This window comes from Roseobacter sp. GAI101 (assembly GCF_000156335.1).
GTDB lineage: Bacteria > Pseudomonadota > Alphaproteobacteria > Rhodobacterales > Rhodobacteraceae > Sulfitobacter.
The window spans coordinates 53,185-148,824 of sequence record NZ_DS999214.1 but is presented as its reverse complement, the minus strand read 5'-3'; the positions used below and the strand labels follow the sequence as shown (position 1 = coordinate 148,824).

Here is a 95,640-nt window from a genome sequence, read left to right as displayed (position 1 = left end):
AAAGGTTGCGTTTGAAACGGCGCGCGCATTTCCACCTTTGGCAGCAGGAACTGGAACATTTCAGCCTAGTGATTGTTGGTCCAGGCCTGCATGATGTTGGCTTAGCCCCAGCAAACCGTGACTTCACGTCAAATGCGTCAGAACAGGTTCTACATGCCAGATACCCTCGACCAAATACTACCGTCCCTCGATGCTTTCGGCTCTGGTCTGTATTGGGTCTTTGCGCTTTTCGCGATGCTTGAGGCCGTGGTGCTGACCGGCGTTCTGGTGCCGGGTGCGGTGGCGGTTTTGACGGCGGGCATATTGGCCCAGCTTGGCGTCGCCGACTTTTCCGATCTGGTCTGGTTTGTGGCTGTCGGAACGTTTGTCGGCAGCGGCATCAGCTTTTATCTGGGCCGGTTGTCGCAGCAGGGGGCGACAGGGGGGCTGCGGTTTGGCGGGTCGCGTCATGCGGTGGCCGCTGACCGCCTTTTACAGCGCTACGGCGGTTTTGCAGTGCTTCTGGGGCGTTTCTTTGGCCCGCTTTCCGGCTTCGTGCCGTTTTCGGCAGCCATGGGCGGTATGGGGCTTGGCAAGTTCATCGCCCTCAACGCTGCCAGCGCCGCGGTCTACGCTGTGATCTTGCTGGCGTTGGGATATGTCTGCGGCATCGCTTTGGGAACGATGGCGGCTGCAGCACCGCATTTATTCGTCTTTGCGTTGGTCGTCCTGGTCGCCTTCGGCGTTTTGCTTTTGATTTGGTACCGCGTCAGCATGCTGGCCCCGACACTGTTCGACATTGCCAAATCTGTAGGTAAAGGGTTCTTGCAGACGCCCTTGGTGCGCAGGTTAGCCGACCGTCACCCACGGTTGGTAGGCTTCTTCGCCGCGCGGTTCGGGACGGATCAGTTTCTGGGACTGACAGCGACTATGCTGGGGGCGTTGCTGGTCTACGTTGGAGTGGCCTATGCAGAGTCCGTATACCATTTCATGGGGGCGCAGGGGAATGTTGCGTCTGATACCCATCTGGCGAACCTGCTTTTTGCCATGCGCGACGAGCGTCTGATCGCCGTTCTGGCCTGGATCACCGATATCGGCGGTCGTCATGGCATTCTGCCGTTGCTGGGCGGTGCCACGGTGATGCTGCTGATCTTGCGGCGGTACGACCTGCTGGGCGGTTTGTGGATTACTGCGGTAGGCAACCAGATCACCGTGACGCTGCTCAAAAGCTTTTTCTCCCGTCCCCGGTCCACCCTTGGATATTTCGTCGAAACCTCCGGCAGCTTTCCCAGCGGGCATGCCGCCGCATCCGTCGCGGTCTGGGGCATGTTGTTCTATTTGGCCTGGCAACTCAGGGTCCTGCGCGCGGACATTGCCGCTTTCGCTGCGGTGGCTGTCGCCTTTCTGATCGGGTTCAGCCGTGTCTATCTGGTTGAACATTACCTGTCCGACGTCCTGAACGGCTATCTTGTCGGGGGCATCTGGCTGATACTTGGGATCGCACTTTGCGAATGGCGGCGCGCGGCACCCAAAAGGAACACGACACCATTGCGCCGCGGCCTGGCAGTGGCCTGCTTTTCGGTGGGTGCATTTACCTCAGGGTACCTCGCCTCGACGACGTCGAACCCGCTGGGCGAAACGACAGCGCGTATGACCCAAATCACGGCCGAACCGCTGAAGGTGTTGGACAGCGCCGGATTGCCCGAGATGACAGAAGTGCTGTCAGGTGCCCCCCGGCAACGGGTCAATCTGATCCTCACGGCGCAGGATGCGTCCGCCCTGACCGACACGGTGCAGAAACTGGGATGGCAACCGGCCCCCAATCCGACGCTGGGCATGCTGGCGCGCGCTTTCTTCGACGACTGGACCGGGCGTCCCCTGCCACAGCCTCTTGTGATCCCCACCTTTTGGGACAGCCGGCTTATGACGATTGGCTATGCCCATGCGGTTGACCCTGCAGAGGACGAGCGCCTGCATCTACGCATCTGGGACAGCCTGTTTCGCACCAGGGACGGTCAGACTGTCTTTGTCGGTACCATGACCGAGGAAGACCCCCTTGCATGGGCGCTGGATGAAACCGAACCAGTTGATATGGGGCCGCGTACCCGCGCCGGCCTGCAAGAGCTTACGGACACGTTGAACAACGCAGGCTTGCCCGCCACCCGTCCTTGATCCGAGGGACGTAGAGACCGAAACAAGGATACGCGCCGGGTGCTGAACATGCACACGGGGCGCGAACAGAAACAGGGGCCGGACCGCATGCGCACAACGGTCAGACCCCTGCAGGATAGTCAAACAGATCCGATCAGGAAATTTGGATCTGATCTACCACTCTTGTGACGCCAGGAGCGGACCAGGCCGCATCTTCGGCCAGTTTACGCTCGTACCAGGCTTTGACATGGCCTTTCAGGGTGACCTGACCATCGGCAACATCAACGTTGATCTTCGAGGATTCCAAAGTAGCGCTGCGGTGCAGGGCCTCAGAAATCTTGCGTTTCACATCCAGTTGCGAGGCATGGGGCCGGATGGTGATCGAATTCGTCACGCCGGTCACGCCGCGCAGACGTGCCACGTAGTCGCGCACATCGGCACGCTGGTATTGCCAGTCCACATTACCCGTAAGTGTCACGCGGCCATTCTTCACCTCGGCCTTGATGTCATATTTGCGAAATGTCGTGTTCCACTCGCAAAGATGGGCGATCCGTTCGGCGATATCCTGATCATCAACCTGCGTATCCGAGGGGTATTTGATCTTGATCTCTTCCACCACGGCATGCACGCCCTTGACGCGTTTTGCGGCCTTGATCACGGCCAGTTCTTCAAAATAGCTGTGAACGGTTCCGTGAAGGGTAACGGCACCGTCCTTGACGGTCACTCCGATATCAGTGGCCTCGACCTTGGGATCAAAGTCAATTTCTGCCATGATATCGTCTCTGATCTGTTCATCAGTACGCATTGTGATTCTCCTGATTGAGGTTGTTGATGGCGCTAAATTCGCATGAAATCATGAGCGGCGATTGACATTCATCAACGGATTCAGGGCGCGTCAGGACCGGTTTTTTTGGTGGTCGCGAAAGGACATGGAAACAGTACGGCAGCACGCCGCGTCGCCCTTGTTTCTTGGTCATAAAGGGTGCATCGCCCGTTGGTTCAGAACTTAACGCCGGTGAAAACGGCGACAGTCCGCAAGGCCCTGATCAGCTGACGATCTGCCATGTGCCATTGCGGTTCCGGCAAGCGACCCCGGTTCCCACGGCACGCCGCCCGTCGATGGTGATGGTCTGTCTGTATTCGCGACAATATCTGCCGGAGGACGCGACACCATCGCGCAAGACGGTGACCGTTCCGTAGTTTCCCGACCGTGTGTTGTTCCAGCGGACGGTCTCGCCAACCGGGGCGGTATAGGCCTGCCGGATCGCATCATTCGCACGCAGCCGGTCGGTATCGTCCATCGACCGCCCGATCTCGCTTCCGATCAGCGCCCCGATCAGGACACCGGCCCCGGTTGTCACAAGTCTGCCGTCGCCGCGTCCGAATTGCGCGCCCAGCAACCCGCCAAGAACAGCGCCGGTGAGGCCGCCAGTTGTTTCTTTCGGGCCGTAATCTGTTGCCGTGCAGGCGGAGGACAGGCACAGGGCGGCCGCGGTGACCAACTGAAGGGTGCGGGACATGGAGAAGCTCCGATTGAAGGACATTGGGCATCATGATCCCACAGGATCAGTGTCTATCCATTGATCCGTATCAATCCGGTTTTTAGCCATCATGACATCCAAGGATACGCGCCGCCGGTCGCTGATCTTGTCCCGACAAGGATATCGAATGAACCTAACTCCCGCTCCACCTTCTGCTCTTTCTGCGTCTGAAAATGTGCCGCACGCTGCCAGCCCGCAGGACGTTGTGGCGGCGTTCGATACGAGCCTTGAGGATGGTTTGTCGACGGAGGAGGCCAAGGCAAGACTGCGCAAGTTCGGCCCCAATCGCCTTGCCAGACGTCGACCGGCCCGCGTGGCACGTCTGCTTTGGCACCAATTTGAAAGCCCTGTCGTATTGCTGTTGATTGCCGCGGCGGCCGTCGCTTTTTTCTTTTGGGAATGGAAAGAGGGCATCGCCATCGGGCTGGTCCTGCTGATCAACGGCGCGATCGGCTTTGTCACGGAATTGCGTGCGGCCCGGTCGATGGAGGCCTTGCGGCAACTTGGCAACCTGACGACACGGGTGCGCCGGAACCGCCGGATGCTCTTGGTGCCCGCAGAAGAACTGGTGCCCGGTGACATCGTCCTTCTGGAAGGTGGCGATATCGTCACTGCGGACGTCCGGTTGGCAGCCAGTTCAAACCTGTCGGCGGATGAATCAACGCTCACGGGGGAATCTGTGGCAGTCGACAAGGTCACCGCTGCCGTCTGCGCGGACAGTGCGATCGGGGACAGGGCATGCATGGCATTCAAGGGCACCGCCATCACACGCGGCAGCGCGACGGGTGTTGTGGTGGCCACAGGCTTGGACACGGAACTGGGGCTGATTTCGAAACTTGTCGAAGATGCGGCACCCGAACATTCCCCCCTCGAAAGCCAGCTTCACAAACTGAGCGGCCAGTTGATCAAGCTGACACTTTTGATTGTCGCGATCCTTGGGACGCTGGGCGTTCTGCAAGGTGGAGACGACTTGCTTATCATCAAGGCCTCGATCGCGCTTGCCGTGGCGGCGATCCCCGAAGGGCTGCCCGTTGTCGCGACCATGGCCCTGGCGCGCGGAATGTGGCGCATGGCAAGGCATAATGCGCTGGTCGAGCGGCTGTCGGCAGTGGAAACCCTTGGCGCGACGACGGTTATCTTTACCGACAAAACCGGAACGCTGACTGAAAACAGCATGCAACTTCAGGAAATCGACTGTGGCGATGTCGTCCTTGAAGCGTCGCCCGAAACGCACCGGTTTGATGCAGCGACACCCGACGGAGCGAACGGCGGCGCGGCCTGTCTGGGCAAGGTGCTGACCGCCAGCCTGCTGTGCAACAATGCGGAATTGAGCGTCGATGACGACAATCACATTGGCGATCCGCTTGAGCAGGCCTTGCTTGCCGCTGGCAAAGCAGAGGGGATGGACAAGCAGGCGATGGAGCAACGCTTTCCGCGCGTTCGTGAAATTGCCTTTGATTCAACGGCGAAACTTATGGGCACGGTTCACCTTTTCGATGACGCCTATGTCATGTGGGTGAAGGGCGCGCCTGAAGAGGTGCTTGGCGCGTGCAGTGCAAGCATCCAGCCGGACGGGTCGCACGCTGGCCTATCACCCGAAACACGTGCCTTCTGGAAATCCCGCACCGACATGATGGCGGCCCGTGGCATGCGCGTCCTGGCCGTCGCGTCGCGCTGTCTGAAATCTCCAAACGATGCCAGATATTCGGGTCTGACCTTTCTGGGCCTTCTTGGCCTTCATGATCCGCCGCGGGACGATGTGCAGCACGCGATTGCGCAATGCCGGTCGGCGGGCATCCGGGTCATCATGTTGACCGGGGATCATGCCGTGACGGCCAGGAACATCGCCAGATCCGTGGGCCTGACGGATAACGGCCCGATCATACTGGAAGGCCGCACCCTGCGGCCGATGGACGATATGACCGCCGATGAGTTGCAAGAGGTGTACCATGCCGATGTCTTTGCCCGCGTCAGTCCCGCACAAAAGCTTGAGCTGGTTGCCGCCTTTCAAAGAAACGGCGAAATCGTTGCCATGACCGGCGACGGGGTGAATGACGCCCCCGCGTTGAAACAGGCTGATATCGGCGTCGCGATGGGGTTGCGCGGTACGCAGGTCGCCCGCGAGGCGGCGGCGATGGTGCTCCGTGACGATGCGTTCAGTTCGATTGTTGCGGCCATCCGCGAGGGCAGGGTGATCTTTCGCAACATCCAGAAGTTCGTCACCTATCTCCTCTCGTGCAACCTCAGCGAGGTTCTCGTCGTCGGGACGGCAATTCTGGTGGGTCTGCCCTTGCCGCTCATGCCGCTCCAGATCCTGTTTCTCAATCTGGTGACGGATGTGTTCCCGGCCTTCGCACTGGGTGTCGGCGAGGGGAGCGAGGAGATATTGGACCGCCCGCCGCGCGATCCGGCCAAACCCATTGTGACCCGGCCCCTTTGGGTGGCGATCGTGCTGCACAGTTTGATCATCTCCAGTGCGACGCTTGGCGCGTTCGGCCTGGCACAGGAATATCTGGATTTGACCTCGCAAGAGGCCGTGACCGTGTCGTTTTTTACCTTGGCCTTCGCCCAGCTTTGGCATGTTTTCAATATGCGTGATCCGCGGTCCGGACTGATCGTCAACGAAATCACCCGCAACAGATTTATCTGGATCGCATTGGCCATCAGCAGCGGCTTGCTGTTTCTGGCGGTGTTCCTGCCCGTGGCCGCAGCACCGCTTGATCTTCAGATACTGTCCCCCGACGCATGGATACTGGTCGCAGGAATGAGCCTGATGCCGCTGTGTCTTGGGCAGATCACCAAGGCGATATCCCGTCTACGCCACGAATGACGGTCCCGTCGATCCCTCCACAGGCCACAACGCTTGATTGACAGAGGTCAAAGCCACAAGCCTGACCGGGCATATCCTGAGGCGAACCGATGATCCGAACGGGAAGGAGCCTGAAATGCGCACCAATTCATTTCCGCCATATGACGTCAGTGAAAACCCCACAGGGTGTTGCCCGCGTTTCAACCCTGTCGGATGGGACAACCAGCACCTGCATTTCGTGGACAAGAAATTCGTGCGCGCCACGACGCGCAGTGCCATGCATATACCGTGGAACATGGGGGTGGTTTTCACCCGCGTGCAGGGCCATATCGAAGACGCCGATGCCGCTGACCCAGCCGCTGAAATCGTGCTGAGCCACGACATCTCGGCCTGGGAAGGGGAACATTTCTTTGCCGTGCAAAAGGATGTTCCGGGCGAAGAAATGACAACGCTCTCGGGTGATTTCTATACCCGCGTGTTCGAAGGCCCGTACCGCCATGCCAGATATTTTGACCACGATATGCGCATTGCCGCAAAGGCGATGGGAAAGACCGCGAGGGACGTCTTCTTTTTCTACACGACCTGCCCGAAATGCGCCAAAGTCTATAACGAGAACTACATGGTCGGGGTCGCGCACCTGCAAGACGCAGGGCGGCGTGTCAATCCACCACCCCGTTGACGTTCAGTGTTGCTGTATCGGGTATAACGATGTTTCATGCCTGCCCCAGACGGTAGATGTCGGGGTGGTCGACGATCTGCCCTGCGGCATTCGGAAACCGTGTGAAGTAGCCCAGCGTGACGGGTATCGGCGGGGCAGGGACGTCAAATGTCTCGCGGCCATTGGCCAGACGGTGCACCTCGGCCAGATCAATCCCGAGGACGAATGCGACCAGCCGGTCCCACTGCTGCACGCGCACGCACCCATGCGATAGCGCGCGATATTCCTGATCGAACTTTTCCCTATGATTGGTGTCGTGCAAGTAGACCAGTAGCCCCGGCTGCAGCCGGATGGCAACAAGACCAAGTGGGTTGTTTCGACCCGGCGGCCAGACCCGATCTGCGTATTCGCCGCTGGCAATCATGGACGGCGTCGGCCGCCACGTCGGGCGGAACCGCACAGCTGAAACATAGGTCGTCAGGCGCGGCGTTCGGTGCCACGGGGTGCCCACGATGATACGGCTGCGCAAAACGGGAACGCCCCGATCAAAGGCGATAAGTTCGAAGGCCGGGATATTCACCAGGATCGCCTTGCCTTCGCGTGGTACCTGATACGAGACACCTATTCTGTCCAGTTGCGTTTTGAAAACATCAGTCGATGTCGTTGCCGGAAAGGCGCAAAAGGCCAGCAAAGCTGCAAGCGCCAAGGCCACGATGATCCACCTTCTTTGTTTGGTCAAATCCCCGTCCTCCGTGTTTTGGGGCACCCATGCCGTGGGTCAATGGGGTTGCAGCTGCTTCGCCTCCAGCGTCTGGTAATAGGCCGCGCACGCCTTTTCCTGCCCGCGGATGACACGTTGACCGTCCTGGGGGCCGCCGTGTTCGGTCACGACCGTTACTTGTCCCTCGGGCTGGTCCGCGCGTTCGAAATAGATCACCACCCAGTCGCGGTTGCGGCCGAAACGATGCGCTGCCGGGCTGTTGGAATAGAGCGCGGTAAATTGCCATCCGTCCCGTTCGGCATGCAGGATCGGCAGACGGGCTTCACCGGACAGATTGAACCTGCGCGGCCTGATCTGCGGCAGGGTGTCGACATTTTCACGGTAGCTTTGGTCAACTGCAAGAATGTCTGCGATCGACGGTTGCTGTCGGTTCCGGGGCACCCGTCGGGGACGTCTGCGGGCCAGCATGTCGCTCAGCGAATGGCGCAGGCTTTCGACACGGCGTGGTCCGATCCCCTTGATGCTGGCCAATCGCCCGTCATAGACTGCGGTTTCAAGCGCCTCCAATGTGTCGATATCCAGATCGTCATGGATCCGGCGGGCCAGTTCCGGGCCGATCATCGGCACGGTCTGAAGCACCTGTTCAGGGTCCGTTGTCCCCCGCAGTCTGTCCAGAAGGCTTGAGGCACCCGTATCAAGAATTTCGGCGATCGTGGCCGCTATGGACTGTCCGATTGTCGGCAGATCATCCAGCCCGCGTCTGCCCGCACGCTGATAATCCAGCCTGACAGGATGCGCCAAGCCGCGCAGGTAACTTGCTGCATTGCGGTAGGCCCGTACGCGGAAAGGCGACGCATCCTGCTGTTCCAGAAGGCGTGCCACATCATCCAGCTTGTCGGCGACAAAGCGGTTTTCGGACAAAATATCCTCCGGTGCTTTCTGGACGGCCATGGACTCCTCCCTTCGAACTGTCGCGTCAGCTTAACGCATGCGCTGATGAGGATCATTGATCGTGATCAATGTCGGGCGGACGTCCCGGTTGGCGGTCATAAGAAACATCAGGGCTGATATGTGTTGACCGTTTTCAGCACGTCTTTGATCTGGGCTACCGTATCTGCAACTGATCCAGCTGCGGAAACCCTCTGCCAGTCACTGGGCAGCACGGCGTTGGCATGTTGTATCCGCACCACCTTCGCATCCGCGTCGGACGCATCGCCGTGCCGGGCTGTGACGCGGTTGACCAGAATGTCCAAAGGCGCATCCAGCCAAAACCGATGCAGGGGAACGCCCGCGTCCAGCGCCACTGCTGATGCGCTTTGCCTGTCGGCGGGGTTCAGAAACGTGGCGTCGATCAGCACTGAGTGGCCGGTTTTCAGGATGTCACCCGCGCGCTTGAAGATCCTGTCATAGATGGCGGTGCGCGCTTCGGGCGTATAGGCCGACGCCGCAAGATGGGTCGCGGGGTCAATCCCGCGCAGGGCCTTGCGTTCGGTATCGCTGCGCAAATGAATGGAACCGGGGACCGCCCCGATGTGGGGGGCCAAGTCTTGCGCCACGGTTGTCTTGCCGGTTCCCGAAAGGCCACCGATCAGAACAAGCGCAGGGTCAGGCGAAGACAATGCCATGAGCGCCTCGTTCAGATACAGTGATGCGCCGTCATCCATCGGGGTGCCTGTTGCGTGGGCGGTCTGGGCCAGTACCATTGCGCGGATCGCGGCGCGGACCCCGAAGAACAGAGGCATTGCTGCCAACCCGTCATCCTCGCCCCCCAAGGCGGCCAGCAGATAAGACCCCAGTACGATATTTGCAGCACGACCTAGGCCGCGATGGTGCAAGTCCATGATCAGAAACGCCAGATCGTAGAGGACATCGCAGGTTCCCAACACCTCATCGAATTCCAGCGCGTCGAAGGGGACCGGCCTGCCGTTCAGCATCACAAGGTTGTGCAGATGCAGATCGCCATGGCATCGGCGGATATGACCTGCCGCACCGCGTTCGCTAAGCTGCGGGGCAAGGCCATTCAAGGCGGCGCGGCTTTTTGCCTGAAACCGGGCGATCTGCGCTGCGTCCAGCTGATCGTGCAGTTGGGAAAACTCGCGGTCCAGTTCGTTCAGGATATCGGTCATCAGCGTCGCGCCATCGGCGGAGCGGGTCGGCGTCCTTTCGTGATAGTCAAAGACGGCTTGGCCAAGGTCGCGGGCAAGCGCGTCATCCAGCCGCCCTTCCTGCGCAATCACCGACAGTTCATCGGCCGCCGGAAACCGCCACATGCGCAGGACCCATTCGACGGGCGTGCCGCTGCCATCCAGCGCAAGACCTCCGTTGGCCTCGCGCGTGACCGGTATCACGGTTTCGTAAATCTCGGGGGCGACAGGTTGGTTCAAGGCCAGTTCCCGCCGGATCATCTTTTCGCGCCGCTCAAGCGTGGACAGGTCCATGTAGTCATAGCGCACGGCGCGCTTGATCTTGAGAGCGATCTCCCCTGACAGGAAAACCAGCGCACCATGGGTCTGCACCACGTCGACAGGGCCGCCACCGGGATGCCCCTCGGCAGAAGACAGGAAATCGATGACTTCTTTTTGCGTTTCTGCGCGTCCATCTCCTTGTGTCATCACGACACGCGCTTCTGGTTTGACCGGGTCAGGCCCCTTCGGGATATCTGGCAACGGGTTTTTGACATCCTGCATCGGTCACTCCTAAGATCTTGGGCCATGATTAGGGTGAATGGTCTGGCGGCCGTGTCGCATCAGGGCACGGCCATAGCTGTCAGACATCCGCCGCTCAGTCCTTCGCCGGCTGTCCCGGACTGGCGCTGACGGTCACATGGGCCGGTCGGATCAACCGCTTGCCCAAGGCAAATCCGGGGCGATGCAACAAGAGAACCTCTCCGGCCTTGGCTTTATCGGATTCCTCTATTTGCACGGCCTCATGCAATGCCGGGTCAAATGGCGTCTTGTTGGGCGCAATCTCGGTCACACCAAGCGCTTTCAGTCCCGTTTCGAAGGCGGATTTGATGGTGTTCAGACCTTCCAGATATGCTTTCATCTGCGGGTTGCCTGCATCGGGGCTGGCCTGTGCCGCCTTGATCGCCAGACACGCATCGTCAAACGCGGGCGCAAGGGCTTCGACGGCGAGCGCCACGCCATGCTCGCGTCCGTCCAGACGGGCCGCGTCTGCGCGCTTGCGGGCGTTTTCGGCTTCGGCAAGCGCACGCTTGAACTTGTCGGTCAGCACTTCGAGTTCGGCATCCAGGTTCGGCGCGGCTTCGTTGGCGTTGTCCGATGCCGGGGCATCTGTGGTTGGGTCGGTTTTGTCTTTGTTCTTTTCCATGGTCATTTCCTTTCGTGGGTTTGGACGATCAGCGGATCAGGAGAAACATGCGGCTGGAGCCGCGTTGGATGGTCAATGCAAGCGCTTGGTCGACAGACGCAAGTTGCTCGCGCACGTCCTCAACGGAGGCGACCGGGACACGGTTGACGGCCAGAATGACATCGCCCGCTTCCAACCCAGAGCGCGCGGCGCGGCTATCAATATCGACCTGCGCCACAACGACCCCTGAAACATCGCCGTAAAGCGGGTCACCTTCTTGCAGATCGCGCAGTTCTGCGCCTGACAGCCAGCCAAGCCCCTGATCGCTGCCGGACGTCTCAAGCTGGGGCCCCTTGCGCAGGGTTGCCTCCACGGTCAGCGCCTCGCCGTCGCGGATGATGCCAAGCTTGATCTTCCGGCCAAGACGTTTCAATCCGATCTGGCTGCGCAGGTCCGCCGACCCGGCAACGGGACGGCTGTCGACAGAAACGATCAGATCACCCGGCAGCAATCCTGCGGCTTCTGCCGGGCTGTCCGGTTCGACCTGGGTGATCACGGCACCGACTCCGGAGTCGACGCCCAAGGCTTCGGCCAGATCGGGTGTGAAATCCTGGATCGTCACCCCAAGCTGTCCACGCTGGACCTCGCCGAATTCGATCAACTGGCTGACGACCGCGTCGACCATGTTGGCAGGCACCGCGAAGCCGATCCCGACATTGCCGCCCGATGGTGCGATGATTGCGGTGTTGAGGCCGACCAGCCGCCCGTCGAGGGTCACCAGCGCCCCGCCCGAATTGCCCGGATTGATCGAAGCGTCGGTCTGGATGAAGTCTTCGTAGCCTTCGATGTTAAGCCCGCTGCGCCCCAAGGCGCTGACAATGCCGGATGTCACAGTCTGCCCAAGGCCAAACGGGTTTCCGATGGCCAGCACATAATCGCCCACTTGCAGCTGGTCGCTGTCGCCCAGATCAAGTGCCGTCAACCCTTCCGCCTCGATCTTGAGCAAGGCGATATCAGTGCCGGGATCACTGCCGATCAGCTCTGCATCGACCTGCCGCCTGTCCTTAAGGGTCACGATGATGCGGTCACCGTTTTCCACGACATGGTGGTTGGTCAGCACATAGCCTTCGTCGGCATCAAAGATCACGCCGGAGCCCGCGCTCATTTGCCGGCGCATCTGCGGCTGCTGCGGCATCGGCTGCAAGTCGAAGAAACGTCTGAAGAAGGGATCGTTGAAGAGGGGGTTCAAGTCTGCCATCTGGTGGCTTTCAACGGAAATGTTGACGACCGCCGGTGTCACTTCGGCCAGCAAAGGGGCCAGCGTCGGCAGCCCTTGTTCGTTCAGATAAAGCGGGCGATCCGCCGTTTGCGATACCGCTGGCGCGGCACTACCGAAGGTGAAAATGCACAATGCCAGCGCGAGGGGGGCCAGCGCGACCGGGGCCAGCATGATAGGTGCCAGCATGATGGGGGTCAGCCGGGAAACCAGAACAGGCATTGCATTTCTCCTTGAGATCAGGGGAAAGGGGCCGGCAGTGCCAGCCCCGGATGGGTCATGCGGCCTTGACGGGAACGCGTTTGACCTTGGCCTGCGCCTGCGGCGTCTTGGGCAGGCTCACGGTCAGCACACCGTTCTTGAACGTCGCGTCGGCCTTGTCCGCGTCGATCCCCGCAGGCAGCGGGATCATGCGGTAGAATGATCCATAGGACCGTTCGCACATGTAAACGCCTTTGCGGTCCTCTTCGTGTTCGATGTTCTTTTCGCCACGGATGGTCATCGTATCGTTGGACAGGGAAATATCGATATCCTGTTCCGTCATACCGGGCAGTTCCATGGAGACGTCTACGCTTTCGTCTGTTTCGGTGACATCCGTGCGGGGGCCGAACATGCCCTCCCCTTCGCCGTCGCCGGTCCAGCCACTTTCCATCTTGTGCCAGAAGTCCTCGAACACATGGTTGATGTCGCGTTGCAGCGCCACAAGCGGGTTTGACGCGGTGCCGGTTTCCGCTGAGGGGGTCTTTTGCTTGTCCCGACCCCATGGGATTAGATCGCTGATATGCATGTCTTGGTCCTCCGTCATCTGGTTGAAAATTTGCAAGGGCGGGTCACGCCGCCTTTACTGAAATCTTCTTGGGCTGGGTTTCTGCCGAGCGCGGCAATTCAAGCCGCAACACCCCGTTCTTGAGTTCGGCGTTGATCTTGTTCTGGTCGATTTCATCCGAAAGCGTGAAGACGCGGACGTAATCGCCAACGCGGTATTCTGATGCCAGGCGGCTATATCCTTCCGGCGCATGGGGTTTGACCTTGCCGCGCAATGTCAGAATCTGACGGTCCAGCGTCACGTCGACATCATCCGGTGCCACACCGGGCATATCCGCCACAATTACCGTGGTTTCGCCGCGCTCGAAGATATCGACCGCTGGCATGAAGGTGACAGCCCGGCGCTTTGTCTCGCCGTTCGGCGCGGCCAGATCCTGCGTGTCCTGGGTGGTAATTTCCTGTGCCATGGTGGTTTCCTTTGCTTTCGGGGTTCAGCTGGCCTTGATGGCGATGCGTTTGGGTTTGTCATCTTCGGGGCGCTGCATTTCGACTGTCAGAACACCGTTTTCAAACCGCGCATCGACCTTGTCGGGATTGACACGGAACGGGAGCTTGACCGACCGCATGAACGATCCTTCCAGACGTTCGTTACGGTGCCAGACGATGTCGTCGCCGCTTTCGGCTTCGGGATAGGTGCCGCGGATGGACAGCATTGCGTCCTTGACCGTCAGTTCGATGTCCTGCTCGGTCAGGCCCGGCAGTTCTGTGGTCATCACGATGCTGTCCTGACTGGCCCAGAAGTTTACGGGCGGGTAGATCGCGGATTGACCGGGGGCGCGGACATCGTCGAAAAACCGGCTCATGATGCTTGGCATCCGGCGCATGTCCAAGAAGGGGTCGATGATGGTCATCGGGGCGAAACGGGTCTGTAGCATGTCGGTACTCCTTTATTTTCAGTGTGTTGCGGCGCGGGAACAGGGCTGTGTCACAGGCCAAAGGGATATGTCTCGTCTTCTGTCGCATTCGTCAGGGTGGGCAGCGGACTGATGGCCTGCGTTTTGTCAAACCAGACGAAGGCGTCATATTGATCGGGCAGTGTCGCGGGGCTGTAGTGGCTCGCCCGTTCGGTATCGGGGCGGTAGATCACGCCGATGTAGCGTTCCAGTCTCGGGGTACTGAGAAGCCGGTAAAACGCGCCGGACCGGTCTTTTTTGAAATCCCACAAGAAGCGCTCAAGATCGACGTCATGGCACAGTGCCTCGTAGCTGTCGGCGCGCGGCGGGCGTATGGTCTTGATCTCCATCGGGGCGTCCCATTCGGACGCTGCGGCAACCGTGCCTGAGGCCGTCCCGAAACCGATCAGGGCGGCAGAGTCGCCGTATTCCTGACGGCACAGCTGACCGATGTTCAACTCGCCACGGCTGCGGCCCATATCCGTGTGACGTGCATCGCCGATGTGGGAATTATGCGCCCAGACCACGACTTTTTTATCCGCTCCGGAATGGCTCAGAATATGGCGCAGCGTTTGGAACATATGCTGGTCGCGCAGGTTCCATGATACTTGCGATCCGTAATACATCGCGCGGTAATACCGTTCGGCATTGGCAACCAGCCGTGCGTTCTGCGTCGCGTCAAAGAACTGGTCACCGTCTTTTGCGCTGTAATCCAGTTGCTTCTTGAACAGATCGACCAGAATTTGCGTGACGGGTTTTTCGCACATGGAAAACCCAGGGGTCAGCGCCGCCCGGCCATATGCCGCTGGGTTATGCGACCAGGCCGACAGACACGAATAGCGTGAACGGGCAATTTCGGCAGCCCCTTCGTCGACGCGGTCAAGGTAGGCGAGGACCTGCGCCATCGATGCGTTCATATTGTAAAGGTCCAGCCCGTAGAACGCGACCTGGTCCTTGGCGTCCTTGGTGCCGTTATGCTGATGCAGATAGCGTGTGAAGGCGTCGAATTCGATGTTGCGCCACATCCACGTGGGAAAGCGTGCGAATGCGCCGTTTTTCATGGACTCGGCGCTTTTGTGGCGGATGTAGCGGTTCACCACCGCAGCGTCAGGCCAGTCGGCTTCTACGGCGACGATTGAAAATCCGTGCTCTTCGATCAGCCGCCGTGTAATGGCGGCGCGCGCGCGGTAAAATTCCGATGTGCCATGCGATGCTTCGCCCAGAAGCACAACGCGCTTGGATCCGAAACGGTCAAATGCCTTGGCAAATTCAGGGTCGTTGATCGGCGGCAGGGCTTCGGCGGCGGACGAAAGGATGGCAGGCGCAGCGTCGGGTTTTGGCGGCGGGGGCGGCATCGGTCGTTTCGCGGGATTTGTCGCCAGATGGGTCTTGAACCATTCAGCGGCATGACCGACGGCAAGGTCCAATGTGCCGGCCTCTTCGAACAAATGACCCGCCCCCGGCACGATCTCGAGCCTTTTCGTGCAGGTCAATGCCGCCAGGGCCTGTTGGTTCAGCTTTATGACGTCACGGTCCAGACTGCCGACAATCAGCAGTGTCGGGCTGATGACCTGCGCCAGGAAGTCCATGGCCAGGTCCGGCCGACCGCCGCGCGACACCACCGCACCCACACGATCCTTTAGCTCGGCCGCTGCGACAAGGGCCGCACCACCGCCCGTACTTGCCCCGAAAAGGCCAAGCGGCAAATCCTCGAGGTCGGGTTCGGAGGTGATCCAGATTGACGCTTCGACGACCCGATCCGCCAGCAGGGGAATATCGAAAACGTTGCGCCGGTCCTGTTCTTCTTGCGGTGTCAGCAAATCGAACAGGATGGTGGCGAACCCTTTTTCATTCAACTTTTCGGCCACGTATCTGTTGCGCGGGCTTAGCCGGCTGGACCCGCTGCCATGGGCAAACAGGACGATGCCGCGCGGGTTGGACGGCACGGTCAGATCGCCGGGCAGCCCGAGGGGCGGAATGGACACCTGCCGCTTGTGCGTCTGCGTCTTTTCAGTCTGCGCGGGGTTATGCGGGTTATTCGAAACCTGCGCCAGCAGGGCCACGGTTTCTTCGTCGGTGAGTTGGTGGAAATCGCGGTAAAAGCCGCCCACGCCCTGAAACACCGTGGCGGGATGCAAGCAGATGATGTCATCTGCCTGCGCTGAAATCTCATCCAATGCCTCTCTTGGGGCGACCGGAAGTGCCACGACGATCCGCGACGGTTTGCTGCGCTTCAGCCCGATCAAAGCAGCTTTCATTGTCGCCCCTGTGGCCAGACCGTCATCGACGACAACGATGGTGCGCCCCTTCGGGTCCAGTCGTGGCCGGTCTCCCAGATACCTTTTCTTGCGCCGGTCCAGCTCGGCCCTCTGCTGGGCGACGGACTCCGTAAGATAGGCTTCGCTGGCACCGGACAGGCGTTTTACGCTTTCATTGATGACGATTTCCTGGCTTGCACCTTCGACGATTGCGCCAAGGGCGACCTCGGGGTTTCGCGGTGCGCCGATCTTGCGTACCAGTATCAGATCAAGCGGCGCATGAAGCCATTTCGCGATCTCGACGCCGACAGGCACGCCGCCGCGGGGCAGGGCGTAAATCAGCGGGTGATCCAGGTCCATCGCATCAAGGATTTCTGCCAATTGCCGACCTGCGTCAGCGCGATCAGTGAATGTGAGATCAAGTTGTTCCATGGGGTCAAATCTATGCCGTCTGCGGCCACCGAAGATTGAGTTTTGTCAATCGCGGTGCGAAATTCACGCAGGTCAAACCGGCTTTCTGGAACAGGGTCTGCGGGACCCTTCAGCGGCGCTCCGGATCGTGAAAAAGGCGGCATTTACCTGACGGTGACGACGCTGCATTCCGCGTGATGCAGCACCTTTTGCGACACGCTTCCCAAGACGGTGCTTTTGAGAAGTCCAAGCCCGCGCGACCCGATCACGACCATGTCGGCTTTGAAGTCCTTGGCGGCATCCAGAATCTCTTCGGCGTAGTCCCCCGCCCGCACGTCCGTTTCGATCTTTTTGACACCTTGATCCGCGCAGCGCGCCTTCGCTCTGGTGACAAGCTGATCTCCGAGAGCCGCGATGACCCTTGCGTATCTCGGGTCTGTGGCGCTGGCCCCCAACACTTCGGGATGGCTTCCTGTCACATAGGCGATGCCCGGCGATACGACGGCATGGGCTTCCTCGACCAGGTGTTCGACCTCAGCCATGTGCACAAGCTCCGCCGATGGCCGACCGTGCATCAGGACATGCACGATGGACAGATCGGCGTTCAGTTTGGCTGCCAGTTCGGCCGCGAGGTCGGTGGCGCGCACCGCATTTAAAGATCCGTCAACGGCCAGGAGGATTTTGTCGATCATTGCCTTGCTCCTTACGAGGGGTGAAATGTCAGTTGCTGGTGCCCGTGTTGATGACGGCCTTTTAACGGAACGCGTAAAATCGTGCGGTGCGGCGTCTGATTGTCCGTCCCAAGAATAATAGACTCTGAAGGGCAACCGCGATGACGCCGCCTGTTTGGCCAATTCTTGCGCATGAAAGCGATGCCGTATTGATACGGATCAATTGATGCGGGGATTTCGACGCGCGCTGTGGTCCTGCATGGGACACGCGGGCACCGCTATACCTGATGCACATAGGTTCCGGGGGCTGCGCAAAGTGGCGGATACCCCAGCGACGGGTTGCCCATCTTTGGCGGCGTTTCCTGATCACTGCTGTTGTCACGCAACCAGTTTGCATAGTCAGGCCACCACGACCCCGGAACCGTCGTTTGACCGGCAAGCCAGTGGTCAGGCCCGACATAGAACGCTTCGGCGGCACGGTGTCCGATCCTGTAGTGGCGGTTGGGATGGCCGGGTTCGCTGAGGATGCCGCCATTGTGGCCGCCCTTCGTCAGGACAAAGGTCAGGTCGCAATCCGTGAAAAGCTTGGTTTTGTAGACCGATCGCCAAGGCGCGATATGATCGGTTTCGGTTGCCACGACGAACATCGGGTCCGAGATGTCTTTCAGCGCGATGACCCGTCCTTCGACGGCGAAGCGCCCGGCCGTCAGGCGGTTTTCCAGAAACAGACCGCGCAGATATTCCGAATGCATGCGCGCGGGCATCCGCGTCGTGTCGCCGTTCCAGACGCCGATATCTGTGGGCAGATCCTCTTTCCCCAGAAAATACCTTTTCACGGCGCGGCTATAGATCAGGTCCTCGGCGCGGATCGCCGAAAATGTCCGGGCCATCTGGGGGCGGTCCAGATAGCCTTGATCCCACATCATGTCCTCGACGAAAGCGACCTGGCTTTCATCGACGAACAAGAGCAATTCGCCGGCTTCGGCAAAATCCACCTGCGCGGCCATTAGGGTGATTGACGCAAGCCTGTCATCGCCGTCCCGCGACATCGTCGCGGCCGTGATGGCCAGCAAGGTTCCTCCAAGGCAATAACCGTTGGCGTGTATCTTCCGGTCGGGGATGATCGCGTTGATGGCGTCGAGCGCGGCCAGCACACCGCTTTGCCTGTAATCTTCAAGCGACAGGTACGATTGGTCCGCCGTCGGGTTGCACCACGATATCATGAAGACTGTAAAACCTTGCTGCACAAGATAGTTGATCATCGAGTTATCGGGGGAAAGATCGAGGATGTAGTATTTCATGATCCATGCCGGAATGAACAATACGGGTTCGGCCTGCACCTGATCGGTCTGGGGCGTGTATTGGATCAGTTCGAACAGATCATTGCGAAACACCACTTCGCCCGGTGTGCAGGCCAGATCGGTGCCGATCTTGTATCCCTCCGGCGCGGGCTTGTGGGTCTGCGTCATCGTCTGGATCATATCCTGGGTAAAATGCGATGCCCCGTCGACAAGGTTCTTGCCGCTCGTTCTTACCGTCTCGGCAATGATTTCGGGGTTCATCCACGGCAGGTTGGAGGGGGCAACCAGATCAAGCAGCTGGCGGATCTGGAACCGGGTCCGTTCGGCATCCTGCTTGTGAAGGCCCCGCATGTTATCCGTTGCCTCGTCCCACCAGTCCTGCACGGCCAGAAAGCTTTGTTGCCAGATGTTGAACGGGGCCTTGCCCCAGGACGGGTCCACGAACCGATGGTCATAATCCTTGGGCGTGAAGGGTGCGGTTGTGTCTTCGCCCGCCAATGCGCGTGCGGAATATGTCATTGTCTTGAAAATGTTGATCTGCGCCCGCTCGGCAAGTTCCAGCTGCCGTCCGGGCGAGCGGCTCAGATGCAATGCCCAATCGCTCCAGGCGGCCTGTACGGAATGGGGGGATATGCCTCCCGTCACCCGGGCCACGGCTGCGCGAATGGCGCGGTCCATGTTCTGATGCTTGTGCCGCGGGGCGATGTCGACAACCGCGGGCATCCATTTGGGCACCAGCGCAGTGCCGGATTGCGCGCGTTTTGATACGGAATTGTCCAAGTGTCGGGCTCCTTCGGTGCGGTGCAGCGGCGGGGAACGGCGGTCCGTGCGCCGACTTTCTAGCCGACTTGGCAGCGTGGCGGATTGACCTGTGTCATGTTGTGATGTCCTGCCGTCAAAGATCGACGATGGCACGGGTCAGCCGCCTTGCACGATAACCTCTGACACATCGCGGCGGGCTGTCGGTGCAAGCGTGGCTTGCGATCTGCCGACGCGCAACAGGATTTGTGGCTGGCTGTCGAGCCCTGCCACGAACTTGACGTCAGGCCGTAACGCATCAACTTCGACGGGCTGGTTCAGATATGATGTCGCCAAGCCCAACGACGTTGCCAAAAGCGTCACCCGGCCAAGAGCACGCCCTGTGTTGACCCAGCCCGGTGTCGTATCGGCGCTGCCGAAAACCAGCAGTGCCGGGGTTCCGGAAAGGATTTTCGCCTCGTCAGCCGCGGCGATGCCGTCGCCCATGTCAAATGTGCGGATCACAAGGCGGTCGACCCCCGCCAGCAGATCCGGCATCCCCAGACATGCGCCGGACATGCCATCGCGGCTGCCCAGGCGTTTTGAGTGGATCCATGCGGCAAGCTCGCGACGAAAGCAGGGGTCGTCGAACTGGCGGCGATCCCCTTCGGCCACCAGAATGGCAAGCTCGACACGGTCCTCGATCTCGGCCAGCACCCTGATCTCGATGCCTGTTTCAAGTGCGATATCGGTGCAGCCTTTGGTGAAAGTTGCTGGCAGGGTGTCCATCGAAAACGCCGTACGATTGGTATGACGGTTCGGGATGGCGTCAAAAAGTGCGATTTCCTCTGTTGAGGGCTGTGACCCGGACGCGAACCTGATGCGGGCCAAAAGGTCGGGATCATCCGCGTTGGGGGTGATTTCAAGATCTGTTTTCAAGCCAAAGCGCCGTGTCGCAACCTCAAGCAGGCCGATGGCGGCACCGCAACTGATTTCAAGCGCCCGATCCTGCGGGTCAACCACGGGCAGGGCGCGTGTCCGGTCGGCGATCACGTCCAGATAGCTGTCTGACACCCGAAAAAGCCATGGCTGCGAATTGTGCCCCGAGGGTGCCAGGATCGCGTAGCCCAGCAGGAACAGGATTTTGTCGTGCAACGACCCTTTTTCAGGAAAGTCACCGGCAGTGATGGACCAAGGGGAGGTGACATTGGGGATCATCGGATTTCACCATAAGATGCTGACGGCAATGGGCCCCAGCCTATGCCTTAGGCTGTGGAAGGTATTGATGCGGATCAATCGGCAAAGGGCTTGGGCGGGCTACACATTCTTAACGGAGCAATCTGATCTCTTTCCGACGGGCACATAACGACAGGATCAGCAGGCCCTCGGGGAGAGACCAGGATGCCACATACGACACTCAGATTTTGCGGCGCGGCGCGGACGGTGACGGGGTCGTGCTATTGGTTCCAGACGGATCAATGCAATTTTCTGGTGGATTGCGGCTTGTTCCAGGGGCCCAAGACCCTGAAAGAACTTAATTACCGGCCCTTTCCGTTCGACCCTGCCAAAATTGATTTTGTGCTTCAGACCCATGCCCATATCGATCATTCCGGGCTGCTGCCGAAACTGGCCATCTCCGGATTCAAGGGGCCGATCTATACGACCGAAGGCACAAGGGATCTTTTGACGTTCATGCTGCCAGACAGCGGGTACATTCAGGAGATGGAGGTCGAGCAACTCAATCTCCGCAACCTGCGGCATGGCAAGCCGGAAGTTCAACCTATCTACACCCGACAAGATGCAGAAGATTGCCTTGGGCTGTTCAAGACCATCGCGTATCAGATTTGGACATCCGTCGGTAAAGGCGTGCGTGCGCGGTACTGGAACGCGGGGCATATCCTTGGCTCTGCCTCGATCGAAGTCGAGATAGATCAGGAAAACAGCGGCCCTGTCCGCCTTCTTTTTTCGGGTGACATCGGGCCCGATAACAAGCTTTTTCATCCCGACCCCGAAGCCCCGTCGGATTTTGACTACGTGATATCAGAGGCAACCTATGGGGGCCGCGAACGTGCCGACATCACGCCTGCCGCACGGCAGGACGCCTTGCGGCAGGAGGTTCTGGGCGCGTTGAAGCATGACGGCATGCTGCTGATCCCGGTTTTCGCGGTCGAACGCACCCAGGAACTGATCACCGATCTGCTGGCGCTACAGGAGGCGGGCGAAATCCCCAAGGTGCCTGTCTTTCTGGATTCTCCGCTGGCCATTCGCGTGACCAAGGTCTTTCAGAGGCACGCGGGTGACCTTGAAGACCTCGGGCCGGTGCCGCGTTTCATCAACAATCCGGCCATTCACCCGACCGAAACGGTCGAGCAAAGCAAACAGATCGCGAAAATCAGCGGCGGTGCGATCATCCTCGCGGCAAGCGGCATGTGCGAGGCCGGGCGCATCCGGCATCACCTTAAAAAGTGGCTCTGGCAAGACAAAGCAACGGTGCTTTTCGTCGGATACCAGGCCATCGGCACCCTTGGACGCATCTTGCTCGAAGGCGCGAAATCCGTGAAGATTCACGGGCAGGAAATTCGCGTCAAAGCGCGCATTCGCACGATCGACACCTATTCGGGACATGCAGACGGGTCCGAGCTGACCGACTGGATCATGGAACGCCGCCCGATCAAGCAGGCGCTTGTGCTGACCCATGGCGAAGAACCACAATTGCGGGCGCTGAAATCCGCGCTGATCGGAAAAGGGTTCAATGATCAGGACATCCTGATCCCCGACCTTGACGATGTCATTACCCTTGGCGTCAAGGCTGCGCCGATCCTCGAGCCTGCGGTACAAAAGCGCCTGCCGCCCGCTGCATTGGTCGGGCCTGACTGGCACAACGATCTGACCGAACTAGTGTTCGAGTTGCGCGACAAATTCGAAGAGGCTGCGGATGACAAGGCGCGAGGCAAGCTCTTGCGGCGCATCAGACGGGCGCTTCAGGACGAGGCTTGATTGGATCGATCAGCGTACGGGCCCCGCACCAAAGCATTGACCGCTGGCAGAGCGACCTAGCGCCTGTGCGACGGGCGAAGTTGGGGGCGGTTTTTCGCCCGATCCAAAAAGGGCTTTCTAGCCTCAAAGGTCCAAGGATTCTTGCCCGTATCGACCGTGATCCGGGTTTCCAGAATTTTCGCGACCGCTTGCGCAATCGAGAAACTGAAAGTCGGCAGGTCTTGCAGGCCCTGCAAACCGGAACTGCGATGAATGTCCCTGAGAGGGGGGGCAGAGCGGGCGACATAGGCGGCGGCCTCGCGGTAGGCGGTGATGTGAAAATTGCTCGCATTCTGACGTTCCAGAAGATCGGCCACCTCGTCCAGAATCTTTGCTATCTTGTCATTTTCATCCTTCGCGATCGATCTTTTCATGCCTTCTTTCTCCACCTGTGGCCAACGCCATTCAGGGCAGGATAGACGACGGCAATTCGCCCCGATTGACATGGCGCAAACGCGTGGCGCTCTGTTCTTGACGTGGATCAATACCGCCGGTGCCCGCCCTTGCTAGGGTACATGCAAAGGAGTGTCCTGCATGTGTTGGAGTTCGCAAGCGTCGGTCGCGATGACAGGTATCGGTGTCGCCGCGGCGGTGATCTCATACAGGCGGCAGGACCCCGCCGCGATCTGGCTGACATTGGGATACTTTTCGGTGATGGAGATGCTACAGGTCGCGGGCTATGCTTTTATCGATCAGTGCGGCACAACCGAAAATCGGGCCGTCACAATGGCGTCCTACCTGCACATCGTCTTTCAACCGTTCCTGATCAACGCATTCGCCATGGAACTGGTGCCGCAAGCCGTGAAACGGCGGGCAAAAGGATGGGTTTATGCGGTCTGTGCCATGTCTGCGGCCGTGATGATTGCCCAACTGGTGCCGTGGGAATTTGCAGGGCCATGTCTGCCGGGTAGCGCGCTGTGCGCAAGCAATCTGTGCACGGTTTCGGGAAACTGGCACATTGCCTGGGACATCCCTTACAACGGTTTGCTGGTCCCGCTGGAGAAGGCGGCAGGCATATACATGGGCTTCCCAACCTATATGATTGCGGTGTTCGTGATGCCGCTTTTATATGGGGCATGGCGCTTTGTCCTGATGCATGCGCTGGCAGGACCGGTCCTTGCTTCTGCGATGACAGATAACCCAAACGAAATGCCCGCAATCTGGTGTCTGTTTTCGATTTTCATCCTGCTTATCGGCCTGAGCCTGCGCGCCAGACGCAGCGTGACGGCGACGCAGTGGTGGGGCAGGAATGTCGAAGGGTGATGTGATACTACAAAAGACTCACGCCCTTGCAGCTGGCCGCCGCGCTTATTGCAAGGCCGACAGGAGGGACAGATCGTGCTTCTGTTTGCCTTGAACGAAACCAGGGATCACGGGGACCGGATTGCCGCGGCCATGGGGCAGGACCTGTCGGATCTGGAGCATCGGGATTTCGAGGATGGAGAATTCAAGATACGCCCGCTTTGCCGTGTTCAGGGCGACCATGTCTGCATCATTCAAAGCCTCTATGACGGCCCCGACCTTTCGGTTCATGACAAGCTGTCCCGTCTGTTGTTCCTGATCGCGACGATGCGCGACCATGGCGCGGCGCGGGTGACCGCCCTGGTGCCGTATCTGTGTTACGCGCGCAAGGATCGCAGGACCAAGGCGCAGGACCCTGTCATGACGCGCTATGTCGCACAATTATTCGAGGCGGTCTCGTGCGACGATTTGATTACCCTCGAAACGCATAATCTGGTGGCACTTCAAAACGCCTTTCGCCTGCGCACATATCATCTGGAACTCGGCGATATTTTTCAGGATGTGATCGCAAGACGCGTCGATGATGTACCCCTTGTAGTGATGTCGCCTGATCCGGGCGGCGTGAAACGCGCGCAATTGTTCAGGGAAGCATTGCAGGCCCGGTTGGGGCAGCCTGTCGGTTTCGGCTTCATGGACAAGCGGCGCAGCAGCGGGGTCATGACCAGCGGTGACATCGTCGGCACATTCGACGGCGCGTCGGTTCTGATCGTGGACGACATGATCGCATCTGGGGGCACGATGACTGCTGCTGCGATGGCCTGCAAGGCAAACGGGGCCGTCAACGCATTTGCACTTGCCGCGCATGGGCTTTTCACACCGGGGGCCAAGGCCCTGTTCACGGGTAGTTCGTTTGAAAAGGTCTTTGTCAGCGACAGCATTCCCCCCTTCCGTCTGCCCGACGGCCGCGACACCCAACGGCTTGAGGTCGTGGGGACGGCAGATCAATTTGCGGATGCCTTGCGCGCGCTGTCGTTCTAGCTGCCAAGGCCGGTAGGGCCGCACAGCAGGCGTTCTGCCACCTCGAAATAGCGCAAGCCCAAGGGCACCCATTTTTCGGGTTTTCGGGGGGTCGGTACCAATAGGTGCGCCAGACAAAGCCGGGTCCGCAACAGCGCATGCAAAGCTTCGTAAAGCTGCAACAGGTCCGGGTCGGGGCCTGTGCCAAGACCTTTTAACAAGCGGTCAATCAGAAACGGCTTGATCCAGGTGGCCCCCAGTATCGCGGCTTCCAGCCCAAGGAACATGACCTCGCTGAAGGGATCGACCAGACGCAGGTTTCTGTTGAATTCCAGACAGTCGAAAACAACCGGCGGATCAACCAGACAGATATGTTCGGGGCGCAGATCGCCGTGGCATTCCCGTATCCAACCTGCTTTCACGCGGGATTCAAACGACGGGAAATGTTTTGTCGCAGCACGGTCCAGAGCATCGAAGGTGGCCTGAAATCTGGCATGATGCTGGGCGAACATGGCATTCAGCAGGCACTCACGGTTTAACTGCTGCTGTTCGCGCATGTTTGTCGCCAGTTCCCCGGCGTTCAGCAAAGAGACCGGAGCTGATCGGTAAAATTCAACGAGTGTCCGGCTGAGGGCCTCGATATGTGTCCGGGATTTTTGTGGGTTTGTTGGGTGGGTTTCCAGGATGACATCAAGCATCCGGTCGGCTGGCAAACGATGCATCTTCACCAGCCAGTCGATTATCTCGCCCGCGCCCCCGATGTTAAGACGCCCGTCGCTGCGTTCGACGACAGGAATGATCCCAAGATAGACCCGCGGTGCAAGGCGGCGGTTCAGGTCGTTTTCCGTCAGGCTATTGTCAAGACGCGCCCGCAGCGATGTCAAATCCTGCAGATCGTCGCGGACCTTTTTCTTGAGTTTGAAAACGTGGTCGCGGGTCAGGAAAAGCCATGATTTGCTTGTTTCCTGAACGGTGGCGGCTTGTGATCGATTATACTTGTGCTCGATCAAATTTGCGATCTGGAGGAGGTCACCGCGTCCATCGCACATCTTTTCCTGCCTTATCCTCGATCCATGCGCGGACGCTGAATGACCGGAAAAACTGCGTTCATCGGAGCGTTGGTTCACGATGGAAACCACAAGCGGGACCGATGCGGCTGAATGCCAGCCCTAGACTGGCAGCACATGATCCAGATGCTCTGGCAAATCCTCAACCGGCAGATGTGTCAGATCCTTGTCCACTTCGGCCCAGACCACCTTTGACACCTTGTCAGAAAGCGCGTCGCGTATCTGGCCCAGCATATGGGGTCCCGCAGCGACCACGAGTCGTTTGAATTCTCCTTTTTCAAACGCGGATTCCAGAAACTCACTGATTTTGTTCGCGAACTCGGCTTCGGCAAACGATTTGGGGTTTGTTTGCTCGACCGCTGACACGCCCGGACCAACCCTGCTGTGGACCATACCGGCCCGATCCGCGTACATCGTCGGCGGCTCTGCATATAGGGTCTTGCCCCCGATAGGGAGCAGGCCCTTGCCCCGTCCCGTATTGATAAGAAACCGCGCCGTGCCGGAATTAGCGATCACGATCATCGTCTTGATGGGCTTCATCGTTCTGCTCCTGATAGCGTCAGTTCAGGGTAGTCCAAACGGGCCAGGCACAATTGAGGCAAATCAACGGGATCGGCGTTTTCGGACGGCAAACGTTTGCCAGTTTGAATCCGGCACGCCGCAGTCATTGATATCGATCAATCATCAAATCACTCCCAATTGCGATCCTGAGGGTACTGGAGAAATTTTCGCGCTCGGGAGGCTGGGGATGGACCATCAGAGGCGTGCCAATCTGCAAAAAATAAAATCGGGGGGGGTGGTTCCACGCCACTCAAAGGGGCCAAGAGGTGAATGCCGCGCCCAATACTTGCGCCAGCACGTCGCCACGCTTGGCCCCAAACCAAAGAAAAGCCTTGAGGCATTTGTTGACCTGGGGCTGACGGATGGGGAGATTGCACGGTATTTCAACATGCCCAAGACGTGCATTTCCAAGCTTTGTCATCTCTGGGGCATTCGTTGAATGGGGGGTGGACGACACAATGACCTTGGGGGCCCAAAGCGCCCCTGGCCTTGATGTGGCTATTTGACGGTGACGACAGTTTGGTTGGCGTGGTGCAGCAGTTTTTGTGAAACGCTACCCAAGATCGCGCCCTTGACCCGGCCCAATCCGCGCGACCCGACGACGATCATATCGACATCCAGATCATCTGCAGCCTCCAGAATCTTGTCCGCATCGTCGCCGGCCCGCACCAATGTCTGGACCACGATCGCACCTGATTTCTTACTGCGGTCCTTGGCATAGGAAACAAGCCTGTCACCCATGGCCGAGATGACGCTGGCGGAATGACCGTCGGGTGTGCTGTGCCCCAACAGATCATAGGACCGTCCGCTTGCGACGGCGACACGCGGCGGTTGCGGTTTTTCGCTCTGCGTGACCAGGTTTTCAACCTCGGCCAGACGCTTGAATTCCCGGGCGAGCCGTCCGTGCATCAAGACATGAACGATATAAAGATCGGCCCTGAGCTTTGAGGACAGTTCGGCCGCGACGTCCATCGCCCGTGTCGCACTGTTCGATCCGTCATAGGCAAGAAGAATTTTACCGATCATGATGCCCCGTCCCGCCGCTGGGAAACCCTTGGGAAAAAGGGCGGTTCTGCTGGCAGATGCAGAACCGCCATCATTCTATTTCGCGTGTGCCACCTTAATCTTTTTGACATTCTCGACGGCCTCGGGGGGCTTGGGGATCGTGACCGTCAGAACCCCGTCCTTGACGACGGCCTCGACTTTGTCGGCGTCGATTTTGAAGGGCATCGTCATGATCCGCTGGAACGATCCCGACGTGCGTTCGATGCGGTGGAATTCGCGGCCTTCCTCCTGGCCCCGTTCGTCCTTTTCGGACTTCTTCTCGCCCTTGATGGTGATCCGGTCACCTGTCACCGAAACGTCGACATCGGCATCGGTCAGGCCCGGCAGTTCCGCCGTGACGCTGAATTCCTTGTCCGTTTCGCTGACGTTCGACCGCACGCTGACTTCGTTGCGGCTGCCGAAAAAGCCGGTGCCGAAATCGTCAAACAGACTGTCCACTTCATTGCGAAGGGTGATCAATGGATTTTCGTCGGCCTTCCTGCTCTTGCTCCAGCTTGTCGGCAGATAATCTAGATAGGACATTTGCATTCTCCTTGCGGCTTGTTGGGTCCAGTTCCGTTTAGCAACGCCCGCGTCCCGCAAATTGAGCAAAGTCAAATCGCTTGCCGTTTTGCCCCTGCGCCGGGCATTTTCTTGTGCCGTCAGTTGGAAAACCGATGCCCCAGCGGCTCCATGTCCAGACGGTAATCCTCGGCGACCTTGAACACGGTCTTGTTCGGCACTTCGTACCACTGGTCTACAAAGGTGACGGGCTCGGATGCGATTTCGATCGCTTGGTAATCAATCTTGGGACTGTGATGCACATGTGATCTGTCGCAAATCGGGCAATGATAGGCATGATCGCGGAAAAGATAGTGCATGGAGCGGTTGTAGCGCGACCCGACCATCTGTTCGCCGTCGGTGAAGATGATGTTCAGCCCGACGCGCGCCTTGGGGTCGATTTCGGCGGACCACCTTAGAACCTGTTCCAATCCTTCGCGGACGGTCGCCATCAGGCCACGCTCGGGATGAACCAAAAACAGGCTCAGCAGGTAACGGAATATATGTTCGCTGTCGGTGGTCCCTGCGATCTCGGACCGGTGCAGCGGATCGATATGATCCAGCATCTTCATGCGCACCGCGTCAAAGTTGGGGACCGTGCCGTTATGGGCGAAAATCCATTTGCCGTGAACAAAGGGGTGTGTGTTTTCGAGGTTGGTGTCGCCCACGGTCGCACGGCGCACATGGGCCACGGCGGTCGTGGTATAGACCCGTGCGGCTTTCCTTGAAAAATGCTCTCCGTGATAGGCGGCCCAAACCTGCTTTTCGACCATGGGCAGACCATCGGAATAATCAGCAACGCCCCACCCGTGTCCATGCGCATAGCCTTGCAGATCGGCCTGACTTTGCGCCATCAGGGCATTCTGGGCTTTGACAAGCCCGCATTCCACTCTCGTAGGCTCGTTCGCATGCATCGCGTAAAGACGGCACATTGGTATTTCCTTTCGATGACGGATGCATCTTAGCAATCCGCCGCAAGACCGGCTGATCTAGATCAAAAGGGGCAGGCGGGTCCGGTCTAATTTGCGATATGGCAGATCATCCGCACACCATCCCCGCTGACTGCACCATGATCGCACGGGACTATCTGCGCGACGAACCCGCCTTTCTGGCATCGCTGGCGTTCGGGCCGTTTGTGACGCAGGGCTGCGGGCCGGGACCATCCGTATTGATCGGCGACCAGTCCGAGATCAGCCTGCTCCGCTCCGCGTCCGCTGCCCGGCTGGATCACCGCATGGCGCTGCTGGCACAGAACGGGGACACCGTGCTTGTGCGCCATCGCGAGCCAGGGTTTGAATCCTACCTTGCCGACTGCCTTGGCCTGACGGATGTAACCTTTGTTCAGGTTGACCAGAATCCGCACCGCCCCGTCGCGGCGCAAGTTCGCCTGTCGCCCCCACAGCTTACCTTGCTGGTGCGAACGGCGCGAAAAAACGGGGGCCTCACGCTCAAGGCCTATTTGACCACGGACACCGTTTGGCGGCTTGCGCAGGCCATTGGCGAGATGTCGGAAACGCGCATTCACGTTTGCGGTCCGTCGCCGCGCGCCACGCTGCGGGCCAATGACAAGCTGTGGTTCACCCAGCTTGCGCACAAGACCATCGGCACCGGGGCAACGCCCCGGACGCGGGCGGCCTATGGCCCGGCAGCCGTCACGGGTCTGGCCCGCACAATCGGCCATACCGCCGAGCAGGTGATCGTGAAGGTGCCCGACAGCGCCGGATCGGTCGGCAACGTCCGGCTGGAAGGGGCGCTTGTTCGCAAGATGTCCCCCGTCGATACACGGCACTACCTGTTGGACCGTCTGCGCGCGAAGGGGTGGCAGGACCGGTATCCGATCCTTGTCGGGGTCTGGGATGACAAGGTCAGCCACAGCCCGTCGGTCCAACTATGGATACCGCAGAAATCCGACGGCCCGCCGCAAGTCAAAGGCATTTTCGAACAGCGGGTACGAGGGGCCGCCGGTGCCTTTGTCGGTGCCGGACGATCGACCTTGCCGGTGCCACTGCTGGACCGTCTCAGTGCCGAGGCGGGGCGCATAACAGGCGTTCTGCAACAGCTTGGCTATTTCGGCCTTTGCAGCCTGGACGCGGTGATCTGTGAAACGTCGACGGGACCGGACACGATCCATTGGATCGAATGCAATGGCCGCTGGGGCGGTGTGTCGATCCCCATGTTGGCCGCCGCGCAGCATCTGCCTGACATGCACGCAATCGCGATTGTTCAAGAAACCCTGAAAGGGGGCGTGCTGACCACCGAACACCTCAGGCGGCATCTGGCCGATCTTCTGGTCCAGCAAGGCCAGAAGGAAGCAGGCGTCGTGATCATCTCCCCGTCCGAGAGCACACGTGGCGTGTCGGTCAATCTGATGGCCATTGGTGACACGCAAGGTGCCGCCGATGATATGCTCGCCATGGCGATGCGGCGATTGGTGGCGCTGCACGAAGACGCTTTGTAGGCAGTGGTCATCCGTTTTGATGTCATGGCGAAGGGTGGTTTGCCCCTTCGCACTATGCCGCCCAGCAATCTGCAAGGCCTTCCCTGAGGGTTGACCTGCGTCAATCCGTTTTCGCTGCTGTCGGTCACATTTACCCCCATGCCGTTCAACTGGTTTTAGGGATTCGTCACCGTGCGAAACGTCATCCAACATTACGAAGTCCGTCAAGCGCCATTTGGTCGCGATGTTGGCCGCAGGGTACGACTCGAGGTTGCCGATCAGGGGGAAATAGGTGGAATAGATATTAGGGTATACGATCCATTTACCGACCGGTTGTGCTTTGAAATCGTTGCCCTAGACCCTGACACTTGTCCACTGGTGGGAAAGGTACCCCAATCCGATGCCGTCTTCGACGCGTTTTGCTCGGCCCTGAACCACGCAAAGGCCATCACCCGGATTTGCATCCTCATTCAGTTTCATCCTTGCGGCCTTGGATCACCTTCACATGACAAGGAAAGCGACGATCGCGACAGCAGGGTTTACCGTATGGTCGAAGACATCGCCGACGAGCTTTTGACCCATCGACCCGGATCAAGGATCGAGATTGGAATGCGACATGTCGGGCAGCGTGTCACGTCCCTTATGTAGCGTTGGCCTGAAGTCGAAATCGGTTTGGTGAAACGCCCTGAGGAAGCAACCGGAGGGGTGTTTCACGCAATTCTGGTTGTACAATCCAATCAATTACTTCTGAAAATACGTGACTCGCCGATCATTTGCTCGAGCGCGGCGATGCGATCCGCACTTTGGACCGAACTGCGGGATTGCACTTCGGCCACCAGCGCTTCGATCAGAAAGTTGATGGCCAGCGTCGAATCCCAGCTGGAGGGAACCTCGACCATGGCGCGAAAGCAAAAGCGCGCGTAGTTTTCGATGGGCGACCCCCAGGCATCCGTGAACAGGACGATGCTGGCACCTTGCGCCACAGCCAGATTGGCCAACTTCTCAAGTTCTTTTTCGTAGCGGCGGATATCAAAGACGATCAACACCGCGTCGGCGTCCATGTCCAAAAGCGATTGCGGCCAGACGCTGGGCGAGGAATCAAGCAGCGTGACCTGCGGGCGGATGATCTGCAAATGGTTGAAAAAATAGTGGGCATTGGACCGCGTGATGCGCCCGCCCAGAAGGTACAGCCGACGCGACGGGTCTGACAAGAGGGCCGCAACCTGGTCGAACTCGGCCAGATCCAAGCGCTCCAGGGTGCGGTTGATGTTGCCGGATACGGCCTCGATGAACCGCGAGACAATGTGCCCGCGACTGTCGGTTGGTGCCTGTGCATCAAGTTTTGCCAATGGTTGCTTCATCCGGGCACCGATTTCGTTCCGGATCGCCCCTTGCATGTCAGAGAAACCTTCGAACCCCAGCTTGCGCGCCAACCGGATGATCGTGGGCGATGACACTTCGGCCAATTCGGCCAGGCGCGTGATCGATTGCAGCCCTGACAACAATGAATCGTCCAGCAGCACGGCGGATAACTTACGCTCAGCCGCGGTCAATTCAGACTGCTTTTCTTTCAGCAAATCACGGACCAATGCGTTTTTGTGCAAGAATTGTTCCTTTCGGTACAGAGTTGCGCGCTTTGAAGTAAAGGTTACAGAAAAAATCTTGACATGCTAGAAAATTCTGTAGTGATGGTGCCATAAATTCAGGAGCACACCAGCCAGTGACAGATAGCGAGTGGACAGCGGCAACGGTAACTAACGCGAATGGGCAGGGGCCTTGGTTGTTGGTGTGCGAACACGCGTCCGATCACATTCCGGCTGACTTGAACGATCTGGGATTGGACGCCGCTGCGCGCAGATCACATGCCGCGTGGGATATCGGTGCGCTTGATGTGGCGGTCGGACTTTCCAGGATTTTGGATGCCCCGCTGATCGCGGGCGGGATTTCGCGGCTGGTTTACGATTGCAACAGGCCTTTGGCGGCCCCTGATTGCATCCCGACGCGCAGTGAGGTTCACGATGTTCCCGGCAATGTGGGCCTGAGTGTCGCTGAAAAGCAGGCGCGTTTTGATCGCGTCCACACGCCGTTTCACGATGCGGTTGCCAGCCTGCTGGATACAAGAAATTCGCCGATACTGGTTACGGTGCACAGCTTTACGCCCGTGTTCAACGGTGTCACGCGCGATGTCGATCTTGGGTTTCTGTGTCACAGCGATGCAGCCACGGCGCAGGCGCTCGTCGCGCAAGAGCAGACGGACGGGTCTTTCAAATCTGCGTTGAACGAACCCTATGCACCGACAGATGGCGTAACCTACACACTTGAAAAACATGGTGAATCGCAGGGGTTACCGGCGGTTATGATCGAGATACGCAATGATCTGATCGATACGCCTGTAAAGGCACAGAAGATGGCGCGGCACTTAGGTCGTTCCTTGATCGCCGTGTGTCCAACAGTCCGCAACGAGGCCGCTCAATGAAAGCCATGCGCAAGTATATCGCCATCGTTGATGGCTTCAACTACGGTTTGGGCCGGATCATGATGTACGGCATTTTCGTACTGATGGGGATCCTGCTCTGGTCTTCCTACAACAAGACATTTGCATCGCCGCAGATCTGGACGTTGGAAATGGCGCAGTTCGTGATGGTGGGCTATTATATCCTTGGCGGTCCCTACGCGCTGCAAATGGGGGCGAATGTACGCATGGATCTGTTCTATGCGGAATTGAGCCCGCGCAAGAAAGCGTGGACCGACTGCATCACGGTCCTCTTCCTGTTCTTCTATCTTGGCGTTCTGCTTTGGGGCGGTATCGAATCCACGATGTATTCCTTTAAATATGGATGGGAGCGCAGCCCGACAGCCTGGCGGCCCTATATGTGGCCGGTCAAGGTGACCATGTGCATCGGCATCTTCCTGATGTTGCTGCAAGCCCTGTCCGAGTTTTTCAAGGACATCCTTTTCCTCAAGTCAAACGAGGACACACGCGATGCCCTATGAATTGATCGCCATACTGATGTTTTCGACCATGATGCTGCTGCTTCTGACGGGGCAGCGGGTGTTCGGTGCCATCGGCTTTATCGCGGTTGTCGCCGCCCTGTTGCTGTGGGGGGATCGGGGTGGCTATGACATCGGTTTTTCTGCAGCCATCGGGTTGATGCGGTGGTACCCCTTGCTGACGCTGCCGATGTTCATCTTCATGGGATACGTACTGTCGGAAAGCAAAATCGCTGACGATCTATACAAGATGTTCCACGTATGGATGGGGGGTATACAAGGGGGGCTTGCGATCGGGACGATCGGCCTGATGGTATTGATTTCTGCGATGAACGGGCTTTCCGTGGCGGGGATGGCGATTGGTGCGACGATTGCCTTGCCGGAATTGCTCAAGCGGAATTATGACAAGCTTATGGTGACCGGCGTCATTCAGGCGGGGTCCAGTCTGGGCATCCTCGTGCCGCCGTCGGTGGTGCTGGTGCTTTATGCGATGATCGCGCGCCAGCCGGTCGGGCAGTTGTGGCTGGCCGGAGCCATTCCGGGCCTGATGATGGCGGCAATGTTCATCATCTATATCGCCATCCGTTGCCGGTTGAACCCCGACTTGGGCCCGGCGCTTTCGGCAGAGGAACGCGACGTCGGGATGCGTGAAAAACTGCGGCTGCTGCGTGCCGGGCTGCTGCCCGTGGTGATCTTTGCCGTGATGATGATCCCGTTTGTGAACGGCTGGACGTCACTTGTCGAAAGCTCTGCGATTGGTGCGATTGCGGCGTTTCTGGCCGCGGTCCTCAAGGGACGCATGACGCGACAGGTGTTTGAAACTTCGGTCCGCCAGACGCTTGCCATCACCTGCATGTTCATGTGGATCATTCTTGCGGCGCTCGCTTTCGGCGCGGTGTTCGACGGGCTGGGGGCCGTAAAGGCAATCGAGAACCTCTTTACCGAACAATGGGGTCTGAACCCGTGGGTCATTCTGATCCTGATGCAACTGTCATTTCTCATCATGGGTACGTTTCTGGACGACACGGCGATGCTGGTCATCGTCGCCCCGCTTTACGTGCCCTTGGTCGGTGCGCTTGGCTTTGATCTGGTGTGGTACGGCGTGCTCTATACGATCACCTGCCAGATTGCCTATATGACTCCGCCCTTTGGCTATAACCTGTTCTTGATGCGCGCCATGGCCCCGCCCGAGATCACGATCAAGGATATCTATCGTTCGATCGTGCCGTTCGTGGGGGTGATGGCGCTGGCGCTGGCCGTTGTCATGATCTTTCCGCAGATCGCGCTTTGGTTGCCAAATTACGTTTACGGAAAATAACAGATCAACAACCAAGTGGTCGGGCAAACCGGCCCATTCATCCCAACCCCGACAAGGAGAATTGACATGACGACCAGACGTAAGTTTCTAAAAGGGGCCGCAATCGCGGGCCCGGCGACCCTTGCCGCACCGTCGATCCTGCACGCGCAGGAACCGATCCGCTGGCGTTTCCAGACCTATGCCGGTTCCGCACTGGGCGAAGAAGTGACCAAGCCAGCGATTGATGCGATCAACGCCGCCGCCCAAGGCGAGCTTGAGATCGAGCTGTTCTACGCCGACCAGATCGTTCCCACCGGAGAGCTGTTCCAGGCCCTGCAGCGCGGCACCATCGACGGTGTGCACTCGGACGACGATTCAATGGCGTCACCGACCCCTGTGCGGTCCTTCGGCGGGTATTTCCCGCTTGCGACAAAGCACGCGTTGGACGTGCCGGTCCTGTTCAACCAATACGGTCTGGCAGATATCTGGCGCGACGAATATGCCAAGGTCGGCGTGCATTGGCTGTCCGCTGCGGGTCAGGATCCGTGCAACTTCAACACCGTAAAGCCGATCACGTCCCTGTCCGATATGGACGGCCTCAAGCTTTATACCTTCCCGACGGCGGGTCGTTTCCTGTCGCAGTTCGGCGTTGTGCCGGTGAACATCCCTTACGAGGACGCCGAGGTTGCCGTGCAAACCGGCGAGCTTGACGGCATGGCATGGTCCGGCATCACCGAAGACTACACCGTTGGGTGGGCTGACGTGACCAACTACTTCTGCACCAACAACATCTCGGGTGCCTGGATCGGGTCGTTCTTCGTGAACGCAGAGCGTTGGGCAGACCTGCCGGACCATCTCAAGCAGATCGTCAATTCAGCAATCGAGGCGAGCCATACCTACCGCAATCAATGGTACTGGGGCGGCGAGGCGCGGTTGCGCGCGTCCGGCGAAAAGCTGGAACTGACGTCGATCCCGCAGGAAGAATGGAAAACCGTCGAAGAGGCGGCCGTGAAATTCTGGGATGAAATGGCGCAGGAAGGCGAGACAGCCGCGAAGATCGTCCAGATCTTCCGTGACTACAACAACGTCATCTCGAAAGCCGGCCCACCCTATACGTTCGGCTGATCGCTTCTATACCTCTACCAATCGGGGCGGCGCGCGATGTCGCCCCTCATCTAATGAAGGGACGTTTTCAGATGGGCAATCTATCATTCGACAGGCTCCGGGAGTTGGCGGAGACGGGTGCCGTTGACACGGTGTTGGTGGCGCTTGTGGACATGCAGGGGCGTCTGATGGGCAAGCGGTTTCACGTGAGCAATTTCATCGACCATTCCCATACGGAAACCCATTGCTGCAATTACCTGCTGGCCACCGATCTCGTTATGTCCACGCCCGAAGGCTTTGCCGCGACCAGTTGGCAGACCGGCTATGGCGACTATGTCCTGCAGCCTGACCTGTCGACCCTGCGCCATGTACCATGGCTGGAAAAGACGGTCCTTGTGCTGGGCGATGTGCTGGACCACGCAACCCACGCGCCGGTTCCCCATGCGCCGCGGGCCATGCTGCAAAAGCAGATCGCGCGGCTGGATGCGCTTGGGTTCGATGCCATGATGGCGACCGAACTTGAGTTTTTTCTGTTCGAGGGCGACTATCGCAGCTTGCAGAAAGAGAAATACGCCAACCTCGTCCCGCTTAACGGGCACAACGAGGATTACTGCCTGTTCCAGACCACCAAGGAGGAATCGTTCCTGCAGCCTTTGCGCAACCATCTGGTGGACGCGGGCATCCCGATCGAGTGCACCAAGGGCGAGGCCGAAGTCGGACAGCAGGAACTGAACATTCGCTATGCCGACTCGCTGGCCTGCGCCGATCATCACACAATTTCCAAGCAGGCGGTCAAGGAAATCGCCTTCCAGCAGGGGTTTTCAGCGTCCTTCCTGCCGAAATGGGCGGCGGATAAGGTCGGGTCCTCCAGCCATGTGCATCTGTCACTGTGGAAAGACGGCGTGCCGTTGTTCTATGATAATGACGCCAAGCTGGGGATGTCCGATCTGATGCGGCATTTCATGGCTGGATTGATCGCGTATGCACCTGATTTTACGTATTTTCTGGCCCCTTACATCAACAGCTACAAACGGTTCGCCAAGGGCACCTTTGCACCGACCAAGACCGTCTGGTCAGTAGACAATCGCACCGCGGGCTTCCGGCTGTGTGGTGAGGGGACGAAGGGCATCCGCGTCGAATGCCGCATTGGCGGTTCCGACCTGAACCCGTATCTGGCGCAGGCGGCCTTGCTGGCGGCGGGTCTGAAAGGGATCGAGGAAAAGCTGGAGCTTCAGGAGCCGACCAAGGGCGACGTTTACGAAGACGCCGATGTGACCGAAATTCCCCGTTCGTTGCGGGCTGCGACCGAGACCCTGCGCAACTCTACCATGCTGCGCGAGGCCTTCGGGGACGGTGTCGTCGACCACTATACCCGCGCCGCGGAGTGGGAGCAGGAAGAATTTGACAAGGTCGTCACCGACTGGGAAATCAACCGCGGATTTGAGCGAGTATAATATATGTCCAATACCCTGAAATGCATCTCGCCGATTGATGGATCGGTTTATCTGGAACGATCGGTGCTATCCCTGGATGATGCCCGCGCGGTGTGCGCGCAGGCCGCATCGGCGCAGGCGGCATGGGCAGCACGCCCCTTGGCCGAGCGGATCGCCTTGGTGCGCGCCGCCGTGGCCGAGGTGGGCAAAACCACGGACCGCATGGCGGTTGAACTGGCCCATCAGATGGGGCGTCCTGTCCGTTATGGCGGCGAATTCAGTGGCTTTAACGAACGCGCCAGTTACATGGCCGACATTGCCGAAGACGCCCTTGCGCCCATGATCATCGAAGACAGCGCCAAGGCGATCCGCAAGATCACCCGCGAAGCGCGGGGCGTCGTGCTGGTCGTGGCCCCGTGGAACTATCCTTACATGACGGCGATCAACACGGTCGCCCCGGCGCTGATCGCAGGCAATACGGTGGTGCTGAAACATGCAACACAGACCTTGCAGGTGGGCGAACGACTGGCCGAGGCGTTTCATGCCGCGGGCATTCCGCAGGACGTGTTCCAGAACGTATTCCTGGATCACAACACCACATCGGCCCTGATCGCCGAGCGCCACTTCGGCTTTGTGAACTTCACCGGCTCGGTCGGCGGGGGCAAGGCGATGGAGATCGCCGCTGCGGGCACTTTCACCCCCGTCGCGACGGAATTGGGCGGCAAGGACCCCGGATATGTGCGCGCCGATGCCGATCTGGATGCGGCGGTTGACGGATTGATGGACGGTGCGATGTTCAATGCCGGACAATGCTGCTGCGGGATCGAACGGATCTATGTGCACGAAAGCCTTTATGATGCCTTCGTCGAAAAGGCCGTGGCCTGGGTGAAGGCGTTGACCCTGGGCAACCCGTTGGAGGCTGACACCACCATCGGGCCGATGGCCAATGTGCGCTTTGCACAAGAAGTGCGCGCGCAGATCGCCGAAGCCGTGGCCGATGGTGCCACCGCTCTGATTGACCCCTTTGCTGCGGATGATGGCGGTGCCTATCTGACGCCGCAAATCCTCACGAATGTCAGCCACGAAATGCGCGTCATGCGCGACGAAAGCTTTGGCCCCGTAGTCGGCATCATGCCGGTCAAGGACGACGCCGAGGCAATCGCGCTGATGAACGACTGTCAGTTCGGCCTGACGGCTGCAATCTTTACCAAAGACGTTGACGCCGCCGATGCTATCGGCGCGCAGCTGGAAACTGGTACGGTGTTCATGAACCGCTGTGATTACCTTGATCCCGCACTGTGCTGGACGGGCTGCAAGGACACCGGCTCAGGTGCCGGCCTGTCCGTGCTTGGCTACCAGGCGCTGACGCGTCCCAAATCCTACCATCTGAAAAAGGCATGACCCCAATGGCGTTGAAAAACAACTGGTCCTACCCCACGGCGATCCGCTTTGGCGCGGGCCGTATCGCTGAAATCGCCGAGGCCTGCGCGGCCGCAGGCATCAAGAAACCGCTGCTGGTCACAGACAAGGGGCTGGCCCCGATGGCGATCACGACCCGCACGCTGGACCTGATGGAGGCCGCAGGCCTTGGCCGCGCCATGTTCTCGGACGTGGATGCAAACCCGACCGAGATCAACCTCGCGGCGGGCCTGGAGGTCTACCGCGCGGGCGGCCATGACGGCGTGATCGCCTTTGGCGGCGGGTCCGGCCTAGATCTGGGCAAGATGGTCGCCTTCATGGCGGGCCAGACGCGCCCCGTGTGGGATTACGAGGATGTCGACGACTGGTGGACCCGCGCCGATGCGGATGCCATCGCGCCGATCATCGCGGTGCCGACGACCGCAGGCACCGGGTCCGAAGTGGGCCGCGCGTCGGTCCTGACGAACTCGCAAACCCACGTCAAAAAGATCATCTTTCACCCAAAGGTTCTGCCAACGGTCGTGATCTGCGACCCTGAACTGACGGTCGGGATGCCGAAACACATCACGGCAGGCACCGGCCTTGATGCCTTTGCGCATTGCGTCGAGGCGTTCAGCAGCCCGCATTACCACCCGATGTCGCAGGGCATCGCGCTGGAAGGCATGCGTCTGGTCGTCGATTATCTGCCCCGCGCCTATGCCGACGGAAGCGATATCGAAGCACGCGCGCAGATGATGTCGGCGGCCGCGATGGGGGCCACGGCGTTTCAGAAAGGTCTTGGCGCGATCCACGCGATGAGCCACCCCGTCGGTGCCGTCTTCAACACGCATCACGGGACCACGAACGCGGTGTGCATGCCCGCCGTGCTGGACCTGAACGAACCCATGATCCGCGCGCGGTTCGACCGCGCGGCGGGCTATCTGGGCATCGAGGGCGGCTATGATGGCTTCCGCAGTTTTGTGCAGGACTTCAATGACAGCTTCGATATTCCACGCAAGTTGTCGCAGATGGGCGTGACCGCCGACCGTCTGGATGGTCTGGTTGCAATGGCGCTGGAGGATCCGTCCTGTGGGGGAAATCCGGTCACGTTGACCACCGAAAACCTCCGCAAACTGTTCGAGGCAACGATCTAGATCGTCCTGAAAATCATACATGCCCTGATAGCGTTTCTGCTACCGGGGCATGCACTTTGCATCGTATCTTGGCCTTTCCGGCGATCTGGTGCGCCAAGGCGGCTGATGCGCCGGCCTCTGTCCAGTTCCTTGTGCCGGTCCCAATCCGGAAGTGGCTAGAAGCCGCGCAATACCGGGGAGGCCCCCTGAGAATGTGCACGACGAGGTCGACGCCACCCAGTCTGTTTGCCACCGTAACGGCGCAGGTACGCATCTTTTCGGGGGTGGCAAGGTGAGCGGCGACAAGCATCTCTGCCGGCGAAGCATTCTTCCTTACTGACGGCCGCATCACCTCAAAGAGGGAGGTCCAATAGATTGGGGCGTGGGATTTAAGCGGCAGTCACAGACATTAGATCCGATCCCCTTGTTAAAGCTTCAGATCAATCTGGCGGGTCTAAGGCCAGGCAACCTAAACGGCGTTTGGCTTTGATGACCGCGCTGTTTGGCCAAGACTTCCCGGGCCTGCCTGACGGTGAGCAGGTGTCCGACAGGTCGCATCGACAAAGCCTGACAACGCTTCATGGTCGGTTGGGTCGCGCGAAGCCTTTCGAAAATCGATTGTGATTTATCCGAACCAAGGCTGCGCATACTCATCGGTGCCAGCAACAATGTCTCTGCAGGAAGCCCGCCAGCGTTGATCAAAGCATGCTCTTTGGTAAAAACGTGGAAGTATTCAATCTCTTTTCTGGCGACGGTGTGTTGAATACGCACGCCATCCACGAAAGCTTTGACGGGTGCGATTTCGGTGGTTCCGTCACCGGTCTCACGTAGAACAATCCGGTGTTGCTGTGACAAGAAAACGTCGTCCACCGGACAGCCTTTCCCAAACGCATCCTTCGCAATGCGGATCGGTGCCTTTTTCATTTGATTTGCACGATCCGCGGATATCTTGGAGGAGCCGATCCAGATGATGGGGTGAACGGTGCCTTTGACATCGGTCACCAAATCTCCGCACCGCAAAAGCTCTACGGTCTGCCATCCATGCGGGGTCAAGATATGTGTGCCCTTCAAGAAACAGATGGGATTAAGGGTTCCAAAGTCATAGCCAACAGCACTGACATCGACGACTAGCGCGACCATTGCCAAAGCGCTCGGCTCTTCCTCCGGGTAGACAAAAATGATCTCGCCTGTGTCTGTGTCTTCAAGGACCAGCAAGTCTACTGCCTCTCCCGTCGGGACGGTGGTGCCTAGGACATCGATGCCCGGCTGCGCGGTGCCAGAACCCAGCATTTTGTAGGTCACCCCGTCAATGACGGCCTCTTCACCGACGTAAAGGACACTCGCGTCATGGGTTAATGTCCGAGAGCTGTTCATTGGGCCGAAGCTACCCAACAGAATAGTTTGGCTTGATGAGAAAAGCTGCGTGATGAGCAAGGCACCACCATAGCTTTGATAATTCACTGAATAGTCCATCTTTTTGTCCTGTATGAGAGTGCTTGACCTGCCTTTTTTCCACTAAAAAACTTAACCACATCTAAACCATTATTTAGCAATGCGGCAATTTTAGGGCTGGATTCATCGCGAACTTCCGCGTTGGCTTTGCTTGACCAGGCTCTGGAAATAACTTTGTCACGTTAACTTTGCTTGGCTTGTGCAGGGATGAAGGCTCTCAGATCAACCGACGTTTGCTGCATCTTTCCATGGCTCGACTGCCATCTAGCCGACGTGAGCGAGATGGTACGGAAGGGGATTTACGGGTTGCGACCTGCATGGGGACGAAGCGCGGTAATACGCCCGGCGATCTGAAACCTTGCATCACCCACTCTCGTCTTTGGAACGGCAGGTGGATGTTCACTGCTCGAGCGTTGAGGCTCTTGTGTGACCAATGATCAATGCCGGGCACCATCGCACGTTTGGCGGCGCGCTTGTCTCGGCTCGATTGAAGAATTCTCTCAAGAACAGTGCCATGCTGGTCGATAGCATGGCAAAGCCAGCATGACCGGCCCGCGACCTTCAAAACCACGTCGCCCAGATGACAGACATCGCCGGGGCGCGGCTGCTGTCGCCATAAAATGTGGGCGATCGGGGGGCTGAACATCCCGCTGGGCAGTTGCGTATATTGGCCAATGAAGCATTGGAGGAGCGGTTTTATCTCGCAACTCGTTTGATAACAGTGGGGTATCAGAAAAAATGTTCATCTGAAGATTAAGATAAATATGTATTTTCAAATACTTAGTGGGCCATACCTTTTGGCTTACATTTGAAACACCACTGAAGTTGCCCAAATTAGAGGGGCAGGCTTTTAGCCCGAGATTTTGGAACCCGGCGCAATAGTTGGCGAGGCGGCGTTCAGTTTCTCTATCGCGAAACCGGCGGCGGCTTTGTAGCGGGCCATGAAGGCGTCGCGTTCTGCAGCGGGTATGACGTCGTCAATGTTGTCAAAGGTCCCGCCGCAGATGTCGTTTACCATGCTCAGCAAGCCGAACGGACCCGCGCCACGGTTGCGCAACACAAGTTCGGACACAGGCGCGCACAGCGCATCGTCATAGGCCTTCAGCGCTTCGACGGTCACGCCATGGTCCAGCATCATGGCACCGATGGTACGCGCATCGATGATCGCTTGGCTGGCCCCATTGGACCCGGTCGGATACATCGCGTGGGCTGCGTCACCCATCAAGGCTACGGGCCCATCCACCCACGTTGGCACCGGATCGCGGTCGATCATCGGGTTCTCGTAGGCAACTTCCGCACCGTTCAAAAGGGCAGGGACGTCCAGCCAATCATAGGTCCAGCCCTCGAAATGATGGATGAAATCCGATACTTTCGCAGGCTTGTACCAACCGCTTTTACGCTCTTCAGTTTCATCAAATGTGACTTCGGCGATCCAGTTGATGTCGGCAAAGCCGTCAGCGTCGGGTTGGGAAATCGGATAGATGACCATGCGCTGGCGATGGGTCCCAAGGCCGATGAAGGATGATCCGGTACGGATCGGCTTTGCGCGGGTCGTACCCCGCCACATCAGCGCCCCACCCCAATGGATTGGCGGCTGATCAGGATGCATCTGGGCACGGATCGCCGAATGAATGCCGTCAGCGCCCACTAGCAGCGTGCCGGTTTCAGTGCTTTCGGACCCATCGGCCCGGCTGACAACCGCGCTGACACTGCCACCACCGTTTTTGGTATACCCGGTAACCTTAGCGCCCAACTGCACGGCCGCTGGCCCGGCACGTTCTATCAGCTTGTCATGCAGCATCATGTGCAATTTGCCGCGATGCGCTGCGTATTGCGGCCAATTGTAGCCAGCATCGGTGCCACGGGGTTCTGCGTAAATCTCCTGGCCCTGTTGCCCGACCAAGGCCCATTCCCGCGCAGGCAACCCGACCGCATCCAGATCATCGGCTGTGATGCCAAGGTCGAACAGTTCGCGGATTGCGTTGGGCTGGATATTGATGCCGACCCCAAGGGGTTTCAGGTCGCGCACGGATTCGAACACGGTGCTGCGTACGCCGATCTGGTCAAGGGTCAGGGCAAGGGCCAGACCACCAATGCCACCACCGGCAATCAAGACATGAGGTTGGGACATGATGCGCACCGTCAGTTGTTCAAAGTTGAGATGTGTTAGCAGATCATCGCTTTGGGTCAAACCTGGCAAATTACTTCATTGTGCGACGGCTTTACTGGCCAGCGCGACGAACGCGGCCCGCTCGGCCGCAGTCAGTTGCGCAAGAATATCGGTTTGAAGTGCGGCTACGACAGGGGCCACGACTGCCAGCATCGCGGCACCTTCCCCGGTCAGGGTGACCTGACGCGCGCGTCGGTCGTCCTGGTTAACTTCCCTTCGGACCCAGCCCTTCCGTTCCAGCCGGTCTACAACGCCGCCGATGGTCGCGCGGTCATAGGCGATTTCCTGGGCCAAGGTCGCCTGATCAATCCCGGGGTTTTCGTCCAAGATCGCCAGGGCTGCAAACTGGACAGAGGTCATATCAATCCCCGCAGCCTTCATCCGTTCTGCAAAGACAGAGTTTGAAATCTGGTGCAACCGTCGGATCAGGTGACCCGGCATCGTATCTAGTGTCATCTCACGCCTCTTTTAATAAGTATACATATCATATTGACAGGTCAGAGGGAAGCGCTCTAAATACGATAAGTGCACTTATTAAAACGAAGGGCGATCAGATGCAGTATCACTTGAACGGTTTCAAATCTGGCAGCCCCGATATTTCAGCCCCGTCAGGGACACCCCATAGCGACGAACCGCCAGGCAAGGTGGATGTCCTGATCGTCGGTTGCGGCCCCGCAGGCCTGACGCTTGCCGCGCAACTGGCAGCATTCGGGGATATTTCGACGTGCATCATCGATCAGAAATCAGGACCGCTTCAGATGGGGCAGGCAGACGGGATTGCCTGTCGGTCGGTCGAGATGTTCGAAGCATTCGGCTTTTCCGAAAGGGTGCTGCGCGAATCCTATTGGGTGAACGAGACGACGTTTTGGAAACCGGACGCCGATCAGCCTGCCCATATCGCGCGCAGTGGCCGGATCGAGGATACCGAAGAAGGTCTGTCCGAGATGCCTCATGTGATCCTGAGCCAAGCGCGCGTACATGATTTCTACCTTGATGTGATGCGCAACGGGCCGCGCCGCCTTGAGCCGCATTACGATCGCCAGTTTGTCAGCCTGGCCCGTGATGACAGCGCCGAGTATCCGCTGACGGTAACGGTGTCCCATTCACCCGATGGTATGCCTGTCCGGACCGAAGCCATTCAGGCGCGCTATGTCGTCGGCTGTGATGGTGCCCGCAGCGGCGTGCGGCGGGCCATCGGGCGCGAACTGGTCGGCGACGCTGCCAATCAGGCGTGGGGCGTCATGGATGTACTGATGGAAACGGACTTTCCGGACGTTCGCCTGAAATCCGTGATCCATTCCGCTAATGAAGGGTCTGTGCTAATCATCCCGCGCGAGGGGGGATATCTTGTGCGGCTCTATATAGAACTGGACAAGCTGAACCCGGATGAACGCGTTTCGCATAAGAATATCACCCAGGATCAACTGATCGCGGCGGCGGGGCGGATCATGCCCCCTTATTCGCTAGATGTGAAAGAGGTCGTCTGGTGGTCGGTTTACGAGATCGGGCAGCGCCTGTGCGACCGGTTCGACGATGCGCAAGACGGCGCTGATCCGCGCGTGTTCATCGCCGGGGACGCGGGTCATACCCACAGCCCCAAGGCGGGGCAGGGCATGAATGTGTCGATGGGCGATGCGTTCAATCTGGGCTGGAAGCTGGCAGCCGTGCTGCGGGGACAAAGCGCGCCCGCGATCTTGCACAGCTATTCAACCGAGCGGCAAGCGATCGCACAAGAGTTGATCGAGTTCGACCGCGCCTTTGCCAAGATGTTCAGCGCGCGACCCCAAACCGGCGACAAGGTGGGGGAAGACACCGTCGACCCCAAAGAATTCCAGCGCTATTTTCAAAAGCAGGGTCGCTTCACCGCAGGCACGTCCGTTCATTATGCGCCATCTCTTGTGGTGGCGGAGGGGGCGCACCAGCATCTGGCAAAAGGGTTTGTCATCGGGATGCGGTTTCATTCTGCCCCCGTCATCCGTGTCGCGGACGCCAAGCCGCTGCATCTGGGGCATACGCTTAAGGCTGATGGTCGCTGGCGGATACTGGCATTTGCGGGCCAAGACGGCGATGTGAGCGCGCTTTGTGACTATCTGGGGGGGGCTGGGTCCCCGATTACTCAAGTCACGCCTGAGGGTGCGGATATCGATTCAGTGATCGATCTGAGGGCTGTATTCCAACAGGGCCACCGCACGGTCGACGTCGGTAAATTGCCATCGCTTTTACTGCCCAAGAAAGGCCGCTATGGTCTGCGCGATTACGAAAAAGTCTTTAGCGCCGACCCCCGCGCCGACATTTTCGAAATGCGCGGCATTGATCGCGATCAGGGATGTCTGGTGATTGTACGGCCTGACCAATATGTCGCGCAGGTGTTACCACTCACGGCACACGACCAGATTACACAGCTGTTTGCGGGGGTTCTCAACCCGCACCGATGATAGCAAGGTGCAGGGTGTCACGCCGTTGAACTTCGAAAGGTTTTATTGTCCGGTCAGGCATGTGGGATAAGGTGCCGTTGGGGCGGGGGTTCAAGGTGTCGCTGTGAAAATGAGGCTCAATTTAAAATTCGTTGGAAATCTGCAATAAATTTTAAGCTAAAGTCGCTGGTCTGTTTCATCATCGCCGCGGTGAGGACGTCCAACTAGTCGTGATACGGGCGAAATTCTAGCAGGTTTGGCGAGGTGCCAATCACTTGGCTGTTGCGAAACTTACAAAAATATTTACGCGGTCGTTGTCGAAAAAGGCCATTTGAAACAGTGGGCTAGTGAATGATTCAGATGCCTCTTCTAGCCTGCAATGCTTTCAATAGCGTGATCGAATATTTCCGGAAGTTTGACCTGCCGCGTCTTTGGAAATCGCTAGAATTTCTGACATCTGACATTGCCTGTGATTTTGGAAACCCTCCGGTCGGTCAGGCATGAGTTTGGTAAATTGAGTTAAATGAAAAGCATCGATTAACGGATTCAAAAGTAGTTTCCCGGACAAAGGTCAAATCGGCCTTCTATCCAAAGAAACGAACAAGGAATCTGGATCCATGACATTGATCATTCAACAGCACACAGCAGAACCAGCAGTTGATGGTCTTTCTGCTGGTCTGGATGATCTTTTCGAGGGTACTCCACTCGTCTCCGACGGTCCCGACGATGGGCAGCATTTCGGCAAAACCACTCCGCTACGGCATGAGAGGGAGCGCTTCGATGATGGCTTGGGCAGCGCTTCAAGTGCTTATGAGCGCTCTGAAACTGGTTTAGCTGCCCAATCATGTAGGTCTCAATATTCAATTCCGGCACCAATGACCGCGGCTTTTCGAAATCGGCTCAGCAGTGCTTTGATCAACCGCATCGCCGCCAGCGCATTCTGCTGATTGACCCAACTAGGAGACCACTTTCGTGTCCACGTCAGATCAAACAAATTCTCTTAACTCGGTCGCGACCAAGTTTGTCTTAGCGGTCCTGCTTGCTATTTCTACGGTCGTTGGTGCCATGCTTGTGCAGGAAAACCAGACCACACATGAGTTGGCCGAAAAGGTTGTTTTTGATCGTTCCAAATCGGATGCCCGTCTCATGGCAGGTCTGTTGCCAGCACCAGTCAACTTTGGCCAGATCGGTGTAGTCGAGAATTTGATCGACAATTACATTGAAGGGTCGGACGGGCAGTTCACCGGAGTTGCCGTACTGAACGCCAAAGGCGAGGTCCTTGTCGAAAAAGGACCTCAAGTTGATGAAACGCTGCCGGATCTGGGGCGCACTGCCCTTTCCGCAAGCGACCCTGTGTTTTTCGACCAAGAGCGTATAACAGCGTACCCGCTTTATGCGGCGGGGGACCGTTTTGTCGGGGTCCTTGTCACACGCTGGTCAATAGAGCCGCTCGAGGCGTTTTTGGAAACGCGTCGAATAAGTGCCCTTTCATTGGCAGCTTTTGTAGGGATCACTGCTCTTCTCGTCACATTGTTTGCATTTCGCAGCCTTGTACTCAAACCCTTGGCATCGTTGAATCGTACAATCGGAAACCTTCGATTGGAGGAGTTTTCGGTTCCTGTGGAGAATACCAAACGCGGCGACGAATTCGGTATACTGGGACGAGAAGTCGAGCATCTTCGTGACAGCCTCGTAGCGGGGTCAGCGGCCGCCCGCGATGCGCGGTTCAAAAGTGAGGCGTTCGGAAGCTCGTCTGCAGCATTGGTCCTGGCAGACGAGACCGGACAGATATTTGCCATTAACCCTGCATTCGAAGCGCTGTGCCAAAAGCATATTGAGCACTTTGAGCGTCGTTTCCCAGGCTTTGAGGCAGGAAAATTGGTGGGTAAGCCGTTAGATTATTTTCACCCGAAAAACCCTGAACTTGCCAAGCGCGTGAGTGCATTGAGTGAAAAGGCGATTTCCACCACCATTTCAATGCAAGACGTGCGCATTTCCCTGAAGATCAAATCGATCCGCGACGAAAATGAGCGGCACATTGGTGCAGTACTTGAGTGGCAAGATGTTACGGAAGAGTGGAAAAATTCAGCGCTAATCCGTGAGATAAATGCATCGCAACTTCGAGCAGATTTCTTACCGAGCGGACAATTATGTGAAGAAAATGATTTATTCCGAAGCCTAATCGCTACCAGTCACACTCAATCGGGCAGCGCGGGTCTAACCACTTTGATCACGAAAGATGCGGAAACGATCTTTGCCCAAGTGAAAGAAAATGGATCATTCGTTGGCAAGATGATATTTTCAGGGGCCAATGGCACAGATGTAATTGTCGAAGGCAGCGTCACTTCTGTGGCGGATGTCGATGGGAAACCTTATCGGCTTTTCCTGCTTGGCCGCGACGTGACAGAGGCGGTCAGATCTTCAGAAGCCGCCCGCGTCGAACGCAAGCAGCTTGACCAGGAACGTTCCTTGGTTGTGGATTCGCTGCGTGTCGGACTGAAGCGGTTAAGTGGCGGTGACCTGCGGGCGACGTTGCCGGAACCCTTTGCCCAGCGGTACGAGGAATTGCGAGAGGACTATAATGAAGCTGTCACGAAGTTGTGCCAAGCCCTTGGTGCTATCGCTGATCGAGCGGAAACTATTCGGAATGAATCCCAAGATATCAGCGGCACTGCGGAGGTTCTCTCTCGACGTACGGAAGGTACCGCTGCAACTCTAGAGCAGGCCGCTGCAGCGCTTGATGACCTGACAGGTGCAGTTCGGGGAACGGCAGAAGGAGCGCAGAAAGCAAATGTTATCGTAACCGAAGCAAAAGCGAATGCAGAGGAGAGCGGTGTCGTCGTTCTAAAAACGGTTTCTGCCATGGATGAAATTTCAACATCATCTGAAAAGATGGCCTCAATCATTAAGGTGATTGATGATATCGCCTTCCAAACCAATTTACTTGCTTTAAACGCCGGCGTGGAAGCCGCCAGGGCGGGGGACGCTGGCCGTGGTTTTGCGGTCGTCGCATCAGAAGTCCGCGCCCTGGCCCAGAGATCTTCCGAAGCAGCACGTGAAATCAACGATTTGATCGCTAGATCCGTTGCCCAAGTGAAGATCGGCGTCGATCTGGTCGGCGAAACCGGCAATTCCCTGCACCGTATTGCTTCATCTGTGAATGACATATCTGGGCAGGTTTCTGAAATCGCTGTTTCAGCACAACAGCAGTCACTGACCCTTGAAGAAATTAACTCTTCTGTAACACAGCTTGATAGATCCACTCAACAGAACGCGGCGCGCTTGGAGGAAACGACAGCAGCGAGTGACGCGCTGAACAGTGTTGCGATGTCGCTTGTCGAAACCATCGGGCACTTCCAGATCTCGGAAAAAGTAGTCTCAATCTCGTCAAGAAAAATCACCCCAAAGGGCGTATCGAGCGACAACCAGAACGGTGTCTCTGACAATCCGAGAGAACAACGCAAAGATGGGGAAATTAGAGCCGCTGCAGGCACATGGACGGATTTCTGAAAGTGTTTTTAGAGATTGAATTTGAAAAGAACAAAAATGGACCGGACTATGTTTGAAGCAAGAACATCGGATGCCTCAATGACAGAAGTTCATGTTGCTCAAGGGGGATTCCATGTGAGCGAGTCTCCGGATGAAGTTATCAAGACCCTTTTGGGGTCATGTGTTGCAACTTGCCTGTTTGACCCTGTTGCCCGTGTCGGAGGGATGAACCATTTCCTGCTTGCTGGTGGTCCCGATCAGATGGCGCAATCCGAGCGCTACGGATTTTATGCGATGGAGGTCCTTATTAACGGCTTGCTTAAGCTTGGCGCGAATAAGTCAAGGATAGAGGCGAAGCTGTTTGGAGGCGCGACAATGTCCGGAATTATGGGGCATATTGGGAAAAAAAACTGCGACTTTGCGATCTCCTTTCTCGAATGTGAAGGTTTACCTATTCGAGCGATGAGCTTGGGCGGAACCCAGGCACGTCTACTTCGCTTTGTGCCGTCAACAGGACGTGCAAGTCAGCGACTCGTTGATGATATCGAACCAGAAGTTCAACCGATTAAAACCGTCAGTCCTGCGACAGACGATATTCAATTCTTTGAGGATTAAGGCTATGATGAGTTCGCTTATACTTGCAGAAAAGCTGCTTTCGTCTGCGGTCCCAAATTTAACCAATCAACTGCAGGCAATTGAGGGCACTCACATCCATCTTGATGGCCGAGAAGTGCGGGCGATCGGTGCTCGAGCGGCAGAATTATTACTGCGGTTCAAGCAAAATACGGAAGCAGCCGGAGGCACTCTGACAATCGATGCATCGTCAGAGTTGGCACAGGATTTGCAGATCCTTGCGATGAAAGAAGCACTTCTTGAAGAGGGAACGAAGTCATGAGCCTTAGCGTTCTTGCCATTGATGATTCACGTACAATGAGAAATCTTTTACGAGCTGCCTTAGAAGAGGCAGGGTTCTTGGTGACGACTGCGGAAGATGGCGCAGATGGGATTGAAAAACTGGAAGCAGCAAACCCCGATGTGATCATTACAGATATCAACATGCCAGTGATGGATGGTTTCGGACTGATCGAACAGGTTAGGCAATCTGAATTTGCGGCCTCGGTGCCGATTTTAGTATTAAGCACCGAGAGTAGTGATGCTTTGAAAAGTCGCGCGAGAAGTATTGGCGCAACTGGATGGATTGTGAAGCCATTCAACGACATCAAGTTAATTTCGGCGATACGCCGGGTGGCGAGGGTTTGACGCAATGGCTAGTCTAAACGAATTAAGACAGATATTCTTCCAAGAATGCGAAGAGCAGTTGGAGGAGCTAACCGACGGACTGAGCGAACTAGAGTTGCTTCAGCCGGATCATGAACCGGACCCCGAGACAATCAATCGGATGTTCCGCGCGGTCCATTCTATCAAAGGCGGCGCAGCGTCATTTTCGCTGGACGCTATAACTCAATATGCACACGCATTTGAAACTATATTGGACGAACTGCGGAGCGGTAAACTTACAATGAGCCGGGAAATTATTCCGGTGTTTTATCGAGGTGCTGACCGACTAACTGATTTTATCGCTTTAGGCGAGGCAGGTAGCGTGCCGGATGTCAGCGAACTTGCAAATGACATTTCTGAGATTACGGCACTATCTAGTGATTCACATCAAATTGGGGAAGTAGAATTTGGCGACGACTGTATCGCCGAATTTGTACCAGTTGCTTTATCGTTCGCTGCGGATGGAGCTGATCTTTCTGACACTGAACATGGAAATTACAGTATTAAATTCAAACCTACAAAAGCGCTGTATTCCAATGGGCACGAGCCAGTTCAACTTTTTCGTGAGCTTGAGACCCTTGGCTCCGTGGATATCAGCTTCAGTCTTGGCGGTGCTGCTGCATGGGACGTCAATGACCCCGATATATCGTGGCATATTTTGCTGTCCTCAGGCTGCTTGGAAAGTGAAGTCTATGAAGTGTTTGAGTTTGCTCATGACCTTGCAGAAATCCAGATAGAGATTTTGAAGACGGAGAAACCGATTTTCGAAAGCTCTGAAAGGCCAGCTCCAGCTTTATCGCAATTGGAAATCAATGCCGGTGGTTTAGCCAACGCAGAAGAAAAAGAGACTAGCCCCGAGAAAGCAAAGTCTGCTCAGAAAGCGACTGTTCGGGTTGATCTAGAGTTGGTGGACGAGCTCATTAACATGGTTGGTGAACTGGTTATTACGCAGGCCGTAATGACGCAATCTATTACTGAATCAGAATTATCTGTTAGTCGCCAGTTGGCAACCACACTTGACGACTTCAAGACACTTACGCGCACAATTCAAGAGCGTGTGATGGGAATTCGGGCGCAATCAGTTAAACCTCTTTTTCAACGAATGGGGCGAATTGTCCGTGAAACAGCGCAAATAGCGGGCAAGGAAGTGCGCTTTATCACTGAAGGTGAGGATACAGAAGTTGACCGGACAGTCATCGAAAGACTTGTTGACCCTTTAACCCATATCTTGCGAAATGCAATTGACCATGGACTAGAGCATACTGACCGCAGGATAGAGGTTGGTAAGGTGCCAAATGGTTCGGTCAAACTATCGGCGGCACACAGATCTGGTCGTGTCGTAATCGAAGTTAATGATGATGGTGGTGGCGTTAATCGCGAAAAAGTTCTTTCATCAGCTATTGAAAAAGGTCTTGTGTCCGAGACTGCGAAGCTGGGTGACGCGGAAATTGACCGCCTTTTGTTCTTACCTGGTTTCTCAACCGCCAGTGCGATAACGAACCTATCTGGTCGGGGGGTGGGAATGGATGTCGTGAACAGTGAAATTCGTCGTCTTGGGGGGCGAGTTTCGATTATCTCGACGCCTGGCCAAGGCACGACGATCTCTATCAGTTTACCACTTACACTTGCAGTCCTTGATGGCATGGTCGTTAACGTTGCCAATCAAACGATGGTTGTCCCCATCTCTGCTATTACCGAGACAATACGGCCAGAAGCCTCAAAAGTGCACCTGATAGGTCCAGAGGCGCGCATGATTTCAGTCCGTGATTTGATGTTGCCGATCATCGATCTGGGCACGATTTTTGGATTTGAACCAGAGCGCAAGCTTGGGCAAGACGGCATTCTGTTGATCGTGGAAGACGACAAAGGGGATCAGTTTGCCTTGGCTGTTGATCACATTCTTGATCAACGACAAGTTGTCATCAAGAGCTTGGAATCGAACTATGGTCATGTGCCGTATGTAGCAGCAGCAACGATCTTGGGCGACGGTCAGATTGCTTTGATCGTTGACCTTGATGAAATCACCAATGAAATCCCCGTGGCCGCTTCGGTGTCCCCCAAACCAGTAAGAGTTTCCGCATGAAAACCGAAACATCGCCTGAAAAGGGCAGTAAACGAGAACTTATCACCTTCTCAATCGGACAGCAGGACTTTTGTATGGATATCATGCTTGTTCGCGAAATCCGAGGCTGGACAAAAGTAACCATGCTCCCTCACTCACCAGCAGATGTGTTGGGGGTGATGAACTTAAGAGGCGCTGTGGTCCCTATTGTTGACCTGTCAGCTAGGCTTGGGCTGGGGGCATGCAAGCCTAGCAAGCGCGATGTAATTATCATTGCACATATTGGGAACCAAACTGTGGGATTTCTTGTGACTGCAGTCTCTGACATTGTCGGTATTTCGCCAGAGGAAATACAACCAATGCCAAAAGTCGGCGGTCTTGACGAAAATGGTTTTGTTCAAGGTATCATTGCATCTGGCGATAGGACGCTACGTGTCCTCGATATTAGTGAATTGGCTGCAGCGATGGCGGCAGAGCCGGTTGAAGCATGAGTATTCCATCGCAAGGCTTTCAATCTGAGTTATTAGCCATCGACATATCACAAGATGCATTCGACAATATTTCCTCCATCCTAAAAGACAAGACGGGCATCTGTCTCTATGAAGGTGCGGAAAGATTAGTTGTATCGCGCCTTTCGAAATTTCTTAAGCCCCTGAGCTTCACAACTTTTGAAGAATATCTGCAGCATGTACTTAGTCCGAATGGTGCACCCGAACTGGAGCAGATGATAAACGCATTGACGACGAATACGACCAGGTTTTTCCGTGAGCGTGGGCATTTTGACCTACTCGAAAACCAAATTATGCCTCACCTTATCGAGAAGGCTAGAAATGGAGAGCGGGTTCGTATTTGGTCTGCTGCATGCTCAAGTGGGGAAGAAGTTTATAGTATCGCATCGGTCATTCTAAAGTGCCTGCCAAATGCGGCGGACTATGATCTACGTATTTTAGCGACAGATATCGATAGTGACATACTTGAAGAGGCTAATGCAGGAGAATATCGCCTCTCTGCGCTTGAAGACGTTCCGCCCGGTTATGCTGAGTTCATTTTTGAGAAGGAACAGTCAGGCGAGATTCTAAAAATTCGTCCGCAAGCCCGGGATCTGATTTCATTTCGGTACCTGAATTTTATGGATCCTTGGCCCGTTTCAGGTCCATTTGATGTGATATTTTGCAGAAATGTGACAATCTATATGGATGAAGCAACTCAAATGCGAATCTGGGCGGGTCTTGAAAAGGTTCTTCACCCAGACGGTTTTTTATTTATCGGCCACTCCGAACGTATTGGACCAAGCCTATCTAATCGTCTCGAATTGTTCGGACCGACAGCCTTCCGACGTCCGCAAGCGATTAGCTTGAATTCCACATCAATTATGGAGAAGCAAAATGTCACTTCGCAATACACTTAAAATATTGGTTGTCGACGATACGAGCGTTAGCAGGGGCTTGCTTTGTAACTCATTGGAAGACATTGGTATGCGGAACGTTGATTTCTGCGTGTCTGGTGACGTCGCGTTCCAACGTGTTAGCCGAGAGGGCTTTCATATCGTAATTTCGGATCATCACATGCCGGGTATGACTGGCCTTGATTTGCTCGGCAATCTGCGTATGCAAAAAGCTACAGCGAATGTGGGTTTTATTTTGGTAAGTGGTTCAATGAATCAAGAGATACTGGGACGGGCACAAAAACTGGGTCTGAACAACTTTCTTTCAAAACCCTTCGACACCCAAAAGTTAAAAAAATGCCTTGAAACAGTGACAGGTCCCTTATGAGCGGCGCACTTGTTTCATTGTCTTCAGTGATAAAGAGGGTCGAAGGTGAACTGGGCCGGATTGAAGAATTGGGTCGGAGTATTGAGGAGACTGTTGGCGATTATTTTTTGCATGAAGGTGACAGGAGAGTAAGCTCCCGACTTGCGTTGCAAGATATAGACCTACTTGTTCAGACACTCGCTGACCTGAAAGTATTCCTCAATCATCTGAGCAACAGCAAGATTGAAAAAGATATGGTCAATATCGAGCCAGCCCTAAGTTTCACAAAGCTGGATAGAGTTAAAACTGCGTTAGCGGGCGTTGAAGCAGCAAAACAAAATAGTGAGGAAGATGAAATTATTTTTTGATCCCTTCGGATCAAATTTCATACATCCATAAATCTAAAGACAATGACCGTAATAGGGCCGTTTGCGCGACGCCAGTATTCTATATTGGTCCGTTGAGTAGGGCGCACCGATCTGAACAAAAAGTCCGCGCAATCATATCAGCCACCAAAACCCGTGCGCCCGCCAAAGCTTTTGCCGAAACCACCGCGAGAGCTGGCGGTAGCGCGGGTCATAGGTGTTTTGCCTGCAGTCGTGGCGGGACGGGTAAATTGCGACGTGTTGAGCTTTGCTGCTCCGCTGTTGGTGGAAAAGGTGCTGGTGCGTGCGGCATTGGTATATTTCCCGCCCGAAGTTTTATACATGGGTTGCCCTGCCGACATGCCGGCACGTCCACCCATCATATTACCGATAAGATATCCAGCCAGCAGCGGCATGAAGATGCTGCCTGATCCGCCTTGGGTTGCCGAGGCTTCCGTGCTGCAGGCATCCGCACCGTGCTGTTCTTCGCATACCTCGAGACTGTCATAACGCGGGGCTGCTTCGACATGAAGGGTCTCTGCTGCGTTGACGGCGCTCTCGCAATCTTGGGCGGTGAACATGCCGCCTTGGGTCGCTTCGGCGGTGCAGGTCTGCAAATCGGGGAACGCCTTGGCGTCCACCTGTTCTTCGCGGCAACCTGCAAGAGCAAAGGCTGTGGCTCCGAGAATGGTGATCGCGACGCGGCTGGAACGTTTGGTCATGACAATCCTGTCTTTCGGTAAGATATTGGCTTTATTGGGCACATCAGGCAATGATGTAATGTGGTTTGAACCGCGATAGATCCTGCGTGATGCGCGACTGATCCTCGCGAATACCGATGCCTGCGCAGGCTTCGCCGATCACCCATGCGCCGATTATCGGGCGAAACCCATCGTGTTGGGGTAGGGGTTCATAGGCCTGAATGATGCGGGGGTGTTCGGCATAAGCGGCATTCTGTAACTGTTCGATGATCTGTCCGGCTTTGGTGATTGAAACCGACGCGCCCTCACGGGACAAGATCGGCTTGGTGACATGGCCGGCGATCATTTGCGCCTCGGCGCGATCGAAAGCCTCGGCCACTTTGGGGGCCGCGGGCCCACGTCTGATGATCGCGTCAGTAACGTCCTGTTCAAAAAAAGCGGGCAGAAGATTTGGATGGCCTTCGAACATCTGCCATAGCACCGGCAAAAGGCCCTTGTTGGACAAGAGCGCCTTCCATGCCGGTTCCAGAAACAGGCAGCGGGACCCGGCGATGTGATTTGCATAGTCGTCGCGCAACAAGTTCTCCCAAGGGTAAAGCTTGAACAGGACCCCCATGATGCGATCCTCATCGTCCAGAAACTGCCCTTCGTCACTGATCGCGATCTTTTCCAGATCGCAATAATGTGCGCCCAACCCAGCCTCGCGGGCGGCCCAGCCCATCGCTTCTACGGTGCCGTAATCCTCGGGGTTGCCGCTGACGGCGGTGAAATGCAGGTCGCTCCCTGGCTCGAACACCGCGCCGAACCGTGCGACCAAAGCCTCGTGAATGCCGTTGAACTGATCCGTACCCTCTGGCAACACGCCAGCGGCAAGCTGATCTTCGAGCCATTGCCACTGAAAGGCCGCACTTTCATAAAGCGAAGTTGGCGTATCTGCGTTGTATTCCAGCAGTTTGGCGGGGCCATTGCCGCTATAGGCGAAATCGAAACGCCCGTAGATTTCCGGATCGCCCCGATGCCAGCTTTCGGCGATAAGATCACGATGCGCCTCCGGGATCGCGAGACGGTCCAGCAGGTCCTCGCTTTGCAGAATATGGACGACTGCCTCGCGACACATGGCATGCAGTTCGGTCGCGGGATCTTCGATGTCGTTTTCGATCTGCTCGAGCGAGAAGGCGTAGGCCGACGTCTCATCCCAATAGGGGGCACCGTGCATATCGGCGAAGGTAAAGCCGACGTCCTGCGCGTGCTCCCGCCAGGTCGGGCGTTCGGGCAAGGCCACTTTCTGCATGCAACGTCTCCTTGTTTACTGACTGTCATTTAGGTGGTTTGGGGGCAGGAAACCAGACCCCGGGTTTTTCTTGTAGAAAGAGGGGGCCCAGCAAGATGTAGGCCAAAGCCCCAAAGATATCGGCCACGGTCAGCGGCTTTGGGAATTGTCAGATTGCTGTTTTGGTGTAGGCTGATTGTCAGCGCATGCTCAAATTGATGGGGCAGACAACGAAGCGAAAAGGAATAGTTTCATGGGCGATATCGCATTACGGGGTGATCAGCTTAAGAAGATGATGGCCATGGCCAAGAAGCGTGATTTGAGTTTTGCCTATTGTCCGGGCAATGATCCCAAAGAAGACGTGTTCGTTTTGGATCGCAAGAAAAAGCCCGAAGTCATCGGTCGCGTTGCCCGCGGTGAAAGCACGGGCACCAAGCTGGGGTACGGTACCGCCAAGGTCAAAGGCCGCGTCATCGAATTGACCTGTGAGCGCGAGTTGCCGCAGATGGCCAAAAAGCTCAAGAAATTCCTGAAGTTTGAAAAAATTCCGATGAACGTGCTGGTCCTGGATTCCAGCGGCAATGTTCTGGAAGAAGATATCGAAGACATGCCCGATGACGGATTGCTGGATGATGTCGCGGATGATGAGGGTGATGGAAACGATGACGTCAGCGAAGCGGCTGAAAACGAAGATGCGGCAAAGAATGCGCCTGACGCTGCTAGTGACGATGCGGAGTTGCTCAAGAAGCTCAAGGCGCGCGCGTTGCAGGTTCAGGGCGCAATCAAGGGCGTGAAACCAGATGCGCAGGCCCCGTTGGTTGCCGGGTTCAAAACGGCGGTGGGCGCGCTTCAGGGCGGTGATTTGCCCAAGGCCGACGATATGCTGACCAAGCTTGAGCGGGCGATTGCAAAACTTTCAGGTCAAGGCACCGCAGCAGATGCGTCGGCAAAAACCGAAGACCCGGCCCTCAAGCGTCTTGCCGAGGTGTCGGCCGTCCTGTCAAAGCGCATTGATGCCTTGGGCGAGGTCGATGGTGCGTCACGCTTGCGCGCGGTGCATGGCATGCTGGATGATCAGATTGCATCGGGCGACGCAAAAAAGGCGACCGGCACGGCCAAGGCATTGGGCGATGCGATTGCACGCTTGGCCGAACAGGCTGCTGCTGCGCCGTCGACGGATCAGAATCCGCCGGAAAACGCAGACGACAACGCGGCAGACCCCGGCGCTGGCTGGCGTGAAGCTCGCGCAGACCTTGAGCCAGCCATTCTTGATCTGTTGCAGCGCGGGATGGGGGACGTGGGCAAAATGCGTGCGGTTCTGGCCTATTTCACGGAAAAAGGTGAGGCGGATGATTTTGCCGGTGCCATGAAGGCGGTACCGGGTCTGAAAAAGTTGATCGCCGATGCGCATGCCGCCGAACAGACCGCAGCGGAAAAGGATATTCCCGCTGGCGTCGTGCCCTATGTACGCGCCCGCTTGGATTGGTCCAAAACCCGCATTTCGCTCAACTCGGAACTGATAAAGCTACAGGATTCGATCCTGGCCGTGTGTCAGGGCGAAGAGTTCCCGACCATTGCCACTGATACCAAAACGCTGTTCACCTATCTCGACACGCTCGACTCCCGTCTTGAGGACGCCCTTGAAGCGCTGGTGCAGGAACCAGACGGGCAAAAGCGTGAACTGCTGAAAGAAAACGCCCGCAAAGTGTTGAGCGAATTCCAGAGTGAGCTGGACACGCCGTTCTTTCAGACGGTGGACGGGAAGAACGGGTTCAAACCCGTCAACGTCCGGGGGGCGGCTATCACGTCGCTTGGCAAAGTGGACGAAGCGTTGCGGACCGCTGCTTAAGCGATTGAGCCAAGAAGCTGTCTGTTGCTCGTGTTACGGGGCGACGGGCAGCGGTTGGTAATCCGGTGACGGGTCCGACAGCGACATGGTAACGTGGTAGGCCAGCCCCAGATATTTGTCGTCGGCAAAGAAAACCAAGGTTCCGTCATCAATCGAAGGCGGGGCCAGCAGCGACAGGTCAGGCATGCCAAAATCCCGCAGACGGGGCTGGCCCTGCTGCCAGTTGGCCCCTTCTTCCGCATCATACTGCGCCATGTATTCGGCGCGGAACGACTGGGGGTCAAGGATCACGCCATACTCGAAACCCTCGCTCAGGTGGTTCACGGCCAAAGCCGCATCTTGCGCATGATCGGGCTGGACCAGCGCTGGCACGGCAGCGATCAGCGGGCCGATTTCAGTATATTCAGCTTCGTAGGCGACGCGCACCATCGGCATGCCCGTTGCATTTATCATCAGGTCAATCTGCGGTAGGTCCATGGTCTAGGTCACCTTTCCTTGGTGTCGTTCGTCTTAATATATCATTGGTCTTTGACCCAGTTCGTATTGAGCCATTTGTCTTCCATCGGCGACATTGTACCGCTGACGACCCATTTGACCCACATGCGTGGTTCGCCGGTCAGCGGGTCAGGCGCAATGACGAACATGGCCTTGTCCGCTTCGCTGCCCCAATTTGAATCGGCGATCACGAATGTGGGGACACCCATTTCAGCTGCCATCATCGTGGTCACGGCCTTTTTCTGTCGCTCGTTTTCGGCAGCCAGCAGATCGGCCTTTTTCTGTCTGATCTCGCCAGGGGCGGGCAGGGGGTTCTGCTTGGCGGTCCATTCATTTGACTTGCGGTTGACGGTCGCGGTTTTCCAGGGCTCGAGTTTGCTGCTGATATAGGCCTCAAGCTTGGCCGGGGTCATGTCGGTATCGGGGGGCGTGGCGAGTGCGGCCTTGATCAGGTCTACCTCGGCGTCGTCTGCCGCCCAAGGCAGCACGGCATCGATCCGCTTACCGTAAAGATAGGCCGCACGGTCCTTGGGCAGCTTGTCCGTCGCGATCTTGAGGCCCGGATCAACCAGCTTGGCCTGGACATTTGCATCAAATCCCGGCGGATCGTTGAGTTTTGCAAATTCCCCCTCGGGGGCCACGGCGTTGAAGGCGTGGATTCCCCCAGTTGACACCATCGTCATGTCACCGCCTCCCATCCCCGCGATGGCCTTGAGAACCTTGACCGCGCGCTCGCCAGTGCTGTCGCTTCCGTCTTCGCTGACCACATCATGCCCGCGCAGGTTTTCAGGGCGCTTGCTGCCGTCGTCCTGTGGCAACAAGACTGCGCCCGCGGAATCGCCCCATCCGCCAAACTGCATTTCCCAAGGCTTGTCGCTGCCGGCCAGCTTGTCGATCCCGTTGATAAACGCAGATTCGTCGATATAGGCCGTGAGCTTGTCGCGATCGGCGTCGCCAAGCCCTGCGGCGGCAACGGCTTCCAATGCCTTGCGTTTGATAAATTTAACAAAGTCGGCTTGCGACAGCACTTCTTCTTTGGTGTCGACCGTGACCATCTTGTAAACGCCCTTGGACGACGATCCATCCGCGCTTACCGCACCAGCATTGCGGGTGGGATCATAAACGAAAGTATATCCCCCGATCACGGCTTGCTGCAGCTTGGGTTCAAGTTTCCGCCACGCATCGGTGTCCACTTCGTTCTTGAGCCCGCCCAGGGATGGTTCGGATGGATCGTAGGCCCCGAACATCGTCGCGTTCATGTGCCTGCGTTCACGGCTGTTTTGCAGACGGGCCGCTGCCGTGGCGATGGAATATTCCAGGCTGCGCGCCAGGGGTTCGTCGCCCGGCGGCAGGTTGGTGACAGCGGGGACAGGGCGGCCATGCTTGGGATTGAACACACCTGTCGTGGCGATGTCGCGGTACATCTCCATCAGCGCCACGGGGTCGTCGTTTTGCAATTTGCGCAGTGGTGCTGTGGCGAAACACGATCCCACATCACCTTGGGCGATGGGCGTCGTCACTGCCTTGAGGATGCCGACCTGAATTTTCTCCTTGACCTCATCGGCCTTCAACGGGTCGTCGAAATCTTCTGCGGGAATGCCCATTTGCGTGCTTAGCAGAGACCGCGCAGCAGGCGAGGCCGGCACGGTCGTGACCGAATTCAAAATGGCTTCCGCCTCGGCGCGACGGGTGTCGCCTTTGGTCGCGTCGCCAAAGAAATTTTGCAGATTTCCCATCTGTTCGGTTAACGTCACCGTGGCCCTGAACGCGGAGTCAAAGCCGTGACGCTGTTCGATCAGCATTGTGTTGAACGCAGCGCTGTTTAGGTCAAGCTTGATGCCTGCGGGCACTCCACCGGAGGCGGGGGTGCGCTGAATCACGGTTTCGGCGGCACCGATCGCCCGCGAGGCAGCGACGTTTTTCATCGAATAATCGGTCAGGGCACGCATCTTGGCATCTTGCTTGTGCGGGACACCGTTTGCCACGGCCACCTCTGCTTCGGCTGCGAACTCGGCCCCGAAAAATGCGGCCTGCTTCAACGCATGTTTTGCGTAGTTTGCGGCGTTCTCTTGTCCCATTGTCTTCTCAGGGGGCACGACACCATCGCTGCCGGCAGGCGGTTGCCAGAGGAAATTCGCCTCGCATTGCGCGGCCATCAACAGAGCCGTCTGCGCCAGCGCCTTTTGGTCCTTGGCATCAGGTGCCAAGGCACAGGTCTGAATGGCAATATCAGGGTTGCTGCCGAAAAGTTTGACCACATCCTCCAACATTTCATCCGGGATCGGATGCGCAGCAAGGGGGGATAGCGGGCCGAACGTGATCGCATCAAGCATGGCACGCTGGCCTTTCGCGGCTTTCAGTTCCTTTTCAGAAATGTCCACCTCTGCCTTCTTCTCGTGGTATTCGGTCTCCTTTTCGTCTTTGGCGGTTTGAGCAAGCAAACCGACCTGGAATGCCGCCTGTTCCGCAAGGCGGGCGGCTTTGACGGCGGCGCGGTCTTCGTCGGTGGCATCGCCACCAAGCAGGGTCACGCGTTCTTTCTCCTCGGCAAAAGCCTTCTTTTTCTCATTGTAATCGGCAAGTTTTTCTTTGAAATCGTCGTTCAAGGGCGTCCATTCGGCATTTATAGCAGCCAGTTCGGCGGCCAGTTGCTTTGCTTCCTTTCCCTTGTCCTCAATATAGGTTCGTGTGGCCTCTTGCCCCTTGAGGACCGCTTTATTGCGCTCCAGGATTGCGATCACGGCTTCGCCCGCGTCGTCATTCGCATCGAGCAGTGCCACGATGCCATCGGCGTGGGCATCCGATGCGCCAAGAGTTTTATACGTTTCCTTTTGAATCCGTACATCAATATCGATCGTAAGATCGTAGAGTGTAATGATGTTCGAATGGGTCGTTTCGATCAGTGGCTCAAGCTTCAGAATCTCGACCGGATCGCGTGTGGCCAGGGTCGAAAGGACCAACTGTTTGTCCGTACTGATCTTTGCTTGCGTCGACAACAACTGCGGCGTTTCGGGTTGGCCGTCATAAGAGGTCATGTCGATGTCCAGGGCGTCTTCTATGTCTTCCTTGGCAGCGTCATAGATCGCCTGAATCTTTGCGATGATGACCGTCGTCGCGTCGTCGACCAGTGATGTGGCTTCGTCCAACGTCAGCCATGCCGTCAGTGCCCGGCAAGCGTGCGAAGGGCAACAGCGTCATTCTGATCAACGGCCGTAATAGCGGTTTGCAAGTCTTTTGCTTTTTGAACCGCCGCAGCAAGGGGGCCTGATTGGGGCGTCGACGCAAACGCGGTGTTGTCCATTGCTGCGACTTCAGCCAGCCGCGCTGTCGCCATTCCCTTTGCCTTTTCCATGGCCGCGAGGGCCGCAGGCAGCGCACCGGCTTCGACGTAGGCGGCGTTGACAGCCTGCTCGAATGTCGCGAGGGTGGCTTGGGCTTCGTCCATCTGTGCCTTGGTCGGAAGCGGGTCTGCTAGCGGGCGCAACACGACCTGACGTGCCTGATCTATCGCGGTGATCGATGCTTCGGCAAATCCCACACCAGCGACAGGTCCGACTTCGGCGCGCAGCAGATCGGCGGCAGCAGTCAAATCGGCACGCAACCGTTCCATCGCCTGAATAGCAGGGGCCATGCGTTGCGTTGCATCGTCAAACGCCCCTGCCTGATTGCGCGCGCGGGCTGTTTCTGCCTGTGCAACGACGTTGGCCTTTTCCGGATAATCGTCAGGCACCAGTGCCGCGCGTTCATCAAAAAGTGCATCAAGGTCTGCGAACCTGCCAAAGGCGTCGATAATGCCTTTGTTGGTTTCAGTCTTATACTTGTCCCGGAACAGGTCGCGAACACTGGTCTTGAGGAAACTTTTTAAAAAATGCTGCTGTTCCGGCGATAAATCCTGCCACGTTTTCATGCAGACCCCCGGCTTGGTAATCACTTCGGGTAAGGGTATAATACACTTTTGGATATACATAGTCTGTTTTTGGGCAACATGCGCCCGGTCGTCCGCTAAACGAGCATGCCGCGGGACAAGGTTTGTCGTTCAATCGCCACTTCCGCTCGACAGTCCTCCTCAAGTCGCTTTACCAAGGGACAGAAGCAAACAGGGGGCAAATTGCGTGCCGGATCGCGTCTCGCCATTGGTGTTATTTCGCAACCAGACCTTTCGGTCGCTCTGGATTGCGGCGTTGGCGTCCAACTTTGGCGGACTGGTGCAGGCTGTCGGTGCGGCTTGGCTGATGACTTCGCTGTCGGATTCCCAGCACATGGTCGCACTTGTTCAGGGTTCGGTCGCGTTGCCCATCATGATCTTTTCGCTTCTGGCGGGGGTGTTTGCCGATAACTTCGATCGCAGACGGGTGATGTTGATTGCGCAGGCCTTTATGTTTGTCGTCTCCATCAGCCTGACGTTCATGGCGTTTGAGGGGTGGCTTTCGCCGTGGTCACTGCTGGCCTTCACCTTCTTGATTGGCTGTGGCACCGCGCTGCACAACCCGTCCTGGCAGGCGACGATGGGCGATATCGTCTCGAGAGAGGAGTTGCCCTCGGCCGTGTCACTGAACAGCATGGGCTTCAACCTGATGCGCAGCGTTGGCCCGGCAGCGGGCGGTGCGATTGTGGCACTTGCAGGTGTCGCGGCGGCTTTTGCGGTCAATGCGCTAAGCTATATCGCGATCATCCTGGCGTTGCTGCGCTGGAAATCACCGCCGCGTGAATCGCATCTTCCACGCGAGCCGATGGGGAGCGCATTTTCCGCCGGGCTGCGCTATGTAGCTATGTCGCCGAACCTGCTGCGGGTGATTTTGCGCGGGTTCTGGTTTGGTCTGTCCGCAATTGTGCTTTTGGCGCTGCTGCCAGTGATCGTGCGCGAAACGCTGGATGCTTCGGCCTTTGTCTATGGCGTGATGCTGGGGTGTTTCGGCCTGGGTGCCGTGTTCGGGGCATTGCTGAATGCCCGTTTACGGGCGCGGTTCAGCAATGAGATCATCGCAAGCGGGGCGTTTGTGGGCTTTGCGGTCAGTTGTGGTGCCCTTGCGTTCAGCACGAATGCCTTTCTGTCCGGGGCCGCTCTAATGATCACCGGCGGGTGCTGGGTACTGGCCCTGTCGATGTTCAACGTCACCATCCAGCTTTCCACGCCGCGTTGGGTCGTCGGGCGCGTTCTGGCCCTGTACCAGACGGGGACGTTCGGCGGCATGGCCGCAGGCAGCCTGATCTGGGGTGCCCTTGCTGAAAGGGCAGGCGCTGAAACCGCATTGCTAAGTGCGGCAGTCTTGCTGGTGCTGGGTGCCTTGATCGGTCTGCGGTTGCCGTTGCCGGAGTTCAACGGGCTGAACCTTGATCCGCTGAACCGCTTCAAAGAGCCGCCGACGCGGTTTGATCTGAACTATCGCAGCGGTCCTGTCATGGTCATGGTCGATTACGAAATCGCGCAGGAAGACATTCCCGAATTCCTCGCGGCGATGAGCCAGCGCCGCAGGGTTCGCATCCGCGACGGCGCACAGCAGTGGGCCTTGTTGCGCGACCTGCATCACCCCGAGCATTGGAGCGAAAGCTATCATGTGCCGACCTGGGGCGAATACGTCCGACATAACGAACGCCGGACCCATGCCGACGCGGACCTTGCCGATCATCTTAGACGGTTGCACCGGGGCGAAGGTGCACCGCAGGTCCACCGCATGATCGAACGGCAGGCTGTGCCGCTGCATGACGATATGTTGGTTAAGGGCGCATAACAGACGTCCGGGGGTGTTGCCCGAACCTTGTTTAATGGGCGCTGACGGCCGCCCCCTTTGGCGGGGTCTTCATCAGGACGGCACAGAATGCGAGACCCGCAAAAAGCAGGGTGATCAACACGAAGACGTCGATAAAGGACATTACCGCCGCTTGCCCGCGCAACCGGCCTGCCATCTGCATCAGCGCGCCTGTTTCGCCGTCCAGCCCGCGTGCCGTCAGATTTGCGGCCATCGCATTCAACTGTTCGACCGCTGCGTCATTTGCCCAGTTCAATGCCTCGGACAGCCGCTCGTAATGCAAGGCCCGGCGATCGCTAAGCAAAGTGTTGATCACCGCCAGACCGACCGCGCCGCCCAAGTTGCGCATGAGGTTGTAAAGGCCCGACGCCCCCTTCATCTTGTCACGCGGCAAGGTCCCAAGCGCGAGGTTGTTGATGGGCACCATGCACAGCATCAGTGACATGCCGCGCAGAACTTGCGGCCAGAACAGTTCATTGAAATCCCAATCCGGGGTCATGCCGGTCAACATCCACGTCGATGTAGCAAAACCCAGAAAGCCGATCAGTAACATCAGCCGCAGATCGATCTTTGACGACAGGATGCCTGCAAGGGGGGCGCTGAAAAACATGGCAAGGCCGGATACAAAAACGGTCTGCCCGATCATCAGGCTGTCATATCCGCGGATCGACGTCAGATAGAGCGGATAAAGATATGTCAGGCCATAAAGCCCGATCCCCATTGTGAAACTGAACAGCGATCCCACGGCAAAGTTGGTATTGCGAAAGGCTGAAAAATCCACGATGGGTTCTTCTCGGGTGAAAGCGCGCCAAAAGGTGACGATGCCGCCGACAACCATGAAAACGGCCAATATCGCGACGGCCTCATCGTCCAGCCAGTCATTGGCCGGACCTTCCTCGAGCACATATTCCAGCCCGCCCAGAAAGGCGGCAAGCGCGGCAAGACCCCACCAGTCGAACTTGTTGAACAGCTTCCAGTTCGGGCGGTCGAAGTCGATCAGCACCCACGCGCCGATGGCGACGCCGATCCCGGGAATGACGTTCACCAGAAACAGCCAGTGCCATGACATCGTTGCCGACAGATAACCGCCAATCGTCGGTCCCACGGTCGGGGCCAGTGTGGCAATCAAGCCGATGATCGGCGAAACGATGTTGCGCTTGGACGGGGGAAAGATCGTGAAGGCAGCGGCGAACACCGACGGGATCATCCCCCCTCCAAGAAACCCCTGAAGCGCCCGCCAAAGTATCATCTCGTTGATCGATCCCGAGGTGGCGCACATGAAGCTGGCCCCGGTGAAACCCGCGGCCGCCACGGCGAACAATATTCGCGTCGACATGACTCGTGCCAGAAATCCCGACAGCGGGATCATGATGACTTCTGCAATCAGATAGGACGTCTGGACCCAGCTGATCTCGTCCGTGCTGGCCCCAAGGCCCGCCTGAATATCAGGCAGCGAGGCTGAGACGATCTGAATGTCGAGGATGGCCATGAACATGCCGAAGACCATGATCATGAAAGCGGCAATACGGCGTGGCGTCAGCGCAAACTCGTCGGTTTCGGGTTTTGGTATGGCCTTGATCGGAACGCCCCGACCGGGTGCTGGAAGGGCGGTATCGGACATGGTGTTATTCGATCGCTGTTCCGGTGGCGTCAGTGTGCTTAACGGCAGCCGTGGTTGCAAGGGTGCCGCCGGTCCGGCTGTCCACCTCGACCGTCACCGATAGGCCCGCGCGGAGAAATCCGGCGTCAAGCGCGTCTTGCGGGATCGCGATGCGCACAGGCACGCGCTGCACGACCTTGGTAAAGTTGCCGGTGGCATTGTCTGCCGGCAGCAATGAGAAAATCGAACCGGTCGCGGGGGACACCGACGCGACTTCGCCCTCGAAATCCTGGCCGGGGGCGGCGTCAAAGCTCATGTGCACTTCGGCACCGACTGCGACACCGTCCATCTGGGTTTCCTTGAAATTGGCTTCGACATAGAGACCGTTCAGCGGCACAAGCGCTGCAAGACGCGTGCCGGGGTTGACCAGATCTCCGACCTCGAGTGTCAGGTTTGCCAAGGTGCCATCGGCAGGGGCGCGCAAGACTGTCAGATCAAGATCGCGTTGTGCCTGATCGGCCGCCAGTTCCAATTCACGTTGTGCGCCTTTCGCTTCGGCGTATTGCGCGCGCAGCACGCCAACTTGGGCCTGCGCATTCAGCACGGCAGCCTTGGCGCTGGCAACACTGGCTTGGGTGGTTTGCAAGTCCTCGATGGCGGTGTCGACCTGCGCCTGCGCGGCGACCTTGCTGCTGGCAAGCTTTTGGGTCCGGTCAGCCGTGGTTTGCGCTGCGTTCAAATGGGCCTGCGCCATCTGCTCCATGGCCTGCGCTTGCGCAACGCCCGCTTGGGCCGCGGCGATCTGGGCGTCAATCCGCGCCAAGGTGTCGGCGGCCGTCGCGACGCGGCTTTGCGCCGTTTCCAGTGCGATCCGGTAGTCGCCGTCATCGAGACGCACCAGCACATCGCCAGCTTTGACGTCTGCGTTTTCTGCCACCGGCATGTCGGCGACATAGCCTTGCACACGGCTGCTGATCAGCGTGACATTGGCCGTCACATAGGCATCGTTTGTATCGATCATAAAGCGACCGACGGTCCAATAGTCCCGCGCGAGAACTCCAGCGCCCACCAGCGCGCAAAGCGCCACGGTGCCAAGAATTGCCCGCTTGCGGCGATTTTTTCCTGGGGTAACTTTGTCTGCTTCCCGCGGGGTATCGGCAACCGTCTGGGTCGTGTCGGCCATGGTGCGGTCGTGGCGTGACATGGATTTCGTCCTTTTTTGGATACACGGGCTGCAGTTTCAATAAATCGAACCAATCGGTTCGATAATCGACTTAGTGATGCCGGGGCCGATTGGCAAGGCTTTATTAAACCGAACGGTTCGATTATATCGGTCTCATGACAAAAGTTGTAAAACACCGAACCCGTATCCCCCGCCACGCAGCAGGCGAGAACCCCGATAAAAGGGCTGCCATTCTGGAAGGCGCAGCAAAGGTCTTCCTGCAGTCGGGCTTTGATGCAGCAAGCGTGAATGATATTTGCCGGGCGGCGGGCGTGTCCAAAAGCACGCTTTATGTCTATTTTTCGGACAAAGAAGATCTGTTCGCGCATCTGGTAGAGGGTGAGCGCGAACGCCTGTTTGAGGGTTTGCAGCAGACCTTGCGTGGACCGGGTAGCCTGACTGCGCGTTTGACGGACTTTGCCGTTGCGCTTGCGGAGATCGTTTGTTCGGAACCGGTGGTTCAGGCGCAGCGGATTGTCATCAGCATGGCAGAGCGTCGGCCCGACCTTGGCGCGAGCTTTTACGACGGGGGGGCACAGCGCGGGCATGCTGTTCTGCTTGAAACCTTGGAGCGAGAGATCGCAGAGGGCAGGTTATCCATCCCCGACCCGTCGTTGGCGGCATATCAACTGGTCGAATTATCCTCGGCAGGGCTTTGGCGGCGGCGCTTGTTCGGCAAGACGCCAACACCCCCGACAGCTGAGGTGATCCGCGCCACTGCCGAAAGTGCGGTGGCAGTGTTCATGGCAAGCTATGGGCGGGGTGTGAAAAGCGCCATGAAGCCGGAGACCTAAAGGCTAGCGGATGAAAATGGGTGACGTCGTTAGATATCTAGGTGAATGGAAAAGGGGGTATTGGCATTTCGGATGTGCGCGGCCAAAGCAGCCTTGACGTCCAGACTGCCCGTGCGGCGGGTCGCGGTGTCTTAATCCTTAATGTTTTAAGGTGGTTACAGCAAACATTTCGTGAAGCGCTTCAAGGCCATCGCAGATGTCACAGCCTGACAAGAATAACTGAGCGGCCTTAATCCTCTCATAGTTCAGGCATTCATGGATGCCTGAACCCGGTATAAACTAGACAATTCAATAGCTTCCGGACTGCCATGCGCGGTCGTCAGTGCGCGCCAGGGTTGGATTTCTACCTTCAAAGAGAAAACTGTCCCGCACTGAAATCAGCGCGGGACAGCCCGATGTTTTTGAAGTTATCTTTGCGGTCAGACTGCCGCAGCGTTGATGCCGTTTGATGCGATATCAGTCATGCGACGGTCACCGTCATAGGTGTCGTCTAGACATTTCTGAAGAATGGCACCGTCCCCGTCTTCTTCCAGACGGTTGGCGAAAGCCACAACGCATCCGTAGCCCGCCAGCGCATAATGCACCATGCGTTGATACTGCGTGATGATCATTGCATCGCGAACATCGTCGTCACCAAATTCTGCGTCCAGCACGTGGGCTTTGGCTTCTTTAACAAGGCCTTCCATGCCCTTGCAGTGCTCGCCATTCGGCTTGATGTCATGCTTTGCGCATAGCTCGGCTACTTTCTCCATGCCTTCGCTGATGCCGTTTGCTCCTGCAATAAGCGCTTCTGAAAGCGCCTTGTCGGATGCCGCGCGACCCAGTTCGTTCACGACCTCAAGCGACTGTTTGTTAGCGCTCCAAAGGTCTTGCAACTGGTCGAGGTAAACGTCTTTGAGTGTGTTCATTGTCATCTTGGTACTCCATTTTCACTGGTTATGTCGTTGGTATAAAGGACCCGCTTTGCCGGTTTCCCGCCACGTGCTGCGGGACGACCGACCCTTCAGGCTGCTGTCAGGCAATCCACAACTGTTTAGAAACTTGCGGATTCTCAGGTCGAGGGGATTTCCGTTGGTCCCCCCGGTGGTGTTTCATTCGGTTCACGAACCGGATTTTCGACCGGTGTGGTCGCGGGGGTTTCATCCGGGGTAGGGGCCGGAGCCTCTCTAGGTTCGCGCGCCGGAACTTCGGTAGGTGCGGGATTAGGGCTTTCCGCCATGATCAATCCGCCAACCGGGAACGTTCTGTGGCGTTGGGACCGCCCGCGGGCGCTTCACCCAGCGTTTCTGCCGGCCGGTGTAACTTTTCATCGGGTTTCTTCGGTGGCTGCGTTTTTTGCTCGTCTTGGTCAGGCTTAGTCATAAAGTGCTCCCTAATAGCTAATCTTCTGTGGAAATGAACATCTTTGCCGGGATCAACCGACACAGCGAATGGTCCTATTCCGACACCTGATCCTTTGCGTCGCCGACTTTTTTCTGGGCCTTGCCTTCGACCTGATCAGCTTGACCGTCGCGCTTCATCTTGTCGTTACCGACTGCGTCGCCGACTTCCTCTTTGACTTTTCCGCCGATGTCTCTTGCTTTGCCTCTTACTTGGTCTTCGTTCGCCATTTTGATCTCCAATACTGATTGACTGGTGTGGGGGATCAACTTGCGAAAGCCGACAGAGTTCCGTTTTCATTAGCGAAACCGCTGCTGCTCCGCAGCCTCGACGGCGTTTTGTGCATGGCTGTAATGCAAACGGGTGCCAAGGGTTGAAGCAAACACCCAAGGTTCATAGGTTCTGCTATACTCTTGGGGCGTCTGTCAGACCAAGCTTGCGTCAGGCACTTTCCCTAATTCGATATATTTTCTGCACACCGAAGTCCCCAACGAGTTGGAGGAAAGATGTTTGATCCGTTCAAGCGCGCCCGATCGAAGGCAACGAAAAAAATCCGGCGGGCCACTGTGTCGGCAATGACCGATGCGTGGGGGGCGATGCTTGAACCGGCCAAGGCTAGGGCGAGGAAAACGCCGGAAGCCAAGGGTGCCGCGCGCAAGGTCTCGGGAAAAAGCAGCGTGGGTAAGACCGCCTCCAAGTCGAGAATTCCGACGACCGCGCAGTCAAAGCTAAGTGTTCCACGCGGCGCGACATTCAGGAACGAAACATTCAAGAGCGAATTTGGCACCCGATCCTATAAGCTTTATGTGCCGGCTGGCGTTCAGGCGGGACCGGATTTGCGACCTCTTATCGTGATGCTCCATGGGTGCGGGCAATCGCCAGTAGATTTTGCCCGTGGGACAGGCATGAATGCGCTGGCAGAAGAATTCGGGTTCCTGGTTCTTTATCCGGGACAGGCGCGCGAAGCGCATAACTATCGCTGTTGGAATTGGTATAGACGGGGTGATCAGACGCGGGGCGCTGGAGAGCCGGCCCTCCTTGCCGGTATGACACGGCATATCATCGGCAGCCAAGGCATCGACCCCGCTAAAGTTTATGTTGCGGGTTTGTCTGCGGGGGCGGCGGCAGGGTTGATTTTGGCAACTGAATATCCGGATATATTTGCGGCAGCAGGTGCCCATTCCGGCCTTGCAGTTGGCGCTGCCCATGATGCAGCGTCAGTGCCCAAAGCGATGCAAAGCGGTGTTCCCGGCCAGCGTCATACCGTGAAGGTCCCGACGATTATATTCCACGGCAGTTCAGATAGGGTGGTCAACCCGCGCAACGGCCGCTTTATCGCCATTCGCGCGCTGGAGCCTTTTGACCGTCTGGACAGGTCTGAGAAGTGCGGGCGCACTCTTCGTGGCCGAGAATACATGCGGACGGTGCATCAGGTCGGGAAAGGACGCCCCTATGTAGAGCAGTGGACTGTCCACGGGGCCGGCCACGCCTGGTCTGGTGGCCACGCCGACGGAAGCTATACCGACCCGAAAGGCCCGGACGCCTCGCGGGCGATGGTTCAGTTCTTTCTGAAACACAGAACGACGAAAAAACGTCGCAATTATGCTGGTCTGTGAAACGAGGTTTTGCCCTGCGTCGGTCCCGCCCGGCTTTCGCTTGGGCGGTGATCTTGCGCGCAACAGCGGCGAACTGGTTTTTATGACTTTTCTGTTGTTCTAGTGCGGATCCTAATACCCAAGCAGTTTATCAACCACATCACTCAGGGGCTCACCTCGGCGGTGCCTTTGGATATTCTGGCACAAGGCGGGAATGCATTCCTCTATCCGCGTGATGCAGGCAATGTGCGGCGTTAGAATAATCCGAGGGTCGCTCCAAAACGGGTTTTCGCTGCCAAGCGGCTCCGGGTCGGTCACATCAATAACGGCACCCCGCAGCTGTCCGGTTTCAAGTGCTGCGATCAACGCGTCATGGTCCAGCTGTTGTCCTCTTCCAGCGTGGACAAGAGCAGCGGAGGCGGGCAACTGGTCGAACAGTTCCTTGTTCAGGATATTCCTTGTCGCGTTGGTCAGGGGTAAGAGACAAACCAGAATATCGGTCTGGGCAAGAAAGGGGCCAAGGCCTTCGCTGCCATGAAATGTGCTGACGCCCTCTATCTCGTGGGGGCTACGTGCCCATCCTGAAAGGGAAAAGCCGAACGGAGCAAGAGCATCGAGCGACTTGCGCCCCAGATGTCCCAGCCCCATAACGCCCACGCGCCTTTTGGCTGCGGGCGGTGGGACAGATACGCGTTTCCAGACCTGTCGCTTTTGCTGGTCGATGTAGCCGGGAAGATCCCGGTGCAGCGCCAGAACCGCCATGGTAACGTACTCTTGCATCATCGCAGCGTGATCCTCGGCGACAAGGCGCACCACCGGGACGGCTTCCGGCAAGCTTGCCATATCAAACTGGTCCGCGCCCGCCCCAAGCGAGAAGATAACCTCGAGCGCTGGCCACCCTTCATTGATATCTTCCGGCACATTCCAGGTCAGCATATAGCGCACGGCGGCCTGATCGAATTCTTCGCCCATGATGACCACATCAAGATCGGGAAGCAGTTCAGCAAAACGATCACGGACGGCGACAGCACGCGAGCGATCCATGTTGGCAAGAAAAGTCATGCAGTCTCCCTTGGGGATTGGCGCGGCATCAAGCAGGGTCCGTGCGTGCATCCAGGGCGTCGCGCAACCCGTCACCAATGAAATTGAAACTGGTTACCGCCATGGTGATGGCAATGCCCGGCACGATGGCAAGCCAGGGGGCCGTGGCCAGATACTGCTGGGCACCGTTCAGCATATTGCCCCAACTGGGCAAGGGCGGCTGGATGCCGTATCCGAGGAAGCTGATGTAAGCTTCGAGCAGGATGGCGCGTGCGACGGTAAGGGTCGCGGCGACGATGATCGGGCCGATCAGGTTGGGCAGCAGTTCGCGGAACATGATATGCACGTTGCTCAGGCCCAACATGCGACCCGCCAGAACGAAATCGCGTTCACGCAGCGACTTCACTTCTGCTTCAACGATGCGTGCAATCTCCATCCAGCTGGTGACGGCGATGATGATCGTGATCATCACGGGGCTGGGATTGATGAAGGCCGCCAGTGCCAGCAGCAGAAAGATGGACGGAAACGCGAGAAATGCATCGACGAAACGCATCAAAAGTGAATTGACGGTACCCCCGTAATACCCCGCGACGACCCCGATCACCGTTCCGATTGCTGTCGACAGCACCATGGCAAAGAAACCGACCAACAGCGAGATCCGTCCGGCCATAAGCAACCGGGCTGCAATGTCGCGTCCCAGCGGATCGGTTCCAAGGTAATGGTCTCCCGTGAACGGTGCCGAGAACCGGGCGGGTAGGTCGATGTAGAGGCTATCGTAGCGCAAAAGATAGGGCCCGAAAATACAGGCCGACGTCAGCAAAAGCAGCATGAACACGCCCATCATTGCCAGCCGGTGGCGCGCAAACCGCTTCATGCCGCGGCTGTTCCACCAGTGGTGGGAATTCTGTTGGATCAAGGCAGCTGTCATATGGTCATTTCCTTCAGCGTATCATGGCTTAGGCGAGGCGGATGCGGGGGTCAATTGCGGCGGCGACAAGGTCCGCAATCAGGTTCCCCAGCAGCACCAGAATGGCCGAGAACATCAATAGACCCATCACCACGGGGTAGTCGTTGTAGCCAAGGCTATCCAGGAACAGGCGCCCCATGCCGGGCCAGGTGAAAACTGTTTCGGTGATCAGCGCGCCGCTCAACAGATTTGGCAGTTGCATGCCAGCCAGTGTGATCATTGGCAAAAGGGCGTTGCCCACAACATGCTTCATCAGGATGCGACGCTCGCTTACACCCTTGGCGCGGGCAGTTTTGACAAAATCCTGGTTGATGACATCCAGCGTCGCGGTCCGCATGTAGCGGCTCCAGATCGCTATGTTGACCAAGGCCAGAACCAGGCTGGGCAAGATCAGGTGATGCAGGTAATCAAGCACGGATCCGTCGCCGATCGTGTACATGTTCCCGGCGGGCAGCCAGCCAAGTTCGAGCGAAAAGATATAGATCCCGACAAGGCCGAACCAAAACGTTGGGATCGAAAGCGCCACCATTGCGCCGACCGTGGCAGTATAATCAAAAAGCGAATATCGATGGGTCGCCCCCTTGATGCCGATCCATGTCCCGACGGCGATCGCGATCACGGTCGAACTGGCCATCAGCAGGAAGGTCGCGAACATATGCCTGCCGATGACAGACAGAACCGGTTGCTGATCCCTGTAGGAAACGCCCCAGTCGCCCTGAAGCAAGCGCCAGGCCCAGTCAAGATACTGTATCGGCAAAGGCCGGTTCAGCCCCATCTGTTCGGCAATCCTGTCCATGGTTTCCTGGGTCATCCCGGGCGTCAACGCATATTGCGACAAAGGCCCACCGGGTGTCAGATGCAATATGCCAAAACCGATCATCGATACGATGATCAGCAAGGCGATGCTTTGCCCGAGGCGTCTAAGTAAGAATCCGGCCATCTTTATTCCCGTCAATCGCGTCTGCGGTCCGTAGCAAGGTCTGCCGGGCGCGGTGTTCTGCGCCCGGCATGTCGATCATTTGTCCCAGTAATACTGCGAGGCATTCCAGGTATCGATGCGGGTATTGATGTTGGGTTCAATGCCCTTGATACCTTCCTTGTGACCGCGGACGGTCGCGTATTGGAACAAGGGCAACAGCGGAAGGTCGCCCCGGACAATCTCTTGGACCTCCCGATAGATGTCCTTGCGCTTTTGCTGGTCGAAGATTTGGCCCGCCTCTTGCAAAAGCTTGTCCACTTGGGTGTTTTTGTACTGCCCTGTGTTGGATCCGCGTCCCCCTTGCGCCGGAATGGCGTCCGAAGAGAAGCGTACCGTGACATCGGCATCCGCGCCTGTCGTGAATACGATGCCGACAATCACGGAATCGAACTTGGACATGGACCAGTATTCACCCCACATGACAGCGGGCGGCAGGTTTTCGATCGTCATCTCGATCCCGATCTGGCCGAGCGTCTGCTGCATGAATTGCTGGGTTTGTTCGCGCAGGTGGTTTCCCGACGTGGTGGAGTTGCTGAAGGACAACCGCACGCCATCCTTTGCGCGGACACCGTCATCGCCCGGCACCCAACCTGCATCATCAAGAAGGGTGTTGGCCTTTTCGATGTCGAACGCGTGCTTGGGCAGGTCAGGATTGTAATAGAAGGACTGCTGCGGAAGATAGCTTTCCGCAGGGGTGGGAAGGCCATAGTAAAGCGCGTCGATAATGGTTTGTTTATCGATTGCGGAATAAATGGCTTCGCGCACCGCCGGATCCTGGAACTGCGGTTTTTCCATGTTCAGAAATACTGATTCAACTGTGGACGACGGCACAACTTCAACAACCTTGCCGGTCAGGGCCTTCGCTTCGGCATAGTTGTCGGGCGAGATATACTGGTTGCTGATGATGTCGATGTCACCGCTTTTGAACTGGGTGTATAGAACGGTCAGGTCAGGAATGTATTTGTAGATCAGCCGTTCAATATACGGGCCTTCGCCAAAGTATTCTTCGTTTGCAACCAGTTCGAGGTTGTCACCAGCTTTACGGCTGCCCCACTTGAACGCGCCGGTCCCTACAGGTGCCTGATTGAAAGGTGCCGTGTTGCGGTCTTCCAATGGTCCCAGAATATGCTTGGGTACCATCATGGTTTCGACCAAGATGGACATATAGGGGGCGAAAGGTTCCTCCATGCGCCACTTGATTTCGGTCGGGGAAACGACTTCGATGTCGCGGATCAGAGAATGTCCTGTAGTCCGCCAGCTTTGAAAGTTTGGGTCGACGATCAGTTCGAGCGTGAATTTGACATCTTCGGCGGTGAAGGGTTCGCCATCATGCCACTTTACGTCATCGCGCAGCTTGAACGTCCAGGTCAGGCCATCTTCGGACAGGCCCCCATTGTCGATTGTGGGCACTTCGGACGCCAGTGCAGGAACGAATTCACCGTCAGGGCTGATGCGGACCAGAGCGTCAAACAGGGACAACTGAACGCCATCGTCCACTTCGATGCGTGGCATCAGCGGGTTGAACACGGTCGGTTCCTGGCTGACCCCAACCACGATCTGCCCTGTCGGTGTGCTGGGGGGATTGGCAAGCGCGGGGCTGACCAACAGATTGGGTGCCAGAACACCTGCGGCCCCGGCAAGGCCCATCATTCTCAACGTATCGCGTCGGCTGGGTTTCGTGAAATTCATGCTGATTTTCTCCAGTTTTGTTTCAATTCATGTTGCTTGAGGGGTACGCTCTGCGCCGGGAATGGCCGACACAAGCTGGCGGGTATAGGCATTTTGAGGGGCGTGAAAAATTTGTGACGGTGGGCCTGCCTCCACGATCCTGCCTTTGTGCATTACCAGGATTTCATCACAGACTTGGCTGGCGACACGCAGATCATGGGTGATGAAAAACAGGGCCACATGGGTCTGCTCTTGTATGTCTTGAAGCAGTTCCAGAATTTGCGCTTGAATTGAGACATCAAGCGCCGAAACCGCTTCATCCGCGACCAGAACATCAGGGTCGAACATCAAGGCGCGGGCAATTCCGATACGCTGGCGCTGCCCGCCGGAAAATTCGTGGGGATACCGCCCGAAAGTGCCGCCGTCCAACCCGACCTGCTCAAGGATGCTCAGGGCTTTGCTGCGCGCAACCTCGCGTTTCATACCTTGCGCAATGGGGCCGACGGTCAGGATGTGGCCGATGGTCGACCGCGGGTTCAAAGACGCAAACGGATCTTGAAAGATCATCTGGATTTTGGGGCGCAGGGGGCGAAATTCGCTTTCTTTCAGCGGGGCGATGTCTGTCCCGCGATACAGCATCTTGCCGCTGTCGCTTTCCATCAACTTGATCACAAGCCGCCCCAGCGAGGTTTTGCCCGACCCGCTTTCGCCAACAACGCCCAAGGTTTTCCCCCGCCGCAGCACAAAACTCGCGTTCTGCACCGCTGCCACGGTACGTTCCTTGCTAAACCAGCCACCGCCGCTGCGATATGTCTTGTTCAGGCCCTCTACCGACAGGACGATATCGTCCAACTCTGCCGCGGGCAGGGATTTGTGGGCATCGCTGTCATCTTCCTTGAGGCCGGGAACCGCAGCGATCAGACGTTTCGTGTAAGGATGCTTGGGCGCGCTGAAGACCTGCTCCGCACTGGCTTGCTCAACGATCAGACCCTTTTCCATGACGATAACTTCGTCGGCAATTTCGCTGACGACCCCGAAGTCATGGGTGATGAACATCACACTCATTCCTTTGCGAACCTGTATGTCGCGGATCAGGTCCAGGATCTGCGCCTGTGTCGTCACATCAAGCGCGGTCGTCGGTTCGTCCGCAATCAGAATGTCCGGTTCCAGCGCCAGCGCCATTGCGATCATCACACGCTGGCGCTGGCCGCCGGACAACCGGAACGGATATTGGTGCATCATCTCTTGCGGTTCTGGCAGGCCGACTTCGTCAAGCAGTTCGACCGCGCGGGCGGCGCGTGAGGCCGGCGTGCCTTCGTCATGCGATGCCATCACCTCGATCACTTGATCTCCCACGGTCATCAGCGGGTTCAGGGCCGACAGGGGGTCCTGAAAGATCATCGACACCACCCGCCCCCTGAGCTTGCGCAAGTCCTGCTTGCTGGCTTTCAAAAGATCCTCGCCCCGGAAAATGATTTGACCGGCAGATACCGTGATCGCCGGTGGCAACAACCCCATGACCGTATTGGCTGTAACGGATTTGCCCGATCCGGATTCGCCGATCACACACAAAATCTTGCCGCGCGGCAGATCAAAAGAGACGTCCTTGACCGCGTGTTTGCGCTCCATGCCGCGAGGAAGATCGACCGTCAGATTTCGAACCGACAGGATCGTTTCTTCGACTTGAATTTCACTTTCAGAGCGCGGTGTCACCTGCACGTCGTCCCCCTTGGCGCGAGTTCAGCTTTGAAATCGGCAGAACAGAAATTGGTTCAATAATGAACGCGTTTAGCAATATATTGAAATAACTTGCCGATGATGACAAGAAAATTTACTCAAATTGCTAAGATTTCTTGAATTTGGCAAATTTGTGTTTCATTATTAAACGATAAGCGGTCACATCTGCCGTGCCCGCGAGGCTATTTCATGAGGCTGCCCATGTCAGACCCAGATAAACCCACCCCAGAGGATACGCCCGGCGCAATCGGCGAAACGTTTCGGCAGATGCGCCAGAATCAAGGCATCTCGCTTCGGGAATTGTCGGAGAAGTCTGGGGTGTCCGTCGGAACCATAAGCCAGATCGAACGCGACCTTGCAAATCCGTCAATGCGGGTGCTGACCGCCATCCGCCGTGCCTTGAATGTCCCGATGCAGGTGATGTTCGGGGACGATTCCGGCACTACGGCTGACAGTGATGCCGATGGCGACCCCCCGTTCCTGCGCCGCGCGGCAAAACGGCCCCGTATCGATTTGGGATCGTTGCACAAGGAACTCCTGACCTCGGGGGGTAATCACAACCTTCAGATCATGATCCTGACCATCGAACCAGGTGGCACTTCGGGCAACACGACGCTTAGCTATCCCGCAGAGAAGGGTGGCCTGGTCCTTGAAGGAGAGCTGATGCTGAGCGTGGATAACCGCGAAGCGCACCTTGAAGAAGGGGACAGCTTTGTCTTTGACAGCGCGCAGCCGCATGCATTTCGGAATGATGGCGACCGCCCCGCGCGAATTCTCTGGGTCATCGGTGCCGTACAATTCGACCGGCACCTGTAACTGAACAAACAGTGCCAGTTTTATCCACTCACAACAAAGGTCTTCCCAATGTCTTCCGCCAACGCCCCCCTTAAGACTACCCCCTATTGGTGGGAGGCCGCTCCGGTCCAGCCGCTTCCCGTCAAGCCGTTGGAAAAGACGGTCGACGTGGCCATCGTCGGCGCGGGATACGCAGGTCTCAGCGCGGGCATTACGCTGGCGCGGGCGGGGCGGTCTGTTGCCATATTCGACCGTCAACATCCCGGTGAAGGCGCGTCGTCGCGTAATGGCGGCATCACAAGCGGCAACATCCGGATTGACCATGCAACGTTGGTGCGCAAATTCGGAGAAGACCGTGCGACCGCGATCGAGGCCGAGGGTAAAAAGGCCCGCGAGCATCTTTACCGACTGATCGAAGAAGAAGGTATTGATTGCGATTTCAAGCCTGTTGGACGGTTCAGCGGCGCGATGGGGTCGAATGACTACGAGCGCATTGCCCGTAGTGCGGAAAAACTGCACCGCACGCTGGGAATCGAATCCTATGCCGTCCCGCAAAGCGATCAGCGCAGTTTCATCGGGTCTGATTTTTTTCGGGGGGGCACTGTCCGTATGGATATCGGCGGGCTGCACCCGGCCAAGTTCATCGCCGAAATGCTGCGTGTGGCTCAGGCCGCAGGCGTCACCGTTCATGCGGATACCCCGGTGGAGAACATCAAACCTGACGACGACAAGTTCGTTGTCACGACGGCTGCTGGACAGATTGTGGCAGGCCGCGTGATGATCTGCACCAACGGGTACACAGACGGCGTTGATCCGTGGTTGCGTCGGCGCATCGTACCGGTGCGCAGCCGTATCATCGCGACAGAAGAGCTTAGCCCCGATCTTATGGCGCAACTGATGCCCCGACAGATGATGATGAGCGATACACGCACCCTCGGGTTCTATTTCCGCCCCTCGCCAGACGGAAAGCGGATTCTGTTCGGTGGGCGCGATGGAACCAACCTGGATAATCCAACGAAACCCGTCGCACATCTGCGGGAAAATCTGCTCTCGATATTTCCCGAGCTTGGCGACAAGGCAATCACACACACCTGGTTTGGGAACGTGGGTATGCACCGCGATATGATCCCACGCATTTTCGAGCGTAATGGCATGATTTACGCGACAGGTTTTTGTGGTTCAGGCGTTGTCTGGGCACCCTGGATCGGCCGAAAGGCAGCGCAAAAACTGCTGGGCAACACGAACGAGGAGCCATCGGCGTTTGATCTTCGAGCGCCAGCCGCCGTCCCGTTCTATAATGGTAAGCCTTGGTTCATGCCCTTGTTCATGGCCATGTATAAAATGCAGGACCGCGTCAAGCTGCGGCGTGCCGGGCGGTAAGGCGCGAGCTGATGGTCTCACGCGGGTAATGTAAGACGATCAGTCACGCGCCTCAGTTGCCCTGCCTGCTGATGAACCTGTCTGGCGTGCGCATTTTTTATGGATAGGCGTTTCCATAAGCCGGAAAGAAACTAGCAGCCGCCTTTCATGCAAATCGGACGCATGAAAGGCGGAATGCAGACAAGCTAGACATATCTTGGCCAGGGTGCACGCCGGTCAAGATACGCAGAAACACTTGACCTGTCTGCGCAAGATTTTTCGGGCGTCAGCGATAGATAAATGTGTCGAACAAGCCCTCTTGTGTGACCATCCCGCGGTACATGCCTTCGCAGTTGAACGGCATCGTTATGTTGCCAAGAGCATCTACCGCGATGAGGCCACCGGAACCGTCGTTGTTCGCCAGATCATGCATGACGACATGTGTCGCCGCCTCTTCCAGGGATTGCCCCGCATGGCGCATGCGCGCAGCGATTTCGGCGGCGGCGGTGTAGCGAATAAAGACCTCACCATGCCCCGTGCCGGAGACCGCACAGGTTTCATTGTCGGCAAAGGTCCCGGCACCGATGATGGGGGTGTCGCCAATCCGACCGGGTGCTTTTGCGGTCATCCCGCCCGTTGATGTGGCCGCCGCGACGTTGCCTTGCGCATCGCAGGCGACAGCGCCCACCGTCCCGTGGCGCCGCGCGGGGTCGTCGTCTTCGACACCGTCCTTGCGCATTTTCAACGTGGATTGCAGCGCGTCCCAGCGGGCTTGGGTAAAGAAGTATTCAGCCTCGGCAAAGTCCAGCCCCGCGTCGCGCGCCACGTTCAACGCATTCGGACCGATCAACATGACATGGTCCGTGTTCTCCATAACGGCGCGGGCGGCGCGGATCGGGTTGCGCGGGCCAAAGATTCCGCCCACTGCACCTGCGTTACGCGTAGCGCCGTCCATGACGGCGGCGTCCATCTCCTGAACCCCGTCCGAGGTATAAACCGCGCCGCGACCGGCATTGAAAAGCGGCTCGTCTTCGAGCGCGCAAACAGCGGCCGTAACCGCATCAAGAGCAGCCCCCCCTGCCGCTAGCACCTTGTATCCAGCATCCAGCGCAGCCCGCAGGCCTGCGTGGTAAGCGGCTTCAAGTTCCGGTGTCAGGTTCGCCTTGAGGATGGTGCCGGCACCGCCGTGTACGGCGAGGGAAAATTTATGTGTATCGGTCATTTTGATGCTATTCCTGCTTGGTCTGCGCAGTACTGCGCTATTTCGGCGTGGGTCGCGATCCAGCAATCGCCTTTGTCGGTGATCCGCTCCAGCAATTCTTCGAGAATGAAGATGCGGCTGCGGTAGCCCGTGACATGCGGGTGCATCGTGAGCAAAAACAAACCGCCTTCGGCATATGCGCCTTCGAATTCGCGGGTAAAGATATCCAGCACATCTGCAGGCGGCGTATAGGGCCGCTGGGCCCCGAAGCGGTTCATCATGAAATACACCGCATCGTCACGGATCCATTCGACCGGAAGTTCAACCATACCCGTCGGGTCGCCATTTTGAACGATCTCGTAAGGATCATCATCCGAAAACAAGGAACTGTCATAGAGCAGTCCCATCTCGCGGGCGATACCAAGGGTATTGGGGCTGTAATCCCATGAAGGCGTCCGCATGCCCACAGGGCGCGTGCCGCTGATCTTTTCGAGTGTATCGGCGGCACGCAGCATCAAATCACGCTCTGTTGTGTGATCCAGCCCCGTGTTCAGCTCGTGTATCCAGCCGTGCAGGCCGATTTCATGACCATCCTCGGCAAGGCTGCGCTGTTCTTCGGGATGCAAAAGCGCAGACACCGCTGGCACGAAAAAGCTGGCTTTGGCATCGAATTTATCCAACACCTTGCGAATGCGCGGGATGCCGCGGCGGGTGCCGTATTCTCCCCAGCTTAGGCGGGCCACAGAGTTTCCGCCGTCGCGCAGTTCATTGGTCTCGTGGTCGCTGTCGAAAGATAGCGCGACAGCGCAGCGCGCGCCGTTGGGCCATGTGGCGGGCAGCAGGTTGCGGCCGGCGCGGACCGCCTCAACCTTGCTGCGCCATGTGGGTTCGTCCCATGTATGTGGGTCTGTCATGCGTGTCCTCCATCGACCTGCAAAGTTTGACCGGTGATCCAGCCTGCCTTTTCCGAGCATAAAAACGTGACCGCATCAGCAATGTCCTGCGCCCGTCCCAGACGGCGCATGTGAATATTTCCGATGATTTCCTTTTGCCGTACCGGGCCGAACGCGTCCCATTGCCTTTCGGTTGCGGGGTTGGACAGGATAAAGCCGGGGGCGACAGAATTTACCGTGATGCCTGCCGGTCCAAGCTCCAGCGCCAGTTGTTTGGTCAGCCCGATCAGCGCATGTTTTGCAGAGGCATACGCCTGAATTCCTGTCAGGCTTGCCTTTAGGCCGGCCCCTGAAGAAATCGTCACGATCCGGCCGTGACCGCGTTTCTTCATATCGGGCGCAAACGCTTGGGCGCACCACATCGCAGCGTCGACATTTGCAGCAAATATCGCATGCCAGTCGTCAGAAGAGATCTCTTCTATTGCACGACCGACTTGCCCCCGCACACCACCTGCAGCCGTCACGAGGCCGTCAATTTTTCCGTGCTGTGCGATCACGTCTTTACACAGAGCGTGCGCATCGTCCTGGCTGCCAAGATCGCCCGAATGGCAGGTTACGCGGGGCAGCGCTGCCAGATGCTCCATCCTCTTGGCGTCGATATCCAAGGCGGCAACAGTTGCGCCCGCCTCGACCAGACCTTGCACGATTGCGGCCCCGATCCCTTGTGCAGCACCTGTCACGGCAAACACCTTGTCGCGTAAATCTAGCTGCATACCGGCACCATCAGATCAAGAAGGTCGGTGGACTGCTCGCGTTTTCCGTCTTCGATGTCATGAATAAGGTCACACAGCATGGCAAGGGCGGGCGTTGCTATCCCATGGCTTCTTCCAATCTCGACAAGCAACCCGATCTGCGGATCAACCTCTGTTTTGCGCTTGCGAATGGCAAGGTCGCGGTAGATGCCGGAATGGGTCTTGGCCGTCTTGCGGTTATGCGCAACCATCGCATCAATCGCCGCGGCAATGCCAACAGCGTCGCCCGCGAGGAAAGCATCCGGATCAAAGCCGTTGAACCCCAAGGGACTTACACCCTCCGCAGCGGCCAATTGCATCACTTCGGCACCGAGTTTCGCAAAAACGGGGCGGGTCGCGGCGGGGTCCATTGCGTCAGACATTGAGGCCGGCGTGAGCGCTGTGCCAAAAAGCAGGGAGCCGTATCCCATTTTGCCCCAGAGGTAGCCCCAAATGTTGTCCGTTGCCACGGCATTGGGTTCGACCAGGCTGAACAATGCGTGCATCTCGCGCAGGCGGGTACTGTCTGTGCCGTCCAGTTCGCCCAAAGCAACCGCAGCGCGATTGCCGTAAAGGATGCGACCGGGTTCAAGCCAATCTGCCCCGAAATTGACGAAACAGCCCAGCGTGCGATCGGCACCGATTTTTGCCGATATCAGACGTTCGTTCAACCCGTTCTGGGCGGACACGACATAGCCGTCCTCGGCAAGATGCGGCAAGAGCATCGTCAATGCGGCATCTGTATGGTGTGCTTTCACGGCAAGAATGACGCGGCGGAATTTTCCGCTTAAGGTGTCAGGCGTGTCGGCAGGCAGCACTTGGGTGAATTCCTCAACCGGTCCTTCGATACGCAGGCCGCCGTCGCGCATCGCGGTCACGTGGTCCTCGACGATGTCGACCATATGCACCGGGTGACCCGCCCGCGCAAAATAGGCACCAAGTATCCCGCCGATTGCGCCCGCGCCCCAGATCAGGATCGCATCTTCGCTCATGCCCAATCCCCTTCGAGTAGCGCGCGGGTTTCGCCAACGGCTATTTCCCATATGCGAAGCATGTCCGCGTCAGGTTTCTGATAGTGACCACCGTAATTGCCGTCTCCGATCAGCTCTCGCACACCTTGTGCGTTGCGGTCACGCAGCCGGTCAAAATCGACGTAGGGCTTTTGTTCTGGTGGAACGGGGCGGCCATCAAGGCGCGTCCATGGAAAGTTCTCCATCCATGACGCATGTGATGCAATCGGGTCGACATCCTGAACCGCTGCCCAGGTCTGGGGCGCGCGCCACCAGTCATGAAAGCGGCATCGTGCGCCGTCGCGGTCCTGCATCCATTCTGCACAGACGGGTTGCACCGGGCTGTTGCCGCCGTGGCCATTGACGATAAGAATCCGCCGGAAACCCGTATCATACAGGCTGTCCAGAATATCGCGAACAAGAGCGGCATAGGTCCGCAAGCGTAAAGACACCGTGCCAGGGAAGCCCATGAAATATGGGGTAAGACCATAGGGAACAGCAGGGAAAACCGGAATGCCCAACGGTGCAGCCGCATCTGCAGCTATTTTTCCTGACAGGATCGTGTCCACTGACAGGCTCAGATGCGCGTGCTGCTCGGTGCTGCCTAGGGGCAACACACACCGATCATCGGTCTTGAGATATTCTTCGATTTCAAACCAATTGCTTTCACTGATTTTCATCTTGCGTGTCCTTTCTGGAGATGTCGGTTCTTGCAGTTTCGATCGCGGGCAACAGCGTTGAACGCACTGCATGACTGTCCGGTGTGTGGCGGTATTCAATGGCGATTTGGTCGGGGCGCAGCGTGTCGCGCAAGTATTCTGCGCCGGTAGAAAAGATCAGCACATCAACGTCATTCAGTATCTTTTCGAGTCCGTCGAAGCCGCGGGGCATGGCGGTGACCCGTCCCAGATGCGGCGCGAACCGGTCCACGCCGCCTTTCAGCGTCGGCAAGAAGTCGTCAAAGTATGAAACAAGGGCAACCCTGGCTTCCGGAGGGATCCCGGCGAGGGCGATGCGCGTCTGCTCGTTCGGGATCAGAGTGAGACCGAAAACCGGCAGTTCTGGAAACAGGCGCTGCGCTTCGGCGGTCAAGGTATGCGGACAAACCACGATATCCACCGACGGTGCGTCACCGCTTGTGATGTCTGCAATGCTTGCCACACTCAGGCTGTCGGTGGCGCACAGGTATGGGCGCAGATCGTCAGCATAAGCCGTCGTCGCATCGCGGAACGTGCCCAACATCAGGATGTTCATGGATACCATCGGGGCCGGAGTTGCCATCGAGACCCGAAAGGCGATGTCCTTGCGGGAGAACCCCAATTCGCGCCCTGTCTGAATCAACTCTGCGATCTGTCGTTCAAAGTTGGATAAGCGCTGGACACGGGATGCCGACGGGGGCGCGCGGTCGGCGACGAAAGTTCCCGAACCGATACGGCCTTCGACATAGCCGTTTTCTTGAAGTCCGGCATAGACGTTGCTGACCGTGACAGGAGACAGCTTGAGCGCCGCCGCCAGCCGGCGCACGGAGGGCAAACGCGTATTCGCCGCAATGTCACCTGTCGCTATCCCGTATTCCAATGCCCCGCGAAGCTGCACTGACATCGGCACGGATGCTTCCGGATCTATAGCATCAGCGAGTCGCTGTAGGGCAGGGGATAATCCATCGGCCGCTTTGGGTGTCATGATGTATCACTTAACTGTAACGATTTCGATTGTGCGGCAAAAATCCACCGTATTTCTTGCAATAATATCGCGCATATCGCATGCATATGCAAATTTATTATGAAATATCGTCATATTTTCTTGACGAGAAAAAATTTGAGCGCCTAGTGTTATACACATCAATAACAAAGCGAGAGTGAAATGTTGAAAACTACACTATTGTCCAGCATCGCATCGTTGGCGCTGCTTGCGGCTGCGCCGGCAGTGATGGCGCAAGACTTGATGATCGGTCTGCGGGCAGGGCCCGATTCCATTGATCCGCACTGGTCCACCTTGGGCAGCCAAGCCGAAGCATTGCGTCATGTTTTCGACACTCTCGTTGACGTAGATGACAAGCTGCAGCTCAAGCCCGGGCTTGCGGTCAGCTGGGAAGCGATCGACGACACGACCTGGGAATTCAAGATGCGCGAAGGCGTCAAATTCCACGATGGCAGCGATTTTGATGCGGAGGATGTGAAATTCTCGATCGAGCGCATTCCGGAAGTGACCGGCCCGATGCCGATGACGCTGTATACCAAATACGTCGAGAGCGTTGAGGTCGTGGACCCGATGACTTTGCGCGTGACCACAAAAGGCATGGCACCGTCTTTGCCGAATGATTTTACCCGTTTGTTTGTCGTGCCAACTGAAACGGGCATGGAAGCGCGCAACGAAGAATTCAACTCGGGCGAAAAGGCGATCGGCACTGGTCCATATTCCTTTGTCAGCTGGCAGCCCAAGGGCGATCTGGTGCTGAAGCGGAATGCAGACTACTGGGACGGTGCGCCGGCCTGGGAAAATGTCACACGCCGTGAAATCGCGGACGATGCGGCGCGTGTCGCGGCGCTGAAGTCGGGTCAGGTTGATATGATCAACTATGTACCAGCCACCGATTATCTGTCGATGAAGAATGATAGTTCGCTTGAGACCTTCGTTTCGGATTCCATCTACATCCTGAACATCGCCCCATCCGTTAAGGATGAGGAGCCTCAGCCGATCAAGGTCAATGGCGTCGAGGTAGACGGCAACCCCCTACAGGATCTGCGGGTGCGCAAGGCGCTGGATCTTGCGATCAACCGCGAGGTTCTGGTTAACGTCGTCCTGGAAGGCCTTGGTAAGCCCGCGAACCAGCTGATGCCCGAAGGCTTTTTCGGATACACCGACAAGCTGGATGCACGTGAATACGACATCGAACAAGCCAAGGCGTTGTTGACCGAAGCCGGGTATCCCGATGGCTTCGAGATTGACTTTACCTGCACGAACAACCGCGTTCCGGGCGATGCCGTCGTCTGTGAGGCACTCGCGCAAATGTGGTCGCGTCTGGGGCTGAAAGTGAATGCGCAGGCGTTGAACGGCACGGTCTACTTCCCTGCCGCCGCGCGTGAAGAATACACCATGACCATGTCCGCATGGGGGACCCTGACGGGCGAGGCCGCGTATACCTACGGCGCGCTTACCCACACCAAGGATGCGGAGAAGGGTTTTGGAAACTTCAACCGTTCCGGTTATTCCAACCCTGAATTCGACAAGGTTTCGGCGAAGGCAGCCAGACGCTTGACCCCGAAGCACGCAAGAAGCTCTATGAAGAAGCATCCTACATCGTAATGGAAGATCGCGCACTGATCCCGACTGTTATCTTGCAGACAGTCTGGGCAGCCAAGGCCGACACGCTGGACATGTTGCCACGCGTCGACCAGGAAACCCGTGCTTACGCGATCACGCCAGAGTAACCCGTAAACGCTTCCTGACCGGCGGCGCGCAATCCACTATTTGCGCGCCGCTTTTTTCTGATGACAGGCTGTTCCAGCCATGCCCCTGCGAAAAGGGCAAAACGCGAGGTTGAGATGTTTGGTTATCTTGTCGGACGGCTATCCCAGGCAGTCGTTGTTGTTTTTGCGATGTCGGTCATCGTGTTTGTCGGCGTCTATGCGATCGGCAACCCGATTGATGTGATGATCGATCCCGGTGCGACACAGGAAATTCGCGATAACCTGATCCGCCAATACGGTTTCGACCAACCCCTGTGGCGGCAATACTTTACCTTTGTCGGCAACGTGCTTCACGGCGATCTGGGTCGGTCGATGGTCTATAACATCTCGGTCACATCGCTGGTGTTTTCGCGCCTTCCCGCAACGCTGGAACTGGTGCTGGTGTCTGTCACACTGGCAGCGTGCATCGGGATCCCGGCGGGCCTTTATGCCGGGTACCGTCCCGACAGCATCGGGGCCAAGGTGATCATGGCACTGTCGGTTCTGGGCTTTTCCGTGCCTACGTTCTGGATCGGCATGCTGTTGATCATGGCCTTTGCCGTTGAATTGGGCTGGCTGCCCTCTGGCGGTCGGGGCGAGGTCGCCGAGTTTCTGTGGTTCAAGACGTCACTGGCCACATCGAACGGCTGGTCCCACGTCATCATGCCCGCGATCAACCTGTCGCTGTTCAAGATGGGCTTGCTGATCCGCCTGACCCGCGCAGGCATGGTCGAAGCGATGGGCGCGGAATATGTTCGCTTTGCCCGTGCCCAAGGGTTGCCCGACCGCCAAATCGTGTTCAGCCACATTCTGCGCAATATCTCCATTCCGGTCATCACCGTGTTCGGGCTCGAGCTTGGTTCGACCCTGGCCTTTGCCGTGGTGACCGAGACGGTGTTCAACTGGCCCGGCGTGGGTAAGCTGATCATTGACAGCATCCTGCAACTCGACCGGCCGGTGATGGTGTCCTACCTCGTGATGGTGGTCATTCTGTTCGTGCTGATCAACCTGATCGTTGATCTGATCTATGCCCGGCTGGACCCGCGCGTCCGCCTGAAAGGAGGCTCTTGATGCCCGATCCCGCAACATCCGGCAGCGGAATCCTCGCAGTTCCCTCAGCGCCACCCGCCGAAACACGCAGCATGCGCCTGCGCAACTTCTGGTCCGATTACCGCCAGTCCTGGGTCGCCATCGGGGCGCTGATCGTGATTGTGGCCTTGCTGGTCGGGTCATTCGGTGCGCCGTATCTGGTGCCCCAAGACCCTTATGATCTGGCAAATCTCGACTGGCTGGATGCGTTCCTGCGCCCCGGTACTGTCGGGTCGGGCGGCTATCCTCATCTGCTGGGAACAGACAATGCGGGGCGCGATATGCTTTCTGCGATCCTTTACGGGTTGCGCACAAGCTTCATGATCGGAATTTCCGCTGGTGTTCTGGCGCTTGCCGTCGGGATCACCGTCGGCCTGACCGCCGCTTACTTTGGGGGCCGCATCGAGGCCTTGTTGATGCGTATTGTCGATTTGCAGCTGTCCATGCCGGCAATTCTGCTGGCCCTTGTGATGGTCGCGATGCTGGGGCAGGGCGTTGCGCAAATTATTTTCGCGCTGGTTGTCGCGCAATACGCCTATTTCGCGCGCACCACGCATGGTGCCGCCTCTGTCGAGCGTCGCAAGGATTACATCGAAGCCGCGCGGTCCACCCCGCTGCCGACATGGCGCATCATGTTCAAGCACCTGTTGCCCAATGTCCTGCCGCCGCTGATTGTCGTGGCGACAGTGCAGGTTGCAAGCGCCATTTCCCTCGAGGCGACGCTGTCATTCCTCGGAGTGGGGCTGCCGTTGACCGAACCCTCGTTGGGATCGTTAATCTCGAACGGTTTCAAATACATCCACGCCGGACGCTACTGGTTGTCCATTTACCCGGGTATTTTTCTCATGATCACGGTCGTCGCAATCAATCTTGTGGGCGATCAGGTTCGCACTGTTATTGACCCAAGGAACAGCCGATGACTGCCGCACTTGATGTCCAGGGTCTGACGACCCGTTTCGCAACCCGTGGCGATGCCGTGACCGCTGTGAACAACGTCAGTTTCTCCGTCGGGAAGGGGCGAATACTTGGCTTGGTCGGGGAAAGCGGATCGGGCAAAAGCGTCACAGGCTTTTCGATCATGGGCCTGATCGACACACCGGGTGAAGTATCTTCCGGAAAGGTACTGATTGACGGCATCGATATGCGCACGCTGTCCCCGGACGATATGCGCAAGATGCGCGGAAATAAGGTCGCCATGGTGTTTCAGGACCCGATGATGACGCTTAATCCTGTCTTGCGGGTCGGGGATCAAATGGCGATGGCCGTGCGGGTCCATCGAAAGATGTCCAAATCCGCGGCCTGGGAAGAAGCGCGCAAGGCGCTTGATACCGTTGGCATTCCATCCCCGGCCGAACGATTGCTAGCCTATCCGCACCAGTTGTCGGGCGGCATGCGCCAGCGTGTTGCGATTGCGATGGCGCTTTTGCACAACCCTGCCGTCATCATCGCGGATGAGGCGACAACAGCGCTCGATGTTTCGATCCAGGGTCAGATCCTGGCCGAGGTGCGCGATCTGGCTGACCGGACCGATGCCGCGATCGTCTGGATCACCCATGATCTGGGGGTCGTCTCAAGTCTGGCGGACGACATATGCGTGATGTACGCGGGCCAGATTGTAGAGCGTGGCACAGCGCAACAGGTAATCGAACATCCACGGCACCCCTATACCAAAGGATTGCTGGATTCGATCCCGGCGCTGCACGAACCGGGCACGCATCTGCCACAAATTCCGGGTTCGACGCCGCAACTTTCCCGGCTGCCGCAGGGCTGCCCGTTCCGGCCCCGTTGCCCACGTGCCACGGATATCTGCACGACCGTCCCGCCTGCCGATACGAAGGACGACCAGACCGTCCTGTGCCACCACCCTCTGGAGCGAACATGACCGATCCCATTCTGAAAATTGAAAACGTCTCCAAGCGATTTACCCGCATGCCGGGATTGGCGGAGCGTCTGGTCGGCAAAATCACGGGCGGCGGCAAACCGGTGACGGTGCACGCCTTGTCGGATGTATCGTTGGAAGTGGCGAAAGGTGAGGTACTTGGTGTGGTTGGTGAATCCGGCTGCGGAAAGTCAACTTTGGGGCGTGTCGTAGCAGGGATTTACGGCCCAAGTGACGGTGGCGTGACGCTTAATGGCAAGCCGGTTGCAGATGAACGTGGCGGGAATGTCGACAAGCTTACGACACAGGTCCAGATGATCCACCAGGATCCCTTCGCCTCGCTTAACCCCCGGATGAAAGTGGGCGAAACATTGGCCGAGGGGCCGCGCTTTCATAAGATAATACCCGCGCGTGACGTGCAGTACGGATCCGTGAATTGCTCGAAAAGTAGGCTTGAGGCGCATATGCCGACCGCTTTCTGCACCAGTTCTCGGGCGGTCAGCGCCAGCGTGTGGCCATTGCGCGTGCGCTGCTATGGAACACGAAGTCTGTGCTTGATGAAGCAGTCGCGTCTTTGGATGTGTCCATTCAGCGCAGGTGCTGAACTGTTCATGGATCTGCGCCGTGACTTGGCCTGACGGCTTTGTTCATCAGCCATGATCTGTCCGTGGTCCGCCATGTCTGCGACCGGGTCGCGATCATGTATCTGGGTCGATTGGTCGAACTGGCCCCGGCGGACGCTTTGTATGCCGATCCAAAGCACCCTTATACAGCGGCACTTTTTGCATCGGTGCCAACGGTGGGCACGGGCAAGCGCCGCTTTGAGGCGATAAAGGGCGAAATCCCGTCACCGATCAATCCACCGTCGGGCTGTGCCTTTCATCCGCGCTGCCCGCTTGCCGGACCGCGGTGCAGTGTCGAGGCACCGCGCCTGACGGATGCCGGCGCGGGTCGCACTGTGGCCTGCCATCTGAACGACGGCGGCGTAGGCGCGCAGACGAAGGTGACGGCATGAACACTGATCTCAATGCCCGCGTTGGGCGGCTCAACGATGTGCTTTGCGCTGTAAACACACTCAATTGGGACGCGCGCACGCAGATGCCGGCGGACGGTGCCGAAACGCGCGGACACCAGATTGCCACCTTGATGGGAATTGCGCGGGAAATGCTGCTGGATCCCGCGATGCAAGACGCTGTAGATGGCGCAGGGGACGCCGACGCCGCTGCAACGGTGCAAAAGGCAATCAATCATCACAAGCGGCTGCCCGCTGAATTGCTGCGCGCGCAGGCGGAACATGCAACCATTGCAGGCGCTGCCTGGAGCAAAGCCCGTGCAGCGTCGGACTTTGGGGCTTTTCGTCCGCACCTCGAGAAGGTCGTGACCCTTGCCCGGGAAAGTGCCGAGGCACTGGGGTACGATGCGCATCCCTATGATCCGATGGTCCAGATTTACGAACCGGGGGAAACGGCCGGCAGCATCGCCGCATTTTTTGACACGCTTCGTGCAGGTATTTTGCCCGTATTGGATGTTGCGCGTGGCCGGCCGGTGCCGCGCACTGATTTCCTCTACCGTGATTATCCGCCCGCGTTGCAGCAGCGGTTTGCGGCAGAGACAGCCAAGGCTCTGGGGTATGACTTTGATCGGGGACGGCTGGACACTGCGGTGCATCCTTTTGAAGTCAGCTTTACGCGAAATGATGTGCGCATTACGTCCCGCTGGAACCCCAATTATCTTCCGATGTCGATATTCGGGAGCATCCACGAAGTTGGTCATGCGCTTTATGAGCAGGGTATTGATCCGGTCCACACGCGGGGCGTTTTCGCAACGGACATGATCGGGCTATATGCAGTGGGCGGTACCAGCTTTGGCATGCACGAAAGCCAGTCACGCCTTCTGGAGAACCATGTCGGTCGCAGTCCTGCCTTCTGGCAAACACATTTTTCGCGTTTGCGCGGGACATTCCCCGAACAGCTGGCAGACGTAAGTGAAAATGAATTTATCGCGGCGATCAACAGAGTAGAGCCCAGCCCAATCCGCGTAGAGGCTGATGAGTTGACTTATGACCTGCACATCATGTTGCGCGTCCGGTTGGAGATGGCAATGATGGACGGATCCCTTGCGGTCGCGGATTTGCCACAAGCATGGCGTGAAGCAATGCGGGACGAACTGGGTGTCGAAGTCTCGGGAGATGCGCAAGGATGCCTTCAGGACGTACATTGGTCCTCTGGATATATCGGTTCCTTCCCAACCTATACGATCGGAAATGCGACAGCGGCGCAGCTTATGGCGCATTACGACAAACACGCACCTGACATCCGCGACGCACTTAACCGAGGCGATACGGCCCCGCTAAGAGAAGCGCTTGGCGGAGCGATCTGGAAACACGGTCGATCACGCAGCCGTTCTCAACTGCTGACCCAACTGGGAATGACCGCAAATGATCCCGAACCCTACCTGAATTATTTAACGAACAAGTTTGCAGGTTGAGAACTTTTTGATCTGCGGTGGCGAGCTTGTCATCATTGGAACGCGGGAAGTTCCTGATGTGCGCGCTACTGATTATTACATAATACCTATTATGAGGTCGCATGGTATCGTATGGGTGGATTCACAAACGAAGTGCAAATTCTTTACTAAAACAGAGAGTTGCACGGAGGATGAAGAATGGGAACCCACTACTGTCACCTGAAGCTGGACGAACGTCGCAAGCTTGCAAAGTGGCTTGAAGCCAAAATGCCGATTTCAGAGATCGCGGATCGACTGGGTCGCGACCCGTCCACGATCTACCGAGACATTAAGCGTAATCGGTACACGGACGACGAACTCCCTGAGCTAAATGGGTATCACGCGCTCGTCGCTCAGGACAAATATGAGCAGCGCCGCGCGATCCATCGCAAGATGATCATTCACCCTGATTTGAAAGCCGCGATCGAAGACCGCCTGAAGGCTGGCTGGTCCCCCGAACAGATCGCCGGCCGGATGCGGCTCGAACGGCACCCGATCCGCGTGAGCCACGAGACGATCTATCGCTTTGCCTATTCCAAAGACGGTCGCGAGGAACAGTTCTACCGCCATCTCCCTGAGCATCGCCGTCGCCGCCGACCGCGTGGTTACCGCAGGCACAACAGAACCCACATATTCGACGTTCAAAGCCTGTCACACAGGCCTGAGCGCGTCTCAGAACGCTTGGAATTCGGCCATTGGGAGTGCGACTTGATGATGTTCCGCAAGGAGCATGGGAAGGTAAACGTGACGTCATTGGTCGAGCGCGTCAGCCGCTATGCCGTCGTGATGCGTAATGAAGATCGCCAATCCAAACCGATCATGGAGTCCCTGATCAACGGGTTGGCTCCCCTGCCCGCCGACGCGCGCCAGTCTATCACCTTTGATCGCGGCACCGAGTTTTCGGCATGGAAGCATCTCAAGGCCGGGATCGGTGCGGATGCCTGGTTCTGTGACCCGCAAGCGCCCTATCAGAAAGGCAGTGTTGAGAATACGAACAACAGGCTGCGCCGATACCTGCCAAGATCAACCGCACCGACGGCGCTGACAAATCGATATTTGAGGTCGATTTGCCACCGCCTCAACGCAACGCCGCGCAAGTGCCTTGGCTACCGGACGCCCGCTGAGGTCTTTGAAAGCAACCTGATGGAAATACAGAACCGGTTGGAGTAAAACGAGATATCAAGAACTGCACTTCACCATGAGTTCACATATGGTGCGTGCTGCCCTGAACACCGAAAACGGGTATAGCGGGTCAGCAGCTAGCCTCGTCGAAAGAACCCCACAGACAGAAATTCCGGTAGTATCGGCCGGTGGTCACACCGACAGATATTGGTCGCGAATTTCTGGGTTCGCCTGAAGTTCCGCCAAAGTGCCTACGAACTTCTGCGTGCCGTGCTCGATGATGACCACACCGTCGGCGACGGCTTGGGCAAAGTGCAGGTTTTGTTCTGACAAAAGAACCGTCAGCCCTTCGTCCTTAAGCTGCAAGATCACGCGGGCCATTTGTTCGACGATCACGGGCGCGATCCCTTCCGAAGGTTCATCAAGCAGGATAAACGCAGGATTTCCCATCAACGTGCGCGCGATTGTCAGCATCTGCTGTTCGCCGCCCGAAAGCGCCTTGCCGCGGTTGCTGCGCCGCTCGGCGAGGTTGGGGAACAGGTCGAACACCATGTCGTCGGTCCAGGTCGTGCAGCCTTCACGGGGCGGCTGTCGGCCAACCTCGAGGTTTTCCAGCACGGTCAGTTGGGTGAAGATCCGGCGTTCTTCGGGGACATAGCCCAAACCGGCCCGCGCGACCTTGTGGCTGGGCCAGCCGGTGATGTCCTGCCCCTTGTAGATGACGGACCCGCTGCGGGGGCGCACCAGTTGCATGATGGACTTCATCGTCGTGGTCTTGCCCGCCCCGTTGCGGCCCAAAAGGGCAACGACGGTACCGGCCTCGACGCTGAAATTCAGGTCGTTCAGAACATGCGCCTTGCCATAGAATGAATTGACGCCTTTGACCTCAAGCATGAGCATCCTCCTCGGCTTTGAACAAGGTGCCGCCACCCAGATAAACTTCTTGAACCTGCGCATTGTTGCGGATTTCCTCGACCGTGCCATCGGCGATCAGCTGGCCCCTGTTCAGCACCATGATCCGGTGGGAGTGGGCGAAAACCACGTCCATGTCATGTTCGGTAAACAAAACGCTGATGCCTTTGGCGTCCAGAATATCCGCTGTCAGTTGCATCAAGGCGATGCGTTCGCGCGGGGCCATGCCGGCGGTGGGTTCATCCATCAGCAGCAGGATCGGATCGTGCGCCAATGCGACGGCCAGTTCCAACCGTTTAAGGTCGCCGTAGGCCAGCACGGCACAGTGGCGTTCGGCCTGATCGACCATGCCGACCGTATCAAGCAACGCGAGCGCCTCTTCGCGGTAAAGTTTATGGGCGAATGTCGTCAGGGAATAAAGTCTGCGGTGGTGCGAGATCAACGCCATCTGCACATTTTCGACCACCGTCATCGACGCGTATGTCGCGGTAATCTGAAAAGTGCGCCCGACACCCATGCGCCAGATTTTGCGCGGCTGCATCCCGGCGATGTTCTTGCCCATCAGCTGGACGGTCCCCGACGATGGCTTGAGCTGGCCCATCAACATGTTGAAACAGGTGCTTTTGCCGGCACCATTGGGACCGATAAGCGCCAGCAATTCGCCTTTGGCCAGATCAAAGCTGACGTTGTCGACGGCTTTGATCGCTCCGAAATTACGCGACAGGTTGCGAACGGATAGGATCGGGC

The 95,640-nt window shown here is 57.4% G+C and carries 87 protein-coding genes; 40 read left to right on the top strand and 47 right to left on the bottom strand.

The features are described 5' to 3' along the window. Positions 1-153 precede the first annotated feature (153 nt). Positions 154-2,151, top strand: a complete 1,998-nt coding sequence (locus tag RGAI101_RS18655; RefSeq protein WP_037230076.1) for a bifunctional DedA family/phosphatase PAP2 family protein — start codon at positions 154-156, stop codon at positions 2,149-2,151. A gap of 133 nt (positions 2,152-2,284) precedes the next feature. On the opposite strand, the gene RGAI101_RS18650 is transcribed toward RGAI101_RS18655, so the two are convergent. Together RGAI101_RS18650 and RGAI101_RS18645 are read right to left on the bottom strand one after the other, a co-directional pair. Next, positions 2,285-2,935 (bottom strand): BON domain-containing protein, encoded by a 651-nt coding sequence (locus RGAI101_RS18650; RefSeq protein ID WP_008229693.1) that lies wholly within the window; start codon positions 2,933-2,935, stop codon positions 2,285-2,287. A 241-nt stretch (positions 2,936-3,176) separates the two neighbouring features. Then, on the bottom strand, positions 3,177-3,650 hold the full coding sequence (locus RGAI101_RS18645) for an RT0821/Lpp0805 family surface protein (RefSeq protein ID WP_008229744.1): 474 nt from the start codon (positions 3,648-3,650) through the stop codon (positions 3,177-3,179). A gap of 148 nt (positions 3,651-3,798) precedes the next feature. Here RGAI101_RS18645 and RGAI101_RS18640 point away from each other — a divergent pair, with 148 nt between their 5' ends. Both RGAI101_RS18640 and RGAI101_RS18635 read left to right on the top strand, forming a co-directional pair. After that, the gene (locus RGAI101_RS18640; protein WP_083792092.1) at positions 3,799-6,501 is read left to right on the top strand and encodes a cation-translocating P-type ATPase; all 2,703 of its coding nucleotides are present in this window, start codon (positions 3,799-3,801) and stop codon (positions 6,499-6,501) included. A 115-nt stretch (positions 6,502-6,616) separates the two neighbouring features. Beyond that, positions 6,617-7,159: a hydrolase gene (locus RGAI101_RS18635; protein WP_050763264.1), complete on the top strand. Its 543-nt coding sequence runs from the start codon at positions 6,617-6,619 to the stop codon at positions 7,157-7,159. 34 nt (positions 7,160-7,193) lie between these two features. Here RGAI101_RS18635 and RGAI101_RS18630 read toward each other — a convergent pair whose 3' ends face one another. The 12 genes from RGAI101_RS18630 to RGAI101_RS18575 form a co-directional block, all read right to left on the bottom strand. Then, complete coding sequence (locus RGAI101_RS18630; protein WP_198133740.1) at positions 7,194-7,877, bottom strand: L,D-transpeptidase family protein; 684 nt, start codon at positions 7,875-7,877, stop codon at positions 7,194-7,196. Between the two features lie 39 nt (positions 7,878-7,916). After that, positions 7,917-8,810, bottom strand: coding sequence for a helix-hairpin-helix domain-containing protein (locus tag RGAI101_RS18625; RefSeq protein WP_008229816.1), 894 nt, complete (start codon positions 8,808-8,810; stop codon positions 7,917-7,919). Between the two features lie 107 nt (positions 8,811-8,917). Further along, the gene (locus tag RGAI101_RS18620) at positions 8,918-10,546 is read right to left on the bottom strand and encodes a bifunctional aminoglycoside phosphotransferase/ATP-binding protein (protein ID WP_008229644.1); all 1,629 of its coding nucleotides are present in this window, start codon (positions 10,544-10,546) and stop codon (positions 8,918-8,920) included. Positions 10,547-10,640: 94 nt separating this feature from the next. Continuing rightward, positions 10,641-11,189 (bottom strand): nucleotide exchange factor GrpE, encoded by a 549-nt coding sequence (locus tag RGAI101_RS18615; protein WP_050763263.1) that lies wholly within the window; start codon positions 11,187-11,189, stop codon positions 10,641-10,643. 28 nt (positions 11,190-11,217) lie between these two features. Then, entirely contained in the window at positions 11,218-12,666 is a 1,449-nt protein-coding gene (locus RGAI101_RS18610) for a DegQ family serine endoprotease (protein WP_008229628.1), read from the bottom strand. Positions 12,667-12,721: 55 nt separating this feature from the next. Further along, positions 12,722-13,231, bottom strand: a complete 510-nt coding sequence (locus tag RGAI101_RS18605; RefSeq protein WP_008229583.1) for an Hsp20/alpha crystallin family protein — start codon at positions 13,229-13,231, stop codon at positions 12,722-12,724. A gap of 43 nt (positions 13,232-13,274) precedes the next feature. After that, on the bottom strand, positions 13,275-13,676 hold the full coding sequence (locus RGAI101_RS18600) for an Hsp20/alpha crystallin family protein (RefSeq protein ID WP_008229849.1): 402 nt from the start codon (positions 13,674-13,676) through the stop codon (positions 13,275-13,277). A gap of 24 nt (positions 13,677-13,700) precedes the next feature. Beyond that, positions 13,701-14,144, bottom strand: coding sequence for an Hsp20/alpha crystallin family protein (locus tag RGAI101_RS18595; RefSeq protein WP_008229605.1), 444 nt, complete (start codon positions 14,142-14,144; stop codon positions 13,701-13,703). Between the two features lie 50 nt (positions 14,145-14,194). Then, positions 14,195-16,852, bottom strand: a complete 2,658-nt coding sequence (locus RGAI101_RS18590; RefSeq protein WP_008229763.1) for an alpha/beta fold hydrolase — start codon at positions 16,850-16,852, stop codon at positions 14,195-14,197. A gap of 143 nt (positions 16,853-16,995) precedes the next feature. Next, on the bottom strand, positions 16,996-17,523 hold the full coding sequence (locus RGAI101_RS18585; protein ID WP_008229724.1) for a universal stress protein: 528 nt from the start codon (positions 17,521-17,523) through the stop codon (positions 16,996-16,998). A 257-nt stretch (positions 17,524-17,780) separates the two neighbouring features. Further along, entirely contained in the window at positions 17,781-19,583 is a 1,803-nt protein-coding gene (locus RGAI101_RS18580; protein ID WP_008229632.1) for a PHA/PHB synthase family protein, read from the bottom strand. 138 nt (positions 19,584-19,721) lie between these two features. Beyond that, positions 19,722-20,759 carry an Acg family FMN-binding oxidoreductase gene (locus RGAI101_RS18575; RefSeq protein ID WP_008229506.1) on the bottom strand — a complete coding sequence of 346 codons (1,038 nt, stop codon included), beginning with the start codon at positions 20,757-20,759 and terminating at the stop codon, positions 19,722-19,724. 183 nt (positions 20,760-20,942) lie between these two features. Here RGAI101_RS18575 and RGAI101_RS18570 point away from each other — a divergent pair, with 183 nt between their 5' ends. Beyond that, positions 20,943-22,538, top strand: a complete 1,596-nt coding sequence (locus RGAI101_RS18570) for an MBL fold metallo-hydrolase (protein ID WP_008229598.1) — start codon at positions 20,943-20,945, stop codon at positions 22,536-22,538. Positions 22,539-22,594: 56 nt separating this feature from the next. Here the strand turns inward: RGAI101_RS18570 and RGAI101_RS18565 are convergent, their stop codons facing one another. Then, a complete protein-coding gene (locus RGAI101_RS18565) occupies positions 22,595-22,951 on the bottom strand; it encodes a helix-hairpin-helix domain-containing protein (protein WP_037230072.1) in 357 nt (118 codons plus the stop codon). Positions 22,952-23,111: 160 nt separating this feature from the next. Here RGAI101_RS18565 and RGAI101_RS18560 point away from each other — a divergent pair, with 160 nt between their 5' ends. Together RGAI101_RS18560 and RGAI101_RS18555 are read left to right on the top strand one after the other, a co-directional pair. Beyond that, positions 23,112-23,840 (top strand): DUF5765 domain-containing protein, encoded by a 729-nt coding sequence (locus tag RGAI101_RS18560; RefSeq protein ID WP_037230070.1) that lies wholly within the window; start codon positions 23,112-23,114, stop codon positions 23,838-23,840. A gap of 75 nt (positions 23,841-23,915) precedes the next feature. Then, positions 23,916-24,857 carry a ribose-phosphate diphosphokinase gene (locus RGAI101_RS18555; protein WP_008229866.1) on the top strand — a complete coding sequence of 314 codons (942 nt, stop codon included), beginning with the start codon at positions 23,916-23,918 and terminating at the stop codon, positions 24,855-24,857. Here RGAI101_RS18555 and RGAI101_RS18550 read toward each other — a convergent pair. The 5 genes from RGAI101_RS18550 to RGAI101_RS18525 all read right to left on the bottom strand — a co-directional run bounded on the left by RGAI101_RS18550 (position 24,854) and on the right by RGAI101_RS18525 (position 29,001). Further along, positions 24,854-25,885: a phosphotransferase gene (locus RGAI101_RS18550; protein WP_050763262.1), complete on the bottom strand. Its 1,032-nt coding sequence runs from the start codon at positions 25,883-25,885 to the stop codon at positions 24,854-24,856. The two genes, RGAI101_RS18555 and RGAI101_RS18550, sit on opposite strands and share 4 nt — an antisense overlap. Before the next feature lie 120 nt (positions 25,886-26,005). Then, positions 26,006-26,443, bottom strand: a complete 438-nt coding sequence (locus RGAI101_RS18545; RefSeq protein ID WP_008229827.1) for a host attachment protein — start codon at positions 26,441-26,443, stop codon at positions 26,006-26,008. Positions 26,444-26,962: 519 nt separating this feature from the next. Next, positions 26,963-27,490, bottom strand: coding sequence for a universal stress protein (locus RGAI101_RS18535; RefSeq protein ID WP_008229784.1), 528 nt, complete (start codon positions 27,488-27,490; stop codon positions 26,963-26,965). A 75-nt stretch (positions 27,491-27,565) separates the two neighbouring features. After that, positions 27,566-28,051: an Hsp20/alpha crystallin family protein gene (locus RGAI101_RS18530; protein ID WP_157044747.1), complete on the bottom strand. Its 486-nt coding sequence runs from the start codon at positions 28,049-28,051 to the stop codon at positions 27,566-27,568. Positions 28,052-28,170: 119 nt separating this feature from the next. Further along, on the bottom strand, positions 28,171-29,001 hold the full coding sequence (locus RGAI101_RS18525) for a class II glutamine amidotransferase (protein WP_037230066.1): 831 nt from the start codon (positions 28,999-29,001) through the stop codon (positions 28,171-28,173). A gap of 98 nt (positions 29,002-29,099) precedes the next feature. Between RGAI101_RS18525 and RGAI101_RS18520 the strand changes: the two genes are divergently transcribed. Beyond that, positions 29,100-30,527: a hypothetical protein gene (locus RGAI101_RS18520; RefSeq protein ID WP_008229801.1), complete on the top strand. Its 1,428-nt coding sequence runs from the start codon at positions 29,100-29,102 to the stop codon at positions 30,525-30,527. A 716-nt stretch (positions 30,528-31,243) separates the two neighbouring features. Here RGAI101_RS18520 and RGAI101_RS18510 read toward each other — a convergent pair. After that, positions 31,244-32,110, bottom strand: coding sequence for a MurR/RpiR family transcriptional regulator (locus RGAI101_RS18510; RefSeq protein WP_008229574.1), 867 nt, complete (start codon positions 32,108-32,110; stop codon positions 31,244-31,246). Positions 32,111-32,226: 116 nt separating this feature from the next. On the opposite strand from RGAI101_RS18510, the gene RGAI101_RS18505 reads away from it, so the two are divergent. From RGAI101_RS18505 to RGAI101_RS18475, 7 genes are all read left to right on the top strand, one after another. Beyond that, entirely contained in the window at positions 32,227-32,982 is a 756-nt protein-coding gene (locus tag RGAI101_RS18505) for an N-formylglutamate amidohydrolase (RefSeq protein ID WP_037230059.1), read from the top strand. Then, complete coding sequence (locus RGAI101_RS18500) at positions 32,979-33,500, top strand: TRAP transporter small permease subunit (protein ID WP_008229616.1); 522 nt, start codon at positions 32,979-32,981, stop codon at positions 33,498-33,500. The genes RGAI101_RS18505 and RGAI101_RS18500 overlap by 4 nt, the downstream gene beginning before the upstream one ends. After that, positions 33,490-34,815: a TRAP transporter large permease gene (locus RGAI101_RS18495; RefSeq protein ID WP_008229562.1), complete on the top strand. Its 1,326-nt coding sequence runs from the start codon at positions 33,490-33,492 to the stop codon at positions 34,813-34,815. The genes RGAI101_RS18500 and RGAI101_RS18495 overlap by 11 nt, the downstream gene beginning before the upstream one ends. A 66-nt stretch (positions 34,816-34,881) precedes the next feature. Further along, positions 34,882-35,919 (top strand): TRAP transporter substrate-binding protein, encoded by a 1,038-nt coding sequence (locus RGAI101_RS18490; protein ID WP_008229537.1) that lies wholly within the window; start codon positions 34,882-34,884, stop codon positions 35,917-35,919. 71 nt (positions 35,920-35,990) lie between these two features. Next, complete coding sequence (locus RGAI101_RS18485; RefSeq protein WP_037230057.1) at positions 35,991-37,352, top strand: glutamine synthetase family protein; 1,362 nt, start codon at positions 35,991-35,993, stop codon at positions 37,350-37,352. Positions 37,353-37,355: 3 nt separating this feature from the next. Further along, complete coding sequence (locus tag RGAI101_RS18480) at positions 37,356-38,732, top strand: aldehyde dehydrogenase family protein (RefSeq protein WP_008229863.1); 1,377 nt, start codon at positions 37,356-37,358, stop codon at positions 38,730-38,732. 5 nt (positions 38,733-38,737) lie between these two features. After that, positions 38,738-39,883, top strand: a complete 1,146-nt coding sequence (locus RGAI101_RS18475; protein ID WP_008229709.1) for an iron-containing alcohol dehydrogenase — start codon at positions 38,738-38,740, stop codon at positions 39,881-39,883. 414 nt (positions 39,884-40,297) lie between these two features. Here the strand turns inward: RGAI101_RS18475 and RGAI101_RS18465 are convergent, their stop codons facing one another. From RGAI101_RS18465 to RGAI101_RS18455, 4 genes are all read right to left on the bottom strand, one after another. Continuing rightward, positions 40,298-41,335, bottom strand: a complete 1,038-nt coding sequence (locus RGAI101_RS18465) for a Hint domain-containing protein (protein WP_008229828.1) — start codon at positions 41,333-41,335, stop codon at positions 40,298-40,300. A gap of 196 nt (positions 41,336-41,531) precedes the next feature. After that, positions 41,532-41,960: a DDE-type integrase/transposase/recombinase gene (locus RGAI101_RS21970; protein WP_157044746.1), complete on the bottom strand. Its 429-nt coding sequence runs from the start codon at positions 41,958-41,960 to the stop codon at positions 41,532-41,534. Positions 41,961-42,164: 204 nt separating this feature from the next. Continuing rightward, positions 42,165-43,445, bottom strand: a complete 1,281-nt coding sequence (locus RGAI101_RS18460) for a flavin-dependent oxidoreductase (RefSeq protein WP_037230161.1) — start codon at positions 43,443-43,445, stop codon at positions 42,165-42,167. A gap of 75 nt (positions 43,446-43,520) precedes the next feature. Then, a complete protein-coding gene (locus tag RGAI101_RS18455; protein ID WP_037230051.1) occupies positions 43,521-43,940 on the bottom strand; it encodes a MarR family winged helix-turn-helix transcriptional regulator in 420 nt (139 codons plus the stop codon). Positions 43,941-44,038: 98 nt separating this feature from the next. Between RGAI101_RS18455 and RGAI101_RS18450 the strand changes: the two genes are divergently transcribed. The 11 genes from RGAI101_RS18450 (at position 44,039) to RGAI101_RS18405 (ending at position 54,846) form a co-directional block, all read left to right on the top strand. Next, entirely contained in the window at positions 44,039-45,919 is a 1,881-nt protein-coding gene (locus RGAI101_RS18450; RefSeq protein WP_008229733.1) for an FAD-binding monooxygenase, read from the top strand. A gap of 596 nt (positions 45,920-46,515) precedes the next feature. Next, complete coding sequence (locus tag RGAI101_RS21965; protein WP_157044745.1) at positions 46,516-46,845, top strand: hypothetical protein; 330 nt, start codon at positions 46,516-46,518, stop codon at positions 46,843-46,845. Between the two features lie 25 nt (positions 46,846-46,870). Next, complete coding sequence (locus RGAI101_RS21340; RefSeq protein ID WP_050763261.1) at positions 46,871-49,408, top strand: methyl-accepting chemotaxis protein; 2,538 nt, start codon at positions 46,871-46,873, stop codon at positions 49,406-49,408. 48 nt (positions 49,409-49,456) lie between these two features. Beyond that, the gene (locus RGAI101_RS18440) at positions 49,457-50,002 is read left to right on the top strand and encodes a chemotaxis protein CheD (RefSeq protein ID WP_037230155.1); all 546 of its coding nucleotides are present in this window, start codon (positions 49,457-49,459) and stop codon (positions 50,000-50,002) included. A 4-nt stretch (positions 50,003-50,006) separates the two neighbouring features. After that, positions 50,007-50,282: a hypothetical protein gene (locus RGAI101_RS18435; RefSeq protein ID WP_037230048.1), complete on the top strand. Its 276-nt coding sequence runs from the start codon at positions 50,007-50,009 to the stop codon at positions 50,280-50,282. Beyond that, a complete protein-coding gene (locus tag RGAI101_RS18430; RefSeq protein ID WP_008229609.1) occupies positions 50,279-50,647 on the top strand; it encodes a response regulator in 369 nt (122 codons plus the stop codon). Before RGAI101_RS18435 ends, RGAI101_RS18430 begins: the two co-directional genes overlap by 4 nt. Before the next feature lie 4 nt (positions 50,648-50,651). Next, positions 50,652-52,748, top strand: a complete 2,097-nt coding sequence (locus tag RGAI101_RS18425) for a chemotaxis protein CheA (protein ID WP_008229702.1) — start codon at positions 50,652-50,654, stop codon at positions 52,746-52,748. Beyond that, complete coding sequence (locus RGAI101_RS18420) at positions 52,745-53,218, top strand: chemotaxis protein CheW (RefSeq protein WP_037230046.1); 474 nt, start codon at positions 52,745-52,747, stop codon at positions 53,216-53,218. The genes RGAI101_RS18425 and RGAI101_RS18420 overlap by 4 nt, the downstream gene beginning before the upstream one ends. Next, positions 53,215-54,135 (top strand): CheR family methyltransferase, encoded by a 921-nt coding sequence (locus RGAI101_RS18415; protein WP_050763260.1) that lies wholly within the window; start codon positions 53,215-53,217, stop codon positions 54,133-54,135. The genes RGAI101_RS18420 and RGAI101_RS18415 overlap by 4 nt, the downstream gene beginning before the upstream one ends. Beyond that, complete coding sequence (locus tag RGAI101_RS18410) at positions 54,113-54,499, top strand: response regulator (RefSeq protein ID WP_037230044.1); 387 nt, start codon at positions 54,113-54,115, stop codon at positions 54,497-54,499. Before RGAI101_RS18415 ends, RGAI101_RS18410 begins: the two co-directional genes overlap by 23 nt. Next, positions 54,496-54,846 carry a hypothetical protein gene (locus tag RGAI101_RS18405; protein ID WP_037230041.1) on the top strand — a complete coding sequence of 117 codons (351 nt, stop codon included), beginning with the start codon at positions 54,496-54,498 and terminating at the stop codon, positions 54,844-54,846. The genes RGAI101_RS18410 and RGAI101_RS18405 overlap by 4 nt, the downstream gene beginning before the upstream one ends. A 137-nt stretch (positions 54,847-54,983) precedes the next feature. Here RGAI101_RS18405 and RGAI101_RS18400 read toward each other — a convergent pair whose 3' ends face one another. After that, positions 54,984-55,565, bottom strand: a complete 582-nt coding sequence (locus RGAI101_RS18400; RefSeq protein WP_008229585.1) for a DUF1190 domain-containing protein — start codon at positions 55,563-55,565, stop codon at positions 54,984-54,986. Between the two features lie 43 nt (positions 55,566-55,608). Continuing rightward, the gene (locus RGAI101_RS18395) at positions 55,609-56,835 is read right to left on the bottom strand and encodes a glutathionylspermidine synthase family protein (protein ID WP_008229743.1); all 1,227 of its coding nucleotides are present in this window, start codon (positions 56,833-56,835) and stop codon (positions 55,609-55,611) included. A 232-nt stretch (positions 56,836-57,067) separates the two neighbouring features. Between RGAI101_RS18395 and RGAI101_RS18390 the strand changes: the two genes are divergently transcribed. Then, positions 57,068-58,663 carry a hypothetical protein gene (locus tag RGAI101_RS18390; RefSeq protein ID WP_008229707.1) on the top strand — a complete coding sequence of 532 codons (1,596 nt, stop codon included), beginning with the start codon at positions 57,068-57,070 and terminating at the stop codon, positions 58,661-58,663. Positions 58,664-58,696: 33 nt separating this feature from the next. Here RGAI101_RS18390 and RGAI101_RS18385 read toward each other — a convergent pair whose 3' ends face one another. Genes RGAI101_RS18385 through RGAI101_RS18375 form a run of 3 tightly spaced genes read right to left on the bottom strand, consistent with a single transcriptional unit; the run spans position 58,697 to position 63,065 of the window. Next, positions 58,697-59,140: a hypothetical protein gene (locus RGAI101_RS18385; protein ID WP_008229708.1), complete on the bottom strand. Its 444-nt coding sequence runs from the start codon at positions 59,138-59,140 to the stop codon at positions 58,697-58,699. A 41-nt stretch (positions 59,141-59,181) separates the two neighbouring features. Beyond that, complete coding sequence (locus tag RGAI101_RS18380) at positions 59,182-62,304, bottom strand: hypothetical protein (protein ID WP_008229497.1); 3,123 nt, start codon at positions 62,302-62,304, stop codon at positions 59,182-59,184. A 14-nt stretch (positions 62,305-62,318) separates the two neighbouring features. Beyond that, entirely contained in the window at positions 62,319-63,065 is a 747-nt protein-coding gene (locus RGAI101_RS18375) for a hypothetical protein (RefSeq protein WP_008229797.1), read from the bottom strand. A 205-nt stretch (positions 63,066-63,270) separates the two neighbouring features. Between RGAI101_RS18375 and RGAI101_RS18370 the strand changes: the two genes are divergently transcribed. Next, positions 63,271-64,887 (top strand): MFS transporter, encoded by a 1,617-nt coding sequence (locus RGAI101_RS18370; RefSeq protein ID WP_037230037.1) that lies wholly within the window; start codon positions 63,271-63,273, stop codon positions 64,885-64,887. 31 nt (positions 64,888-64,918) lie between these two features. Here RGAI101_RS18370 and RGAI101_RS18365 read toward each other — a convergent pair whose 3' ends face one another. Together RGAI101_RS18365 and RGAI101_RS18360 are read right to left on the bottom strand one after the other, a co-directional pair. Then, positions 64,919-66,526 (bottom strand): DHA2 family efflux MFS transporter permease subunit, encoded by a 1,608-nt coding sequence (locus RGAI101_RS18365; RefSeq protein WP_008229685.1) that lies wholly within the window; start codon positions 66,524-66,526, stop codon positions 64,919-64,921. Positions 66,527-66,530: 4 nt separating this feature from the next. Further along, positions 66,531-67,709, bottom strand: coding sequence for an HlyD family secretion protein (locus RGAI101_RS18360; protein ID WP_008229617.1), 1,179 nt, complete (start codon positions 67,707-67,709; stop codon positions 66,531-66,533). A 134-nt stretch (positions 67,710-67,843) separates the two neighbouring features. Between RGAI101_RS18360 and RGAI101_RS18355 the strand changes: the two genes are divergently transcribed. Further along, positions 67,844-68,521 carry a TetR/AcrR family transcriptional regulator gene (locus tag RGAI101_RS18355; RefSeq protein ID WP_008229588.1) on the top strand — a complete coding sequence of 226 codons (678 nt, stop codon included), beginning with the start codon at positions 67,844-67,846 and terminating at the stop codon, positions 68,519-68,521. Between the two features lie 419 nt (positions 68,522-68,940). On the opposite strand, the gene RGAI101_RS18350 is transcribed toward RGAI101_RS18355, so the two are convergent. Together RGAI101_RS18350 and RGAI101_RS18345 are read right to left on the bottom strand one after the other, a co-directional pair. Next, positions 68,941-69,435, bottom strand: coding sequence for a ferritin-like domain-containing protein (locus tag RGAI101_RS18350; RefSeq protein WP_008229864.1), 495 nt, complete (start codon positions 69,433-69,435; stop codon positions 68,941-68,943). Between the two features lie 522 nt (positions 69,436-69,957). Continuing rightward, complete coding sequence (locus tag RGAI101_RS18345) at positions 69,958-70,131, bottom strand: CsbD family protein (RefSeq protein ID WP_008229517.1); 174 nt, start codon at positions 70,129-70,131, stop codon at positions 69,958-69,960. A gap of 276 nt (positions 70,132-70,407) precedes the next feature. Between RGAI101_RS18345 and RGAI101_RS18340 the strand changes: the two genes are divergently transcribed. Next, positions 70,408-71,517 carry an extracellular catalytic domain type 1 short-chain-length polyhydroxyalkanoate depolymerase gene (locus tag RGAI101_RS18340; protein ID WP_008229578.1) on the top strand — a complete coding sequence of 370 codons (1,110 nt, stop codon included), beginning with the start codon at positions 70,408-70,410 and terminating at the stop codon, positions 71,515-71,517. 111 nt (positions 71,518-71,628) lie between these two features. On the opposite strand, the gene RGAI101_RS18335 is transcribed toward RGAI101_RS18340, so the two are convergent. From RGAI101_RS18335 to RGAI101_RS18315, 5 genes are all read right to left on the bottom strand, one after another. Further along, positions 71,629-72,558, bottom strand: a complete 930-nt coding sequence (locus tag RGAI101_RS18335) for a 2-hydroxyacid dehydrogenase (protein WP_037230032.1) — start codon at positions 72,556-72,558, stop codon at positions 71,629-71,631. A 28-nt stretch (positions 72,559-72,586) separates the two neighbouring features. Beyond that, positions 72,587-73,465, bottom strand: a complete 879-nt coding sequence (locus RGAI101_RS18330) for an ABC transporter permease (RefSeq protein WP_008229712.1) — start codon at positions 73,463-73,465, stop codon at positions 72,587-72,589. Positions 73,466-73,493: 28 nt separating this feature from the next. After that, positions 73,494-74,444, bottom strand: a complete 951-nt coding sequence (locus RGAI101_RS18325; protein ID WP_008229732.1) for an ABC transporter permease — start codon at positions 74,442-74,444, stop codon at positions 73,494-73,496. A gap of 75 nt (positions 74,445-74,519) precedes the next feature. Further along, positions 74,520-76,172, bottom strand: coding sequence for a peptide ABC transporter substrate-binding protein (locus tag RGAI101_RS18320; RefSeq protein WP_008229700.1), 1,653 nt, complete (start codon positions 76,170-76,172; stop codon positions 74,520-74,522). Between the two features lie 27 nt (positions 76,173-76,199). Further along, complete coding sequence (locus RGAI101_RS18315) at positions 76,200-77,870, bottom strand: ABC transporter ATP-binding protein (protein ID WP_008229731.1); 1,671 nt, start codon at positions 77,868-77,870, stop codon at positions 76,200-76,202. A gap of 219 nt (positions 77,871-78,089) precedes the next feature. Here RGAI101_RS18315 and RGAI101_RS18310 point away from each other — a divergent pair, with 219 nt between their 5' ends. Together RGAI101_RS18310 and RGAI101_RS18305 are read left to right on the top strand one after the other, a co-directional pair. Beyond that, positions 78,090-78,704, top strand: coding sequence for a cupin domain-containing protein (locus RGAI101_RS18310; RefSeq protein WP_008229563.1), 615 nt, complete (start codon positions 78,090-78,092; stop codon positions 78,702-78,704). 48 nt (positions 78,705-78,752) lie between these two features. Further along, entirely contained in the window at positions 78,753-80,063 is a 1,311-nt protein-coding gene (locus RGAI101_RS18305) for an NAD(P)/FAD-dependent oxidoreductase (protein ID WP_008229626.1), read from the top strand. A 265-nt stretch (positions 80,064-80,328) separates the two neighbouring features. Here RGAI101_RS18305 and RGAI101_RS18300 read toward each other — a convergent pair whose 3' ends face one another. Genes RGAI101_RS18300 through RGAI101_RS18275 form a run of 6 tightly spaced genes read right to left on the bottom strand, consistent with a single transcriptional unit; the run spans position 80,329 to position 85,539 of the window. Next, positions 80,329-81,264: an isoaspartyl peptidase/L-asparaginase family protein gene (locus RGAI101_RS18300; RefSeq protein WP_008229642.1), complete on the bottom strand. Its 936-nt coding sequence runs from the start codon at positions 81,262-81,264 to the stop codon at positions 80,329-80,331. After that, the gene (locus RGAI101_RS18295) at positions 81,261-82,157 is read right to left on the bottom strand and encodes a polysaccharide deacetylase family protein (protein ID WP_008229596.1); all 897 of its coding nucleotides are present in this window, start codon (positions 82,155-82,157) and stop codon (positions 81,261-81,263) included. The genes RGAI101_RS18300 and RGAI101_RS18295 overlap by 4 nt, the downstream gene beginning before the upstream one ends. Continuing rightward, positions 82,154-82,909, bottom strand: a complete 756-nt coding sequence (locus tag RGAI101_RS18290; protein ID WP_008229756.1) for an SDR family NAD(P)-dependent oxidoreductase — start codon at positions 82,907-82,909, stop codon at positions 82,154-82,156. Before RGAI101_RS18290 ends, RGAI101_RS18295 begins: the two co-directional genes overlap by 4 nt. Continuing rightward, positions 82,900-83,919 carry a ketopantoate reductase family protein gene (locus RGAI101_RS18285; RefSeq protein ID WP_008229734.1) on the bottom strand — a complete coding sequence of 340 codons (1,020 nt, stop codon included), beginning with the start codon at positions 83,917-83,919 and terminating at the stop codon, positions 82,900-82,902. The genes RGAI101_RS18290 and RGAI101_RS18285 overlap by 10 nt, the downstream gene beginning before the upstream one ends. Further along, positions 83,916-84,617, bottom strand: coding sequence for a creatininase family protein (locus RGAI101_RS18280; RefSeq protein ID WP_008229622.1), 702 nt, complete (start codon positions 84,615-84,617; stop codon positions 83,916-83,918). Before RGAI101_RS18280 ends, RGAI101_RS18285 begins: the two co-directional genes overlap by 4 nt. Further along, on the bottom strand, positions 84,604-85,539 hold the full coding sequence (locus tag RGAI101_RS18275; protein WP_008229719.1) for a GntR family transcriptional regulator: 936 nt from the start codon (positions 85,537-85,539) through the stop codon (positions 84,604-84,606). The genes RGAI101_RS18280 and RGAI101_RS18275 overlap by 14 nt, the downstream gene beginning before the upstream one ends. Positions 85,540-85,803: 264 nt before the next feature. On the opposite strand from RGAI101_RS18275, the gene RGAI101_RS18270 reads away from it, so the two are divergent. The 9 genes from RGAI101_RS18270 (at position 85,804) to RGAI101_RS18240 (ending at position 94,029) form a co-directional block, all read left to right on the top strand. Beyond that, a complete protein-coding gene (locus tag RGAI101_RS18270) occupies positions 85,804-87,243 on the top strand; it encodes an ABC transporter substrate-binding protein (RefSeq protein WP_198133739.1) in 1,440 nt (479 codons plus the stop codon). After that, entirely contained in the window at positions 87,243-87,368 is a 126-nt protein-coding gene (locus tag RGAI101_RS22585) for a hypothetical protein (protein WP_008229799.1), read from the top strand. Before RGAI101_RS18270 ends, RGAI101_RS22585 begins: the two co-directional genes overlap by 1 nt. Before the next feature lie 114 nt (positions 87,369-87,482). Further along, complete coding sequence (locus RGAI101_RS18265; RefSeq protein WP_037230028.1) at positions 87,483-88,457, top strand: ABC transporter permease; 975 nt, start codon at positions 87,483-87,485, stop codon at positions 88,455-88,457. After that, positions 88,457-89,395, top strand: coding sequence for an ABC transporter permease (locus RGAI101_RS18260; protein WP_008229519.1), 939 nt, complete (start codon positions 88,457-88,459; stop codon positions 89,393-89,395). The genes RGAI101_RS18265 and RGAI101_RS18260 overlap by 1 nt, the downstream gene beginning before the upstream one ends. Further along, positions 89,392-90,357 carry an ABC transporter ATP-binding protein gene (locus tag RGAI101_RS18255; RefSeq protein WP_008229846.1) on the top strand — a complete coding sequence of 322 codons (966 nt, stop codon included), beginning with the start codon at positions 89,392-89,394 and terminating at the stop codon, positions 90,355-90,357. Before RGAI101_RS18260 ends, RGAI101_RS18255 begins: the two co-directional genes overlap by 4 nt. Next, a complete protein-coding gene (locus tag RGAI101_RS22705; RefSeq protein WP_008229802.1) occupies positions 90,354-90,992 on the top strand; it encodes an ATP-binding cassette domain-containing protein in 639 nt (212 codons plus the stop codon). Before RGAI101_RS18255 ends, RGAI101_RS22705 begins: the two co-directional genes overlap by 4 nt. A gap of 5 nt (positions 90,993-90,997) precedes the next feature. Continuing rightward, a complete protein-coding gene (locus RGAI101_RS22475) occupies positions 90,998-91,369 on the top strand; it encodes an oligopeptide/dipeptide ABC transporter ATP-binding protein (protein WP_008229639.1) in 372 nt (123 codons plus the stop codon). Further along, positions 91,366-92,841, top strand: a complete 1,476-nt coding sequence (locus RGAI101_RS18245) for a carboxypeptidase M32 (RefSeq protein ID WP_008229676.1) — start codon at positions 91,366-91,368, stop codon at positions 92,839-92,841. Before RGAI101_RS22475 ends, RGAI101_RS18245 begins: the two co-directional genes overlap by 4 nt. 177 nt (positions 92,842-93,018) lie before the next feature. Next, on the top strand, positions 93,019-94,029 hold the full coding sequence (locus tag RGAI101_RS18240) for an IS30 family transposase (RefSeq protein ID WP_008228879.1): 1,011 nt from the start codon (positions 93,019-93,021) through the stop codon (positions 94,027-94,029). A gap of 144 nt (positions 94,030-94,173) precedes the next feature. Here RGAI101_RS18240 and RGAI101_RS18235 read toward each other — a convergent pair whose 3' ends face one another. Together RGAI101_RS18235 and RGAI101_RS22190 are read right to left on the bottom strand one after the other, a co-directional pair. Further along, the gene (locus tag RGAI101_RS18235) at positions 94,174-94,875 is read right to left on the bottom strand and encodes an ABC transporter ATP-binding protein (RefSeq protein WP_008229658.1); all 702 of its coding nucleotides are present in this window, start codon (positions 94,873-94,875) and stop codon (positions 94,174-94,176) included. Further along, positions 94,868-95,640: ABC transporter ATP-binding protein (locus tag RGAI101_RS22190; protein WP_368072202.1), on the bottom strand; the 773-nt coding region annotated here is incomplete at its 5' end. The genes RGAI101_RS18235 and RGAI101_RS22190, both read right to left, overlap by 8 nt.

Coding starts and splice junctions, on each gene's coding strand:
- RGAI101_RS18625 (WP_008229816.1), bottom strand. CDS start 8,810: ATGGCCGTCCAGAAAGCACCGGAGGATATTTTGTCCGAAAACCGCTTT.
- RGAI101_RS18295 (WP_008229596.1), bottom strand. CDS start 82,157: ATGACAGACCCACATACATGGGACGAACCCACATGGCGCAGCAAGGTT.
- RGAI101_RS18235 (WP_008229658.1), bottom strand. CDS start 94,875: ATGCTTGAGGTCAAAGGCGTCAATTCATTCTATGGCAAGGCGCATGTT.
- RGAI101_RS18305 (WP_008229626.1), top strand. CDS start 78,753: ATGTCTTCCGCCAACGCCCCCCTTAAGACTACCCCCTATTGGTGGGAG.
- RGAI101_RS22585 (WP_008229799.1), top strand. CDS start 87,243: ATGGAAGATCGCGCACTGATCCCGACTGTTATCTTGCAGACAGTCTGG.
- RGAI101_RS18570 (WP_008229598.1), top strand. CDS start 20,943: ATGCCACATACGACACTCAGATTTTGCGGCGCGGCGCGGACGGTGACG.
- RGAI101_RS18355 (WP_008229588.1), top strand. CDS start 67,844: ATGACAAAAGTTGTAAAACACCGAACCCGTATCCCCCGCCACGCAGCA.
- RGAI101_RS18655 (WP_037230076.1), top strand. CDS start 154: ATGCCAGATACCCTCGACCAAATACTACCGTCCCTCGATGCTTTCGGC.
- RGAI101_RS18275 (WP_008229719.1), bottom strand. CDS start 85,539: ATGTCAGTGCAGCTTCGCGGGGCATTGGAATACGGGATAGCGACAGGT.
- RGAI101_RS18360 (WP_008229617.1), bottom strand. CDS start 67,709: ATGTCACGCCACGACCGCACCATGGCCGACACGACCCAGACGGTTGCC.
- RGAI101_RS18650 (WP_008229693.1), bottom strand. CDS start 2,935: ATGCGTACTGATGAACAGATCAGAGACGATATCATGGCAGAAATTGAC.
- RGAI101_RS18605 (WP_008229583.1), bottom strand. CDS start 13,231: ATGCATATCAGCGATCTAATCCCATGGGGTCGGGACAAGCAAAAGACC.
- RGAI101_RS18280 (WP_008229622.1), bottom strand. CDS start 84,617: ATGAAAATCAGTGAAAGCAATTGGTTTGAAATCGAAGAATATCTCAAG.
- RGAI101_RS18330 (WP_008229712.1), bottom strand. CDS start 73,465: ATGACAGCTGCCTTGATCCAACAGAATTCCCACCACTGGTGGAACAGC.
- RGAI101_RS18530 (WP_157044747.1), bottom strand. CDS start 28,051: ATGTCCTATCTAGATTATCTGCCGACAAGCTGGAGCAAGAGCAGGAAG.
- RGAI101_RS18525 (WP_037230066.1), bottom strand. CDS start 29,001: ATGTGCCGTCTTTACGCGATGCATGCGAACGAGCCTACGAGAGTGGAA.
- RGAI101_RS18290 (WP_008229756.1), bottom strand. CDS start 82,909: ATGCAGCTAGATTTACGCGACAAGGTGTTTGCCGTGACAGGTGCTGCA.
- RGAI101_RS18560 (WP_037230070.1), top strand. CDS start 23,112: ATGTGTTGGAGTTCGCAAGCGTCGGTCGCGATGACAGGTATCGGTGTC.
- RGAI101_RS18410 (WP_037230044.1), top strand. CDS start 54,113: ATGTCACTTCGCAATACACTTAAAATATTGGTTGTCGACGATACGAGC.
- RGAI101_RS18550 (WP_050763262.1), bottom strand. CDS start 25,885: ATGTGCGATGGACGCGGTGACCTCCTCCAGATCGCAAATTTGATCGAG.
- RGAI101_RS18335 (WP_037230032.1), bottom strand. CDS start 72,558: ATGACTTTTCTTGCCAACATGGATCGCTCGCGTGCTGTCGCCGTCCGT.
- RGAI101_RS18460 (WP_037230161.1), bottom strand. CDS start 43,445: ATGTCCCAACCTCATGTCTTGATTGCCGGTGGTGGCATTGGTGGTCTG.
- RGAI101_RS18495 (WP_008229562.1), top strand. CDS start 33,490: ATGCCCTATGAATTGATCGCCATACTGATGTTTTCGACCATGATGCTG.
- RGAI101_RS18440 (WP_037230155.1), top strand. CDS start 49,457: ATGTTTGAAGCAAGAACATCGGATGCCTCAATGACAGAAGTTCATGTT.
- RGAI101_RS18240 (WP_008228879.1), top strand. CDS start 93,019: ATGGGAACCCACTACTGTCACCTGAAGCTGGACGAACGTCGCAAGCTT.
- RGAI101_RS18345 (WP_008229517.1), bottom strand. CDS start 70,131: ATGGCGAACGAAGACCAAGTAAGAGGCAAAGCAAGAGACATCGGCGGA.
- RGAI101_RS18455 (WP_037230051.1), bottom strand. CDS start 43,940: ATGACACTAGATACGATGCCGGGTCACCTGATCCGACGGTTGCACCAG.
- RGAI101_RS18425 (WP_008229702.1), top strand. CDS start 50,652: ATGGCTAGTCTAAACGAATTAAGACAGATATTCTTCCAAGAATGCGAA.
- RGAI101_RS18565 (WP_037230072.1), bottom strand. CDS start 22,951: ATGAAAAGATCGATCGCGAAGGATGAAAATGACAAGATAGCAAAGATT.
- RGAI101_RS18500 (WP_008229616.1), top strand. CDS start 32,979: ATGAAAGCCATGCGCAAGTATATCGCCATCGTTGATGGCTTCAACTAC.
- RGAI101_RS18485 (WP_037230057.1), top strand. CDS start 35,991: ATGGGCAATCTATCATTCGACAGGCTCCGGGAGTTGGCGGAGACGGGT.
- RGAI101_RS18635 (WP_050763264.1), top strand. CDS start 6,617: ATGCGCACCAATTCATTTCCGCCATATGACGTCAGTGAAAACCCCACA.
- RGAI101_RS18475 (WP_008229709.1), top strand. CDS start 38,738: ATGGCGTTGAAAAACAACTGGTCCTACCCCACGGCGATCCGCTTTGGC.
- RGAI101_RS18340 (WP_008229578.1), top strand. CDS start 70,408: ATGTTTGATCCGTTCAAGCGCGCCCGATCGAAGGCAACGAAAAAAATC.
- RGAI101_RS21970 (WP_157044746.1), bottom strand. CDS start 41,960: ATGTTCAGCCCCCCGATCGCCCACATTTTATGGCGACAGCAGCCGCGC.
- RGAI101_RS18465 (WP_008229828.1), bottom strand. CDS start 41,335: ATGGACTATTCAGTGAATTATCAAAGCTATGGTGGTGCCTTGCTCATC.
- RGAI101_RS18450 (WP_008229733.1), top strand. CDS start 44,039: ATGCAGTATCACTTGAACGGTTTCAAATCTGGCAGCCCCGATATTTCA.
- RGAI101_RS18435 (WP_037230048.1), top strand. CDS start 50,007: ATGATGAGTTCGCTTATACTTGCAGAAAAGCTGCTTTCGTCTGCGGTC.
- RGAI101_RS18610 (WP_008229628.1), bottom strand. CDS start 12,666: ATGCCTGTTCTGGTTTCCCGGCTGACCCCCATCATGCTGGCACCTATC.
- RGAI101_RS18645 (WP_008229744.1), bottom strand. CDS start 3,650: ATGTCCCGCACCCTTCAGTTGGTCACCGCGGCCGCCCTGTGCCTGTCC.
- RGAI101_RS18600 (WP_008229849.1), bottom strand. CDS start 13,676: ATGGCACAGGAAATTACCACCCAGGACACGCAGGATCTGGCCGCGCCG.
- RGAI101_RS18490 (WP_008229537.1), top strand. CDS start 34,882: ATGACGACCAGACGTAAGTTTCTAAAAGGGGCCGCAATCGCGGGCCCG.
- RGAI101_RS18535 (WP_008229784.1), bottom strand. CDS start 27,490: ATGATCGGTAAAATTCTTCTTGCCTATGACGGATCGAACAGTGCGACA.
- RGAI101_RS18640 (WP_083792092.1), top strand. CDS start 3,799: ATGAACCTAACTCCCGCTCCACCTTCTGCTCTTTCTGCGTCTGAAAAT.
- RGAI101_RS18375 (WP_008229797.1), bottom strand. CDS start 63,065: ATGAAAACGTGGCAGGATTTATCGCCGGAACAGCAGCATTTTTTAAAA.
- RGAI101_RS18285 (WP_008229734.1), bottom strand. CDS start 83,919: ATGAGCGAAGATGCGATCCTGATCTGGGGCGCGGGCGCAATCGGCGGG.
- RGAI101_RS18400 (WP_008229585.1), bottom strand. CDS start 55,565: ATGACCAAACGTTCCAGCCGCGTCGCGATCACCATTCTCGGAGCCACA.
- RGAI101_RS18415 (WP_050763260.1), top strand. CDS start 53,215: ATGAGTATTCCATCGCAAGGCTTTCAATCTGAGTTATTAGCCATCGAC.
- RGAI101_RS21965 (WP_157044745.1), top strand. CDS start 46,516: ATGACATTGATCATTCAACAGCACACAGCAGAACCAGCAGTTGATGGT.
- RGAI101_RS18260 (WP_008229519.1), top strand. CDS start 88,457: ATGCCCGATCCCGCAACATCCGGCAGCGGAATCCTCGCAGTTCCCTCA.
- RGAI101_RS18615 (WP_050763263.1), bottom strand. CDS start 11,189: ATGGAAAAGAACAAAGACAAAACCGACCCAACCACAGATGCCCCGGCA.
- RGAI101_RS18590 (WP_008229763.1), bottom strand. CDS start 16,852: ATGGAACAACTTGATCTCACATTCACTGATCGCGCTGACGCAGGTCGG.
- RGAI101_RS18245 (WP_008229676.1), top strand. CDS start 91,366: ATGAACACTGATCTCAATGCCCGCGTTGGGCGGCTCAACGATGTGCTT.
- RGAI101_RS18350 (WP_008229864.1), bottom strand. CDS start 69,435: ATGACAATGAACACACTCAAAGACGTTTACCTCGACCAGTTGCAAGAC.
- RGAI101_RS18520 (WP_008229801.1), top strand. CDS start 29,100: ATGGCAGATCATCCGCACACCATCCCCGCTGACTGCACCATGATCGCA.
- RGAI101_RS18430 (WP_008229609.1), top strand. CDS start 50,279: ATGAGCCTTAGCGTTCTTGCCATTGATGATTCACGTACAATGAGAAAT.
- RGAI101_RS18620 (WP_008229644.1), bottom strand. CDS start 10,546: ATGCAGGATGTCAAAAACCCGTTGCCAGATATCCCGAAGGGGCCTGAC.
- RGAI101_RS18310 (WP_008229563.1), top strand. CDS start 78,090: ATGTCAGACCCAGATAAACCCACCCCAGAGGATACGCCCGGCGCAATC.
- RGAI101_RS18325 (WP_008229732.1), bottom strand. CDS start 74,444: ATGGCCGGATTCTTACTTAGACGCCTCGGGCAAAGCATCGCCTTGCTG.
- RGAI101_RS18265 (WP_037230028.1), top strand. CDS start 87,483: ATGTTTGGTTATCTTGTCGGACGGCTATCCCAGGCAGTCGTTGTTGTT.
- RGAI101_RS18395 (WP_008229743.1), bottom strand. CDS start 56,835: ATGCAGAAAGTGGCCTTGCCCGAACGCCCGACCTGGCGGGAGCACGCG.
- RGAI101_RS18480 (WP_008229863.1), top strand. CDS start 37,356: ATGTCCAATACCCTGAAATGCATCTCGCCGATTGATGGATCGGTTTAT.
- RGAI101_RS18390 (WP_008229707.1), top strand. CDS start 57,068: ATGGGCGATATCGCATTACGGGGTGATCAGCTTAAGAAGATGATGGCC.
- RGAI101_RS18585 (WP_008229724.1), bottom strand. CDS start 17,523: ATGATCGACAAAATCCTCCTGGCCGTTGACGGATCTTTAAATGCGGTG.
- RGAI101_RS18420 (WP_037230046.1), top strand. CDS start 52,745: ATGAAAACCGAAACATCGCCTGAAAAGGGCAGTAAACGAGAACTTATC.
- RGAI101_RS18595 (WP_008229605.1), bottom strand. CDS start 14,144: ATGCTACAGACCCGTTTCGCCCCGATGACCATCATCGACCCCTTCTTG.
- RGAI101_RS18320 (WP_008229700.1), bottom strand. CDS start 76,172: ATGAATTTCACGAAACCCAGCCGACGCGATACGTTGAGAATGATGGGC.
- RGAI101_RS22705 (WP_008229802.1), top strand. CDS start 90,354: ATGACCGATCCCATTCTGAAAATTGAAAACGTCTCCAAGCGATTTACC.
- RGAI101_RS18545 (WP_008229827.1), bottom strand. CDS start 26,443: ATGAAGCCCATCAAGACGATGATCGTGATCGCTAATTCCGGCACGGCG.
- RGAI101_RS18365 (WP_008229685.1), bottom strand. CDS start 66,526: ATGTCCGATACCGCCCTTCCAGCACCCGGTCGGGGCGTTCCGATCAAG.
- RGAI101_RS18385 (WP_008229708.1), bottom strand. CDS start 59,140: ATGGACCTACCGCAGATTGACCTGATGATAAATGCAACGGGCATGCCG.
- RGAI101_RS18405 (WP_037230041.1), top strand. CDS start 54,496: ATGAGCGGCGCACTTGTTTCATTGTCTTCAGTGATAAAGAGGGTCGAA.
- RGAI101_RS18575 (WP_008229506.1), bottom strand. CDS start 20,759: ATGATCCCCAATGTCACCTCCCCTTGGTCCATCACTGCCGGTGACTTT.
- RGAI101_RS18300 (WP_008229642.1), bottom strand. CDS start 81,264: ATGACCGATACACATAAATTTTCCCTCGCCGTACACGGCGGTGCCGGC.
- RGAI101_RS18255 (WP_008229846.1), top strand. CDS start 89,392: ATGACTGCCGCACTTGATGTCCAGGGTCTGACGACCCGTTTCGCAACC.